The organism is Marinomonas ostreistagni, assembly GCF_016461785.1.
In the GTDB taxonomy this organism is placed as follows: Bacteria; Pseudomonadota; Gammaproteobacteria; order Pseudomonadales; family Marinomonadaceae; genus Marinomonas; species Marinomonas ostreistagni_A.
Genome location: NZ_JAEMUH010000001.1, coordinates 1 through 115,343, shown reverse-complemented (window position 1 = coordinate 115,343; position 115,343 = coordinate 1). Strand labels below are relative to the sequence as shown.

107 protein-coding genes, 1 tRNA gene and 1 pseudogene (1 of these 109 running past the window's edge) are annotated in these 115,343 nt (G+C 44.9%); 34 read left to right on the top strand and 75 right to left on the bottom strand.

Features of this window, described 5'->3' with window-relative positions:
- The 4 genes from JHD44_RS00540 to JHD44_RS00525 form a co-directional block, all read right to left on the bottom strand.
- Window positions 1-52: the start of a DUF1249 domain-containing protein gene (locus tag JHD44_RS00540; RefSeq protein ID WP_199460036.1), read on the bottom strand. 401 nt of this gene lie to the left of the window's left edge; the window shows 52 of its 453 coding nt (coding positions 1-52); the start codon lies at window positions 50-52; its stop codon lies beyond the left edge, outside the window.
- A 26-nt stretch (window positions 53-78) separates the two neighbouring features.
- Window positions 79-1,002 carry an acetyltransferase gene (locus tag JHD44_RS00535; protein WP_267905801.1) on the bottom strand — a complete coding sequence of 308 codons (924 nt, stop codon included), beginning with the start codon at window positions 1,000-1,002 and terminating at the stop codon, window positions 79-81.
- Window positions 1,003-1,071: 69 nt separating this feature from the next.
- Window positions 1,072-1,701, bottom strand: a complete 630-nt coding sequence (locus JHD44_RS00530; protein ID WP_133562416.1) for an NUDIX domain-containing protein — start codon at window positions 1,699-1,701, stop codon at window positions 1,072-1,074.
- Window positions 1,698-2,495 carry an energy-coupling factor ABC transporter permease gene (locus JHD44_RS00525; protein WP_199460032.1) on the bottom strand — a complete coding sequence of 266 codons (798 nt, stop codon included), beginning with the start codon at window positions 2,493-2,495 and terminating at the stop codon, window positions 1,698-1,700. The genes JHD44_RS00530 and JHD44_RS00525 overlap by 4 nt, the downstream gene beginning before the upstream one ends.
- Before the next feature lie 59 nt (window positions 2,496-2,554).
- On the opposite strand from JHD44_RS00525, the gene JHD44_RS00520 reads away from it, so the two are divergent.
- The 5 genes from JHD44_RS00520 (at window position 2,555) to pseF (ending at window position 6,583) form a co-directional block, all read left to right on the top strand.
- Window positions 2,555-3,121, top strand: a complete 567-nt coding sequence (locus tag JHD44_RS00520) for a DNA-3-methyladenine glycosylase I (protein ID WP_199460030.1) — start codon at window positions 2,555-2,557, stop codon at window positions 3,119-3,121.
- Window positions 3,122-3,129: 8 nt separating this feature from the next.
- Window positions 3,130-3,663 carry an adenylyl-sulfate kinase gene (gene cysC / locus JHD44_RS00515; protein ID WP_233401529.1) on the top strand — a complete coding sequence of 178 codons (534 nt, stop codon included), beginning with the start codon at window positions 3,130-3,132 and terminating at the stop codon, window positions 3,661-3,663.
- 82 nt (window positions 3,664-3,745) lie between these two features.
- Window positions 3,746-4,738, top strand: coding sequence for a UDP-N-acetylglucosamine 4,6-dehydratase (inverting) (gene pseB / locus JHD44_RS00510; RefSeq protein WP_199460026.1), 993 nt, complete (start codon window positions 3,746-3,748; stop codon window positions 4,736-4,738).
- Window positions 4,731-5,906 (top strand): UDP-4-amino-4,6-dideoxy-N-acetyl-beta-L-altrosamine transaminase, encoded by a 1,176-nt coding sequence (gene pseC / locus JHD44_RS00505; RefSeq protein ID WP_325097021.1) that lies wholly within the window; start codon window positions 4,731-4,733, stop codon window positions 5,904-5,906. Before pseB ends, pseC begins: the two co-directional genes overlap by 8 nt.
- On the top strand, window positions 5,903-6,583 hold the full coding sequence (gene pseF / locus JHD44_RS00500) for a pseudaminic acid cytidylyltransferase (protein WP_199460022.1): 681 nt from the start codon (window positions 5,903-5,905) through the stop codon (window positions 6,581-6,583). The genes pseC and pseF overlap by 4 nt, the downstream gene beginning before the upstream one ends.
- Here the strand turns inward: pseF and JHD44_RS00495 are convergent.
- From JHD44_RS00495 to JHD44_RS00460, 8 genes are read right to left on the bottom strand one after another with little or no spacing between them, the layout of a single operon-like run.
- Window positions 6,574-7,572, bottom strand: coding sequence for a hypothetical protein (locus tag JHD44_RS00495; RefSeq protein ID WP_199460020.1), 999 nt, complete (start codon window positions 7,570-7,572; stop codon window positions 6,574-6,576). The two genes, pseF and JHD44_RS00495, sit on opposite strands and share 10 nt — an antisense overlap.
- Window positions 7,569-8,273, bottom strand: a complete 705-nt coding sequence (locus JHD44_RS00490) for a sugar phosphate nucleotidyltransferase (protein ID WP_199460018.1) — start codon at window positions 8,271-8,273, stop codon at window positions 7,569-7,571. The genes JHD44_RS00495 and JHD44_RS00490 overlap by 4 nt, the downstream gene beginning before the upstream one ends.
- Before the next feature lie 5 nt (window positions 8,274-8,278).
- The gene (locus JHD44_RS00485; RefSeq protein WP_199460015.1) at window positions 8,279-9,823 is read right to left on the bottom strand and encodes a B12-binding domain-containing radical SAM protein; all 1,545 of its coding nucleotides are present in this window, start codon (window positions 9,821-9,823) and stop codon (window positions 8,279-8,281) included.
- Window positions 9,824-9,843: 20 nt separating this feature from the next.
- Entirely contained in the window at window positions 9,844-10,599 is a 756-nt protein-coding gene (locus JHD44_RS00480; RefSeq protein WP_199460013.1) for a TylF/MycF/NovP-related O-methyltransferase, read from the bottom strand.
- Window positions 10,600-10,609: 10 nt separating this feature from the next.
- Window positions 10,610-11,542 (bottom strand): transketolase family protein, encoded by a 933-nt coding sequence (locus tag JHD44_RS00475; RefSeq protein WP_199460011.1) that lies wholly within the window; start codon window positions 11,540-11,542, stop codon window positions 10,610-10,612.
- Window positions 11,542-12,357: a transketolase gene (locus JHD44_RS00470; RefSeq protein WP_199460009.1), complete on the bottom strand. Its 816-nt coding sequence runs from the start codon at window positions 12,355-12,357 to the stop codon at window positions 11,542-11,544. The genes JHD44_RS00475 and JHD44_RS00470 overlap by 1 nt, the downstream gene beginning before the upstream one ends.
- 42 nt (window positions 12,358-12,399) lie before the next feature.
- Window positions 12,400-13,710 carry a glycosyltransferase gene (locus JHD44_RS00465; RefSeq protein ID WP_199460007.1) on the bottom strand — a complete coding sequence of 437 codons (1,311 nt, stop codon included), beginning with the start codon at window positions 13,708-13,710 and terminating at the stop codon, window positions 12,400-12,402.
- 10 nt (window positions 13,711-13,720) lie between these two features.
- On the bottom strand, window positions 13,721-14,626 hold the full coding sequence (locus JHD44_RS00460; RefSeq protein WP_199460005.1) for a hypothetical protein: 906 nt from the start codon (window positions 14,624-14,626) through the stop codon (window positions 13,721-13,723).
- 188 nt (window positions 14,627-14,814) lie between these two features.
- On the opposite strand from JHD44_RS00460, the gene JHD44_RS19015 reads away from it, so the two are divergent.
- From JHD44_RS19015 to JHD44_RS00445, 3 genes are read left to right on the top strand one after another with little or no spacing between them, the layout of a single operon-like run.
- Window positions 14,815-17,058: a B12-binding domain-containing radical SAM protein gene (locus JHD44_RS19015; protein ID WP_199460003.1), complete on the top strand. Its 2,244-nt coding sequence runs from the start codon at window positions 14,815-14,817 to the stop codon at window positions 17,056-17,058.
- An 18-nt stretch (window positions 17,059-17,076) separates the two neighbouring features.
- On the top strand, window positions 17,077-18,498 hold the full coding sequence (locus JHD44_RS00450; protein WP_199460001.1) for a hypothetical protein: 1,422 nt from the start codon (window positions 17,077-17,079) through the stop codon (window positions 18,496-18,498).
- A 9-nt stretch (window positions 18,499-18,507) separates the two neighbouring features.
- Window positions 18,508-19,884, top strand: coding sequence for a methyltransferase domain-containing protein (locus tag JHD44_RS00445; protein ID WP_199459999.1), 1,377 nt, complete (start codon window positions 18,508-18,510; stop codon window positions 19,882-19,884).
- Between the two features lie 81 nt (window positions 19,885-19,965).
- Here JHD44_RS00445 and JHD44_RS00440 read toward each other — a convergent pair whose 3' ends face one another.
- From JHD44_RS00440 to JHD44_RS00275, 34 genes are all read right to left on the bottom strand, one after another.
- On the bottom strand, window positions 19,966-20,910 hold the full coding sequence (locus JHD44_RS00440; protein WP_199459997.1) for a GDP-L-fucose synthase family protein: 945 nt from the start codon (window positions 20,908-20,910) through the stop codon (window positions 19,966-19,968).
- 2 nt (window positions 20,911-20,912) lie between these two features.
- The gene (locus tag JHD44_RS00435; protein ID WP_199459995.1) at window positions 20,913-21,851 is read right to left on the bottom strand and encodes an NAD-dependent epimerase/dehydratase family protein; all 939 of its coding nucleotides are present in this window, start codon (window positions 21,849-21,851) and stop codon (window positions 20,913-20,915) included.
- Between the two features lie 2 nt (window positions 21,852-21,853).
- Window positions 21,854-23,029, bottom strand: coding sequence for a DegT/DnrJ/EryC1/StrS family aminotransferase (locus JHD44_RS00430; protein ID WP_199459993.1), 1,176 nt, complete (start codon window positions 23,027-23,029; stop codon window positions 21,854-21,856).
- Between the two features lies 1 nt (window position 23,030).
- Complete coding sequence (locus JHD44_RS00425) at window positions 23,031-24,095, bottom strand: alpha-ketoacid dehydrogenase subunit beta (RefSeq protein WP_199459991.1); 1,065 nt, start codon at window positions 24,093-24,095, stop codon at window positions 23,031-23,033.
- Window positions 24,082-25,026 (bottom strand): thiamine pyrophosphate-dependent dehydrogenase E1 component subunit alpha, encoded by a 945-nt coding sequence (locus tag JHD44_RS00420; protein ID WP_199459989.1) that lies wholly within the window; start codon window positions 25,024-25,026, stop codon window positions 24,082-24,084. Before JHD44_RS00420 ends, JHD44_RS00425 begins: the two co-directional genes overlap by 14 nt.
- A gap of 69 nt (window positions 25,027-25,095) precedes the next feature.
- Entirely contained in the window at window positions 25,096-26,217 is a 1,122-nt protein-coding gene (locus tag JHD44_RS00415; protein WP_199459987.1) for an acyl-CoA reductase, read from the bottom strand.
- Window positions 26,207-27,286, bottom strand: a complete 1,080-nt coding sequence (locus JHD44_RS00410) for a hypothetical protein (RefSeq protein ID WP_199459985.1) — start codon at window positions 27,284-27,286, stop codon at window positions 26,207-26,209. Before JHD44_RS00410 ends, JHD44_RS00415 begins: the two co-directional genes overlap by 11 nt.
- Window positions 27,283-28,626: an AMP-binding protein gene (locus JHD44_RS00405; protein WP_199459983.1), complete on the bottom strand. Its 1,344-nt coding sequence runs from the start codon at window positions 28,624-28,626 to the stop codon at window positions 27,283-27,285. The genes JHD44_RS00410 and JHD44_RS00405 overlap by 4 nt, the downstream gene beginning before the upstream one ends.
- Window positions 28,627-28,635: 9 nt before the next feature.
- Window positions 28,636-29,400: an SDR family NAD(P)-dependent oxidoreductase gene (locus JHD44_RS00400; protein ID WP_199459981.1), complete on the bottom strand. Its 765-nt coding sequence runs from the start codon at window positions 29,398-29,400 to the stop codon at window positions 28,636-28,638.
- 22 nt (window positions 29,401-29,422) lie between these two features.
- Window positions 29,423-29,662 (bottom strand): acyl carrier protein, encoded by a 240-nt coding sequence (locus JHD44_RS00395; protein WP_199459979.1) that lies wholly within the window; start codon window positions 29,660-29,662, stop codon window positions 29,423-29,425.
- Between the two features lie 49 nt (window positions 29,663-29,711).
- A complete protein-coding gene (locus JHD44_RS00390) occupies window positions 29,712-30,242 on the bottom strand; it encodes a GNAT family N-acetyltransferase (protein ID WP_199459977.1) in 531 nt (176 codons plus the stop codon).
- Window positions 30,243-30,262: 20 nt separating this feature from the next.
- Window positions 30,263-31,255, bottom strand: a complete 993-nt coding sequence (locus tag JHD44_RS00385) for a PseG/SpsG family protein (protein ID WP_199459975.1) — start codon at window positions 31,253-31,255, stop codon at window positions 30,263-30,265.
- Complete coding sequence (pseI, locus tag JHD44_RS00380) at window positions 31,237-32,253, bottom strand: pseudaminic acid synthase (protein WP_199459973.1); 1,017 nt, start codon at window positions 32,251-32,253, stop codon at window positions 31,237-31,239. Before pseI ends, JHD44_RS00385 begins: the two co-directional genes overlap by 19 nt.
- Window positions 32,254-32,263: 10 nt before the next feature.
- Window positions 32,264-34,363 carry a 6-hydroxymethylpterin diphosphokinase MptE-like protein gene (locus JHD44_RS00375; RefSeq protein WP_325097020.1) on the bottom strand — a complete coding sequence of 700 codons (2,100 nt, stop codon included), beginning with the start codon at window positions 34,361-34,363 and terminating at the stop codon, window positions 32,264-32,266.
- Complete coding sequence (locus JHD44_RS00370; RefSeq protein ID WP_199459971.1) at window positions 34,356-34,646, bottom strand: hypothetical protein; 291 nt, start codon at window positions 34,644-34,646, stop codon at window positions 34,356-34,358. The genes JHD44_RS00375 and JHD44_RS00370 overlap by 8 nt, the downstream gene beginning before the upstream one ends.
- A 1-nt stretch (window position 34,647) precedes the next feature.
- Window positions 34,648-35,082 (bottom strand): flagellar export chaperone FliS, encoded by a 435-nt coding sequence (gene fliS / locus JHD44_RS00365; protein ID WP_199459969.1) that lies wholly within the window; start codon window positions 35,080-35,082, stop codon window positions 34,648-34,650.
- Window positions 35,083-35,099: 17 nt separating this feature from the next.
- Window positions 35,100-36,491, bottom strand: a complete 1,392-nt coding sequence (gene fliD / locus JHD44_RS00360; RefSeq protein WP_199459967.1) for a flagellar filament capping protein FliD — start codon at window positions 36,489-36,491, stop codon at window positions 35,100-35,102.
- Window positions 36,492-36,521: 30 nt separating this feature from the next.
- Window positions 36,522-36,965, bottom strand: coding sequence for a flagellar protein FlaG (locus JHD44_RS00355; protein WP_199459966.1), 444 nt, complete (start codon window positions 36,963-36,965; stop codon window positions 36,522-36,524).
- A 60-nt stretch (window positions 36,966-37,025) separates the two neighbouring features.
- Window positions 37,026-37,910 carry a flagellin gene (locus JHD44_RS00350; RefSeq protein ID WP_199459964.1) on the bottom strand — a complete coding sequence of 295 codons (885 nt, stop codon included), beginning with the start codon at window positions 37,908-37,910 and terminating at the stop codon, window positions 37,026-37,028.
- 492 nt (window positions 37,911-38,402) lie between these two features.
- Complete coding sequence (locus tag JHD44_RS00345; protein ID WP_199459962.1) at window positions 38,403-39,290, bottom strand: flagellin; 888 nt, start codon at window positions 39,288-39,290, stop codon at window positions 38,403-38,405.
- A 207-nt stretch (window positions 39,291-39,497) separates the two neighbouring features.
- Window positions 39,498-41,006, bottom strand: a complete 1,509-nt coding sequence (locus tag JHD44_RS00340) for an HD-GYP domain-containing protein (protein ID WP_199459961.1) — start codon at window positions 41,004-41,006, stop codon at window positions 39,498-39,500.
- 16 nt (window positions 41,007-41,022) lie between these two features.
- Window positions 41,023-42,240: a flagellar hook-associated protein FlgL gene (flgL, locus tag JHD44_RS00335; protein WP_199459959.1), complete on the bottom strand. Its 1,218-nt coding sequence runs from the start codon at window positions 42,238-42,240 to the stop codon at window positions 41,023-41,025.
- 7 nt (window positions 42,241-42,247) lie between these two features.
- Window positions 42,248-44,224, bottom strand: a complete 1,977-nt coding sequence (gene flgK, locus JHD44_RS00330) for a flagellar hook-associated protein FlgK (RefSeq protein WP_199459957.1) — start codon at window positions 44,222-44,224, stop codon at window positions 42,248-42,250.
- Between the two features lie 131 nt (window positions 44,225-44,355).
- Window positions 44,356-45,315: a flagellar assembly peptidoglycan hydrolase FlgJ gene (flgJ, locus tag JHD44_RS00325; protein ID WP_199459955.1), complete on the bottom strand. Its 960-nt coding sequence runs from the start codon at window positions 45,313-45,315 to the stop codon at window positions 44,356-44,358.
- Window positions 45,316-45,337: 22 nt separating this feature from the next.
- A complete protein-coding gene (locus JHD44_RS00320) occupies window positions 45,338-46,414 on the bottom strand; it encodes a flagellar basal body P-ring protein FlgI (RefSeq protein WP_199459953.1) in 1,077 nt (358 codons plus the stop codon).
- Window positions 46,415-46,432: 18 nt separating this feature from the next.
- Window positions 46,433-47,092: a flagellar basal body L-ring protein FlgH gene (gene flgH / locus JHD44_RS00315; protein WP_199459951.1), complete on the bottom strand. Its 660-nt coding sequence runs from the start codon at window positions 47,090-47,092 to the stop codon at window positions 46,433-46,435.
- Window positions 47,093-47,104: 12 nt separating this feature from the next.
- The gene (gene flgG, locus JHD44_RS00310) at window positions 47,105-47,890 is read right to left on the bottom strand and encodes a flagellar basal-body rod protein FlgG (RefSeq protein WP_199459949.1); all 786 of its coding nucleotides are present in this window, start codon (window positions 47,888-47,890) and stop codon (window positions 47,105-47,107) included.
- 28 nt (window positions 47,891-47,918) lie between these two features.
- Entirely contained in the window at window positions 47,919-48,659 is a 741-nt protein-coding gene (gene flgF, locus JHD44_RS00305; protein WP_199459947.1) for a flagellar basal-body rod protein FlgF, read from the bottom strand.
- 126 nt (window positions 48,660-48,785) lie between these two features.
- The gene (locus JHD44_RS00300; RefSeq protein ID WP_199459945.1) at window positions 48,786-50,468 is read right to left on the bottom strand and encodes a flagellar hook-basal body complex protein; all 1,683 of its coding nucleotides are present in this window, start codon (window positions 50,466-50,468) and stop codon (window positions 48,786-48,788) included.
- 14 nt (window positions 50,469-50,482) lie between these two features.
- The gene (locus JHD44_RS00295; protein WP_199459943.1) at window positions 50,483-51,184 is read right to left on the bottom strand and encodes a flagellar hook assembly protein FlgD; all 702 of its coding nucleotides are present in this window, start codon (window positions 51,182-51,184) and stop codon (window positions 50,483-50,485) included.
- 11 nt (window positions 51,185-51,195) lie between these two features.
- Entirely contained in the window at window positions 51,196-51,648 is a 453-nt protein-coding gene (gene flgC, locus JHD44_RS00290; protein ID WP_199459941.1) for a flagellar basal body rod protein FlgC, read from the bottom strand.
- Between the two features lie 2 nt (window positions 51,649-51,650).
- The gene (gene flgB / locus JHD44_RS00285) at window positions 51,651-52,046 is read right to left on the bottom strand and encodes a flagellar basal body rod protein FlgB (protein ID WP_199459939.1); all 396 of its coding nucleotides are present in this window, start codon (window positions 52,044-52,046) and stop codon (window positions 51,651-51,653) included.
- A gap of 181 nt (window positions 52,047-52,227) precedes the next feature.
- Complete coding sequence (locus tag JHD44_RS00280; RefSeq protein ID WP_199459937.1) at window positions 52,228-53,061, bottom strand: CheR family methyltransferase; 834 nt, start codon at window positions 53,059-53,061, stop codon at window positions 52,228-52,230.
- A 43-nt stretch (window positions 53,062-53,104) separates the two neighbouring features.
- Window positions 53,105-54,037: a chemotaxis protein CheV gene (locus JHD44_RS00275; protein ID WP_199459935.1), complete on the bottom strand. Its 933-nt coding sequence runs from the start codon at window positions 54,035-54,037 to the stop codon at window positions 53,105-53,107.
- 127 nt (window positions 54,038-54,164) lie between these two features.
- Between JHD44_RS00275 and flgA the strand changes: the two genes are divergently transcribed.
- From flgA to JHD44_RS00255, 4 genes are all read left to right on the top strand, one after another.
- Window positions 54,165-54,854, top strand: coding sequence for a flagellar basal body P-ring formation chaperone FlgA (gene flgA, locus JHD44_RS00270; protein WP_199459933.1), 690 nt, complete (start codon window positions 54,165-54,167; stop codon window positions 54,852-54,854).
- A gap of 108 nt (window positions 54,855-54,962) precedes the next feature.
- Window positions 54,963-55,274 (top strand): flagellar biosynthesis anti-sigma factor FlgM, encoded by a 312-nt coding sequence (gene flgM, locus JHD44_RS00265; RefSeq protein WP_199459931.1) that lies wholly within the window; start codon window positions 54,963-54,965, stop codon window positions 55,272-55,274.
- A gap of 18 nt (window positions 55,275-55,292) precedes the next feature.
- Entirely contained in the window at window positions 55,293-55,769 is a 477-nt protein-coding gene (locus JHD44_RS00260; RefSeq protein ID WP_199459929.1) for a flagella synthesis protein FlgN, read from the top strand.
- A gap of 92 nt (window positions 55,770-55,861) precedes the next feature.
- Window positions 55,862-55,937 (top strand) — tRNA-Arg (locus tag JHD44_RS00255).
- A gap of 16 nt (window positions 55,938-55,953) precedes the next feature.
- Here the strand turns inward: JHD44_RS00255 and JHD44_RS19180 are convergent.
- A complete protein-coding gene (locus JHD44_RS19180; RefSeq protein WP_233401571.1) occupies window positions 55,954-56,451 on the bottom strand; it encodes a methyl-accepting chemotaxis protein in 498 nt (165 codons plus the stop codon).
- A 33-nt stretch (window positions 56,452-56,484) separates the two neighbouring features.
- A pseudogene (locus JHD44_RS19175) lies at window positions 56,485-57,207 on the bottom strand (PAS domain-containing protein); the annotation flags it as partial.
- Between the two features lie 270 nt (window positions 57,208-57,477).
- On the opposite strand from JHD44_RS19175, the gene JHD44_RS00245 reads away from it, so the two are divergent.
- Window positions 57,478-58,704, top strand: a complete 1,227-nt coding sequence (locus JHD44_RS00245; RefSeq protein WP_325097018.1) for a TIGR03862 family flavoprotein — start codon at window positions 57,478-57,480, stop codon at window positions 58,702-58,704.
- On the opposite strand, the gene JHD44_RS00240 is transcribed toward JHD44_RS00245, so the two are convergent.
- From JHD44_RS00240 to JHD44_RS00165, 16 genes are all read right to left on the bottom strand, one after another.
- Window positions 58,685-59,605 carry a LysR family transcriptional regulator gene (locus JHD44_RS00240; protein WP_199459925.1) on the bottom strand — a complete coding sequence of 307 codons (921 nt, stop codon included), beginning with the start codon at window positions 59,603-59,605 and terminating at the stop codon, window positions 58,685-58,687. The genes JHD44_RS00245 and JHD44_RS00240 overlap by 20 nt on opposite strands.
- Complete coding sequence (locus tag JHD44_RS00235; protein ID WP_199459923.1) at window positions 59,596-60,606, bottom strand: ABC transporter ATP-binding protein; 1,011 nt, start codon at window positions 60,604-60,606, stop codon at window positions 59,596-59,598. The genes JHD44_RS00240 and JHD44_RS00235 overlap by 10 nt, the downstream gene beginning before the upstream one ends.
- Window positions 60,599-61,603, bottom strand: a complete 1,005-nt coding sequence (locus JHD44_RS00230; protein WP_199459921.1) for an ABC transporter ATP-binding protein — start codon at window positions 61,601-61,603, stop codon at window positions 60,599-60,601. Before JHD44_RS00230 ends, JHD44_RS00235 begins: the two co-directional genes overlap by 8 nt.
- A gap of 2 nt (window positions 61,604-61,605) precedes the next feature.
- Complete coding sequence (locus JHD44_RS00225) at window positions 61,606-62,544, bottom strand: ABC transporter permease (RefSeq protein WP_199459919.1); 939 nt, start codon at window positions 62,542-62,544, stop codon at window positions 61,606-61,608.
- Window positions 62,541-63,521, bottom strand: a complete 981-nt coding sequence (locus tag JHD44_RS00220; RefSeq protein ID WP_199459916.1) for an ABC transporter permease — start codon at window positions 63,519-63,521, stop codon at window positions 62,541-62,543. Before JHD44_RS00220 ends, JHD44_RS00225 begins: the two co-directional genes overlap by 4 nt.
- A complete protein-coding gene (locus JHD44_RS00215; RefSeq protein WP_199459914.1) occupies window positions 63,514-65,052 on the bottom strand; it encodes an ABC transporter substrate-binding protein in 1,539 nt (512 codons plus the stop codon). Before JHD44_RS00215 ends, JHD44_RS00220 begins: the two co-directional genes overlap by 8 nt.
- A 173-nt stretch (window positions 65,053-65,225) precedes the next feature.
- A complete protein-coding gene (locus tag JHD44_RS00210; protein ID WP_325097017.1) occupies window positions 65,226-66,227 on the bottom strand; it encodes a peptide ABC transporter ATP-binding protein in 1,002 nt (333 codons plus the stop codon).
- Complete coding sequence (gene dppD, locus JHD44_RS00205; RefSeq protein WP_199459910.1) at window positions 66,224-67,192, bottom strand: dipeptide ABC transporter ATP-binding protein; 969 nt, start codon at window positions 67,190-67,192, stop codon at window positions 66,224-66,226. Before dppD ends, JHD44_RS00210 begins: the two co-directional genes overlap by 4 nt.
- A gap of 9 nt (window positions 67,193-67,201) precedes the next feature.
- Entirely contained in the window at window positions 67,202-68,092 is an 891-nt protein-coding gene (dppC, locus tag JHD44_RS00200; protein WP_199459908.1) for a dipeptide ABC transporter permease DppC, read from the bottom strand.
- 9 nt (window positions 68,093-68,101) lie between these two features.
- Window positions 68,102-69,112, bottom strand: coding sequence for an ABC transporter permease subunit (locus tag JHD44_RS00195; RefSeq protein ID WP_199459906.1), 1,011 nt, complete (start codon window positions 69,110-69,112; stop codon window positions 68,102-68,104).
- Between the two features lie 138 nt (window positions 69,113-69,250).
- A complete protein-coding gene (locus JHD44_RS00190; RefSeq protein ID WP_133562326.1) occupies window positions 69,251-70,849 on the bottom strand; it encodes an ABC transporter substrate-binding protein in 1,599 nt (532 codons plus the stop codon).
- A 400-nt stretch (window positions 70,850-71,249) separates the two neighbouring features.
- Window positions 71,250-71,897 carry a response regulator transcription factor gene (locus tag JHD44_RS00185; protein WP_199459904.1) on the bottom strand — a complete coding sequence of 216 codons (648 nt, stop codon included), beginning with the start codon at window positions 71,895-71,897 and terminating at the stop codon, window positions 71,250-71,252.
- Window positions 71,884-73,263 (bottom strand): cache domain-containing protein, encoded by a 1,380-nt coding sequence (locus JHD44_RS00180; RefSeq protein WP_199459902.1) that lies wholly within the window; start codon window positions 73,261-73,263, stop codon window positions 71,884-71,886. The genes JHD44_RS00185 and JHD44_RS00180 overlap by 14 nt, the downstream gene beginning before the upstream one ends.
- Before the next feature lie 147 nt (window positions 73,264-73,410).
- Window positions 73,411-74,700: a TRAP transporter large permease gene (locus tag JHD44_RS00175; protein ID WP_199459900.1), complete on the bottom strand. Its 1,290-nt coding sequence runs from the start codon at window positions 74,698-74,700 to the stop codon at window positions 73,411-73,413.
- 19 nt (window positions 74,701-74,719) lie between these two features.
- Window positions 74,720-75,259 carry a TRAP transporter small permease subunit gene (locus tag JHD44_RS00170; protein WP_199459898.1) on the bottom strand — a complete coding sequence of 180 codons (540 nt, stop codon included), beginning with the start codon at window positions 75,257-75,259 and terminating at the stop codon, window positions 74,720-74,722.
- Window positions 75,260-75,329: 70 nt separating this feature from the next.
- Window positions 75,330-76,421, bottom strand: coding sequence for a TRAP transporter substrate-binding protein (locus JHD44_RS00165; protein WP_199459896.1), 1,092 nt, complete (start codon window positions 76,419-76,421; stop codon window positions 75,330-75,332).
- A gap of 292 nt (window positions 76,422-76,713) precedes the next feature.
- Here JHD44_RS00165 and JHD44_RS00160 point away from each other — a divergent pair, with 292 nt between their 5' ends.
- The gene (locus tag JHD44_RS00160) at window positions 76,714-77,160 is read left to right on the top strand and encodes a cytochrome c5 family protein (protein WP_325097016.1); all 447 of its coding nucleotides are present in this window, start codon (window positions 76,714-76,716) and stop codon (window positions 77,158-77,160) included.
- Between the two features lie 76 nt (window positions 77,161-77,236).
- On the opposite strand, the gene lodB is transcribed toward JHD44_RS00160, so the two are convergent.
- The 5 genes from lodB to JHD44_RS00135 all read right to left on the bottom strand — a co-directional run bounded on the left by lodB (window position 77,237) and on the right by JHD44_RS00135 (window position 85,167).
- Window positions 77,237-78,364, bottom strand: coding sequence for a lysine-epsilon-oxidase maturase LodB (gene lodB, locus JHD44_RS00155; RefSeq protein ID WP_199459894.1), 1,128 nt, complete (start codon window positions 78,362-78,364; stop codon window positions 77,237-77,239).
- A gap of 2 nt (window positions 78,365-78,366) precedes the next feature.
- Window positions 78,367-80,400: a CTQ-dependent lysine 6-oxidase LodA gene (gene lodA / locus JHD44_RS00150; protein WP_199459892.1), complete on the bottom strand. Its 2,034-nt coding sequence runs from the start codon at window positions 80,398-80,400 to the stop codon at window positions 78,367-78,369.
- A 152-nt stretch (window positions 80,401-80,552) separates the two neighbouring features.
- Complete coding sequence (gene rep, locus JHD44_RS00145; RefSeq protein ID WP_199459890.1) at window positions 80,553-82,601, bottom strand: DNA helicase Rep; 2,049 nt, start codon at window positions 82,599-82,601, stop codon at window positions 80,553-80,555.
- Window positions 82,602-82,669: 68 nt separating this feature from the next.
- Entirely contained in the window at window positions 82,670-84,115 is a 1,446-nt protein-coding gene (locus JHD44_RS00140) for a glycosyltransferase family 39 protein (protein WP_325097015.1), read from the bottom strand.
- Window positions 84,112-85,167 (bottom strand): glycosyltransferase family 2 protein, encoded by a 1,056-nt coding sequence (locus JHD44_RS00135; protein ID WP_199459888.1) that lies wholly within the window; start codon window positions 85,165-85,167, stop codon window positions 84,112-84,114. The genes JHD44_RS00140 and JHD44_RS00135 overlap by 4 nt, the downstream gene beginning before the upstream one ends.
- A gap of 133 nt (window positions 85,168-85,300) precedes the next feature.
- On the opposite strand from JHD44_RS00135, the gene JHD44_RS00130 reads away from it, so the two are divergent.
- Both JHD44_RS00130 and JHD44_RS00125 read left to right on the top strand, forming a co-directional pair.
- Complete coding sequence (locus JHD44_RS00130; protein ID WP_233401526.1) at window positions 85,301-85,978, top strand: response regulator transcription factor; 678 nt, start codon at window positions 85,301-85,303, stop codon at window positions 85,976-85,978.
- Window positions 85,978-87,249 (top strand): sensor histidine kinase, encoded by a 1,272-nt coding sequence (locus JHD44_RS00125; protein ID WP_199459885.1) that lies wholly within the window; start codon window positions 85,978-85,980, stop codon window positions 87,247-87,249. The genes JHD44_RS00130 and JHD44_RS00125 overlap by 1 nt, the downstream gene beginning before the upstream one ends.
- Before the next feature lie 4 nt (window positions 87,250-87,253).
- Here the strand turns inward: JHD44_RS00125 and JHD44_RS00120 are convergent, their stop codons facing one another.
- Window positions 87,254-88,171 (bottom strand): bile acid:sodium symporter family protein, encoded by a 918-nt coding sequence (locus JHD44_RS00120; RefSeq protein ID WP_199459883.1) that lies wholly within the window; start codon window positions 88,169-88,171, stop codon window positions 87,254-87,256.
- Between the two features lie 299 nt (window positions 88,172-88,470).
- Here JHD44_RS00120 and JHD44_RS00115 point away from each other — a divergent pair, with 299 nt between their 5' ends.
- From JHD44_RS00115 to JHD44_RS00095, 5 genes are read left to right on the top strand one after another with little or no spacing between them, the layout of a single operon-like run.
- On the top strand, window positions 88,471-89,367 hold the full coding sequence (locus JHD44_RS00115) for a Fe(3+) dicitrate ABC transporter substrate-binding protein (RefSeq protein WP_233401524.1): 897 nt from the start codon (window positions 88,471-88,473) through the stop codon (window positions 89,365-89,367).
- Between the two features lie 9 nt (window positions 89,368-89,376).
- Window positions 89,377-90,375, top strand: coding sequence for an iron chelate uptake ABC transporter family permease subunit (locus JHD44_RS00110; protein WP_199459881.1), 999 nt, complete (start codon window positions 89,377-89,379; stop codon window positions 90,373-90,375).
- On the top strand, window positions 90,372-91,331 hold the full coding sequence (fecD, locus tag JHD44_RS00105) for a Fe(3+) dicitrate ABC transporter permease subunit FecD (protein ID WP_199459879.1): 960 nt from the start codon (window positions 90,372-90,374) through the stop codon (window positions 91,329-91,331). Before JHD44_RS00110 ends, fecD begins: the two co-directional genes overlap by 4 nt.
- A gap of 2 nt (window positions 91,332-91,333) precedes the next feature.
- On the top strand, window positions 91,334-92,134 hold the full coding sequence (gene fecE / locus JHD44_RS00100; protein WP_199459877.1) for a Fe(3+) dicitrate ABC transporter ATP-binding protein FecE: 801 nt from the start codon (window positions 91,334-91,336) through the stop codon (window positions 92,132-92,134).
- 6 nt (window positions 92,135-92,140) lie between these two features.
- The gene (locus JHD44_RS00095; RefSeq protein WP_199459875.1) at window positions 92,141-94,243 is read left to right on the top strand and encodes a TonB-dependent siderophore receptor; all 2,103 of its coding nucleotides are present in this window, start codon (window positions 92,141-92,143) and stop codon (window positions 94,241-94,243) included.
- Between the two features lie 63 nt (window positions 94,244-94,306).
- Here the strand turns inward: JHD44_RS00095 and JHD44_RS00090 are convergent, their stop codons facing one another.
- Window positions 94,307-95,824 carry a YifB family Mg chelatase-like AAA ATPase gene (locus JHD44_RS00090; RefSeq protein WP_199459873.1) on the bottom strand — a complete coding sequence of 506 codons (1,518 nt, stop codon included), beginning with the start codon at window positions 95,822-95,824 and terminating at the stop codon, window positions 94,307-94,309.
- Window positions 95,825-96,009: 185 nt separating this feature from the next.
- Here JHD44_RS00090 and JHD44_RS00085 point away from each other — a divergent pair, with 185 nt between their 5' ends.
- Complete coding sequence (locus tag JHD44_RS00085) at window positions 96,010-96,225, top strand: TIGR02450 family Trp-rich protein (RefSeq protein WP_199459872.1); 216 nt, start codon at window positions 96,010-96,012, stop codon at window positions 96,223-96,225.
- A 19-nt stretch (window positions 96,226-96,244) separates the two neighbouring features.
- On the opposite strand, the gene JHD44_RS00080 is transcribed toward JHD44_RS00085, so the two are convergent.
- The gene (locus JHD44_RS00080) at window positions 96,245-96,490 is read right to left on the bottom strand and encodes an accessory factor UbiK family protein (RefSeq protein ID WP_199459870.1); all 246 of its coding nucleotides are present in this window, start codon (window positions 96,488-96,490) and stop codon (window positions 96,245-96,247) included.
- Between the two features lie 474 nt (window positions 96,491-96,964).
- Between JHD44_RS00080 and glnK the strand changes: the two genes are divergently transcribed.
- From glnK to radA, 4 genes are all read left to right on the top strand, one after another.
- Window positions 96,965-97,303 carry a P-II family nitrogen regulator gene (gene glnK, locus JHD44_RS00075; protein WP_133562290.1) on the top strand — a complete coding sequence of 113 codons (339 nt, stop codon included), beginning with the start codon at window positions 96,965-96,967 and terminating at the stop codon, window positions 97,301-97,303.
- Between the two features lie 38 nt (window positions 97,304-97,341).
- Window positions 97,342-98,604 carry an ammonium transporter gene (locus tag JHD44_RS00070; protein WP_199459868.1) on the top strand — a complete coding sequence of 421 codons (1,263 nt, stop codon included), beginning with the start codon at window positions 97,342-97,344 and terminating at the stop codon, window positions 98,602-98,604.
- A 140-nt stretch (window positions 98,605-98,744) separates the two neighbouring features.
- Window positions 98,745-100,280 (top strand): bifunctional GNAT family N-acetyltransferase/carbon-nitrogen hydrolase family protein, encoded by a 1,536-nt coding sequence (locus tag JHD44_RS00065; protein WP_199459866.1) that lies wholly within the window; start codon window positions 98,745-98,747, stop codon window positions 100,278-100,280.
- 86 nt (window positions 100,281-100,366) lie between these two features.
- The gene (gene radA, locus JHD44_RS00060) at window positions 100,367-101,752 is read left to right on the top strand and encodes a DNA repair protein RadA (RefSeq protein WP_199459864.1); all 1,386 of its coding nucleotides are present in this window, start codon (window positions 100,367-100,369) and stop codon (window positions 101,750-101,752) included.
- Here the strand turns inward: radA and JHD44_RS00055 are convergent.
- Together JHD44_RS00055 and JHD44_RS00050 are read right to left on the bottom strand one after the other, a co-directional pair.
- A complete protein-coding gene (locus tag JHD44_RS00055) occupies window positions 101,749-102,045 on the bottom strand; it encodes a DUF1289 domain-containing protein (RefSeq protein ID WP_199459862.1) in 297 nt (98 codons plus the stop codon). The genes radA and JHD44_RS00055 overlap by 4 nt on opposite strands.
- 18 nt (window positions 102,046-102,063) lie before the next feature.
- Window positions 102,064-102,672 carry an alpha/beta hydrolase gene (locus JHD44_RS00050; RefSeq protein WP_199459860.1) on the bottom strand — a complete coding sequence of 203 codons (609 nt, stop codon included), beginning with the start codon at window positions 102,670-102,672 and terminating at the stop codon, window positions 102,064-102,066.
- 372 nt (window positions 102,673-103,044) lie between these two features.
- Here JHD44_RS00050 and JHD44_RS00045 point away from each other — a divergent pair, with 372 nt between their 5' ends.
- The 4 genes from JHD44_RS00045 (at window position 103,045) to JHD44_RS00030 (ending at window position 109,881) form a co-directional block, all read left to right on the top strand.
- On the top strand, window positions 103,045-104,151 hold the full coding sequence (locus tag JHD44_RS00045) for an efflux RND transporter periplasmic adaptor subunit (RefSeq protein ID WP_199459858.1): 1,107 nt from the start codon (window positions 103,045-103,047) through the stop codon (window positions 104,149-104,151).
- Window position 104,152: 1 nt separating this feature from the next.
- Window positions 104,153-107,230 (top strand): efflux RND transporter permease subunit, encoded by a 3,078-nt coding sequence (locus JHD44_RS00040; RefSeq protein WP_199459857.1) that lies wholly within the window; start codon window positions 104,153-104,155, stop codon window positions 107,228-107,230.
- 50 nt (window positions 107,231-107,280) lie between these two features.
- Entirely contained in the window at window positions 107,281-108,258 is a 978-nt protein-coding gene (locus JHD44_RS00035; protein WP_199459855.1) for a LysR family transcriptional regulator, read from the top strand.
- A 252-nt stretch (window positions 108,259-108,510) separates the two neighbouring features.
- On the top strand, window positions 108,511-109,881 hold the full coding sequence (locus JHD44_RS00030) for a YjiH family protein (RefSeq protein ID WP_199459853.1): 1,371 nt from the start codon (window positions 108,511-108,513) through the stop codon (window positions 109,879-109,881).
- 52 nt (window positions 109,882-109,933) lie between these two features.
- On the opposite strand, the gene JHD44_RS00025 is transcribed toward JHD44_RS00030, so the two are convergent.
- Window positions 109,934-110,176: a DUF1653 domain-containing protein gene (locus JHD44_RS00025; protein WP_199459851.1), complete on the bottom strand. Its 243-nt coding sequence runs from the start codon at window positions 110,174-110,176 to the stop codon at window positions 109,934-109,936.
- Window positions 110,177-110,311: 135 nt separating this feature from the next.
- On the opposite strand from JHD44_RS00025, the gene JHD44_RS00020 reads away from it, so the two are divergent.
- Genes JHD44_RS00020 through astB form a run of 4 tightly spaced genes read left to right on the top strand, consistent with a single transcriptional unit; the run spans window position 110,312 to window position 115,296 of the window.
- Window positions 110,312-111,325, top strand: coding sequence for an arginine N-succinyltransferase (locus JHD44_RS00020; protein WP_199459850.1), 1,014 nt, complete (start codon window positions 110,312-110,314; stop codon window positions 111,323-111,325).
- Between the two features lie 51 nt (window positions 111,326-111,376).
- Window positions 111,377-112,420: an arginine N-succinyltransferase gene (gene astA, locus JHD44_RS00015; protein WP_199459848.1), complete on the top strand. Its 1,044-nt coding sequence runs from the start codon at window positions 111,377-111,379 to the stop codon at window positions 112,418-112,420.
- 27 nt (window positions 112,421-112,447) lie between these two features.
- Window positions 112,448-113,920: a succinylglutamate-semialdehyde dehydrogenase gene (gene astD, locus JHD44_RS00010; RefSeq protein ID WP_199459846.1), complete on the top strand. Its 1,473-nt coding sequence runs from the start codon at window positions 112,448-112,450 to the stop codon at window positions 113,918-113,920.
- A 26-nt stretch (window positions 113,921-113,946) separates the two neighbouring features.
- Entirely contained in the window at window positions 113,947-115,296 is a 1,350-nt protein-coding gene (gene astB / locus JHD44_RS00005) for an N-succinylarginine dihydrolase (RefSeq protein WP_199459845.1), read from the top strand.
- The last annotated feature ends 47 nt before the right edge of the window (window positions 115,297-115,343 follow it).

Sequence of the window (115,343 nt, the reverse complement as noted above, 5' to 3'; positions counted from 1 at the left end):
ACTCACCGAGCACTTGCAACTCTACTAGATTGGGAATGTAAGGATGGGCCATGATGTTTCTCTCATTTTTACGGTTCTCTAATTTTGTAGACTATTTCCCTTCTTAATTGGTCCATTTTGCTGAAATTCAAGCTTAGAACACTGCTGTTGATCCGTCACTATATTGTGGTCTTTGTCCTGCCAATAACCATTAAGCCAATCGAAGAACGCCGCTTTATCGGTTTTAGAATCCATACACTGGTAGGCCTTTGGTAACTCTATATGACGCACTTTGACATAAGCCCCATTTACTCTCCCACAAAGCAAATCCCAAAATGTGGGGACTTCACCTGAGTAAATAATATTTAAATCTGTAATTCGATCAAAACGCTTAGGCATTGCTTGCAATACCATCCACAACCCACCGGCTTTTGGCTTTAGCAAGTATTGATACGGTGAGCCTTGCTGTGCATGCTTGATTGAGCTAAAACGAGTACCTTCCGCAAACGTCATCACACTGCTCGGTGTTTGCATTAGGTCTGCACAGGCTTTTCGGGTAATGATTCGATCCCGCTCAGCCAGAGCCGGATTGGCGGCTAATTTTGCTTTGCTATAGCGCTTTACTTGCGGAAACCCCATCAGCTTCGTAGCAGTGCCCACCAATGGAAGCCAAACGAGTGTGTCTTTCATAAAGATCCGTGGCATGGGGATGCGCCCCTGTACTTGTAACAACACAATAAACGCATCGACCCAAGATTGATGATTGGCCACGACTAGATGGTTCTGATCAAGCTGAACCTTCATTCCCTCATCAAAACGCCAATGAATGCCTAATACGTAGTGAAACCAGTAACCGCAGCCTTGGCACCAAGCTTGATAGCAACGATCCATGTGTGCTCGACGCCACTGATCCGAGCGCTTACAAACAAGCGCTATGAAAGCGATACTGTGTATCGCTACGCCGCAAACAAGTATGTTCACACAGATGAAAATAAAAGACATTATGCCGATCAACGGCCGCATAAATGGCCAAGGTAATAGCTTCGTTAACACGTATCTTGTTTCCACTCTATGGCTACTCAGTCAACAACATTAGTCGTCACTGTTTAACCATTTCTGTTTCAGTTTGTATGCATTCAGTGCAAACCATTGCAACGCCATAATGGCACTGGCATTGACGATTTCTTGCTCGAGTAATGGCATCACATCTTCGACGTCAAACAAATGCAGCTTAATGTCTTCATTTTCTTCGTCCAATCCTTGTGTTGCACTCAAGTCGACTGTCGAAGCATCAATTTCGCCGGCGTACATACGCAAATGCTCTACCAATCCACCAGGAGATGGCACAAAGCGGAACATATACTCTAAACGCTTGATCTCAACACCCGCTTCTTCTAAAGCTTCACGACGAGCCACTTCCTCATCTGACTCGCCCTCTTCGACCATACCTGCGACCACTTCAAGCAGCCATGGGGACTCATGTTCTGGCAAGCAAGGACGAAACTGCTCAATGAGTAACAATTTATCAAGATTAGGGTCAAACAGCAGAACACAAATGGCATCAGAGCGAACCATCATTTCACGCGTCATGTACTCGGACCACTCGCCATTAAACTTACGATGGCGGAGCTCACGTTTGTGCATTTTAAAAAAGCCGTCATAGACCACTTCGTCTTTTTTTACTTCTACATCGGATTGCTGATAAGTCGGCTTAAATTTCACGGGTCTTTGTCCTTGTTATACCACTCTTTTGGTGGGCGATAACGGCTATCGTCGTCTTCCTCTGGTGCTTCTGTTTGATCTAGATCGAGAGAAGGTTCAATGTGTTCGTCGAGAATCATTTCGCGATCTACACGCTTGAAATAACGCTCTTCGTTAAAGGCCACCACCACTTGAGGGTGTAAAATTGTCGTTGCGGAGATAAACATACCATTCACAACAGCCTCTGGAAAAACAAATATGGGCAGATAGCCCAAGTATTCATCAATATTAAGTTTCAGTTCCATTTCACTGAAGAAAGAAAGACTCAGCACTGCCAACACAAGAGTAACGGTGGTGCTTAACACGCAGCCAAAGAATCCTGTTCCCAAGATAAATACAAATGGGTTACTGGGTTTTAATTGCTCTATTCTGACGTGTAGCCACCATGACACAACAACGGGGACTAACACATTGTAGAGATAGTTGAGGCCAAAAGACGGCCATTGCTGCCAATGCAAAAAGAGATCGACCAGCTGTGCGATGAAGCCCGCTAGCAACGCCAAAGGCCAACCAAAAAACAGCGTTAGCGTCGTCATACCCATAAAATGAATCACGACACCAATGTTTAAGTTCACGCTCATCTGCCAAAGAAAAGCCAACGCTACCGCACAGCCTAAAAAGCGATTTTGTAGAGATGAATCACCCAATATGCTACGCCAAGGAGCCGCCAGCACCCCCATCACAAGACTTAGTAAAGTAATTATCCAGCCAAACCACTCAAACCCTGAGTAAAAAAGCCCTTGGGCGAAGTTCATTTGCACTCCCTCTCATTTGGTAATAGAGTCTCATCTAACGAAAAAAGGTGAATAAAATCATGGCAGAACTGCGTTGCGACTGGTGTTTAAGCTCCCCAGAATACATCGCTTACCACGACAACGAGTGGGGCAAACCGGTCACCGATGACCAGACCTTATTTGAGTTCATTGTACTGGAAAGCGCACAGGCGGGATTAAGCTGGATCACGATATTGCGAAAACGAGAAGGCTATCGCAATGCTTTCCATCAATTCGACCCCACTAAAGTTGCGAACATGACGGCCGATGACATAGATAGGCTGTCACAAGATCCCAGTATTGTTCGCCACCGAGGAAAAATCGCCGCAACGATTAGCAATGCACAATGTTTTTTACGCATCGCAGAAGAGTTTGGTTCGTTTGCAAATTACTACTGGGCATTCAGTGACGATAAAGTGATGACCAATAATCCCAAAACTTTGGCCGATGTCCCTGCCGTGACACCACTAGCGGAGACGATTTCAAAAGATATGAAAAAACGTGGCTTTAAGTTTTTCGGCCCGACCATTTGCTATGCCTTTATGCAAGCAACGGGCATGGTAGACGATCATCTGGTTGGATGTGTGGTGAAAGAAGATTCCAAATAGGACAACGAATGGAACAAAACACTGGCTCAATTTTTTGGTTCACAGGTTTAAGCGGCTCAGGTAAAACCACGCTTGCAACCGCCTTATCAACCAAATTAAAAGAACTTGGTTACAAGGTTTACTTGCTGGATGGCGATGTTTTAAGAACCGGCCTCTGTAATGATTTAAAGTTCAGTGATCAAGATCGCAAAGAAAACATTCGTCGTGCTGGCAAAGTAGCCAAATTGTTTATGGATGAAGGCTATATTGTCTTATGTACTTTTATTTCGCCATTTTGCTCTGATCGGCAGATTGTTCGAGAAACATGCCCTAACGGCAAGTTTCATGAAGTTTACGTCAGCACACCTCTTGGTAAGTGTGAAGAGCGTGACCCCAAGGGTCTGTATGCAAAAGCTAGAAGCGGCCTGATTCCATTTTTTACAGGCATCGACTCACCTTATGAAAAGCCCAATAACCCTGAGTTAGAAATAAATACATCTAACTGCTCAATTGACGCAGCAATTAACTACATTCTGGACTATGTCTTAGAAATAAAGCTATAAAAGCAATATCTAAGCTAAAATCGGTGAATATTTAACTCATACGATTATGAGCCTGACAGAATTAAAGAAGAGATAAACAATTATGTTTGATAACAAAAGCATTCTAATCACCGGTGGCACAGGCTCATTTGGAAAAAAATACGTCAGAACACTGCTGGATCGTTATCAACCCAAGCGTTTAATCGTTTATTCTCGTGATGAGCTTAAACAGTACGAAATGCAGCAAGAGTTCGATGCACCTTGTATGCGTTACTTTATAGGCGACGTGCGTGACAAAGACCGATTAACACAGGCTATGCGCGATGTAGATTATGTGATTCATGCCGCGGCACTAAAACAAGTCCCGGCAGCCGAATACAACCCAATGGAATGCATCAAAACCAATATTCATGGGGCTGAAAACGTTATCTCTGCTGCCATTGCAAACAACGTTGAAAAGGTCATCGCTCTATCCACTGATAAGGCAGCCGCGCCAATCAATCTATACGGGGCAACCAAGCTTGCTTCAGATAAGCTTTTCGTCGCTGCGAATAATACTGTTGGTAAAGGTCCAACCCGATTCTCTGTGGTTCGTTATGGTAATGTCGTAGGCTCCCGTGGGTCAGTTGTCCCTCTATTTCAAAAGAAAGTCGCCGAGGGAGCAAAAAGCATACCGATTACTCACCCTGAGATGACGCGTTTTTGGATCACGTTGCAAATGGGTGTTGATTTTGTTCTCAAGAATTTTGAGCGCATGCACGGTGGTGAAATCTTCGTTCCAAAAATCCCATCGGTACGTATTGCAGACCTCGCAGAGGCCTACGCGCCTGGCATTCCGACTGAAGACATTGGCATTCGTCCAGGTGAAAAGTTACATGAAGTTATGTGCCCAGCGGACGACTCCTACCATACTTTCGAATACCATGATCATTTCGTGATTGCACCCAGCATCAAGTTTTATCGTGACGATCTGAAATACGATGAGAATCGCCTCGGAGAAAGCGCTGTACTTGTTGCACCAGGTTTCGAGTATCAGTCCGGCAGTAATCCTGACTTTCTAAGCGTAGAGCAAATTTTAGAGTTTGAACGTGGCTAACTTCATACCCTATGGACGCCAGTCTATTTCTGTTGCAGATGTAGAAGCTGTCTGCGATGCGCTGACCTCAGACTTTCTGACACAAGGACCTATTGTAGGTCAATTTGAGCAAGCCATTGCCGAACTGAGTCACTGTAAGTTTGGTATAGCTGCCAACAGCGCGACTTCAGCCCTTCATGTTGCATGTCTTGCACTTGGTGTATCTGAGGGCGACTGGGTTTGGACCACACCTAATACCTTTATTGCCAGCGCTAACTGTGCGCTTTATTGCGATGCAAAAGTCGACTTTGTCGATATCGACCCGCAAACCTATAACTTGTGCCCCATAAAACTTGCTGAAAAGCTGGCTTTGGCAGCCCAAAATGACACTCTTCCTAAAGTGGTTATCCCTGTGCATTTTGGTGGCCATCCATGTGATATGCGCGCTATTTATGAGCTATCCCAGCAATATGGCTTTGCCATCATTGAAGATGCTTCACACGCCATTGGTGCGAAATTCAAAGGCACGCCAGTTGGCAGTCGTTACTCTGATATTTGCATCTTTAGTTTTCACCCAGTGAAAGTGATGACCTCGGCTGAGGGAGGTATGGCCATTACTAACCAAGAAGCTCTGGCCGAACACTTGCGCCTATTGGTTAATCAAGGGGTGACTAAAAACAAACGTGAACTCGAAAGCAGATCTCCGGGTGATTGGTACTACGAGCAACAAACCCTTGGCTTTAATTACCGCATGACAGAGTTGCAAGCAGCATTAGGTTTGTCGCAACTCAAACGTCTTGACAGTTTTATTGAGCGCCGTCGAGAGTTAGTACAGCGTTATTATCAACTATTACGTGGTTTGCCTATCCAGTTACCAGGGGAAGCCGATTACGCATACTCAAGCTGGCACTTATTTCCAATTGTCTTGAATGAGGCTTTAACGGAACAAAAAGCCGCTATTTTCAAATATCTACGCGATCATAATATTGGTACTCAGGTGCACTATATTCCAGTGCATACTCAGCCTTACTACCAAAAACTAGGCTTCAGCTGGGGACAATTCCCGATTGCTGAGGACTATTACCATAGAACCCTCAGCCTGCCTTTGTTCCCAGACCTCACCGATCAAGAGCAGGAAGTGGTCGCACAAATATTAAAAGATGCCATCGATCAGGCATTTATCTTATGACCAGCATTAATATCGCCGTCATCCCTGCTCGAGGCGGCTCCCAGCGTATTCCTCGCAAAAATATCAAACTGCTAAACGGTAAGCCCTTAATTGCTTACTCAATTGAAACAGCCTTGAAGTCAGGTCTTTTTGATAAAGTCATTGTCTCCACAGATGATCAGGAAATAGCAGAAGTGGCTAGAGACTGGGGAGCAGAAACACCGTTCACTCGCCCTGATGAGCTTGCTGATCATTTCACTGGCACCACGCCAGTGATGCAGCATGCGCTGCGTACACTTATTAAGCAGGGCTTGAATATAGAGAAAGCATGTTTGATATACGCAACGTGTCCTCTACTAAAAGCTGAGGATATCCATCAAGGCTATCTCGCTCTCGAAAAAACGCCTTTAAGCTTTTCCGCGACAACGTTTGATTTTCCTGTTCAGAGAGCATTATGTATACGCAATGGAAAACTACAGTCAATGTATCCGGAACATATCGGTAAGCGCTCACAAGATCTCGAAGAAGCGATTCACGACGCAGGGCAATTCTACTGGGGAACAGCAGAACAATGGCTCACCAACCCTGCCATGTTTTCTGAGTTAGCGACGCCTATTATGTTACCAAGACATCGCATTCAGGATCTGGATACAGAGGAAGACTGGCTTCGCTTACAACAGCTGATACTTCACTCGTAATCATAGTGTTCGTAAGTCACCACTTTGCTACCTTCGCTGCCTATGTTGCAGTTGACATGAATTAGCTTGCTTAATGCCTTACGAATGTTCTCATGGACCTCTGGCGGTGCAAAAAACATCATAAAACCACCGCCACCGGCGCCAAGCAATTTCCCACCTAACGCTCCGGCCTTAATACCTGCCGCATAAATTTCATCGATAGCAGGCGTTGAAACACCTTCTGCAAGCTCACGCTTTAAATGCCAAGCATCATCAAGCATCTGGCCGATGTGAGCAAATTCAGGGGACTTAGATTGAAGAATGCTTCGTGCTTCAACCGCCATCTGATGGAGTGTTCGCAGTTGCTGCTGTTTTTTCTTAACGTTATCAATTTGTTTTACTGCAATGGTTTCGGCTATGCGAGTAAAACCAGTAAAAAACAATAAAATATGATCATTAAGAAATGAGTGGTTACCCGGGCGCATGATTAATTTATTCACATCAATCCGGCCGTTCTGATTAAACTCAACAAACGCGGTTCCACCATGAGCAGCCCAGATTTGATCCTGTGAACCAACTTTTTCGCCGATGACTTCTTGCTCAATGCGTATCGCTTCAAGACCTAAATAGTGAGCACTTGATATTTTTCCATCAAGGCCTCGAAGAGCATTCACCAAGCCAACAGTGAAAGCAGAGCTCGACCCCAAACCTGAACGAGCTGGTAAATCGCTGAAATGATGTATTTCAACACCATGTTCAACTGGGTGTTCCTGCATCACCCCCCTCACGGCAGGATGAGTGATTTCTGATATGTCGCTGACATTCTCGATCTTCGAGTAAACAATACGATGTTTATGCTCAAAGAATGGCGGGAGTTTGCGTACACTTAAGTAACAGTATTTATCAATCGTTGTGCCAACTACAGCGCCGCCATGCTCTAAATACCACGCAGGGTAATCGGTTCCACCGCCAAAAAGAGAGACTCGAAAGGGGGTGCGAGTGATAATCATAAAGCATCCTTAAATAGTGTCTGGGCCACTTGATAACTTTCTGGTGTGCCAAAATCGAGAAATTGACGACCTGTATCTACACAAAGTATCGGCCCAAGATCTTTTTTCATTAGAAAATCTCTTTCGAGTGACGTGACATCTAATGAAAAAAGCTGTTCCAACAAAACCTTGTCAAAATAATACCAGCCTGCGTTTATCTCTCCTGGTTCATTTCGCCCATGCTTTTCCAGAAAACAGTCAAGACAATCTGATTCATTACGCTTTACAGTTCCAAAGCGCCCAGAATCGTCAACATGCACCGTAAGAACCCCCCCTCCAACGATACGACTTTTACAGACAAACTCAGACACCGAGAAGTCTACAAATGTATCCCCATTACAAATCAATAGTTCATCAGCACCAGACAAATCATCTTGCTCTAAAGCTAGCTTTACCGCCCCGCCAGTGCCCAATTGCTTTGTTTCGATTTGCCAGCTGAATTGGATCGTTGAATCACTCTCCTGCAACCACGCCACGACTTTTTCCGCCATAAAACCTAAGCAGAAGTGCATATGTTCTATGCCTTGTTGCTCTGCCCACTTAAGTAAGTGATGCAAATAAGGGTGTCGGCCAATTGGAGCTAGGATTTTAGGCTGATCGGCCACTACAGAGCGTAAACGAGTCCCTAGCCCTCCAGCCAATACAACAAGTGTCGGTACCATAGATTCTACTTTGTATTGGGGATTAAATAGTCAGCACTATTAAAATGCGGATAAGAAAATTCTTGCTGCAACGTGGGAGCTGCATTTTTTCTAGGTAAAACATACTGAGTCATCTCACGTAGATGCTGTCCCACCTCTGCACCAAATTTCGCTTCCATACGCGCCAAGTAAGCGGGATCAGTATGGAACGCCTGCCATGCTTTATCTCTAAATGCTAAAACTTGGCTACTATCTATGTAATTGGTCGATAGAGGCTTACATTCAAAAGAGTGCTGTGAATAGCCCAACCAAGAATCAGGCAGTTCAAAACCGTCTTGTAGCGCAGAACGGTGTAGCTGAGAACCGGGGTAAGCCATGGCAGAATACAAGTTCGCCATATCCAGTTCCAATGACATACAGTAGTCAAGGTTAAGCTTCATACTGTCGAAATCATCTTCGGGCAAACCAAAAATAAAGTTGCCCGCAACATTAATGCCTGCACCCTGAATTTTCTTAACTACTTGGGTGATTTTGTCATCACTGAATCGCCCTTTTATCACATCATCACGGACTTTTTTAGAAATGGATTCAATCCCTAGTCCCAACCAATTTACACCCGCAGCCTTTAAGGCCTCAAGATGACGATCTTTAATAGTATCAATACGACTGTAAGCCCAAATATTAAGTTTGTAATCTCTTTGTGCTAGTAGCTTGCAGATTTCAAGAAAGTGATCATCCCTAAGTACGAACATTTCATCGGCAATTTTTAAGTTTCTAATTCCGTGTTTTTCTACTAGCTTGTCAATCTTGTTGACAATAAACTCAGGTGACCAATAACGGAATTTATTTGCACCAAATGGAGCATTGATACAGCAAAAGCTACAGGAGAATGGGCAACCAAGACTGGTGTATATGGATGCATAACCAGATCGATCCGTCATGCCATCATAACAATGCCAGTTATGCGCACGATACTTGTCCATCGGCAAGGCGTCGTAATCCACCCCAGGCAATACGAGCTCCATTTCTTTCATCGGAATCATAGGCGCTTGAGCAGTATGTTGCACCAAACCAAACTCGTCTTTAAACCAAAGCCCTGGAACTTTCTTCAAGTGATCTGTTCTAGTCATATCACTTTGCAGCAACCCACTCAGTGTGTGAACGCCTTCCCCTTGACACACAAAGTCAGCTCTTTCCTCCAAGAGCGTTTGTTCAGGTAGCGCTGAGATATGACCTCCGATCAATAAGACAGGAATATCCGGGCATAAGTCTTTTATGGCACTACATGTCAAAGAAGCACCATACATATTCTGAGTAGATGCTGATGGCTGCTGTCCATAAACAGGGATACACACTAACTTTGGGCGGCAGTCTTTTACAAGCCTAGCAGCATCTTCATAACCAATACTTAACCCCTCACAATCCACTAACTCCACATCAAAGCCTTGATACTTCATTGCTAGGCTTAACATTCCCGCCCAAATTGGCGGTTCAAATGCCGCATAGCCATTGCTTAGACCTTGATAGATTTGAGCATGGGCAGTAGGGTTGATAATGACTAAATCAGTCATAATGGGCACCTTTGATTGGATTATTCATATACAAAATAGGATGTGCGAGCATTATATTGATAACGTTCTATTCGACAATTATTGATACCAAAGCTCTCCAGCAAAGCCAGTGTTTCACCGGGGCATGAGGCATCATTTATTTCATCAAATGCTATGACTGCCCCTTTAGGTATTCGATGACGAATGGCTTCGATAACAGCCTTTGTTGGTTTATAAAGATCCAAGTCAAAATAGGCCAATGCGACAATTGTTTCTGGATGTTCTTGCAGGTACTGCGGGACTGTTTCACAAACATCTCCCTTGACTAGAGTATACTTTTTAAGATGAGACAGAGGGCTCTCTTGCTCCTGAAAGTGAAGTAACTGGTCTAAGTAGCTTTCGTATCCATTAGTTACAGAGTAGGAGCAAACATCCATATCTTTGCCATCTCGTTCATCAACCTCTACAAAGCCCGAGAACGTATCAAATCCAACAACAGTTCTCAGACGGTTAAAAGGCTCATAGATACCTCGCATCGCGGTAAATAGTGATAAGTTTTGCCCCCAACGGCAACCGAACTCCATTATCACTCCTTGCACATTAATAATCTTCTTGTACAAATGGTCCATGTAAAGGACGCGCGACAGAGTCTGAGGTGTCAAAAACATACCTGTATTCAAAAGTAACTCTTCTTTCGGTATCGGACACTCTTGCAACAAGTCGATCATCTGCGACCTACGCTCATCTTCCCCTTCTGGGCCAAATCTCATAATTTTAATATCTTTAGATTCTGTCATAGGTCTCAACTTATCTTTGAAGTGCCATACAAGTACTTACAATGCCACTTACATCGTAAGAAAACTGCTCACGTAACTGCGCTATCGAAGGTTCTCCGAACAATAATTCATGAGGGGGGCCAAGACGAGTAAGTTTAGCGCTACTGTTGGACCCTGCGTGAAAAGAGCTCACTTGACTATACAACCCCCCAATAGGAAAGTGATCTTCGACAACAATAACGTGATCATAATTCGATAAAACTTGTTCTAATGTTTTAACGTCAAAAGGAGACAAGCTGTGGTACTGATAATGGGTGACATCAAAACCCTGCTCCTTTAAAAGCTTGTTTGCTTCAATGCAGGAAATTACCGTGTCGCCAGTACTTAAAAGTGCTACCGATGGTTTACTAACTTGTTTTTTTGCCTCAGAAACTAAACGAGCTTTACCTAATATGATGGGATCTTTTGCAGTGTATTCAGGCTCACCGAAACGACCTACACGCATATAAGCAGGTTTATCCTGCTCAAAGAATTGCAGCATAAGTTCCCGTACTTCTGAAGGAGAACCAGGGTTGATAATCTGCATCCCAGGCATAAGCTGCATCAAACCTAAGTCTTCAGCGGCATGATGAGTCACACCGCTATTAGCATAGGTATAGCCACCACCAGCTCCAATGATGAGAACTGGCAACTGCTGATAATTAATACCTGTCCTAATTAACTCAAAGGCTCGCCCCGTCATGAAAGAAGCAATAGAGTAAATCACAGGACGAAAACCGCTTAACGCTAAACCCGTCGCACACATCGCAAGCTGAGCTTCGGCAATTCCGGCATTAATATATTTAGTTGGGTGTTTTTTTTCTAACTCGGTAAAAACCTCAAAGCCGAGATCACCGGTTAGAAAAACCATTTTGTCATTTACGTCGGCGACTTCCACCAGCGTATCACTGAATGCTCGTCTCATTAAAAAATTGGCTCCGCATCAAGTTGAGCAAGAGCTGAATCATACTCCTCATCGGAAGGAATACGATAATGCCATAAGGCCGACTCAACATTCATGTAATCAATCCCTAAACGGGTATGCGCAATAATCGCTTTAGGTTGGTCCAAAACACCCTCCAGTTGACTAAAGGCATCTTCTATCTGAGCAAAGTCATTGCCATCAATCGTTTGAGTATGCCATCCAAACGCTGCAATTTTTTTCTCAAGACTCGTACCACCAACTATTCGATCAGTATTCCCTACAGCTTGAACACCATTATAATCAATGATAGCGATGATATTATTAAGCTGATTAGCCTTTATAAAGGTTAAAGACTCCCAGATAGAGCCTTCATTCATTTCTCCATCACCCAATAGAATAACTATCTTAGATTGTTCTCCACTGAGTCTCTGAGCTAAGGCAATACCTGAAGCAACACCTAACCCCTGCCCTAAACTACCTGATGAAGTTTCTAGTATATTCAAGGCATGCTTACATGGGTGGCAGCCGAGTTGGGCTCCGGGTTTTGCGTATTGGCTAAGTGACTCAACCGGAATAAATCCACAATCCGCTAATGCCACATACAAAGCAGAACAACCATGTCCTTTACTAAGTATAAATTTATCCGATGGTCCCTCTGAGTCGGGGGCTAACTTTAACCAACGCTTATATAGAAACGCTAAAACCTCGATATACCCTAGCGAAGAACTGAGGTGACCATGCCTGCCTACCCTAGACATTTTCAAACAGGTTGCTCGCCATGTGGCTGCAAGTCTCTTTAAACCAGATTCCATCATCTTTACCTTTTATACTTCACTACTAACAGTCATCGACCGTTTTTAGCCTTTCATTAACCTATCACGGATTTTTTTTGACCAAGGCTCAGCCCCCCATTGGGCCAAATACCACTCATACCCTTCCTGTGCAAGGCGTTCACGCTCAGGTTCATTCTCAAGATAAAAATCAATTAATTCAATAAGTTCATCTTCATTCTTAAAAAACTTAACACATTCAAGCCCACCCAAAAAAGCACGGGTATCGTAACTATCTTGCTCTAGTAGCAAAGCGCCACTTGCTAAAGCTTCACGAACTTTACCTTTACATTGGCTTCGAAAAGTATAGGTCTGGGTATTCACAATTATCTTGCTGCGACCAGACAACTCAGCATATTCTTCCATTGAGATAGGTTGCTTACCCGCATCCACTCCCCCAATGTGTCGGAACCTATCGGGATATTTTGATTTCAACAATCGAATCCAATCACCACGAAGTCCCACCTCACTACCAAATAACGCTATATCAATATCTTTGAGTCTAGGAAAAAACACGGATTCATTAGCTGGAGTGGGAAATATTGCAACTTTTTCTACATGAGGGTGATCCTCAAAAGGGAACTCCTTACAACGCATCTTTCGAGTCTTTGTATAATTCCCCGGATCAATAATCAGATCTGCTGCGCTGAGACTCTCTTTCTCAAACTGGGTATAAGGGTTGTTTTTGGTTTGATCATCATAATCCCACCAAACCACAGCTAGAGGGCATTGAAAGACTGTTTTCAGCCTGCTCAGCTGCTCAAAGGTTAAAGCTTCTGAAGGGTCAGCTGGTGTGTAAAAAATAGCGTCGACCCCCTTGTTTTCGTGATTATAAATAGCCTCTTCCACGCTCTGATCGTTCAGCACGGAAATTGAATCATGAAGTGAATCATAAAAAGTCACGATTCGAGCATTCGGAAATCGCAATCTAAGTTCATCATGTATTGACGCCTCCCAAGCTCGACTAGAAATTATAATAACTTCGGTATCAATGCTGTCAGGATCGATAATAGGTATACCATGCAATGCTGTCCCTTGTTTTTCAGACTGGCTGTCTGCAAACGCAACAATATTGCAAGAAGAGAAATATGACCAGAACTCATTCGTATGAGAACCAGCACCGTAAACGGTTACTGGAGTATCAAGATACTCTTCAACTAACTTCTGACATATTTTCTGGACATGGTTATGCACATCCTCAGCACTAAACTGCCAGCTAACCACTTCGTATTGATCGCAAACAGATGACTTAACGAATGGCATCAAAATTTCGTTGTAGCCAGCAGAGTCAGTAAGGGACTTAGTGCTAAAGTTTTGAATCAAAAACAGCGCGTTCATAAAGCTCCTACTATAAGTAATACCGGACTACAGACTCAATTAGACTAGATAAGCGGTGCTCAGTCTGATAACGGACGGAAGATTTCTTAGCTTCAGCATTCCAGTCATTATCATTTATAAACCATTCAACATAAGGCAAGAAATCATTGCTGGGCATATGTATGAAATCCGCAACAGCACAGGAATCTGGGCAATACTCAGAAATAAGGCTCGATTGATTACACAAGTGATAATTCGCACGTGAGTTGGAGAATTGAGGCCAGTCTTTACTTTGCTTAACGTTCAAACCAATTTTTGCTCTAGACACAACATCATCACGATGAAAAGACGCAGTCAATACTGGTAGGTAAACGACTTTGTAGCCTTTATTTTCAAGATAATTAAAGCAGTCTCGACGATGATCTGTCAGAGTTCCAGTAAAAACAAAGTCAATATCTTTGTGCTCTCTATGACGAACAGAAGCAAAGTTATCGGTAAACCCGTGAGGGAGAAACTCCACAGGCACTTCCAAAACGTTCTTATAACGCTCTGCCTGCTGCTCACTCAGATGCCAAACAAGATCGCAGCTTTCAATGGCTAACATAAAGGCTTGGAAACGTTCATCCCAGTACTCACTTTTGGAGTACTGCCCATTATCACCTTGCCTTGCACTTAAATTAAATGTTCCATCAGCCCACTCTTCCGTTGCAATAATCCAAACATTCGAGCCTATATCTTTAATAGACTGAAGTGATTTAGCATAATCTTTATCAAACCCTTCTATAAAGACATAAGTGACACCAGGCTCTATTTGGATTTCCTTTTCAATGTCTGCTTGAAACCCCATTTCATGAAGCGCTCCTTGCAACATCAAAAAGGTATCAGCTACAACAATACCAAAGTTCCAGTGATTCCCGTAAACCAGTTTAAATTTCATTTTCGCCACTGTTTCCATATAAAAAGCCAGATCCAAAAGACTATATCGTCTTAATTTTTAAAGACTTTAGAACTTTATCAAAGCAAATTTTCTTTCTTATGTTTAAGCATTAGTTCTCTAGCAAAACTGGAAAACTAAAGTTAATCTAATTGATAAACTACAAACTTAATTTGATCTTAGGCCCTATCGTGAATACAAATAACCAGCAACTTCATTGGCAAAAGGTAGCAATTTGGGGAGCAGCTTTATCAGGGGCTGTTTGTTTCGACGCATTAATGCTCAAACAAATCGAGGTAAGCTTATTCATCGATAAATACCCACCTGCAAACGGCAGGTTCAAAGATCGTCCCGTCATCAGCTCAGAGGCTATTTTAGCTGATCTAAACACCGTAAAAGACGTAGATGCCATTATCTTAACCATGGGCGCTGGTGCCACAGAGCTGAAAAACCATTTAAGAGAGCTGGGATTTCAAAAAGACATAGTAACCTACCGTCAAGGGCTCAATATCGATGACGTCCTCAAGGTACAAAGTCGAATAGTGCCACGCAAGATACTTCAATATGACGGCAGTGACAGTGATCAGAACATTCTAAAATGGCTGGCAACTGAAATTACCAACGCCCCACAACCTGTGGCATTTTACATCACTAACCCTCTCTCTGAAGCGCTACTCCTAGCTCACCCAGAATTAGCTGCGCAGATCATCACATCAGGAGATTGGTCTAAGGCTAACAGTTTGTTCGTCAATACACCTGACTACATTGCGAGTGTGGATGCTCGGCATGACCTTGAAGAACAAAACATCAAAATACCCACGCTCTATTTTGATGAGCTAATCAAATCCTTGCCATCTGAGTTAATTCGTGAGCAGATGTGGCATGAGCCAGAATACAGTATCTATCCTGTAGATATTCCAGCGATCCGCTTTGAGAGTGGTTTAGATATGTTGCTGTTAGACTTACCAGGGCGAATGCTGGGCATGCTGCCTAACGGTTTGGGCTATGTTCACAACATCCTAAAAGGTCTAGGCATCAACTTCCAAACTGTCGATTTGGATATGATCATCTACCATCGCTACCATTCCAATCGTATCTTGGATGACCATAAGCATATCTACTCCCCATCTGGCAAAGAAATGCCGGCAGACCCTTGGGCCATCGCCTTTATTGAAGACTCTTGGAAAGATCCTGATTTCGTCAGCTATTTTGACGAACTGCTCGATAAAATCAGCGACCGTATTGTCCAAGCAGCCCCAAAGATCATCGGCTTCTCTTTGAACGGAACCAACACCCTCATAGTACAAAAGATTGTGCGTAAAATTCGCCCTCAATTACCCGACACCAAAGTTATTGTTGGAGGCTATGAATGCATTAACCCAGAAGTTGGACCGAAGATTTTTGATGACTATGACTACATGGTGATCTTTGAAGCCGAAGGCAGCCTACCAGACCTTATCCAACTCATTTTGGATAATAAGAAGGTTATTGGACTCCCAGGAGTCATCAGTAAAGATGAGGGCCTCATTTCCGGCAATACCTTTACCCCAGCGCATCTGGTAGAAGATCTAGATCCACTTGGCTATCCAACTTATGAATGGGCAGACATCAATCTTTACAAGAACTATAACGGCTATCAATTAGTACCGATCTTATTGTCTCGTGGCTGTAAGTGGTCAAAATGTACTTTCTGTGGTGAGCGCTTTTCTTGGCGTCGTCGCAGCCCACAAAGCCTTGCAGATGAAATTGAATTTTTAGTATCTAAAGGCGCCAATAACTTCCACTTTAATGATAGTGATTTATCTGGCGACCCTATGGCCGTTAGGGAGCTGTGTGAAGAAATTATCCGCCGAGGCATCACTGGCATCACAATGGCTGGGCAACTTCGAGTACAAAAGGGCTACACTCCAGACTATTTCGAAGTGCTAAGAAAGGCTGGCTTTAACTATTTGCGCTATGGCATTGATGGTTGGTCTAAAAACACATTAAAACTTCATAAAAAAGGTTACACAGCAAAGCATATCGCAGAAGTTATCGAGATGACTAAAGCTGCTGGCATTCTCGTTGCGATCAACTTGGTGATTGGTATTCCTCATGAAACCGAAGAAGATATTGACGAAACTATTGATAACATTCGTCTAAATGCAGCTAATATCGACACCATCGAGAATATCAATACCTTGATGCTGATTGCCGGCAGTGTTTACTGGGAAAAGCCTGAAGAGTTGGGCATGCGATTCAATGAGGATCTTAACGATCTTTATCGCCAATTCCCTAAATATATTCCTTACAAATATTGGCATAGTGTGGACCCTTATATCGATCAAGATGTTCGATTGGCTCGTTTAAAACGAATTCTTGATGCGGCTAGTGAGCTAAATATTCGCGTAGGCAGCTACGCCGAATGGAGCTCTCAAAATGCGAAGAAGATTTAAACTAATAAGGAAAGATTCATGATAGATCCAATGGTTTTTAAAACGTCGAGGGAACTTGCTCGATCGAAACTTGATAAAGACAATGCCATGAACAGCTTTGGCTATTGGATTGATGTGGAGAACAAATGGGAGCGTTACGATAAACCTGCTGAGCTCATTGATTTTCTAAGCATTCACCGCACACATGCTCACAAGCTGAACGAGTTCATTGCCGATGCAGGAGAGTTAAGCCCTGAAGAATCTGAATGGATGAAGCAGTATATTCAACTCTACACAAATGTTTCACGATTGCTAGCAACAACCGGAAACACGGGAGACCTTCGCCACGATTTACTAGAAACATTGGTGAGTTGGCGTTTGATCAAACAGTATTATCCAGAAAGCTGTAACATTTTAGATTTCGGAGCCGGCGCAGCACGCTATGGCGTTATGTCTTACCTAGATCATCCGAACACCACCTATACAGCACTTGATGCCACGTTAGCGGCATACACCCTACAAAATATGGTGCTCTCTTATTTAGACATCTTACAAGGTGATGAGTCACTTTTTGAATACCTAGATTACGAAGCACTGGGTCGCCCGCTTCCAGACTTAGCATCGTCATCATTCCACCGTACACATATCCCAACTTGGGTCGCCAAAGACCTTCTTGTACCGAAAACACAAGACGTTGTGGTTCTGTCACACGTTCATGGTGAGTTGAGTAAAGAAGACTTCCTGCGTATGGTGGACTTCATTGATATCAGTCTAAATGATGAAGGAATTGTCTTTGTTCGCAGTGAGTTAACTTGGGGTGACACACGCGATTATTGGAACACGGTCGATTTGCATGGCTTGGAGCTTGTCGAAGAACTCGGTAAATTGGGTCTTCTGCCTATCCATACCGAATCACTTGGCGGCTATCTAACCACAGTTTTTGCCAAACAAGACTCTCAACACTTCAAGAACGCCTGCGCCAAAGAACAAACCGATGAGTGCGTATTGTGGGAGCTAAAACACTCTCGTGAGATTACCTTGTACGCAGCACGCCAATACACCAGAAAACATCTAGGCTTATTGGCAAAAAGCGGACAACCAGCCTTAATTGTCGGCAATGACAACCCACTTTTTGAGCAGTTTGACGGCCAATCCGTGGCGCAAAACAGCTCAGAAAACGCGGTATTAAATGAAACGGCGTTAGGTCAACTTCGGCAAGGCGATTCAGAGTTAAGTGAGCTAGTTGCAGGAAATGATCATGTTGTGGTTTTATCAGAACAATGCCGCTCTTACGCTAACGCAATGAAAATTGAGGCCGATTTAAGTCAGCACTATGACTGTCAATTTGCGATCCGTCGTTGTTACCCATTCTATGGCGTGCTGATTTTGAGTAAGCAATACTTGCTTGAAACGGATAGCCACTTCGACTCCCCAATTTTCCATATTAACGATTTAAAGTAAGGGACGCCCATGTTTTCAGTGAACGGCTTTGAAATTGAAAAGCGCCAAGCGAAACTGGCGCGTGCTGCCCAATCCTCTGGTGACTATCTTTTCACATCAGACTACACCTACTACTCCGACCTTCAGAATCAGTGGGAGACCAGCTACTCCAACACTAAACTGATTCAGCTGCTTGGCACTCAGTCACTTAGTAAATACCAAACTAAAACGGCTACGGAATGGCTAGAAAAAAGCACGACTGATGATGCAAGTTTCATCGAGGCGTTTCAAACTACTTACGATCGTGTCGTACGCAGTATTACCACATGCCCGGTGAAATCAGACCTTCCGATTGACGTTTTAGAGACACGTGTTGACCGCCAGTTACTTGGCGATGTAAAGCCACTTCGAGTACTCGACATCGGTGGTGGTGCAGGTCGTAACATGGTGCAGTTTATGCTATCTGACCTGCCACCTAAACAATATGTCAGCGTAGACAGCATTGCTCTTTGTTATGCAATGCAAAATGCAGTGGCTTCAGAGCTATCAAATCAACTAAGTGATACCACCTTCATTGATTTGCTGGACTACAAACTGGCCCATCTAGCCACTCCCGATCTCAAGACATTGGGTCAAGAGAATGAAAGCGACCAGCAAATAGTAATGCTCCCAGGCTGGATGACCGGCAGTTTACCTAATCAGCACTTTGACCTGATTCTGTGTAATCACGTGTTAGATGATCTGCCACCGGAAGATTTCAAGATGTTTATGGCATTGATCGAGAGAACACTCGCGCCTGAGGGACAGGTATACTGCCGTGGGTCTCAGCATCGCTCCGCTATTAAAGATATCTATCCATTAGGTGGCGGCACTTATCATGGTCTTGATATCACGCAAGCGTTTGCTCAAATAGGACTGCATGCGCACTTCGCTCAACGTGTTGCTGGGGAATTTACCCGTATATTCAAGACAACACCACCTAGTGAAGCAATTCTCGAGTCGCAACCACTCTGCTCTGTCACTAGCGACCACGAGTTGGTTCAGGCACTCCAAGCAGATTTTATTCAGGAGCAGCTCTCACTCATCGAAAGCAAGAACCTCAATGTTGATGTTTGGGGAGAGGCGGGCTTTGCTACCTTCAACAGCCTGATCAAGCCAGTGGCCTCTGAATTGCATTTCGGTCGTTTTACACACCGCTTTGCTTTCCGAGATACACTGCAATACTCTGATTTAACCTTATCAGATAAAGAAGAGCTCTTTGCTCAACCAGCATCGGTGATCTTGGTCGCTGTAAACAATACAGACTCAGTGATTCGAGAGCTAACCGAAGCTCTCGGAGATGAGTTTGAGCTGGATGTGCGTAGCTTTAGCTTGCCAATTGCTTTTATCTACTTAGAAAAGCGTTAAGCTCACCGAAAATCAAAAAAGCCCATGACTAACTTCGTTAACACGATCAATTAGGCATGGGCTTTTTAGTACTGACTTCGCTTAGAGAGATGTAAGATAGCTCTGATAAGCCGCTTTCAAACCATCGTGAAAAGAGGTTTCTGGGCGCCAATCATGGGCGAAGCATTTCTCACTATCTAAAGCTTTGTGAGGCATACCATCTGGTTTACTGGTATCCCAGTATAACTCACCTTGATAGCCGACAATGGAAGCAATGGTTTCACCCAATTCACGAATCGAGATAGATTGCCCACCCGCTAAGTTGATGGCTTCGGTACCTTGATAATGCTCAACAAAATGCAACATGCCTAGCGCTGCATCATCAATATATAAAAACTCACGAGTCGGAGAACCGGTCCCCCATAGGGTCACTTTATCCAAATCTTGTGTTTTCGCTTGATGAAAACGATTAATCAAAGCAGGGATTACATGACCTCGCTCATCATTAAAATGATCACCAGGCCCGTAAAGACTCGTCGGAACAAGGGTAAAAAAACCTTTACCATGCTGGGTCGCATAATATTGCGTAAGCCGCATGGCAGCCAATTTAGCCGTTGCATAGGCTTCATTAGTGGGTTCAAATGGCCCCGTTAGTAAGCTATCTTCGCGTAAAGGCTGCGCTGCATCACGAGGGTAATAACAGTTAGATGCCAAATTCATCAAACGACTCACACCACTTTCCGCTGCAGCTCGAATCACATTACTGGCAATCATCAGGTTATCGTATAGAAAATCAACAGGCAGAGTACGATTTGCTTCGATGCCACCTACCTTCGCTGCTGCCAATAGGACAACATCTGGTTTTTCCTCCGCCATAAACGCATTGGTCTTGGCTTGATCCCGCAAATCCAGTTCCGCTTTCGTTGCCTTGATGACAGTAACACCACGTTGTTCTAACGTTTGAACTAAGGCTTTGCCCACTAAACCAGTATGACCGGCAACGTAAACACGCTTACCGGTCAGATCAAAATGCTTCTCTTGCGCCATAATTAAACGTTCGAGAATTTTGAGTTAGAAATCATACGGTAGCCTTTGATCAACTCCGCAATACCCTGATCTAGAGAATGATCTGGCATGTAACCAGTGGCTTCAATCTTATCATTCGAAACAATGTAATCACGCTTATCTGGGTCTTCACCAATGGGCGCTTCTAGGAAAGTGAAGCCCGGTACTTGCTGCTGAATACGCTGACATAACTCTAATTTTGAGAGGTTCGCATCGGACAAACCTACGTTGTAGGCTTCACCTTGCATGGCGTCAAAATTATCTAAGCCATGAACAAAGGCTTTCGCCACATCGCGGATATGAATGTAATTACGTTTAAAATGTGACTCGAACAGCACCAAGGCACGATCTTTCACAGCACGGTATACAAAGTCGTTCACCAACAAATCTAGGCGCATACGTGGAGAGAAACCAAACACGGTTGCCAGACGGAAACTGATCGCTGAGCCATGCTCTAACACGGCAGCTTCCGCTTCTACTTTTGACTTTCCGTAGAGACTGATAGGACGTAATGGCGACTCTTCTGTACAAAACTTACCTGATTCACCAATGCCGTAGCCGCTGTTAGTAATCGGCATTAGGATGCGCTGATCTTTACTAAGAAGCTTCGTTAGCATTACTACTGCATCGCGATTGGTTGTTACCGTACCTATTTGATCACGAGCACATAGGGGCGCTCCAACAAGTGCCGCTAACGGTACCACCACATCGGCATCTTTTACCAAACGCTTCATGGTCGTTTCATCACGAGCATCCCCGCGCTCAACGTTAAAGTTTGGGTGTGCAACGACAGCATTTAATGAATCTTGGCCAAACATAAAGTTATCAAGCACAGTCACCTTGTGACCTAACTCTAGGAATTTTGGCACCATGGTCGTACCAAGGTAACCCGCGCCACCCGTCACTAAAATATGTTGAGACATGCTTATAACTCCTTCGCTGTCTTATCCAAGACGTCTTTTAATAAATGTAACTCTTTACTGAGATCAAAGGCGTGGTTACCCACAAAGAAACCGTAATCGTGGGCAATATGGGCATTTACGATTGGAGTCGCTTCCGAATAGTCGTAGTACTTGATCACGTCATGTTTAAGAAAGCTACCGCCCGTAATAATACGGAAACCAATTTTCGCCTCGGTCAATGCTGCAAAAATGGCTTTACGATCAAGGTTCATTCCAGGATTCAGAACGATGGTAAAGCAAAAACACGATGTTTTTCCGTTCTCTTTCTGAATGATAAAACGTTCATCATTACCAAACAGCTCCACAAATAGATCCCAGTTTTTGCGGCGTTCAGCGGTAAAACCTGGTAGCTTTTTCAGTTGTTCCAGACCTGCGGCTGCATTGAGCTCCGTTGGACGCACATTATAACCAGGTAATATAAATCGATAGGCTTCAAATAGATCTTCACCTTTACGCTCATAGAGAAGCGAATCTTCAGGCAAATCTCGTGTCCAGCCATGGGCACGCAGACAACGACAAAGCTGATACAGCTCTTCGTCATCTGTCAAAATCATACCGCCTTCCATGGTCGAAATATGGTGAGAGAAGAAGAAGCTAAAGGTATTCAAATCACCATAAGTACCTGCTTTCTTACCGTTGAGTTCGGCATCCATGGATTCACAGTTATCTTCCATAAAATACAGACCATGACGGTCTGCTACATCACGCATCACATCCAGTGCCGCCGGATTACCCAAGATACTGACCCCCAAGATCATCTTGGTTGCCGGGGTAATCGCCGCTTCAATCAAATCTGGGTCCATGTTTAAGCTATCTAACGCGATATCAACAAAACGCACTTTTAAACCGTATTGTTGTAAAGGATGATAAGTCGTTGCCCAACTCAAAGCTGGCACCAACACCTCATCCCCCCGTTGTAATGGGCGGTCTTTCTTGAAGAATAATGCAGCAATCGCAATCAAGTTGGCTGACGAACCTGAGTTCACCATAATGCCGTATTGCTTGTTGTGATAAGCAGCAAATTTTTGCTCAAACTCGGCAACGCGAGGCCCCATCGTAAAAAAGCCCGAATCCATCACGGTTTGTAATGCATCCAGCTCTTCTTGCCCCCAAGTCGGAGCAGCTAAATCGTATGACATGCTAAAACGGTCCTTTGAACTGCGACTGGTAGGCTAGCTGGCAACTTTCTGAGTTTGGCTCCCAGTCTTGTTTGCCAGTCACCATTTGATAAGCCAACATCGCAATGGTTTTCGGGTTAGGATAAAACGCATCTTCTAGTGATGGGGTCGTTGGGCAAGTAGTCGCCGCAAAGCCTATGCGTTTCATCACAATCTTTTGCTTTATGTGATCGCTCTCAGCCACTCGGGCTAAGACTTCGGCTGAAAAGCCACAATTAAGCCAACCATTATCAACCACGAGCAAGCGACCCGTTCTATTAACTGACGCTTCAATAGCGTCGAAATCTAACGGTGAAATGGTTACAGGATCGATCACTTCACACTCGATACCTTGTTCGGCTAATAACTCAGCTGCACGCATAGACTCCATCACCATATTGGAGACACCCACGATGGTAATAGCATCACCTGAACGAAGTGTGCGAGCCATACCAAATTCAACGGTATATGGCGTTTCTGGCACATAAGCTTCTGTACCATACAATAAACGGTGTTCCATAATGAGCACTGGGTTATTATCACGCACCGCCTGTATGGTTAGCCCTTTAGCGTCATAGGCATTTGACGGTGCGACTACCTTCATACCTGGTACATGGGCAAACATTGAATGTAAGCCTTGAGAATGCTGCGCGCCTTGACCCCAGGATTTACCGATCATGGTACGGACAACCAACGGAACCTGAACGGTACCACCGTACATATAATGACTCTTAGCAGCAATATTCACCAACTGGTTCATACACAGCATCAAGAAATCCATGCGGATATGAACATGAATTGGGCGTTGGCCTGCCATAGCCGCACCAATCGCCACGCCAGTCATCGCATCTTCAGAAAGAGGGGTTGTAAATACGCGTTCTGGACCGAACTTTTCAACTAGTCCTGTTGTAGAGCCCTGAATCCCTTTATGATCATCTATATCCAAGCCCATCATGAAGACACTTTTGTCAGCATCCATGGCTTGTTCCGCGCCTTCTCGTAGTGCATCAACGTATTTTATTAAGCGCAATGTATTAGGCGTAGACATAGTTAAACAGTTCCTCAGGTGCAGGGAATGGACTTTGTTCAGCAAACTCAACCGCTGCCTGTATTCTCAACTCAATATTCTCGTCAATACGAGCTTTTACATCGCTGTCCAGCTGCTCACCCAAAGTTAGATAAACATCTTGCGCGCGCCAGGAATCTCCCTCTTCTAGACTGCGATAGCCTTGATCATAGTCTTCGTGAGGTCCCACGTGTTCATACCAGCGATGAGTATTACACTCAATGAAAGCTGGGCCAGAACCGTTACGTATTGCTTCAATTAATGTACCGCTGTGTTGATGAATCGCTAATACATCAGGCTCAAGGAAGCGCTTAGAGGGTATGCCATAGGTAGCCATTCGTTCTGTGAGTGTGTCTGCTGCCCAACGTTTATGAAGAGGTTCATGAATCGCAAGCCGATTATTTTCGACCACAAATAGAATCGGCAATTTATGTAACGCAGCGAAGTTAATACTCTCACTGAAGCAACCTTCTTCGGTCGCACCATCCCCCATAAATACAACCACAACGTCGTTGCGTCGTTGCTGTTTAATGGCTAAAGCATGACCAACAGCAACTGGAATTCCTGTGCCGACCACTGCAGACATACCAATAACACCTTTAGATGCTTCTACAAGATGCATAGAGCCTGCACGCCCCTTAGCGCAGCCAGTCTCTTTTCCGTAAAGCTCCGCCATCATGCTATTCAGGTCACCACCTTTAGAAAGATAAACGCCATGCCCTCGATAAGTGCCGCATACATAATCAGACTGCTTTAAATGATCGATAACAGCTGCGGCGATGTATTCTTGCCCAATGGCTAGGTGTACGGGGCTTTTAATGCTGTCTGATTTATAAATATCAGCAATCCACTCTTCCACTCGACGCGTCAATGCAATCGAAGCATAGAGCCTTTCTATTATGGATGATGACACCACAATACCTCGCTTAACTAAAAATTTCTGTCTTCAAGAAAGTATCGGTTAAAAATAAATTTTATTTAATCAATGACTTATTTTTTTACTAAAAACTGAGGCTAAATCAATCCCATCCCAAACTTTATCAAAGTTTAAAGCCTGCCCAAGCTGGGAAAATTGCCTAACACTGGACAGGCAGGCAAGCTCAATTTTATTTTCTTTATTCAAACCGTAAACACTCATCGACTGAAGGTTATCAGGTAATTCATCGGCAATCGCTTTCATAGCATTGATTTGGCTCTGCCCTACAATACCTATTAGACTTTGTTCAATACCTAAAATTCTTGGTGCCTCAACAATACAAATATTGTCATAAAAGACTTGCTTACCACCCAAAGCACACAAATACTGGCTGGCGACCAAACGCTCATTCTTTGGGAAAGCATTGTCCAGATGAACATTCACTGCTTGCCAAAAACGCTGCTGCAAGGCTTTATCCGTTTGATACCAAAACACCCATTTCGGTGAAGCGCAGGCTTGCTGTTGGTAAGTGCTCACATCTCGCGCAAACCCTTCTGAAAGCTTGGACAATCTCGGTATATCCGCGTCCGTTAGATGAAGTACACTAACCGAGTAACGATCGGGAAAAACCCATTCTTGGGCTTGGGCAGGCAGTACAATCTGACGAATGGATTCAATGCTTTGATCACTGCCCCACAGCATCCGCAGCTGGCACCACTGACTGAGCGTTTGCGTCCAATCAGAGCGTTTGTCGTAACTAATAAAGGCTTGTTCTGACAACCCAGCGGTTTGTTTATCTAATGACTCTAGTAAAGCAAACAAGGCTTGCTGATCATCAGTCAGCTGTTCGCTAACACGCACTACCGTTTGATTGCCCATCAAGTAAGACAGCGCCCAACTGTAGGCAAATAGGCCCTCTACATTGGAAGGCGACACGATAAATACGCGCCCTACTGGCGCTAGTATGGTTCGGTCATCATTGGCGTACTCTTGTTGCCATTGACGCAGTTGCGCCTCTCGCAACCAAAAGCCCAGCGCTTTTAATGCAGCACTGTAATCCCCAGCAAGCAGTTTCTGCGACAGAATGGCGAGAAACGCAATACGCTCACTGGCAAACGCCGCCACGGTCGTACGCGTCCAGTGTAGAAAATCAGCATTGCCAGCCCATATTCGAATATTAGAAGACATCGCTACAGCCTCGCACTTCGGTTTTGGGTAAGCGCCCTAACACTTCAAAATAACGTCCCTTGCGACCACAGAGGCAATTATCTTCCCCTAACAGACGACCAAGATCCTCGGTTAAGATCGAGTGCCCTGGATAACTCGTCGGAATAAAGGACAACACCTGAATTAAGCCGATCTCCCCTTCGCACTGCTCAGCTAGCGTTTCCTGATCACGAATAAGCACATCAGCATAAGTGGGCGCGTGCAAATGCCCTTGCTCACACTCTACAAACACACTGCCAATTTGTTCTACCATACCATAGAAATTATGGATCGCTACCTGTTCGCCAAGGGCTTGGCGCACCGTGGTTTTGAAAGTGTCATTGGACACTGCTTGGTCTTGCAGTTTTTTCCAACCACCTGAATGAAACAACAAGGCTTGAGGCAACTGATTTGATCGACCAGATGCGATTAATGGCTGAATAAAATGCTGCCACACCATAAAGGTAAAGCCAAAAATCAGTACTGGCTCATTAGCGTACTTTGCCATGAAGTCATCGATGACAGGCCAGTTAGGCGTCATATCTGAGTTCAGTGCGTAGGTATGATCTCGTCCTAAAAAGGAAAGCCCTTGTACCCCTGCGCCACGAGCGGAGAACCCCGCTTTGTCCCCCGTTAAGCCATCGTGATCGACGATCAACATGGGACGGCGAGCTTTGCCAGTAAAGGACGACAACAGGGAAACTAACACTTTGGACTGCAAAGCCGCCGTATCGCGGTCCAAAAAGATTTGCGATTTTACTTGAGAGGTTGTGCCTGAGGACGTCAGTGTCTTAAACACATTGTCTGGTAAGGTGCTACTTAAGCGCAGCATTTTAAATAAACGTGCGGCCACATACGGGACCGCATTTAACGACTCAGCAGCGCCCTCTTGCTGACCTTGCCCAGCAAGTAAGTTCGCGTACGGCTGGCAATGAGCTTGATGATGCCGCGTCAGGCGATTCAGTTGACCCAGCAACCATGCCTGCTTTTCTGCTTTGGCGAGGCCAAAGACCTCAATGGACTTCCAATCGCTCATACTGCTATCACTCACAAACACGCCTGCTGCTTTAAAGTCGGGTAATCCACCTTACCATTGTTGGTATGGGGAATCTGTTCGAGCAGTAATAGCTGATAAAACATCGGATGAATATTAAGCTCTTTTAGATAGTGCTCAATCGTAGCTTGGTACTGCACATCTACGTAAGCGATCACGAGTTTATCTTCTTGGCCTAAGCAAGCACTCTCTGTAACGCCTCGTTGATTTAAGGTTTCCTCAAGATGGGCAAGACTTAAACGCTTACCCTGCATCTTGATAAAGCGGCTTTTACGACCAGTAATATAGAAGAACCCATCTACGTCACGCTTGGCAAGATCACCTGTGTAGAGAATCGCTGCGCCCTGCCCTAATGCAAGGTCATCTCGGTTTGCGGCATAGCCCATCATGACATTTTCGCCTTGATAGACCAGCTCCCCTTCTTGATCAGGTTCAGTGATTTCAGAACCATTTTCATCCACCAAAGATAGATTCCCACCTGGAACGGAGATACCTATAGAACCGAGCTTTTCTAATAAATGCTCAGAGGGTAAATAAGAAATACGCGGCGCCGCTTCGGTCTGTCCGTACATAACATAAAAACGTTGCTGATTGGCCTGGCAGTGTTCCGCAAATGCCTTAAGTACTTCATTGCGCAACTTACCGCCCGCTTGGGTAAAAACCTTAAGCGCTGGTAGAGACATATTGAAAAAGCGTAAACGCTGCAGAGTTTCAAAATGAAATGGTACGCCGGATAAGGACGTCACCGCATGTTCTTTCATCAAGGTCCAAAATGCTTTATCGGTAATGCTTGTCTCAGTAACCACTAGACTCGCCCCGGCCCACAGATAGGAATTCAGAATCGACAAACCAAACGAATAGGTTAATGGTAGCGAGGTAATGGAACGTGCTGTGCTATCAAGCTCCAAATACTCGACAATGGCAGCAGTATTAGCATCTAGATTCTGAGCTGAAAGGCGCACCATTTTCGGTGAGCCTGTACTGCCTGAGGTAGACAGTAACAGACGCAAATCGTCGTGCGCTCTCTGCCCCACAGTCAATGGCGCGAGCACTGAGATCTGATTACTGTGTAGCAGGAAATTTGGCTGGTACTTAGTGTACTGCTCAAGCCCAGTGGCATCGCTTAACAAGATCATCGGCGCACGCGCCACCAAACAAGCGAGGTAATCGACAATGGAGGCAATATTATTCTCCATCACTAAAGCGACCACTTGATTAGCGGCTAACTGGCTCGCCACTTGCTCAGCTTGCTGAACCAGTTGTCCATAAGACATGGTTTGCTCAGCATCAACTAGAGCAATACCAGTGTGTTGTTTGATTCGTTCAATAAGCTGCATGATGAATCCTTAGGGCAACCGCAGGCCGCCATCAACAGAAAGCACTTGGCCTGTCATAAAAGCCGATTGATCGCTCAGTAAAAAAGCCAATACCTGAGCAATGTCCTGAGGCTGACCCAAGCGTTTAAGTACCGTCGACTTCTGTATAGCGCTGCGTTGCTCATCACTTAACTCAGCGATTAAAGGCGTATCAATCACACCAGGGGCCACCGCATTGACACGAATACCGTACTGACCTAATTCTTTGGCAAGGGACTTAGTCATCCCTTCAATGGCCGCTTTGGCGGAAGCATAGGCCACTTGGCCAACACTGCCCTGCTGCGCCACCACAGAGGACAGTAAAGTAATCGCCCCCTGCTGCTCACGCATCATTAATTTGGACGACCACTGACTGAGTAAAAACGCCCCAGCCACATGCTCGTTCAACATCTGCTGCAACGCTGTTGCGTTAGTAAAATGAAACGGTTGAGTAACCATAGAGCCCGCACAATGAGCCAATCCGTATAGGGTCAACGTGTTGTCACGCAAATAGCCATTTAATGTTTTAAAGGCGACCTTTAACGCCGTTTCATCAGTGACATCAAAGGGCAATGCAAAACCGCCAATCGACTGCGCAATGGCTAAACAATCCTCTTCAGTGCGGCTGTTAACAATCACAACATAACCCTGCTCGGCAAGCGTTTGCGCCAAAGCCAAACCTATGCCACTGGTCGCGCCAGTGATCAGTACGGCTTGTTTATTTGGCTGTGACTGGCTTTGATCGAATGAGCGCATTGCGAGAGCCTTTTATCCGTTTTTAGAATGCAACGTCGTGCTTTGCTAGAATCTCTTTGGCGATTTTCACCGAGCTCATTTCGATGATGTCATCCATATCCAGCATTACATCAAATTCTTTTTCTAACGCCGCCACTAATACCATGTGCGCGACAGAGTCCCACTGTGGAATGGTGTTGTACTCTAGTTCATCCACCACTTGGCTCGCATCAATGTTTAAACTGCTAGCAAACGCTGTGACCAAACGCTCGTTATTTGTCATAGTAATCGGTACCTATTCTTCAAACGTTTCGTTTATGAAGACTATCTGTTTACGAGAAACGCGACAAAAGCGGCAATAAACGCTCTCTCGCTTGTTCAAAATCTTGCTGTGTTTTATTGAGAAAGACCCAACTGTCATTTTGTTCGATCACTTGATAACCCAAGCTTTCATTAAAACGTAACGCCGCTTGGTTATGTGGTACAACCTGAGCATTGATACGAGTTATCGGTTGTTGCTCAAAACACCATTCACTTAAGCCAACCCCAACGCATATAGCGAGCATACTGCCACGGTATTTTTCATGGCCTATGTACAGCCCAGTGCTTGCGCTATCCGACTCATCTAAAGAGACATTAGCGTAACCAATCAATTGATCACGAAACCACAGAGCAAAATGATGACGATTTTTATGTGAATCTAATCGCTCAAACCATGCTTGCTGCTGCGCTTGTGAAACCTCAGACTGATCCACCATCATTAAACGAATATCGTCACGATTGCGCCATTGACGCAGCTGCTCAATATCACTTTGCTCAATGAGTCTAAATTCAATCTGATAACGCTTAAACACAACAGCCATCGCTTTTTATTACCGTCTCATTATTTTCTTAGGCATGAAGACAGCACCGTTTGCACTACACACTCAGCACCTCGACCATCCACCAATTGGCTTGCCAGCTGTGAACGCGCAGTAAGATCTGTTTGCCAGGTGTGCATCACACTTTCGACTACTTGATCCACCAACTTTAATCGCTCGCTTGGCTTACAATTAATAAAGTCCGTTGCCGAACACCAGCCTAGCGCAGCATGCTCATCAAGTGCATCTTTCTGGTTGCCTGCTACCTGAATAAAGTGCGTCGGCACCCCCATACAAGCCAGCTCAAATAAGGTGCCGCCTGCCGCAGAAATGGCAAATCGACTGTGAGCCATCAGTTCAGATACTTGGCTTACGCCTATTTGGCATTCAATAGTATGTTGTCGGCAGTAGGCTTCAACTTCTTTAGCATTTTGCACGCCAGAGCCTACCATAACCAGCAGAAATTCAGTAGGAAAGCCTATTTCAAACAATGACTTAATAAAAGGAAAGGTCAACTTTAGTGGATCTGTGCCACCAAAAGTTAACAGCAGTTTTTGCCTATCTTGCACTTGATGGGCTTGTTGACGAGAAAACTGCGGACGTAGTAAAGCAAACTGTCCGCCCGTTAAAGGAAACTGAACTGTTTCTGAGTATCGCAAAGAGAGAGGGTTTAGTAGCCAGCGACAGTTAAAATCACCACGATTGTTATTATCGTCCAGCACTAGAAGATTAGGATTAAGCTTAAATAGCTTATTGATAGCTGACACATCGTAGCCATAATGGTCCAGCACTAAGATATCTGCTTGATGGGCCAATTCATACCACTCTGACTCAGACTCAAAAACAAAGTCACCCTCATTAGAAAAGTCAGCGCATGAGGCATGCACGACGAAACAAACCTCAGCACCTTGCTCAGTAAAGGATTCTGCAAGCACTTCGCTGCGCACACGATGCCCCATACCGATATGTACGGAAGCATCGGCGCGAATGACAACGTTTAGTCGAGAATGTCCCATGATAATGGCTGACCTAACTGAACATCAGCACTTAACGTGCGACCAATGACTTCATTCCAGTGCTTTGGCGCCACCCCCAATGAAGGTCGAATGATTTTAATATGCTCGGGGCGAAGCAAAGTACCTGCCGGCAGGTCTTGGGCAATATAAATGGAACGTCGGTATTTTTTGGCCTTTTGTTCGGCTTCAGAGCCACCGTATTTGACCGTACCAATCGCTGCATAAGCCTGTCGGCAATTCTCAACGAGCACTGCCATTTCAGCAGGCTCAATAGAAAATTCTGCATCCACGCCGCCAGCAGAGCGATCCAGCACAAAGTGCTTTTCGATCACACTGGCACCCAAGGCAATCGATGCCACTGCAGCTCCGATACCACGAGTATGGTCGGATAATCCCACTCGACAACCAAATCGCTTCGCTAAATCCGGAATGGTGGCAAGATTGGAATCTTCCATCTTTGCTGGGTACGTACTGGTACATTTGAGCAATATCAACTCTGCTTCACTGATATGGCGGAAAGCTGCGACGGCCTCTTCAATCTCTTCAATAGACGCCATACCAGTAGACATAATGGCCGGCTTACCCGTGGCAGCAATCTTTTGAATCAAAGGGATGTCGGTCAACTCAAACGACGCTACCTTATAAAGAGGTACATTTAAGCTTTCAAGAAATGCTACAGCGGAGGCATCAAATGGCGAACTAAAGGCCACCAGACCTAAGGAAGCTGCATAGTCAAACAGTGGTTGATGCCACTCCCAAGGCGTACAAGCTTTGCCATACAGATCATAGAGGTTCTGACCTTGCCACAAACTATCTGCTTCACCAATCATAAACTCTTCATTACGCACATTCAGCGTCATGGTGTCAGCTGTGTAGGTTTGTAGCTTAATCGCATCCACACCCGCATCCGCTGCCGCTTTGATCATCGCTTTTGCGGTATCAAAGTCTTGATCGTGGTTGCCGGATAGCTCAGCGATGATAAAAGGAGACGTCAACACAAAAACACCTCTAGCCGTTATAGTTACGAATTAAGTGATCATCACCCTTATCGATGAAATCAGAAGCCTGCTTGAGCATTTCAGGCATTTCATCCAAAAACTCACACCAGATATCGAATACTTCTTTTGATTTCTCTATCGCTACATTTTCATTTTCGATCTGGTAAAGAACAGACAAAATAAGAAATGCTGAGGAAGTAAAAGAACCTTTTAATAAATCATAAAGGTAACGGGCTTTCGTCGCTTTCATCAGATACAGAGTACGATGATACTGCCACAGTAACTGTACAACTTGCTCTCTAGACTCCAAGTTTTTCCAGCCTGATTTCAGCATAAGTGCCGTATCCATGAACTCATTGACTTTCAGTGCTGTCTCTGGAGCAACATCTAGGAGTGACGCAGGAGGTTTGCAAGTGAACGTTTTATATAACGTCTCAATCAGCACTTCCTTATTGAAAGGCTCATCAAATATCATCACATCATCAATAGCCAAAGGCTCAGCCCCATCTATCTTGGCGCCATTTGATAAATTATAACAATTCAGCCTTTTCACTTTATGCATACGATTTAATAAAGCCTCTAGCTGAATCCGAGACATATGCATGTAGTTTGTTGAGTAAACCGTCCCCCCAAAGTTACCAGGAACAGGAATCGTTTTTTCCAATGCAAAGCTTTGGAAGCCGTTTTCTTTTCCATCTTTGTAATAACCACTGTGTTTTGAGTGATGGTTTTCATGGCTTAAGTAACCATTATCAACACCTAAAAAGTATAAGTTTTTAAAGCCAAAGTAATCACAATAAGAAAGCGCTAAGTTTGCAACAAAAGGCGCCGAGTGATTCATTTGCATGTATGACTTGCCCTCAGATGCCAGTGCCGTTCCTATTAGAGTTACAATTGCTTCTCCAGGTTTACCACCGGTCATTGTGCGATCAAAGTACTGATAGAAGTCTGGATGCATTACATCAACAGTTAAGCCAACAACGTCACTTAATTCACCTTCATCAAAGAAAGTTAATTTATCAACAGTCTGCCTCATGCGTTCAACATCTACATGAAAATCAGGCTTTATACCGACCTTGCGCAAGGTATTAATTGTCGAGCCGCAGGAAATAACAATGACCTTATCTCTAACCTCTTTTAGCAGCTCAATACCATTGTCTAATGATGGCCCATTACCCAATATAAATACTGGGATCTCTTGCTGCCAACGGGGAAGTTTTTTGTTCAAATCAAATAAACAGAGATCCATTTTAGGTAACGCTTTAAGCCCTTGCGCCACACCAATTAAGGCATCATCAAAGAATCCCCACCCCATCGCTTGACGTGGATAGCTTAAGCGAAACTCTTCGAAGGACTCTTCAAGTGCAGGACTTTTATAGCCTCGATACAGATATGTCTCAGGCGCCAAAAAGAAGCCATTTTCTTCCAATTGCACTAAGTATTTGTCAGTAATATCTTTTGGCGGCACGCCTAACAAGAAATTTATCGTATGCCCATCACGGTTAAAGTGCTCAAGAATAGGCTGCCAATCAATAGCAAATAACGAGTAGTAGAAGTAGTCTAAATCTCGTTCATAAATGTATAAGTGTTTAATATCTCTAAGGGAAACAAGTTGTTCAAGTTGATAACCAAACTCCAAGCCAAATAGCACCATAGCAGGAACAAACTTAGGTAGACTAACTGGTCTTTTATGCTCTTCTTTTTCTCGATAAAAAACATCAATCATCCTATTTCCGTACTGTACATGACGACTAGGATGCGCCTGATTTTGAGCTAAATCCAAGTGGGTTTTAAAAGGCTTCTTAAGAAAAGCATTCACCTTTTTAATAGCATTTTCTTTCGGAGTATCAGAGAAAAGAGAGGTTTTTAAGGCTGAATCGTATAAATTTAAGTCACCACATGCCTCTAGATAGACCGCCCGATTTGTTGGCTTAAAGTCTTTGAATTCATCGTAAATATGTGGCATCACCGCAGCAAACAAGTTCATATTATCGCGGTAACGGTTTGAGAAATAATCATCCTTTTCTTTCAATCGTTTCTGACCATCTTCCACGGTCTTCACAACGGATTGAATTTTTGAAATAGATTCTTGGAGAATTTGGTCAAGCACGTTTTGAAGCCTTACTGTATTGCTTTAAGCCTTTTTTAGCTTTATTGATTTTTTTGAGATCGGTAGAAGCGACTTTAAGCTCGTTTTGACAATACGACTGAATCACTAGATAAAGCTCTATGAATGACTTTAATGCACTGTTAAAGGCCTCATCAGAGGTAGCAGAGAGCTTTGAAATGCTCTCTTGATTGGCTAATACTAATTTATTAATTCTTACAAAATCACTTTCGTCAAAAGCTTGTTGCATTTGTGAAGTCAAATGCTCTAGCTGATCAAGTGTCATATTATGCCGTACCAAGTCTTTGCTCAGCTTGCATCGCATAGGCTTCCTGCTTGTCAGCTTCCCCTATTTGATCCCACGCACCTTTAATTTGTAATAGAAGAGCCATCACACTGTCTATTTTTTCAATGTCCATATTTAGACTGGCTTCATGAATCTGAGCAATCATAAACTCGTACAAAGAATCAAGATTATCTACTAACTCAGGGTTGGCATCACGTTCGAGAGAATCTCTTAAAGCGTTAATAATCTCAACCACACGCGTTAGTGTACTGGATTTGGCTTCCATATCTCGTCGTTCTATGAAGCCTTTACTTAATGCAAGACGCTCTAGTGCGCCTTGCATTAAAAGTTGTATTACACGATGCGGATCTGCAGATGCTAAATCTGATTTTAACGAACCCTTCTTATATTCGTTAATACCTTTATTACCGTACATATAAACCTCTTTAGCAATTAGCTGCTGCTTAAGCTACTTAGCTGAGTCAGTAAGTAGTCTCCATTTGAAGACATACTAGCGAGAAGAGTATCGAGCGTCGTAAACCTTTCACGTAACTGCTCTTCATACAACTCCATTCTGTATTCGTAATTCTCAAGCTGTGTTTCTGTGTTATCAGCAGATTCCTGTGACGCATCAACCATATCTTTTAGAAGACCACCAGAACCAGTGAAGTTGTCTAGGTAGTCTGACATGATATTTGCAAGACCATTTTCAGACGAAAACAATGTCACAACATCATCGTAGCTTTCATCCATCGCCTCACTGAACTTAGTTGAGTCAATAGATAAAAAGTTGTTGTCATCCATCTCTATACCAAGATCAAAGATAGAGCTCAGCGCACCAGCATTATCAAATACTGTCATAAGGTCTGAATTCAATGAGGACTCAAGCCCTCGAATCAGGCTGCTGCCATTCAGCACAGCATCCGTTGCAGTATAAGTATCGAATTTCGTCAACAGAGCATTATAAGACTCAACAAATGACTCCAATGTCTCCTTAACCGTTTCCGTATCATAACTCACAGTCGATTTAGCTGTTTCTAAACTGCCCGTACCATCATCTTCGGACTCTGCCAACGCTTTTATTGTCAGCCCAGAAACCGCATTTTCAAAAGTATTTGTATCACTATTAATAGTAATGCCATCAACCGTGATAATTGCGTCTTGTGCCCCATCTCCCGTCGCAATACTAAGCCCTGCAGTGCCCGCCCCAGTTGCAACAGAAGAAACACTATCTAGCGACTCGTCAGTATTAGTAACAACTAAATCGTTGCCAGCACCAGAAACATCAGAATTTAAAGTGAGATAAACATTACCATTGCCGTCGTCAACTAGGTTAGCCGATACGCCAAAGTTATCCGATGCATCATTAATCTGTTCACGTAACTCAGAAAGAGTCGTATCAGCCGCTACCGAAATGGTAAACGTCTCATCACCTGCTGTGAAAGTGAGATCGCCACCCGTTGCTGACACAACATCATCGCTAGAAGAGAAAAGGCCACCAGCAGAAACGCTCCGAGATCCTTGGGCAAGCTGGGTAACCGAAATATTGTATGAGCCATTTGAAGCATCACTGTCTGCAGTAACCGAGACAATATCACCTGAACTAGGTTGAGTCGTTGTCGCAGTCCGTCCGGTGAACAAACTTTCATCACTCAAGTCTTCAACTGCATCCTCAAACGCTTCAAGAGCGGATTTTATGGCACCGTATGCAGACACTTCAGATTCATAATCAGAAATTTTATCTTCATACGCAGCTACCTTAGTATCACGCTGCACACTAACCATGTTAGTAACTAGCGTTTCCAAGTCTAAGCCTGAGCCGACACCTAACGATGTAACCGACATAAATCCTCTCTTTCAGCTAAACAGCTGATATTACACTTCACTATTGATTAAGTTTCCTTTTAAATCAGTCAACTCACCAAAAATACTATCTAAGCGCTTTGACATTTCAAGAAACTCTTCCGATGGAATCTGCCTAACCAAATCCCCCGTTTCTTGATCAACAACTTTAACGATATTATCAGATCCGTCTTCTGTCATTTCAAAAGACAAACCAACACTAAGCTGGCGCATCTTAACATTCACTTCTTCCATTTTTGCTTCATCGACCAACTCTTGGCTTGATGAGCTTTCTGAAGAAGCAAGATCATTGCCACTTTTGGAATCTTCTGACGTATTACTTATATCGGCAGATTGCTTTATAACTTGAGACTCTTTTTGCTTCGCCTCAACAAATTCTTGTTCACTGACTTGAGTTTGTTGACCTGTTTGCAAAGAAGACAAAGAGCTTCTTGAAAAATCAGAACTAATAGACATGGGCTCTCTCCCAAAAACAAAAAAGCTGGAGTAATACTCCAGCTTTTAGATATTACTCTATTAACCTAATAAGGATAGCGCAGTTTGAGGACGCTGGTTAGCCTGAGCAAGAATAGATGAACTTGCTTGCTGTAGAATTTGCGCACTTGTCAATGAAGCAGTCTCAGTTGCGAAGTCTGTATCACGGATACGAGAACGTGCAGCGGAAACGTTTTCAGAGATATTACTCAAGTTACTGATAGTAGATGAGAAACGGTTCTGCACCGCACCCAGCTCAGCTCGTTTTGAGTCAACCGCAGCAATCATACTATCAATCGCAGCAATCATACTTTGAGCATTGTCTGCAGAAGAGATAGAGATAGTTGTAGAAGTAAGACCACTTACTGTCGCTGCTTGACCAAGACCAGACACAGTGAAACCACCTGCTGAAGCAACAGAAATAGAACCGTTAGATCCAATAGTTCCCATAGAGAAACTGATTGTTTGGTTCGCATCTGCACCTACCTGGAAAGTACCAGTATATGTTCCATCAAGCAGATTTTGACCACCAAAAGTAGTTGTACTTGCTACACGGTTAATTTCTTCACCAAGCGCTTCCATCTCTTGTTGTAGCGCTAGACGGTCTTTATCAGTGTTTGAACCGTTGGCAGACTGAACTGCAAGCGTACGCATACGCTGAAGCATGTTAGTAGTCTCGTCCATCGCACCCTCAGCAGTTTGTGCTAGAGAGATACCATCGTTCGCGTTACGAACCGCTTGGTTCAAGCCGTTGATCTGAGAAGTCAAACGGTTAGAAATCTGCAAACCCGCAGCATCATCAGACGCACTGTTGATTCGCAAACCGGAAGACAAACGTTGATATGCAGTATCAAGCGTATTGCCAGATTTCATCAACTGGTTCTGAGCATTCAGAGATGAAGTATTAGTATTTACATATAAAGCCATAATAGCCTCCTAGTTTCGCCATGGGGCTTGCTGCCAAGCAAACCTTTAATCGGTGAAAAGATCGCCAAATCCAAATTCACCTTAAACCTCTTGTAGACGTTAACGGCTTACTAAAAAACAACTTTAGCTTTTTTTTGATATTTTTTTCCGCAAGCGGCAAAAAACAACCCTATCGAGCGGCAAAGTATTGTTTTTAATAACTTTTTCAAAGCAATTATTTTGCTTTTAAATCCAAAAAAAAGTCGCCTAAAAGACGATCAAACACTCTTCATAAAATAATATTGTATTGGCACGTAGATTGCTCAGTTAAAACATGGGGGCCTGCCAAGCCCCCATAAAAAAAGCCAAGTGCGCTAACACTTGGCTCAAAAATCACTTCTAGGAGTAAGAAGCGAGAAAGGTTTCGAATGCCTTCGCCAAACCTCTTGCCTCCGGCATTCGAAATATGCTTCAAGATATGAGCGGCCTGATCAGCCGCTCTTTTTTTATGTATTAACCCCCTAGCAAAGAAAGCGCTGTTTGAGGACGCTGATTCGCCTGAGCAAGAATAGTAGAACTGGCTTGCTGTAGAATCTGCGCACTTGTCAATGTCGCTGTTTCCTCTGCAAAGTCTGCGTCACGAATACGTGAACGTGCAGCCGATACGTTTTCAGAAATATTACTCAAGTTACTGATAGTAGATGAAAAACGGTTTTGCACCGCACCCAACTCAGCACGTTTAGAGTCAACTGCCGCAATCATACTATCAAGTGCAGAGATCACACTTTGTGCGTTTGCAGCCGTTGAAATAGAAATAGTAGTTGATGACAAACCAGATACCGTTGCAGCTTGACCAAGTCCTGATACAGTAAAACCACCGTTACCAGATAGGTCAATCGAATCAGCGCCACCAGTACCAGTCATTGAGAAACTAATTGTTTGGTTTGCATCCGCACCTACTTGGAAGGTCCCAGAATAAGTACCATCTAGTAGATTCTGACCACCAAATGTTGTCGTACTCGCAACACGGTTAATTTCTTCCGCAAGCTGCTCCATCTCTTGCTGCAAGGCAACACGGTCCTTATCAGTGTTAGAACCGTTTGCAGATTGGATAGCAAGGGTACGCATACGCTGCAACATGTTAGTTGTCTCATCCATCGCACCTTCAGCTGTTTGCGCTAATGAAATACCGTCGTTAGCGTTACGTACTGCTTGGTTAAGACCATTAACCTGAGAAGTAAGACGGTTAGAGATTTGCAAGCCTGCTGCATCGTCTGCTGCACTGTTAATACGTAAGCCCGAAGACAAACGTTGGTAAGCCGTATCAAGAGTGTTACCAGAGCTCATTAACTGACGTTGAGCATTAAGCGATGATGTATTGGTATTTACGTACAAAGCCATGATTAAGTTCTCCTAGAAATGTAAATTCTTTATCGCAACCTTTTGATTTAGTTAGTTATTTGGTTGCATCTTGCATATTTAAGTTATCGACTCAGTAAGAAAAACCTTTAATTTTTTTTTAAATTTTTTTCTTACTTAGCATCTTTAGCTAATATGCTTTGCTGTACTTACATTTACGGTCACTAGAAGAAATTCTTTAAAGCTTTTTTAAGAAATGTGATCAATAAATCGCAAACCAAACGCCTCGGGAGACACAACCTTGGCAATGGTCACCTCACTTGTTTTATCTAATGCCAAGTCTGTCGCTGCGATGAATGTTTTTGAAGATAGGCTATACACCTGACGCACCAGAGACGGTGCTAATTTTTTACTTAATGTTAATACAAAAGCGAGCCTGCCATTTGACAGTTCAACACAAGACCCTACTGGTACCTTTCCTAGACTAGAAACAAATACCTCAAGCAACTTTCCATCAAACGCAACCCCCTGCTCTTTCTTCATACGCTCTAAGGCTTCAAAAGGCGTTAAAGCCGATTTATAAGATTGCTCAGAAGTCATCGAGTCATAGGCGTCCACTATCGCCCCAATTTTTCCATACACACTAATCTCTCCATCCGCTTTTCCTTGCGGATAGCCGGTCCCATCAAGCTTTTCGTGATGCTCCCATAACATTTGATAAATCACTTTAGGAATATCTTCATTGGCGGAGAGAATCGCCTCACTAAAGTTAAGGTGCTTCCGAGTTAGCATCAACTCCGCTTCGGTTAACTTACCAGCTTTTTGTGTAATCGCGACTGGTAGCTTAAATCGTCCTAAATCAAACACTAGAGCTGCCATCGTTATTACCTGAATATATCGAGCATCTAAGGTGAGGCTTTTAGCTAAATGACAGGCCAAGATTGCACACCCAAGACAATGCTGAGCAATATAGTCTTCAGTATTCTGAATATGTCGAATAGCTAACAAAGCATTTGGATTTCTATCGTAAGAAGCGGTAATTTTTTTGCAAAACGCCATCAACTCTTTGGTATCTAAAGGACTTCCTGATAAAGCTCTCTTCACTTCAAGCGCTATAAGTTTAATGCCCTGCTCCATAATATTCGATGCAACAGCAATTTCTTTAGAGAAAGGGGAATGCTCAATGACTATATTTGTCGAACTTTCTTTTGATACTGACTTCAACTGATCAGTAGGTGGTATTTCTTCAGAAACTTCTTCTGAAGTGGTATGCCTACCCGCTTTATAGTTGAGAATATACTCCCGAGTTGAGTCATCTAACAGCTGCCGAAAGTAAGCATATAAACTCCTACCTTTTGTGTAGCAATCTCTAGGGAGCTTTGCAAAATCTGCTCCTTTCAAACGTTTTATACTGGTGACAGATTTGCCTAAAGCAATGGAATAACAAATTAAGAGAAATTTATCTTCTGCTTCGTAACGTTGACTGTACTCTAAAGTGGATAACTGAGAATCATGGTAGGAAGCATCATAAGGCATGAACTTACTATTAAGCGTGAGCTTTAGCTCAGACAGCAATACTTGACGAATAGCAATACTAACAATGTGGTCTTTTTTACCATGTTTTTTTATGAGATTACTAACACGGGGATTTTTCAGGACAACTGAATTTAGCCCAAGAACGCTAAGCAACTCATAAACATTAAAATAGGCGAAGTCTACATTGATGCCAAATAAGGCCGTTACATCAAACTTCGCCATACCCCTTCCTTAGTTTCTATAATGAATTAAACAGTGACAAAGAACTAATACGATTAAACAAAAGCTGCGTTGCAGATAAAGCAGACTCACTCAATTCAAGCTCAGTTGTAGCTTTATAAATATCAAGTCCACCGATATTTTCTTGGGCTTGATCATTAAATATTTGCTTAGCTGAACCATATTCTGTGCGGTTATCAATAGTATTGATTCGCGCTCCAACAGACGAAGACGCTGTTGCAATATTGATTTGAGTGTTCTCTATACTGGTGGTGGCATTCAAACGATAGTACTCACGTTCTTCGTCAGATAAAGAAGTATCTCGCAGTGCATTGATCACATCCATCACCTGATTCAGCACGTTATCGCGGGTTGGTTGATCCAAAGTGATGTCTACTGTACTACCTGCCGCCCCCGCCAAAGTAAACTCCATTCCATTAAAGGTAATGGCTTCACCTGAAACATAATCTCCTGAAGCCAATATCGTCCCCGAACTATCTGTAATAGAAAATTGATCTGGAGCACCAGCGGTTGTAGTGAGAGTGTAATCATTTAGCGCAGCATTGACCGCACTATAGTTATCATCGACAAAAGAGTCATAAGCATCTTGGTCTGATATTTTATATGACAAAGTTGCTGTACCCGCTGATGCGGATGCAGTGACGGTATTTCGCGTCCAAGCATCTTGAAAAACGGTCTTCCCAGAGTCATTGGTTGCGATAGAAATAGTGTCACCAATTTGCGACATCTGTTGTGTCTCATTACCTGCGTACACATACTGACCACTAGAGTCTTTCACAAAAGCAGGTGAGCTCGAATTCGTTCCAGAGAAAATGTATTGACCATTTGAGTTTTTAGAATTCATCAAGTCTGCAACGGACGCCAACAAGGATTCCATCTCCCCTGCCAAGGTATCTAGATCATCCTGGGAATTGGCACCATTGACTGTCTGAATCAAACGTACATTGATTTCATCAAGTGTACTGTTTAGGCTTTCAAGAGCAACGGACTCGTATTCCAGCGAGTTCGTTGCTAACGTCATGTTTTGATCGTATTGCTCCAATAACTTGGTATCCGCATCATAGCGTAACAACTGGCCTGCACCATTAGGGTCATCGCTAGGCCTTACAATATCCGACTGCTCAGAGATCTTCTCTTGAACCTTTAAGTAGCGCTCATTCGCTTTCTGCATTGAAAGAGAAGACTGATTAAATATTAAGTTGGTCGTAACACGCATGAATTACCTACCCTAACGCACTTATTAGCGTTGCAAATGTACTTTGTGCAGCAGAAAGAACCTGTGCCGAAGCTGTATAGGACTGCTGATAGCGTAGCAAGTTAACCGCTTCTTCATCTAAACTCACCGCAGATACTTCATCACGTGCTGCAATTGACTTATTCATTATCGTTTCACTGGCGTCCATATTCGTCGTCAAGGTGGCCGTTAAACTGCCCACTTCGGTAACCAGTGCTGAGAATGCCTCAGTGAATGAACGTGTACCTTCTACAGTATTCTCAGTCTGCAAATTTGCCAGCTTTAGTCCATTATAATTATCCGATTCACCATCAGAGTTAAATGAAATAGAAAAGCTATCACCCGCATCAGGAGGACCGTCTAGGCTGATGTCGTAACCAGCGTCATCGGCTAAGCCCGCTTGTTCTAGTAAATTAGAATAATCTGTAATCCCTGTTAAGGTAGCCAAAACCGTACCACTACCATCTTGGATTTCGACTTCATCGCTTGCCGTAAAATACAACGTCTGAGGTGCTGCGTTGTAAAGCCCACCTGTGGCAGAAAAAGCTGAAGTAGCAGAATCAGTATCAGTAATCGAGGAAATGGAAATGGCTACATCAGATAAATTACTATCAGCTCGAGACACGGCAATCGGAGATGCTAATGCTAAATAATCGCCAGAGCGTGCACTCATTTTAATGGATTCTGCTGCATTTTTAGTTGGAGCAAACTGATATCTATCACCTTGAGCATAGCTAGGCAGTGAATCAAACGCAATTTCCACCCCAAAACCATCCACTTCAAAATAACCATCAGATGTAGGCGTAGCAGTTGTCGTATCAATAACATCCGATTCATTCGTTACATTGCCGTCAAGATCATATGTAACCAACTTAAACGTTGTTGGAGACATCATTTCAACTTCATAGGTATCAGTTGTTATTTCACTGGATGCACCATCAGTTACTCGAACTGCGATACCGTAGTCTTCATTACTATTCTCAACGTTAGCCGTTGTCTCTATTTCTGCGGTTGAAAATAGATTGATACCATAGTCACCATTCGCATCTAGACCTAACTGATTTTGTTGATTCATAGCATCCGCAAAAACAAGCGCTTGCTGACCCAACATTCGCTCAGCAGTGGTGACGAACTCATTTCGAAACTCCACTAAGCCACCAACAGCCCCACCTAGCTCATCCGTTGGTATATTTAGCTCATAGTTACCGAAGTCCAATTCAATCCCCAATTCGCCATCAGGATTATTAGTATCTGAGGTTAAGCGAAGTTCATTATTTGTACTTTGCAATACTAAGGGCTGACCTGACGCCAAGTTAACTGTCATTAACTGGTTATCATCATAGTTAACTTTAATCTCCAGATATTCTGATAATTCTTTAACCAACTGTTCCTGCTGATCTCGAAGCTCATTTGCCGAACTAGAGGTAGTCGTTTCAAGCCGATAGATCTGTTGATTAAGATTGGCAATCTGATCCGTCAAGTTGTTAATGGAGTCTATATTGCTTTCTAGCTCTTCATTAGCGAGCGTTTTTTGATCGGAGATATAGTTTGCTAAATCATTATACTGAGCCGCTAATTGCTTCAAATTAGAGTACGCATTCGACCTAGCAGCTGTATCTGTTGGGTCCGAGTTGGCCGTCTGTAAAGCACTGAATGCATTATCTAGATAGTCACTAATAGAAACACTGTCTTCCCCAATTACAGAGTCGAAAGATGTCATCATCGATTGATAGCTTTCATAAAAGCTGTAATTAGAGGTATCACTCCAAACTTGCTGGTTGATATATTGATTAACGATACGGTCAGTATCTTGAATGAGTACACCACCGCCAGATTGACTGACAGTAGCCGTTGTTTGTCGGCTGTAGCCTTCCGTATCAACGTTAGCTGTATTTTGACCAGTCGTCGTAATGCGAGCCGTACTCGACTGCAATCCGGACAAACCAATGGAATAAAGACTCGCCATGTTATCAACCTCTCAGACACGAAACGCTAATGCGCATATTTCTATATCGACTAAGAATGCAATAACTTTACCAGAATGAAGCGCTAACGCTAAAATCGTCAAACACCAAAGAAAAAGGGTCTTAAAAGGCCTTAAAGCAGGCTTTTAAACCATTTGCTAGAGAGAATATTAGAAATTTTATCTGCGTATTCAGGGTCTGTTGCGTACCCTCCTTTCTGCAAATAAGCGGCAAACATTGCCGCATTGTCACCTACTTCTAAGGCATTTTGATACCGCTCACTTGCTTTTAAAAAGTCCGCATAGTCATCAAAACTTTGTGCAAACGAATCGTACGCCCTAAATGCCGCTTTTTCTTGTTGAGCCACACCGTCACGATACTCAACAGTATTTACAAGGGCACGATCACCGGACCACCGCTGATCAGCCTTAATACCAAAAACGTTATAACTTGGAGATCCGTCACTCTTTGCCATTGGATACTTACCCCAACCTGTTTCAAGTGCCGCTTGCGCCAAAATCGCCTTAGGGTCCACCCCTAATTTTTCACCTGCTTGTTGCGCATAAGGCCACAACCCCTCAACAAAGCTATCAGGTGATTCAAATGCCACATCAGAAGCTTGGATTGATCGACTAGCACTATTGGTAGCAGCTTGAGCTAACTCATTAGCCGCTTTCTTAGCAACAGCTTGAAGCTGCTCGGTATTAAGAGTGGGAATATTACGCAGAAAGGAAACATCGCTAAGAGCACTATCCAAACCGGAGCCTTGCCCATCCGATGAAGCAACACCTTGCCCTTGAAGCTGACGAACCAAAGATTCAGCAAGCCCAATACCACCTGCATTAGCAAGAGACTGAGCCATTTGAGAATCCATCATCTCTGTGTATTGCTTGGTTTGAGCACTATCGAAGATGCCCCCACCTATATTTTCATTAGCTTGACGCATATTCTTAAACATCATGTTAATGAATATTGCCTCAAATTCCTGAGCAACCTGCTTTAACGCTGCATCAGGGTCTTGTTGGGCCTGCCGCTTCAAGTCAACAAGGGAATTAAAGTCAGCAAAAAATGCATTGTTATCAATTCGGCTCACATTAACCTCCCGTAAACATAAATCAAATGACGACTAAGTCAGCATTCAGTGCGCCAGCTTGTTTTAGTCCTTCCAAAATAGCCATTACATCACCAGGGGCAGCGCCAACTTGATTAACTGCACGCACAATATCATTAAGGGAGGCACCTTGACTGAACACAAACATATGACCACTATCTTCATCCGTTTCAATCTCTTGACGCGGTGCTAGATCTTGACCTGCTCCTGGAAAAGCCCCGTCAGGGCTCGCATTGATGGTTACAGTTAAGCTTCCGTGTGTAACGGCAGCAGGTGAAACCGTCACATCTTGCCCAATGATAATCGTACCAGTTCGAGAATTCACAACTATTTTTGCTCGCTCTCGTCCCAACTCCACATCAAGATTTTCTAAAATTGAGAGAAACGTCACTCGCTGGGAAGGATCTCGCGGTGCCGTCACCCGAATAGAGGTCGCATCCAGAGATTGTGCAACGCCAGGCCCAAGTAAACTATTAATTTTATCTGCCACCTGCTTTGCTGTTGTAAAATCAGGTCGGTTTAAATTGAAAGTGAGTGTATCGCCTCGGTTAAAACTGTTCGCTACAGCCTTCTCAACACTTGCACCATTTGGGATTCTAGCAACCGTTGGTGTCGCAATCGACTGCCGAGACCCATCAATTCCCCCGGCACCTAACCCACCTATAACTAAGTTACCTTGCGCAATGGCGTATACCTGCCCATCAGCACCTTTCAGAGCAGACAACAACAAAGTGCCGCCTTGCAAGCTACTCGCATTGCCTAATGAAGAAACCGTCACATCGATCGTTTGACCCGGTTTTGAAAAAGGAGGCAATGTTGCTGTCAAGGAAACAGCTGCCACATTATCCGCATCAGTACTGGCACCATCTGGCAAATTAATGCCAAACTGATTCAACATACTGATAAAACTCTGGTTAGTGAAATCTGTATCGTCGCCCGTACCATTTAAACCAATGACTAGGCCATAGCCAAATAGCTGGTTGTCTCGTACACCTTCAACACTCGCAATATCCTTTAATCGCTCAGCAGAAACTTGTCCAACTAAAGCAAACATACAAAGCGAGAAAATCAAGGCTTTCATAAACTAAGAACCTACTAATTAAAATGGCCACCAGCTGGTGTTTAGTGCTCGAGTCAGCCAGCCTTGTTCGCTACCTGAAGCCAGCTCTCCAGTGCCTGAATACGCTATTCTTGCATCAGCAAGTCGTGTTGACTCAACTGTATTATCTGAGCTTATGTCTGCTTCACGCACCAATCCTGACAAACGAATATACTCCTGACCACGGTTTAATGTAATCCATTTCTCACCTCGAACTGCTAGCAAGCCATTTGGATACACCTCATAAACTGTCACCGTAATACTGCCCGTCAAGCTATTACTTTGGTTGGCATTTGCATTGCCAGAGAAGTCACTATTCATACCAGGCAAACTGGTATCTAAACCAACCGGAATACCCAAAATCGTAGGATTCTCAATCGTAGCCGAAGAGGACTTAGACACAGAAGCAGCATTAGATTTTGTAGAACTCGTACTCTCAGATAAATTTACTGTCAAAATATCACCAATTTGACGAGCTTTCTTATCACCAAAGAACACATCCCCCATGCCTGCTTGATAAATCCCACCGCTACTATTTTGAGAGTACTGAACCGATGGTTGAATCACAGGTGCATAATATGGGTCATCAGAAACAGGGGCCGGCTCAACCGCCGCACACCCAACCAATATCAATGGAACACAAGCAAGCAAAAAACGCATAAGAAAAGCTCTTTATAATTGCTGATTGACGAAGCTCAACATACCATCCGCAGCCGAGATCACTTTTGAGTTCATCTCATACGCACGCTGAGTGGTAATCATATTAACCAATTCTTCGATGGAGTTAACATTTGAAGACTCTAACATCCCTTGACTCAAAGTTCCCAAGCCATCTTGCCCTGGCACCCCAACAATGGGCGCGCCACTGGCCGTTGTCTCCTGATACAAATTACTGCCCAGGAAGTTTAGACCCGTTGGGTTAATAAAGTTGGCAATCGTCAACGCTCCAACTTCTTCAGTATCGGTCTCACCTGCTCTTAAAACAGATACAACACCGTCTTCGCCAATTGTGATTTCAACAACATCGGAATCAATAGTGATGCCTGGCTCAATGAGCAAACCACTTGAGTCCACCAAATCGCCATTACTGTTAAGCTGAAACTGGCCATCACGAGTATAAGCCGTCGTGCCATCTGGCTGTATAACTTGAAAAAATCCACCACCTTGGATGGCCACATCAAGCTGTCTATCCGTGACATTATAATCGCCTTCCTCAAAGTTTTTTTGAGTCCCCGTCACACGAACACCCGCCCCTAACTGAAGACCAGAAGGCAACTCTGTATTCTGAGCAGACAAACCACCCGGAGCTCTCAATGTTTTGTACATTAAGTTTTCAAATACTGCCCTATCTTTCTTAAAGGCAGTGGTTGAAACGTTTGCCAAGTTGTTAGAAATGACCGAAAGCTGTCGATCCATTGCTGACAAACCTGTTTTAGCAACCCATAGTGCTGAATGCATAATCTTCTCCTAATCTCTACTGATTCGATTAGTTACTTTCTAGAATTCGTGCTGATGCGTTTTCATTTTCACGCACAGTGTTCATAACCTTGATATTCATTTCAAAGCGTCGAGACAACTCCATAATATTCGTCATCTCTTCGACGGCATTCACATTGCTACTCTCAAGGAAACCGGACATAACTTGAACATTATTATCTGCAAGGAGCATTTGGCCGTCTTTAGTGCGAATCAAGCCATCCTCACCTTTAGTAAGAGACTCCGGTTCCGCCGAAACCAGTTTAATCCTATTTAATGCAGTAATTTGGGTACCATCACCGCCTTGCGGGATAATTGAAATCGTACCATCTTCACTGATACTCAAATCATCCAGAGGTGGTAAAAATATCGGCCCAGTCATACCAACAACAGGCAACCCTGTACCCGTTACCAATTGCCCAGAGACCGTCAACTGTAAATCACCAGCTCTTGTGTAGACTTCCTGCCCGCTTGCATCCAAAGCTGTAATAAAACCATTCTCTTGTACCGCAACATCCATTGAACGGCCAGTTTGCTGTAGAGGCCCCATTTCAAAATTTGTGCCTGGATTTTCAGTCATGGCATAGACACGGGATGGATAGTAATCACCATTCACCTGCATTGAGCGAGCTTGTTCAAAATCAGCTCTAAAACCTGTCGTCGAAACATTTGCCAAGTTGTTTGCATGAATGGCTTGAGCATTCATAACTTGAGTGCCACCACTCATTGCTAAATACAGCGCTCTATCCATTTTGACCTCTACTTAAAAACTCATTTCTAACTATCATTAACAAATAGTGTGCCAACTTCAAAAGCTTCAAACTCAAGGCAAAAAAAAGCCCAGCATGCGCTGGGCTTTTATCTTTACCAACTAACGTTAACCAAGGTTGATTATCGTCTGTGTTACAGTGTTTTCGGTCTCTAAAGTCTTAGAGTTAGCTTGATAATTACGCTGCGCCTCAATCAGAGCCACAAGCTCTTCGGTAATATCCACGTTAGACTCTTCTAAGGCCCCACCTTGAATGCTACCAAAGGTACCTGTATTAGGCTTGCCGACATTTGCCGCCCCTGAGTCAGAGCTTGCCACCCAAGCCGTATCGCCAGCAGGCGTCAGTCCATCCACGTTATCAAAGTTGGCCAATGCTATCTGTCCAAGCACCGCAGTTTGCTGATTGGTATAAGTCGCGGTCAAGAAACCGTCTTCATCAAAACTCACGCCTTGCAGCTCACCAGCCGCATAACCATCTTGGCTAAATGTATCGGAACTAGATAATGCGTATTGGGTAGAACTTCCAAGGTCAATCTCCAATTCTGCAAACGCATCAGTTGGGTCCCAACCAGTGATACTTAGCTGGGTTGGACTCGACACAGCATAAGGAGAATAACCAATGTAAGTACCCGTGATGTTACCTTGGTTATCAAACTGAACAACTGTGTCCTCAGTTAAATATGGCACTTCCGTACCTGTCGTTGGGTCAGTATAGGTAGACTCCCCATCGACAGTAACCTTCATTTCCCATACATTGTCTTCGCCTTGCTTGATGAAATAATAACCAATAGTATGAGTCTCACCCAAGGAATCATAAACAGTGTTGGTATTACCATAGGTGTAAGTCTCAGGGTCAGTTGGATCAAACGATTGACGAGCAAAGTTATCAGGCGTTGTAAACCCAGTTGAAGCCAACGTATCAGCAACAGTTGCACCGCTGGCAAATGTCCCTGCGATACTAAAGCCAGCAGAAGAACCTGGCGCCACAATATCACCACTCACAGGTTCAGTCGTACCACTATAAATTGGTGAAAATGCTGTACCTGAAATACTACCATCAGCATCATCAAACGTGACATAGGTTTCAGCCATCCAATCAGCGCCAGTGGAATCAGTCTGCTCACCATCAACAGTGACATAGACTTGATACGTATTAGCCGTCTCTGATTTTGCGTAGTAGTACGTTACTGCATGCTGAACACCACCACTGTCAGCAACGTTTTGCGTCTGAGTAAATGTGTATGTGTCAGGATCACTTGGATCAAAAGAAGATGCGATATAGGGAGGCACATCATCTGCTCGCGAATCCAAGTTCGTCTCAATAGTAACTTCTGTACTTGCTTCAGGGGCAATACGCTCTGTTGGCACAACTAAGTCTTCAAGACTACCGCCAATCACGCCATTTACTGCATTATAACCTTGAACATAAGCACCATCATTGGTGACTAAATAACCCTCTTCATCCAGCTTAAAGTCACCAGCACGCGTATATGCTTGAGTACCACCAACATCCAGAACAAAGAAACCACTTCCATCTACAGCTAAGTCCAAGTTGTTATCTGTGTACGAAATGTTACCTGCTGAGAACTCTTGAGCAATGTTATTGACGCTCACGCCGCTACCGATAGTGTTGTTACTACCAGCTCCAATAACACTACTACTGTAAAGGTCTCCAAACTCAACTCGAGACTTCTTAAAACCCGTTGTGTCAGAGTTTGCAATATTATTACCCGTAGTGCTGAGATAGTCAGCGGACGCTTTTATACCTGAAAGTGCTGTATTAAAACCCATTTTAATTTCCTCCGCTAACTGACGATTTCAATCTCGTCACTAAGTGCTAAACTGCCGTAACCTTGAACATTCAAAGTTGTTCCATCTGAACCATTAATAGTGACACTATTAATTCTAGCTGGAACCTGAGTACTTAACTCTGTTACTTCACCATCTGCATTGCGTGAAGTCACACTAAATGTATATTCACCATTTTCAACAACATTACCGTCATCATCCGTACCATCCCATGTATAACTTTCATCCGTAAGCGTGACCGACTTAACGACCTCACCACTGGAATCTAAGATGTTTAAAGTCGTTGTTTGGGCATCATCTGGAAATGACGTTTTGATGGATACTGAGCTACCATCCGTCACAGTCGCCGACTCCCCATCAACATAAACCGACTTGCCAACGAGAGTTGAGGCCGTTAACGCTTGGTTAGACATCAGAGCCTCAGTCATCGAAGACATCTCTGTTGCCATTGCTGTCAAACGCTCTAACGAACTGAATTGAGCCATTTGTGAGACCATATCACCGGTATCTTGAGGCTCTGTAGGATCTTGATTCTTTAACTGCTCAATATAAAGCTGCAAAAAGACATCTTGATCCGCTAAACCATCAGAGCTTTCAGTACTAGTAGTGGTAGTAATACCAGAACTTGCCTTAGCCTCATCTGTACCGTACTGGGATATCAGACTTGATAGTGCAGAAGTGGTAGAAATATCAGACATCATTCACCCCCTTAGGACTGACCTAAGGTCAACATTTTCTGCATCATGGTTTTAGCAGAATTCATAATTTCAACGTTGGTTTGGAACGAACGTGAAGCCGACATCATGTCCGCCATTTCTTCTACTGGATTCACATTCGGATAGAAAACATAGCCTTCTTCATTTGCCATCGGACTATTTGGCTCGTAACGAGGCTGAAGCGGCGCATCAGACTCAACAATCCCTGCCACCTGCACTCCCATACCAGACACACCGTCAGCTAAATCATCTGAAGCATTCCAGCCACGTTCACGCATTGCATCAGTCATCATTTGCTCAAACACAGGCTTGCGCGCACGGTAAGTTTGGTCAGCAGAACTGGCGACACTGTCAGCGTTCGCAATATTACTCGCCACCGTGTTGAGGCGAACAGTCTGAGCACTCATTGCAGAGCCAGAAATAGCGAAAATATTACTTAATGACATTATTATTGCCCTCCGGTCAGTGCTTTTTTCATGCCGCTAATTTTTCTATCTAGAAACATAAAACTGGTGTCAAACTGCAAGGAGTTTTGTGCGTACTCAGCTTGCTCTCGCTGCATGTCGACGGTATTGCCATCCAATGAAGGTTGACTAGTATTTCTGTAGAGTAACTCATCAGATGTTGCCAAACTGCTTTCTGCATGAATATGCTGATCATCCGAACCTGACAGTGTCATACGCTCTCTTTCAGATGACAACATGTCCTCGAATGAAATATCGCGAGCTTTGTAATTTGGAGTGTCTGCATTGGCGATATTATTTGCTAATACAGATGCTCTTTCTGTGCGAAACAGTAACATCTGATCATGACCTGCAAATGCGTCTTTAAATGAAATCGCCATAACACTCCAAAGCAATTGAACTCTAACTATAGCTTCTACTAAGCAAACTTAGTGCCAAATAAATAACTCATATTTTTCAATAACTTATAAATAATGAAAGCGAAAGGCGGCAATAGGCGGCAACAAAAAAAACGGCAACTTTTTGAAGTTGCCGTTTTTATAGAAAGCCTGAAAAAGTGTATTATTTAGCTTTATAAACAATACCTGGATGACATTGAACGATATCAAACAGAGAGGAAAGCCCACTTAAGGCTTCAGAGCCACCTAGAAATAAATAACCACCAGGATTAAGCGCTGCGTGCATTCTCTTCAAAATGTCTAATTTAGTCTCTGCAGTAAAATAAATCAGAACATTTCTACAAAAGATGACGTCAAATTTGCCAAGTGTTGTAAACGAATCGATTAGGTTTAAATGCCTAAATTCAACTCGAGAGGCAATATTGGGCTTTACCTTCCATACTGTAGTACTCAGCTTATCAAAGTATCGATTTTGATTGTCTGGACTTAGCCCTCGAGCAATTGCCAAACTATCGTACTCAGCTTGCTTTGCATGCTGCAGAATATTAGTACAAATATCCGTCGCAACAATTCTTTCCCCTGCTTTTAACGAGCCAGGCTTTGATTGTTTAAACTCTTCTAGAATCATACTGATAGAGTATGGTTCTTGGCCAGTGGAAGAAGCTGCTGACCAAATGCGTATGGGACGCTTATCCATTTGCGGGAGAATCATCTCTTTGAGAATTTTAAAAGGGTGACTGTCCCTAAACCACAACGTTTCATTTGTGGTCATGGCATTAATCACTTCTTCCCGCAGTTTTGACGTTCTTCCACCTCGCTCTAACAGGTTCACTAGATCTTCAAGCTTAGAGCAATTTTCACGCTCTAATAATTTCCCTAAACGACTCGCTACCAAGTACTGCTTATTATCACTTAAAGCTATGCCACTCTCTTTTTCAAGATATTTACGAAAGCGATCATATCCTTGAGGTGATATAGAACCAGAACTACTTAGCATGGACACTCCTTAGTGCGACCTCAACTTTACACAGCAAGATTAATTAAGCTTCCGCCGTTGCTGCAACAGTCTCAATTGCAATACGCGCTAATTCATCAGGCTGGAATTTAGCTAAGAAACCATCAGCACCTACTTTCTTAACCATTGCCTCGTTAAACACGCCACTTAGAGAGGTGTGCAATAGAATAAATAAATCCTGTAAACGACTGTCATTACGAATAGCAGTGGTCAAGGTATAACCATCCATCTCAGGCATCTCGATATCCGAAATGATCATTGAGAAGTGATCCGTAACGTCCACGCCATCTGCCACCAAGTTCTGAAGATAAGTCAGGGCTTCTTTACCATCGCACAAGACGGTTGTAGCAAAGCCAACATCTTCCATGCATCGTTTAATTTGCTTACGAGCAACAGAAGAATCATCAACAATCAAAATATGATGTTGCTTTGCATTCTCCTGGATATCATCAGTTACAATACCAGAAGAGATATTTTGACGAGTCGGAGCCACTTCAGACAGTATCTGCTCCACATCAATAATCTCTACCATCTCTTTATCTACCTGACACACAGCAGTAAGGTAGTTGTCATTAGACAAACCTTTTGGTGGTGGCTGAATGTCACTCCAATTCATATTCACAATACGCTCAACACCGCGTACTAAGAAGCCTTGAATTCGACGGTTATATTCAGTGATGATTACAAAGCAATTTTGTATGTTTTCAATTGGACTTGCGCCTGTTGCCAACCCCAAGTCTAAAATGGGAATGGTACCACCGCGAATGTGTGCAACACCACGTACAACAGGACTGCTATGGGGCATACTAGTCAGTTTGGGGCACTGCAACACTTCCTTTACTTTAAAAACGTTGATGCCATAAATCTGCTTGCCGTTTAAGCGGAAAAGCAATAATTCAAGACGGTTTTCTCCGACGAGTTGGGTACGCTGGTTTACGCTCTCGAGAACTCCGGCCATAAAAGCCTCCTAAAATATGCGCTCTGTTATACAGGGAGAAACCCTATTGTTATGAAAATCACTCATCAAATGATAGAGTGATTTTGTTATTTTTACTAACCCTAGTCGATATCCTTGGAGATTTACGATGGGTAACGTCAAGCATATGACCATTTTACTCTTTTTTCTCTCAAGTTGGAGTAGTGCGTCACAAATAGAAACCCAAATAGAACAATTCATTCAACAAGTTGAATACAAAAGATTACAAACCGTCTATCCGAACGCCCGAATTGAGATCAGTATTCAAAATAAAGTGGCGTTGAGCTATCTACCTGAATGTGAGCATCCTATTAGTATAGAAAATCAACGACCAGAAGCTACTAGTAGGACATCTTACTCAATAAGTTGTGAGTCCCCAATCTGGAAATCCTATGTTCCGGTCACACAGGAAATCTTTATTGAGGGTATTAAAGCTATTGCGCCCATCCAAAGGGGCAGCTCAATTAACCAACAAAACACCGCAATTGGTGAAGTCAACCTGAATGCGATACGAGGTCATTTGTATACCACATCGAACCCACCTTATGGGCTGTTAGCTGCTCGTAATATTCGTATAAATACCTTCGTCACAGATCAATTAACAGAGCAACCAGACCTGGTAAAAAAAGGCAGCAATGTGCTCATCACAGCCCAAAGTAACATTATATCGGTCAAAATGAATGGAACTGCACTAGAAGATGGTGTCAAAGGACAGCAAATTAGGGTTCAAAATGTAAGTTCTGGTCGAATAGTGTACGGAAAAGTTGTAAGTGACTCAGAGGTTTTAGTAAACTACTAGTATTAAAGACTTGCTATCTTCAGTTAAAAAATAGTTTAACTTTTTCCTAAAGTTTGAACGAGTAAGACCGATAACTGAATTAGCGGACTAATTCTGGAGGCAAGCAACATGGCTATTAATATTTCAGGTGTTGGTACTCAACCAACCCTCTCTACAAATAAGAACGATAGAGTTCAAAAAGAAGAAGCTGGCAGCACAGCCCAAACTAATGGTGTAAGCAGCAAAGACAGCCTTTCTGATGACACAGTTCAGTTAAGCAGTGTTGCTCAATCACTACAGGTCAAAAGCTCGGATACTGAATCTGAAGTTGACATGGACAAAGTTGAGCAGATTAAGCAGGCAATCGCCGCAGGCGAATACAAAATCGATACTGAAAAGCTTGCCAACAGCATGCTTTCGATGGATGAGTTGTTCGCATAACTCATATAGAGTCGAAAAATGATCCCGCTTGCCCCACTGTTTATTCAGATCAAAGAGAACCTCGTACAGCTGTCCGAGGTTCTTTTGCGTGAAAGAAGCGCTTTAGCTACAGCCAAACCTGATGACATTCTGCAACTTGCTTCCGAGAAAAAAGCCTTACTCGACGCAATTGATACAGCCAACTCAAAACGACAAAGTATGTTAATTAAGTTTGGGGTGTTAAATCCCAAAAAACCTTCCGACAAACAGTTTTTTGCTTGGCTATCACAGCAAGACAATATGGAAGATGTAAAAAGCTTGGTTGAAGAGTGCGAACGGCTGCTTAACAAATGCAAGCAAGACAATCAGACTAACGCCCGTATTTTATCTACACTACAAAAACGTAATAAAACTATGCTTGAAATGCTACAAGGGCATAATCGAAAAAATAAAGTCTACACGTCAAACGGCAACACAAGACCCGTTAGTAGCAAACATACTATTGGTCGTGCTTAAGCTACCTCTTTCAATAAATTCCTTTGTAGAACAGCTAGCTATAGAACTTTGGCTTGCCTGATATCATATCGCTGATATAATTCATATGGCGTGTCTCCATAGGTAAACGGGATATACCTGCCGCCTCCTAAGCGGCTATTCCAGGTTCGAGTCCTGGTGGAGACGCCACTCTTCCAGTATTTAGCTATGGCCTCATTGCTTCTACCATTTGTACGAACTGCTCAACCCCTTGAGTCACTTCTTCTAGTCCATTCGAGACATTGTTAATGCTTTCTTGACCATGCATAGCAATACCAGAGACTGAGTTAAGTACAGAGTCAATTTGCTTAATAAGCTCATGATTGAATTCCACTACTTTAGATATTTCAGCGGTAGCATCTGATGTGCTACTTGCCAGTTGTCGAACCTCATCCGCAACCACAGAAAAACCTCGACCAGCATCTCCCGCCCTAGCGGCTTCAATGGCCGCATTTAAAGCCAACAAATTCGTTTGATCTGCAATTGAGCGAATCGTCACAACGATGGCTGCAATATTTTTAAACTGCTCCATCAACTGCTCTCCCACCTGAGTGGCTTCAGTCACTTGCTCCGCTATTTTCTGGGAAGTATCCACCGCTTCGCTTAACACTTTGGATGCATTTGTGGTGATTTGACTGGTTTGCTCTGATGTTGCCGCGGCCATTTCAACCGCATCCATAGCTAAACTAACTCGCTTAGTAATATCTGAAGCAAACTTTATGACTTTGTGAACATTGCCTTTTTCATCAAAAATAGGGTTATAAGATGCTTGTAACCAAAGAACATTCCCATCACGATCTATACGCTTAAAACGCCCGCTCGATAACTCGCCCCGAGCAAGTTGATTCCAAAAATTGGGGTTCTCACGATAAAACTCTTCATCACAGAACATTCTATGATGCTTTCCCACCACCTCTGCTTGGCTGTACCCTACAACATTCAGGAAGTTTTGGTTAGCATCGATGATAGTGCCATCAGGCTCAAAACTTATAACGGCTTGAGATCGATCAAGTGCCTCTAATATGGCATTTTTATCATTCAAGCTATTCTGCATGACTGTCACATCACGACAGATTTTTATGATTTCAGTGACTTCACCATGTTCATTTTTTACCGGGAAATAGTTGGCTTCTAAAAATAAGCGATTACCAATTTTATTTACTCGCTCGTAAACGCCACTAAAAGCATGGCCTTTTGCCAAGTCTGACCAAAATGAGCGATATTCGGCTGAGTTAGCGTAACTTGGGTCACAAAACACTCTATGATGCTTTCCTATTACTTCGTCCAGCGAATAAGCAACAACCGTCAAAAAATTATCATTGGCATTTAATATATTCCCATTTGGGTCAAATCGTATGAAAGCCGTATATGCCTGTATAGCATCCAGCTCATTCTTCGCTTTTGCTAATTTCACTTCCATGTCTTTTAAAGACTCTTGCTGCTTTTTATTGCTACCAATTGAAAACATGAACGCCCCCACTCAATGAGTCCTTTGCATTATTCATCAGTTATATCTGAATTAGTACGGCATTATATTAATGATAAGTTGTAATACGTTTGTTAATTTTAGTACAACCTTCGTTACTCAACAGTAGCGTTCACCCCTTAACTTGAATCGTTGCATTTAAAAACTAGCAGTTTAAGCTCAATTCGCTATCATTCCGCCTAATTAAAAAGTGAAGGTGAGCAAGTGAAGAAAGTAATGGTGATAGGTGCTGGCCCAGCAGGTTTGATGGCGGCTGAAGTCATTCAATCAGCAGGCCTCTCGGTTGAAGTGTTTGATGCCAAGCCAAGTGCGTGCCGCAAGTTTCTGTTAGCGGGCGTTGGAGGCATGAACATCACCCATGCTGAGCCTTATGATGACTTTCTCACACGCTATTACGACAAATCCGCTTGGCTTGAGCCTTCGATAAAAGCATTCACACCGACCAACCTTCGTCAGTGGATTCACGAGCTTGGTATTGAAACCTTCGTCGGTACCTCTGGACGGGTTTTTCCCGAACAAATGAAAGCCGCTCCATTATTACGCAATTGGTTAAAACGACTCAAAGAATCCGGAGTAACTTTTCATATGCGTCACCGATTAGTGGGGTTAGAGGAACGGGCGGTAACTTTTGAGCACCTTGGTGAAACCACTGTAGTCCAAGCGGACGCAATCGTGCTCGCTCTTGGCGGAGCAAGTTGGCCTAAGTTAGGCTCTGATGGAAAGTGGGTTCCATTATTGGAGCAAAACCAAGTAGACGTCGCGCCCCTCGAAAGCACTAACTGTGGTTTCTACAGTAATTGGAGTGATCACCTTAAACAGCAATGCGCTGGAGCACCGTTAAAAGGCGTTGAGTTTAGTTTTACTCTTCCTGATGGAGAAACAGTCTCTCGAAAAGGCGAATGCATTGTCACGGCAGATGGCATGGAAGGCAGTTTGATTTATGCCTACTCGAAATATCTTAGAGATGAGATTAATAGCAGTGACAAAGCCACTTTACGTATCAACTTAACCCCAGATCTAAGCCGTGATCAGCTGATTCAAAAACTCACCAAAACCAAGGCGAAAGAGTCTTTTTCCAAATACCTTAAGCGCACGCTAAAGCTTGATGCCGCCAAGATCGCATTACTTTATGAACATTACTCAAAGCATGAGTTTGACACACCTGAGAAGTTAGCTCAGTGCTTACACAATATCCCTGTGTGTTTTTATAAAGCGAAGCCCATCGAAGAGGTCATTTCTAGCGCTGGCGGCGTTTTAGAAAGCAGTGTTGATGATTTCTTTATGTTGAACCGCCTTCCAGGGGTGTTCTGTGCGGGCGAAATGTTAGATTGGGAAGCGCCAACAGGTGGCTACTTGCTCACGGCCTGTTTTGCCACAGGCCATCGTGTAGGGCACGGCGTTGTTAATTGGCTTAAAAAGCAGAGTCTTTAAGCGATTGCCAAACATCGTTTAACTTAGGGTTAGCATTGCTTCGTGCTCGATAAACACGGATTTCTAAAGGCACGTTCCAATTTACTGCCCCCGCCAAGGCTAATGACCCGTAGCCTAAAGAATCCTGCACTAGACGCTTCGGTAACCAACCCACACCGAAGCCCTCTTTGACCATAGCTTTAATGCTTGCCGCATGAATGTTACTGGCTAAGATTTGCAACTGTGGCACTTCATGTTGACGTTGTAGATGGTGTTGCACGGCTGGCGCTAAAAAGGTCACATCATCGTAAGCAATGTAAGGAATCGGCTGCTTCCGGCTTCCCGGTAATTCATAGATAGGCTTTTGTTGTTCATCCACCGCCACACAAGGAACAAGTATTTCACGGCCAATGGTAATGCTCTCAAAATTCTCTTCATCCAACTCTTTTAAGAAGCCGATAGCGGGGTGCCAGAAGCACAACATCAAGTCAGCCTCATTAGCCGTCATGGCATTAATAAAGTCAGCACCGGCCCAAGAACTCGACTTCATATTCACATCGATCTTGATGTCCAATTGATCACACAGTGGCGCCACTAATTCTCGGTAATAGCCCAAAAATAAAGACTGCGTCGTAACGAAGCGAATCTGCGATTGCTCCTGCTCTTTGATCTCTAGACACCGAGCCTTGGTATCCCGCAATTGTCGTGTAATCAGCTCAGCACTTTGCAAAAAGATCTCGCCCGCTGGCGTTAATGACAAGGGCAATGTATTTCGGTCGATTAGCGTAACCTTCATTTCTTCTTCCAGCAGTTTGATACGACGACTGAAAGTTGGCTGCGTCACATTCTGCTCATCCGCAGCACGAGAAAAGTGTCGCGTCTTCGCTAAAGCTATAAAGTCTTCTAACCACCTTATTTCCATGTGCGCCCCTCCTCCACTGCATGGCATGCCACTTGGCTACCATCGGATTGAGTGACCCGCATTGGAATCTGCTCATAACAACGCTGATTAGCGAGAGGACAACGGTTACAAAAGCTGCATCCCATTGGCTTTTCTAAAGGCGTCGGTACTTCACCGGTAAGATGAATCGGTTCCAGATCTAAGTTATCCAAACGCGGGATAGATGACAGTAATGCTTGAGTATAAGGATGCTTTGGCGCATCAAACAATGTCGCACGATCGGCCACTTCGCACACACGCCCCAAGTACATCACAGCAACTCGCGTAGCAAAATGCTCCACCACAGCCAAATCATGAGTAATAAACAAATAGGTTAAGCCAAGCTCCTTTTGCTTATCCATCATTAAGTTCAGTACTTGAGCCTGCACTGATACATCAAGCGCGGCCAATGGCTCATCCGCAATGATTAACTCGGGCTCTACTGACAAAGCTCGGGCTAGAGAGATTCGCTGACGCTGCCCGCCAGAAAACTCATGGGGATAACGGTCCTCTGCATCTTTGGTTAATCCAACAGATAGCAACAACTCTTCGATAAACTGATCCACTTGCGTGCGCGACCAGCCTGCATGATGCAGTCGAATGGCTTCACGCAAGATCTGATACACCGTCATTCGAGGGTTGAGCGAGGCATAGGGGTTTTGAAACACCATCTGTATTTTCTTACGAAATGGCATTCTTTGGGTATCACTTAACTGATCAATGCGTTGGTCATCAAAGTACACCGCTCCTTCATCAGGTCGCTCAAGCCCAACTAGTAGCCTCGCTAAAGTAGACTTACCACAACCCGTTTCCCCTACCACACATAAGGTTTCACCTCGGTGGATACTCAGATCAATTCCATTTAACGCATACACTTTCGGGTGGCGACTTTGCTTACGCGGCCAGCGCAACGGCCAACGCCATTCAGAGCGAGTACGAAACACTTTTTCCAAACGATGGAACGTCACCAACGGCTTACTCATAAGAGTCATCTCCATCGTGCTGGGAAAATTCAGACAGCATATCTTCCACCACGTAACAGGCTACGGTAGACACGCCACTGTACACAAAGCCGGGTGGATTCTGTCGACAACGCTCTTCCGCGTAGGGGCAACGTGGATGAAAGGCACATCCGCTTGGTTGATCGTTCAAAGGCGGCATATTGCCTTTAATTTGGTTGAGACGTTGACCTGGTAACGCCATTTGCGGCAACGCATTTAACAAACCTTGGGTGTAAGGATGCTGCGGGTCATTAATAATCTCTAACGTCGGGCCCTGCTCCACAATACGCCCTGCATACATCACAAAGGTTCGTTCAGCAATCCGCGATACCACCCCAAAATCATGAGTAATCAAAATCAGCGCCACACCATTGTCAGCACAGATCTGTTTTAGCAACTGCAATATCTCAGCCTGAATGGTCACATCAAGCGCCGTAGTGGGCTCATCGGCAATGATGATTTCAGGGTTTAACAACAAAGCGATGGCAATGATAACTCGCTGTCGCATACCACCCGACAGCTCATGAGGGTACTGATCGAAACGCTGACTAGGCGCTGAGATACGCACGTGTGCCAGCTTTTCAATCGCAAGCTTTCGGGCGTCTTTATAAGCAATGCGAGTATGGCTACGGATGGCTTCAATCATCTGCGCACCAATAGTCAAAACTGGATTGAGCGTCACCATAGGGTCTTGGAAGATCATCGCGATTTTCTTACCCCGAATCCCTTGCCATTGCTTAGGGCTTAGCTTGGTTAACTCACGACCATCAAACTGCACGGACCCAGCATCAATGAAACCTGGCTTCATCAATAGATTAACCAAGGCATAGCCCAAAACAGATTTACCTGCTCCTGACTCGCCCACAATGGCTATTCTCTCACCGCGATCTAAGCTAAAACTGACATCATGCAAAGCCACCAAATCCTGATGACGCTGTCGAAACTTTACGCTCAAACCATTGACCGATAACAAGCTCATACTCAGCCTCTGATCTCTTGCGGATTTAAGTGATCACGTAACCAGTCGCCTAATAAATTCATCACAAAGATCAACAAAATCAAGGTGACACTCGGGAACACACTGATCCACCAAGCACCGGAAAAAAGATAGTTAAAGCCCGATGAAATCAAAGCCCCAAGTGATGGCTGTGACGGCGGCATCCCTAGCCCTAGGAATGACAATGCCGCTTCGGCAACAATGGCATTAGCAATTTGAATGGTTAGGATGACCAAAATAGGCGATACAGTATTAGGTAAAATATGGCGCAGCATTATGTGGAGCTTACTTACCCCCAAAATGCGCGCCGCATCAACGTATTCTTTCTCTTTCTCGGCAAATACGCAGGCTCGTACAGTCCGGGCAAAAATGGGCCACTCTGCTATGCCTAACACTAAAATCAGCATTAACATCGCCAATTGCTGATACGCCGCATTACCAAACATCGTCTGAAAGATCGCCAGCACAACAATGGCAACCATCATGGTCGAAAACGACAGTTGTATATCAGCAACACGCATCAAGAACGCATCCAAACGTCCGCCAATATAGCCGGATAAAAGACCTATACTGACCCCAAGCAGCACTTGAATCAGCACCGCACACACACCAATCGTCAAAGACAAGCGCGTGCCATACAGAATCACTGACAATAGATCACGCCCTTGGGTATCAGTCCCTAGCAAAAAGCGACTGTCCCCCGTCTGCCAATAGGGTGCAAGTTCAGCATTTTCGAGATCCATAAAATCAGTGCTGTTCACGTCATAAGGCGACAACAAAGGCGCCAACAAAGCGACTAAGCAGTAGAAAACAAAAATCAGCAGAGCAAACAGTGCTAATTTATCGCCACGAATGGCCATCAACAGGTGACGTACACGGGTAACATGCTCTGGGGAAACGTGGGGACGATGCAACAAACTCATGCGCTGTACCCCGGAATTCTAACTCTAGGGTTGACCATACTGTACACCACATCGACTAAGGTATTGGTCACTACAAAAATCACCCCAACCACCATTAAATAAGCGGATATTAATGGCACATCTACTCGCGTCACAGCTTCCATAAACAATAGCCCCATACCCGGCCACTGGAAAATACTCTCGGTTAGGATGGTATAAGCGACGAGTGTTCCCGCCTGAATTCCGCCTACCGTGATGACTGGTAGCATGGTGTTTTTTAACGCATGTAGAAAGTAAATACGCGGTGCTGAAATGCCTTTTGACCATGCATAGCGGATGAAATCACTTTGCAGCACATCTTGCATTTCCGCTCGGATTAAGCGAATAAAAATAGGGGTTAAAACAAATGCTAAAGAAAAACTTGGCAGTAAAAGGTGTCGCAGTCCATCTTGATTAAACAACCCTGTTTGCCAAAGCCCTAGAAAAGAAGTGGTTTCCCCGCGACCAAAGCTTGGTAACACGCGCCACTCAATGGCGAAGAAGTACATCAGGAAAACAGCGACAATGAAGATCGGTATCGATAGCCCCAAAGTACTAATAAACAGAACCGCTCGGGATAACAGGCTCTTGGGGTGAATGGCGGCAATAACACCAAGTGGCGTCGCTAAAATGATCACCAACAGCAAAGCGCAAAACGATAACTCCAGCGTTGCAGGCAAGCGGCTTACAATCACATCCAAGGTAGGCTGCTTATAGTAATAGGACATGCCTAAGTCACCTTGCAGTGCTCCCATCAAAAAACGACCATATTGCTGTAGTAAAGGGTCATTTAAGCCCAGCTCTTGCTGTAAGGCCGCACGCTCTTGCAAGGACACCGATTGGCCTACCATCTGCCGAACGGGGTCACCTAGGTTATCTTGAATAATAAAACTGACCACACTGATAATCAGCAGCACAAACAGCGCCTGACAAAGCCTCCGCCCAATAAAGCTAACCATGGATTCCTTCGCTTACTTTTAAATCGCCCCAGTATGGGAAATTCAAAAAGTTTAACACGCCTTCTAATTGAACCGAGCGCTTCGTTGCCCAAATAATCGGTTGCCAGTACAACGGAATGACTAAGGCTTCTTTTGCAGTGTGATGTTCAATCCCTTGCAAAATACGTTCGCGCTGTTTAGGTTGCATTTCACGATTAGCTAAGCGAACACCTTGCTCAACCAAAGGGTCACAAAACTCTCCGGCGTTATAAGTGCCCAAACCTGTTTTAAGGTCACGACACGCCAACGTAAATTCAAAAATATTATTGGAATCAAAGGTGTCTGACTGCCATCCCAGCATCATGACATCCGCCGCCCGTTGATCAAACAACTGAAAGTATTGGGCTTTGGGAAAGGTTTTAAGGTCTACTTTAATGTTGATTTTTTCTAACATCGCCGCAGCGGCCTGAGCCACTTTTTCATCACTCATGTAGCGGTTATTCGGCGCCATCATGGTGATACGAAAGCCCTCTTTGTAGCCAGCTTCAGCCATCAATTGTTTGGCTTGTTCAATATCGTATTGGGGCATCAAATCACTGATATGACCGGCAAACGCCGTTGCACTGAGTTGCCCCGCCGCTTCACCATAGCCTCTAAGGATTTTCTCTACGATTAGGCTTTGATTGATGGCAAGACTCATCGCTTGACGAACTTTAGGATGTTGCAATTCTTTTCTGCGGGATTGGTTGAGCTGTAACATCACGATGCGCGTTCCCGTCATTGACAGCAGCTGAATATCAGGGGTGCGTTGCACACGGGCAATGTCGATTGGCGCAACCGGTGAAATGGCATCAACATCTCCTGTTAACAGCGCCGCTAAACGCGTCGAATCGGAGCGAATCGGCAACCATTCCATGTTCTGAACATTCCCGGGGGAAGTTTGATCCCAATAGTGTGGATTACGTTGAAGCACTAGACGCTGCCCAGCAATACGCTCTTTCACTAGAAATGGTCCTGAGCCTGATACGTTACTCGAAGCAAACGTCTGCCCAAATTTTACGACCTCAGCCTGACCTTCGTAGAAGCCTTTGTCCATCACAAACACATACGCCAGTATGTTTAACAGCAAGGGATAAGTATGAGTGGTGTGGATATCGACGGTATAATCGTCGATTTTGTCCACATTTTGCACAACATTGAACAGTGCTTTGAAATCCACAGAGCCTTTCAATCGTTCCACTGTGAATAAGACATCGTCTGCAGTCATCCGGTTGCCTGAATGGAATTGCACGTCATTGCGTAACTGAATACGCATAGTGTTGGCGTCGAGCATTTGCCAAGATTGGGCTAAACGCGGTTCAAGCGTACCGTTTTGGCGCCATCGAACTAAAGGGTCAAATACCGCGTGAGAATATTGAATGCCTGCTTCGGACAGCTGTTCATGAGGGTCAAGAGAAATTGGATCAGCATCAACCGCTATACGGATATCCGCCGCCAAGCACGAGAACGCACTAAACCCCATTCCAAGTAGAATGAGAAGACATCTTAACATTTGGGTTCCTTATACGGGCTGATTCTGCTTTCTGACTGAGGGTTGCAGATCTAGCTTCTTGTTGTACTGGTCAATAGCTTGACCATTTGGTTATACCCTACAGTATAGAAAATCAACAGTTGTTCGCCTAGTAAAGAATGAAGCGAAGTACTGACTTCGCTTCATTCTTTTGACTATGCCGCGCCAGAAACCTCCGTTAAGCGGTTTTCTTCAACGGCATGACAAGCAATCAAGTGGGCCTCATCGGTAGTACGAAGTACCGGCCCTTCCGTACGACAACGATCGTTTGCATACTGACAACGTCCATGGAAAGCACAACCACTTGGTGGATTCAGTGGTGATGGCAGCTCCCCTTTTAGCTTAATACGCTGACGGCGTTTATCACTCGATAGCTGTGGCGTACTGGACAGGAGAGCCTGAGTATATGGGTGTTTTGGGTTAGTGAAGACTTCCTCACAAGTACCGTGCTCGACCACTTTACCGAGGTACATCACCATCACTTCATCGGCGATGTGCTCTACCACAGATAAATCATGAGAGATAAACACATAGCTCAAGCCAAACTCTTGTTGCAGATCCATCATCAGGTTAAGAACCTGCGCTTGCACTGACACATCCAGAGCTGACACCGGCTCATCAGCCACTATCACTTCAGGATCTAACATCAAACCACGGGCAATGGCGATACGCTGACGCTGGCCACCTGAGAACATATGCGGATAACGATCATAGTGCTCTGGCTTCAGACCTACCTTGGACATCATTTCCATGGCTTTGGCCTTGCGCTCCGATTTGCTTAGATTGGTATTAATTACCAACGGTTCTTCCAAGATCGAGCCAATTTTCTTACGAGGGTTTAAAGAACCATAAGGGTTTTGGAAAATGATTTGGATTTTCTGGCGCAACTCTTTTTGCTGCTCTTTCGATAAAGCCAGTAAATCCTCACCAAGGAAGTTCAACTGACCATCGGTCGGCGTTTCGATCATGGTCAGCATTCGACCTAGCGTCGATTTACCACAACCTGATTCCCCCACTACCGCTAAGGTTTTGCCTTTCTCAAGGGTAAAGCTTACTCCATCCACCGCTTTCACTGTCGCATCAGGCTTTAAAAAGCCTTGTTTCACTTCATAGTGCTGCTTCAGATTATGGGCGTTTAAAACAAGTTCTTGGCTCATGCGGCTGGCCTCCCCTGTGCGTTCAGTGGTGTATGACATTTCACTTGGCGTTCTAACGGCCCTTGGCTAGTAGGCTCCACATTACGGCAATGATCCGTTGCATAAGGACAACGGGGACTTAGCAAACATCCCTTTGGTCGATCGTATTGACCAGGCACCACACCAGGCAGCGCTTCTAAACGTGCTTTACCAGCTGCGGATTCAGGCAATGACGCCAGCAAAGCTTGTGTGTAAGGGTGTTGCGGTGCGCTAAACACTTCACTCGCAGGACCACTTTCAACGATTTGACCGGCATACATCACGATCACCCGATGGGCCACTTCGGCCACCAGTGCTAAATCGTGAGTGATCAATACCAAGCCCATTTGCTTTTGTTCTTGTAGGTCAATCAGCAAATCAATAATCTGAGCTTGAATGGTCACGTCCAAGGCCGTTGTCGGCTCATCGGCAATCAAAAGTTTAGGATTACAAGCGATCGCAATCGCGATCATTACCCGCTGACTCATACCACCTGACAGTTGATGCGGATAAGCACTTAAACGCGTTTCAGGCGCAGGGATACCAACCAGAGTTAACAACTCAATGGCGCGATTTTTCAGCTCTTTTTTAGTACCACCTTGGTGGGTTTTGAGCGCTTCAATGATCTGATAACCCACTGTAAAACACGGATTTAGACTGGTCATTGGATCTTGGAAGATCATCGCAATATCAGAACCGGTGATTTTGCGACGTTGCGCTTCAGGCATGGACAACAGGTCCTGATCCATAAAGGTCAGTTCATCGGCACTGACCTTCCCTGGGTAATCAATCAAGCCCATTAACGACAGTGAGCTGACACTTTTACCTGAGCCTGACTCACCTACGATGCCTAACACTTCCCCTTCGTTGACGCTGTAGCTAATTTGATCCACAGCGCGGAAATTACCAAAGGTAACGGATAGATTTTCTAACTTAAGTAATGACATATTGCGCTCCTACTGCTTCAACTTCGGATCCAGTGCATCACGCAAGCCGTCACCCATTAGGTTAAACGCCAATACGGTCAACAAGATCATCAGACCTGGGAAGGTTACTACCCACCATGCGCGCTGAACGAACTGCAATGCGTCCGCCAACATGCTGCCCCATTCAGGGGTTGGAGGTTGTGCACCTAAGCCAAGGAAGCCCAGCGCTGCCATGTCTAAGATGGCAGTTGAAAAGCCTAAGGTCGCTTGTACGATCAGTGGCGCGACACAGTTAGGCAGAATACAAACAAACATCAAGCGTAGCGGACTTGCGCCAATCACCCGGGAAGAGGTGACGTAATCTCGAGACATTTCCGCCATAGTCGCCGCACGGGTCAAACGTACATAGTGCGGCAGTGAGACAATCGAGATTGCTAACGCCGCGTTAACAATACTGGGGCCCAAGATCGCAACAATCGCAATCGCTAACAGCAAGCTTGGCATCGCTAGCATGATGTCCACCACTCGCATGATGATGGTATCCACCACACCTTTGCAGTAACCCGCCACAAGACCAAGCAAAATCCCCATTAATAAAGAAGCGGTTACCGCGACCAAACCAACGGATAGTGACAAACGAGCGCCGTGGATAATACGCGACAGAATGTCTCGACCCACATCGTCAGTACCTAAGACATAGGCCCAGTTGCCCCCTTCCATCCATGCTGGAGGAAGTAGTAATGCATCACGAGCTTGATCAGATGGCGAATGAGGGGCAACCACATCCGCGAACAAAGCCATCAAACAGATGATAATGATGAACACCAAACCGCTGACCGCGCCTTTGTTGCCCTTAAAGTAGTGCCAGAATTCTTGTAACGGTGTACGTGGTGCTGGCGCTTGTAATGTTTCAGTCGTCATAGCGCCTCCTTAACGGCTGTGTCGAATACGTGGGTTAACAATGCCGTAGGCAATGTCTACCAATAGGTTGACCACAATGATGATCGTGGCCACGATCAAGATCCCCCCTTGCACTACTGGGTAATCACGTCGACCAATGGATTCAATCAACCATTTACCAATTCCCGGCCAAGCAAATACGGTTTCCGTCAGGATCGCACCGGAGAGCAAAATACCCACCTGCAGGCCAATGACTGTGATCACGGGAATCAGCGCGTTGCGTAACGCATGGATGATAATCACGCGCCATGGGGCAATACCTTTAGCACGCGCTGTACGAATGTAATCCTCGCTTAGCACTTCCAACATGGACGAGCGCGTCATACGTGCAATCACCGCCATAGGAATGGTGCCTAGAACAATACTTGGCAAGATAAGGTGCGCTATTGCAGAAGAAAATGCCCCTTCTTCGCCGGACAGAATCGAATCAATCAACATAAAGCCCGTGACATCATCGATCCAATACACTACATCGATGCGTCCCGATACTGGCGTCCAACCGAGATTTACAGAGAAGATCAACATGAGCAATAACGCCCACCAGAAGATCGGCATGGAATAGCCCGTCAAAGAAAAGGTCATCACCGAGTGATCAAACAAGGTGCCGCGCTTCACCGCGGCAATCATGCCTGCCGGTAAGCCAATCAGAATGGCAAAAATCGCCGCACAAAATGCCAACTCGATTGTGGCTGGAAACAAGGTTAAGAACTCGCTTAATACAGGCTCTTTCGTTACGAGTGAATTACCTAAGTCACCCTGTAATACACCGGTGACGTAGTGAAAATATTGCACATATAAGGGCTGATCAAAGCCAAGTTGCGCGCTGAGTTCGGCGTGACGCTCTGCACTGACACCGCGTTCACCAGCCATTACCTCAATCGGGTCACCTGGGATCAAACGGATAAGCGTGAACGTCAGCAAGGTGATTCCGATAAACGTCGGAATGACTAAACTTAATCGACGAAAAATAAATTGGAACATAGATGACTAGCTCTCTTAATGGGGAGAACCAAGCTGGCGGTTAGCCCACTTGATTTAGCAGAGGTAGGCGGCTTCCACGACCGCCTAACTCTGTAGTGCTCGCGGCGCCAATGATGTTCATCGACACCGCGCTTTTGATTACTTCTCTAGACTTACGTTGTAGAAGTAGTGACCACCTAGTGGGTCAATTTTGTAGCCTTTCACTTCCTTACGGATTGGCTCGTATACCACTGAGTGGGCAACGGTAATCCAAGGCGCTTCACGCTTGAAGACTTGCTGAGCTTCTTCGTAGAACTTAGTACGTTCCGCTTTTACAGACGTTTTCTTCGCATCCAGCAGCAAGTTATTGAACTCTTCGTTACACCATTGCGCACGGTTAGAGCCACCTACGCCATCACAGCCAAGAAGAACATACATGAAGTTATCTGGGTCACCGTTATCACCCGTCCAACCTAGCAATACGGTATCGTGTTCACCTTTCTTAGAGCGGTTTAGGTATTCACCCCATTCGTAAGAAACGATCTCGGCATCGACACCCACTTTTTTCCAATCTTCTTGGATGATCTCAGCCATACGGCGAGCATTCGGGTTGTAAGGACGCTGAACTGGCATCGCCCAGATGTTCGTTTTGAAACCGTTCTCGTAGCCTGCTTCTTTGAGTAGCTCTTTCGCTTTCACAGGATCGTACGAGTAATCTTTCACGTCATTGTTGTAAGACCACATAGTCGGTGGAATTGGGTTTTTCGCCACTTTACCCGCACCTTGGAATACCGCATCAATGATGGCGTTTTTGTTGGTTGCGTAGTTTAGCGCTTGGCGAACTTTGGTATCGGTAAACGGAGCTTTTTCCGTATTGAATGCCAAGTAACCGACGTTTAGACCTTCTTGGCTCATCAAGTTGATGTCGCTATCTGCTTGCATTTGCTCAAGGTCAGCAGGGTTTGGATAAGGCATCACATGACACTCACCTGCTTTTAGCTTAGCGTAACGAACCGACGCATCTGGCGTGATAGAGAAGACTAGGCGATCGATGTCCGCTTTACCTTTCCAGTATTCTTTAAACGCTGTGTAGCGGATCAAAGAGTCTTTTTGGTACTGAACCTTTTGGAATGGACCTGTGCCAACAGGGTTGATATCCAACTGCTCTGGCGTGCCTTTCTTCATTAGGTAATCCGCTTGTTCTGCGGAAAAAATCGATGCAAAGTCCATGGCTAAGTTTGCCACGAACGGAGCTTCAGGCTGGTTCAGAACAAACTTAACCGTGTAATCATCTACTTTAACGATGTCTTTGATTAAGTCCTGCATGCCCATACCGTTGAAGTATTCGTATGAGCCACCTGAAACAGTGTGGTAAGGGTGATTTTTATCCCACTGACGAGCAAAGGTAAAGATGACATCGTCTGCGTTGAAATCACGGCTTGGTTTAAAGTCCTTGGTGCTATGGAACTTGACGCCTTTGCGTAAATGGAAAGTGTATTCAAGACCGTCAGCCGACACATCGTAGCTTTCTGCTAGACCGGCTTCTGTTTCGGTTGTTCCTAGTTTGAACTCAACTAAGCGGTTGAACATGTTTTTCGAGCTGGCATCGAATGTTGTACCCGATGTGTAGAACGCTGGGTTAAAGCCTTCTGGGCTACCTTCTGAACAGTAGACCAACGTTGAAGCAGCCTGTGCAGACATTGACATGGCACCTGCAGCCATCAACGCAAGTGGTAAAGCGGCTAACCGTTTTTTCATCTTAACTCTCCATTTCGCATAATTATTTTCAAGTTCTGTTAAAACTCGCGACATCGGCTCAGGCATTTGGCCAAGCCAATGAAAGTGTTCTTTTGTGATGTCGTTGAATTCGGAGAACGAACTGAGATGTGTTAAAAGCGGCCTCACTCCAACAAGTCGTTGAGTGAGGCGGCTATTCCTCTTCCTTGAGGCCCCCTACACGTTTTCGCGAAACCTGTAAAAAGTTCGCAAAAACAGCGTATTTGAAGAGTACTGAAGCGATTTAGAATAACCAATCGAAATAACGATATGCTCTATACGCAATGCGTATAGAGATCTTAAATAGAAAAATTTTTATATAAAAATCAGACGTTTAAATTTTTGAAAGGCATGTTATTTTTTAAACAGCTAGCTTTAATAGTTAAATCAAACCCTGCTCAATTGCATACTTTGTGAGTCCCGCCAGTGTATGGATATCTAGCTTGTTCTTTAAGTTTTGACGGTGAGTTTCCACTGTTCGCACACTAATATTCAATCGTCTAGCCACTTCTTTATTCGCGTGACCAGAGGTTAACGCAATCAACACATCGAGCTCTCGTCGAGTGAGAGATTCATTGGCTGCCGGTGCAGGATCAAGAGACTTATCCGGCATGGTGAAAAGCGATTGAGAAGCGCCTGCACTAAAATACGTGCCACCTTGAAAGACTGTATCGATGGCCATGATGAGTTCATTAACTGACACATCTTTGAGCACGTAACCACTTGCTCCCGATTGCACGAGAGGTAATATGTATTCTCGATCATGATGCATACTCAGCATCAGCACTTTTATTTGAGGTAACTCTTCGTGAAAGCGCTTAGCCGCTTCGATTCCACCAAGTACCGGCATAGACACATCCATCAGTACGACATCTGGTGCCAATAACTGCGCTTTTTGCAACGCTTCCTCACCATTCTTAGCGGTGCCCATAATCTCAATGTGAGACTCAAGCTGTAACCGTGCAACCAAGCCGTCCAGCACCAACACATGATCATCTACTAATAAAACCTTGATATTAGGTCGGCTCATTTTGTCCTCCAGACATAGCTATTTCACTGGGCACTAGAGCCCGAACAGTGGTGCCTAATTCCGCTTCACTGTGGATAGAAAATTCCCCTTCAATCAGCGCCAAACGCTCGCGCATATTGAATACCCCAATTCCATTCACTTTATCCCGAGGGTTAAAACCACAGCCATCGTCTCTACATTCAAAGTGTAACGCATCTTTTTGTAGCCAGATTTTCAAAGAAACGTGTTGCGCATTGGAGTGCTTTTCGATGTTGGTTAAACACTCTTGTGACAAGCGATACAGGGTAATTTCTACCTCCTCAGCTAACTCATCGAGATTTGGCATGAGCTGATATTGGACATGAATCTGTGTTCGCTCTGAGAACTGCTCCAACAGACCTATCAAGGCGGCCTCTAAACCTAAATCATCTAATAAAGTCGGTCGCAAGTTATGAGAGATTTGTCGTACTTCCTGGATCGTTTGTTCAATTACATGTTCAGCCTGCTGCAAATCCGCTTCGATCGTGTCATGTTGTATCCCCTTACGAAGTTTATTTGCCACCAGCTCAATACGAAACTTACTCGAAACTAGTAATTGATTAATACCATCGTGGAGCTCTCTGGAGAATTTGCGGCGCTCGCTGATTTGTAAGCGAATGAAACGCTTAATTAACTTCTTTAACCGAACATCTGCTAGACGGTGTTCTCGTAAATTAATAAATAATCCCAACAACAAAACCACAACAACTGTTAGACCCAATACAAACAAAACTGTAAATAAGCTGTTGGAGATGTTTTTGTTCATCGCATTTTGTGCAGCCTCAAGATCCCGATATATATCATCAAGATAGATACCCGTACCCATCATCCATCCCCAAGGCTCGATTAATACAACATAACTAAGCTTGTCTTCTTGAATCAGTTGCGGTGGTTTCTCCCAAATATAGCGATGAAACCCACCTCCCGACTTAGCCGCTTGAATTAAGTTCTTAATAAGAAAGTCTCCCTCCTTATCTTGAAACTCTAATAAGTTTTGTCCGACAAAATCAGGCTGCGTTGGGTGAACTAAATTCACCCCATCTAACGTGTAAGCAAAAAAATAACCATCTTCATTATAGTGTAAGCCTGTTAATAAACGACGCACACGCTGTTTTGCTTGCTCAGTTGTTAAAGAAGGATTTTCAAGAATGGGACGAATGGCCGACATGGCAATGGCAACATTGTCTTTTAAAGCTTGCTTACGGGTTTCAATCATACGTTGCTCGTAGAGGGCTAGCTCTTGCTGAGTCAGCGACTGAGCATGAGTCACCCCGAGATAAGTAATGATAGCCGTTGCTAAAAGCAAAGGGATCACTGTCAGCAAAATGATTTTGCTTTTAAGTGTCATAGCAGGACCTAATTATTGTTGTTTTCCTGATCGTTATATGTCTTTCTTGGTACACAGAAATGCATCATGGCTAGAAAGATTGAAGGGAGGCAAAGCCTCCCTTTTATAGTCAATGTATCGTCTTCCCGTATGAAATGCTATTAGCCATTAGTCCATGCCATATAAACCCGGCAGCACCAATATACTTACTAACACAGCAATCTGAATCAGGATAAACGGTATCACACCGCGATAGATATCGAACGTTTTCACCGACCTAGGTGCGACCCCTTTTAAATAGAAGAGACTGAACCCAAATGGCGGTGTTAAGAATGACGTCTGTAAGTTCATCGCGATCAAAATAGCAAACCACACCATGTTGATCCCTAACGCTTCTGCAACAGGTGCTAAGATCGGCACGATAATGAAAGCAATCTCAACGAAATCGATAAAGAAGCCCAAAATCAAAATAGCGACCATTGCCAAGATGATGAAGCCCCATTTTTCACCAGGTAGATTCAACAACACTTCTTCAACAATGTAATCACCACCGGTGTAGCTAAACGCCATCGAGAATGCCGTCGCACCCATCAGGATAGCAAACACCATGGCCGTGACTTTAACGGTCTCTAACGCACTATCAAACAGCATTTTCCAGCTGAACTGACGGTAAATCAGAGACAGAATCACTGCACCCACACCGCCTAACGCAGATGACTCTGTTGGGGTAGCAATACCGGAAAAGATCGACCCCAATACAATCAATACAAGCGCCAAAGGTGGAACGATTGCTTTTAGCGCATCACGAATCTGCTCTGAGCGTGTTCCAAGAGACTCATCGTATGGGATCGCCGGCGCCAATTCAGGCTTAAGCCATGTGATTACCACGATGTATAAAATATAACACCCGATCAAAACTACGCCTGGGCCCAATGCTGCTTGGAACAAATCACCAACCGGAATACCTAGTACGTCCCCCAATATGATCAAGATAATAGATGGAGGAATGATTTGTCCTAAAGTACCTGACGCACAGATGGTGCCGCAGGCCAAAGACTTACTGTAATGATATTTCATCATGACCGGCAAAGAGATCAATCCCATTGCCACCACACTCGCGCCAACAACACCAGTGGAGGCTGCCAGCAATGAGCCTACCAAAATGGTAGAAATAGCCAGACCACCACGGACACTGCCAAATAGCTTACCCATGGCCTCAAGTAGTTGTTCAGCCAATCGAGTTTTCTGTAACACAATGCCCATGAAAATAAACAAAGGCACGGCCATCATCACCGTATTTTCCATATAACTTTGGATACGGAACGGCATGAAAGCGAACATATCCCAACCTTCAGCAAACACACCGAAAATCAGCGCCACCCCGCCAAAGGTAAATGCCACTGGGAAGCCAAATAAAAGCATCACCAGCGCCACGAAAAACATAATAATACCAATCATATAAACACCTATTGAGCGGCTAGTGTTGAATAGGTTCGTGATCGAACCCCTCGTTAGAAACGCCTCGAATAGCATTGATTGAGCGCAAGATCATTCCTAAACCACCAATCGCCATAGAGAAAAACGCTACTGGGATCGCTGATTTAATTATCCAACGAGCAGGTAAACCGCCTGGGTCACCACTGGTTTCACCCAACATATAAGCCTCTTTGGCAAAGTCCACACCGTACCAGCCCACAAGCAACGTAAAAGGAATCAAAAAGAGGATAGAACCGGCCAAATCAATCCATGCTTTGCCGCGCACACTCAAGCGCTCGTAGATCAAATCCACACGAACATGGCCACCAGTTTGCAAACCGAATGGAATACCGAGTAGGAAAATAGCGGAATACAAGTGCCACTCAAGCTCTTGCATACCAATCGAAACAGTATTGAAGGCGTAACGCATCAACACGTTATAGAACACATTGCACAGCAACAAAATCAGTAGCAGGGCAGACAGCTTACCCAACCAAAGAGAGTAACGTCCAAGCGTCTTTTCAAGAGAAACCAGAAACATAAAGAAAGCCCCAGGAAAAACAAATTCATCAAAAAAGGCAGGACATAGAGTCGTCCTGCCTTTTAAGAGGTTAGTCAGCTAGATTATCTAAGCTGTCTAGGTAAGCACGATCCGAGATATTGGTCCAAACACGCGCTTTGGCCATGTACTCAGCTTGAGAATCTAAGATCTCTTTCGCCAATGGATCAGCCGCTGCTTTTTCCGCTAGCAATTCTTCGTTGGCTTTGTACATTGCTTTCATCACGTCTTCAGGGAAGGATTTGACTTCGATATTTGGGAACTCTTTCTTCATCGTTGCCCAGTTTTCTGCACTTTCGTGGTAAGACTGAATGTACATATCGTAAGCCGATAGCTTCATAGCACTTTTCAAGATCGTTTGTAGATCTGCTGGTAAACGCTTGAAAGAACGTTCATTTACAAGGAATTGCAGCTCTGTTGCAGGCTCATGCCAGCCTGTGTAGTAGTAAGGTGCAATTTTGTGGAAGCCCATACGTAGGTCTAGTGAAGGTCCCACCCACTCCAAGGCATCAATTGTACGACGCTCAAGTGCCGTAAATAATTCACCTGAAGGAATGTTTGTTGGGCTAGCGCCCAGTTTTGCCATCACTTCACCCGCGAAGCCAGGAATACGCATTTTCAGACCTTGTAGGTCCTCTACTGAGTTGATCTCTTTCTGGAACCAACCGCCCATTTGGTTGCCAGTATTACCGCCTGGGAAAGAACGTAGGCCAAATTGGCTGTACACTTTGTCCGATAATGCTTGACCACCGCCGTAGTAGAACCAGCCGTATTGCTCCGGTGTTGTCATACCAAATGGCATCGTTGTGAAGTACAACGTATTCGGTACTTTGCCTTTCCAGTAATATGACGCAGAATGCCCTAGGTCGTATTGACCCGAGCGCACCATATCAAACACACCAAAAGGCGCTTTGTGTTTGTTTGCAGAGTCGATGGTGATTTTTAAGCGACCGTCTGACATTTCTTCTGCCAGTCTTGCCATTTCACGTGGCGCATCGCCAAAGATAGGAAAATTCGCGTTCCAAGTCTCCGCCATTTTAAGACGGTACACTTTGCCATCTGCAGCCACTGAATAGGATGCAGCGAAGGTAGAAACAGTGAGTGTTGCCACGGCAACAAGTTTAGATAGTTTTTGCAATGTCATTATTTTTATCCTGCCTATGGTTATTTTTATGGCACATGCCGAAGCACTGCCCCCATAATGGCGGAAAAACAGCCAATGACTCTATTCGTAAGATTACCGAAAACCCTACGTAATATTACTTAATCAAAACTCAGTATTAATACGTAGACACATTAGCAAAAGTCTATTTTTTTGACATAGAGCGGTGTTTGTCCAAATTTCATGCTAATTTGTTTTCTGCGCTCAGCGGGACTGGGTATACTGCGGCCACTTAACATTTCAACAAGACTAATTTGGATCGAGGAAAAACATAGTGAGTTCGCTGATCAAAATTTTCCATCGCAAACTTTTCGCTCTAATTGGTATGGTCGGCCTCACCACCATAATGAGCTCAACCGTCAACGCTATCGGCCAAAGCCCTGAAGAAATCACTGCACGCATTGCACCTGTTGGCAACGTGTGTATTGCTGGTGAAGAGTGTGAAGTCGCTGCTGCTGCCGTTGCTAGCAGTGATGGCCCTCGCTCAGGTGAAGCAATATACAATCAGTTCTGTACGGCATGCCATTCTGTTGGTGTTGCTGGCGCGCCAAAGTTTGGCGACGCGGGAGCATGGGCACCACGTGTAGCAAAAGGCTTCGACTCACTAATGAGCAATGCCATCAACGGACTCAATGCGATGCCTCCGCGCGGCACATGTACAACATGTAGCGACGAAGAGATCCAAGGTGCGATTGAGTACATGACTGAGAACAGCAAGTAATTCGCCTCTTTAAACAGACATAAAAAATGGAGACCGAGGTCTCCATTTTTTATGTCTGTGTTATACGAAAATTATGCTACGAAGCTCTATTCAACCAAAACTCAGAATCTTCCCAACGTTTCTCCTTGCTATAGATGGTGCGGCAAGTTTCCAGATATTCAGAGAATATACGCTCTAGATCACTCCGATATAACTCGATAGCTCCAGTCGTCGGCACTTTCTGTTGAGCCATAATAGCGATAGCTGCTTGACATCCAGATGAGATAGCAAAGCCGATTCCCATTGACGATATCGGGTCAAAGGCGCATGCCGCTTCTCCAACCGCGATAAAGTTATCAGGCCAATGCCCAAGTAACCTCTGAGAGCCGGCATTTCTTACCCACGGTTTTTCAGAGCACACTTTCGCCCCAGAGACATAGCGCTTTAGATGAGAAGTATCAGCAAGATAACTCAACCAAGGTTGAATTTTCCCTAAGTGTTCACTTGAAACGAGTCCCGCATCAGCAAATAGACTGACGACCATTTGATTGTTGGGCAAATGAGCACAATACCACCATCCGAATTCACAAGATTCCAACACGTGACCAAAAGGTTCTCCTGGTTCTTCTGGAGCAGATAGGAAACATCCCACTCCCACGAGGTTATCCTTTTTTTCTAACTCAATACCTAACTGACGAGCTATACTAGCGTTCCGCCCCGTGGCATCTACTAAATAATCGGCCAAAACATGAAATATTCCCTGCTCTGGATGGTGCAACTCAACAGACCAACGCTGGTCATCTGTTCGTATTACTGACTTTACTCGTGTTCTTGGTAATACCACACCGCCAAGATCCGATACCTTCTTAATCAGAGCAAGGTCAAACTCTTCTCGATCCAGTTGATAAGTCGTATCGTCTGCGGTAAACACACTTTCTCGTGTATTCGCTGAAGTACTCCCCCAATATGACACACCGTTAAAGCTTGGACGGCATGTTTCCCGGATAAACTCCTCATTACTGAGCTTCAGGTAATCTAGAAATTTAAATAATGTAGGTGATACCTGCTCACCAACACGAACGCGCCCTAAATCACTTTGCTCAACAACAAAAACAGCGCCTTCTTGTAATCCTGAATAATTCAATAGGCTCAAAGCAGTGGCGCAGCCCGATGGACCTGCGCCAACCACTAAAACCTCTGTTTCATGAACAGTGGCAGATGTCATTATTATCGTCTCATCCTTGTTCCTGAACGTGGTGCACCTAAGCCACCCGAAGCCACCGAAATTTTCTTAAAGGCTTTTTTCTCAAGTACCGATGCCAGCGCCGCACCTTTAGCACTCTTTGCTTTCATAGAAGATGTATCACCTTCAACATAAAACACTGGGATAGTGGTTTCATTATCATCAGGGTTGCCACTGATCGCCCCAACCCCCACTTCCTTAAAACCAAAAATTTCAGTATTCCGTTCGGTTTCAGTAAAGTAAGGGTACTTAGCATTGCCCGTATTAACATTACGAATAAAGGCTAAAGACCACCAATACTCAACCATCTGCACAAAGTTATTAATACCTCGGGCATAGTTCATCTGTTGTCCAGCAGGCAAGTTACCTGCTTTTTGTCCCTCAGCGGAAAGCTCTCCAGTTAGCACATCCCAAGGGCTTTGTGGCGGCCACCAATAAGAATAATACGTCGGCGGCAAAGGCGCTCCATCCACCTTGTTAACCGAAGGATTGGTGAAGTTGATGTATTGCACCGTACATTGGAAGAAATCTGCTTGCCATGGGCAGGCCATCCGCTTAGTAAGATCTCCCGGCTGACAACCACCACCTTCACATTCATCCCGTGATGGATCTAATCCCGTTGCGTTATAACCGTCTTTGCCTTTTTGATCTTTGATAACATAAGATGATTCGTAAATAGCGGGATTCTGGAGACTCCAAGTCACTTCAATGCCCGGACACATTGGCAGGCCAACACAGTTGCCAACACTGGCTTGATCCGACTGTGCGATAGGGTAAGGGGTGTAGTTTTCATTATCATCAAACATACCTTTTGCCCATTGAGACAACATGAAATGCTGCGTGTCATTTAATGCTAAAAACTTAACAATATTGGTATTACTCACCGAGTTACTACCTGAGTTAAGCGGCATCATTGGGAACAAACCACTTTGAGCATTCTCTTGAAATAAATACTGCTGCGACTGATCAGGTGTAGGATTTGATTTATCATTTGGCTCACGAAAATAGGAGAAGTATTGCTCTCTATTGCCGCGATTCTCATCACTGTTATCGCTGTAATCAAAATCATTGCTGGCAAACGCAGACATAGATTGAACGTTCGCAACCCATTGATAACCTTTAAAACGCTCTATAATCGGAAGGATATCGCGCTGATAATTCACTCGATAATCACTCTGAAAAACACCATCCGTATACAGCTCAGGTATTAAGTTAAATGCGCGAACGCCTACATCAAGCATGGTATCGCTTAAAGTAGAAATATTGACAATTTCAGGTGCAAAATCTGGAGAGCCAATAATGATCCATGCTTGTAGTGTTTGCGAAGGCGTACCGTCATTAAAGGTCACTTCACAATAAACAGGACCATCAGCAATATCATCATGCCAAGTATCTGAGCCACCATAGCTGGTCAGAGGTTCACTACCGCCAGCATGTCCAAAGCCCCCCAATACCACCAAACGACCTTGGTTATCCGTCATAAGTTCACCCAATGTCGTCACAGGTACACCATATTCGACTTCATCTGGTGGAAAAGTAGCAGGATAACCTTCAGGAACCGTGTTCTTGTCTATCACCAATTGCTGCTGCGCACCGGAGATCGTTCTTGGGCCGGGGTCAACAATAAGACTACGGCGATCTGTGGAACTAGCATTGCGAAACTCAACACCTCGGTTCTCATAGCTATTATCAGGGCCGTATAGCAAGTTCCCTTCCAGCTCACTGTACTGATACCATGCCGCTTTTTTGTTAGCCAGATGAACCGTCCATTCAATAGAAGCAACATTTGGAGACTCTAACGTCAGTTCAGTGCCATCTTCTTGAAAAATTTTAAATGGTTGTCCTTGGCGTTTTACCTGTCCTGTCTCATCTTTAAATTGGCTCACTGGGCCGAGCTGATTACCATATTGATCAGAGTCCCAAGGAAGACCACCAATAGTGGTAGGTGAAAGGTAAAATGATTGTGGGCTGTTACCTAAACGTCCCACACCTACAGAAGGATGTAATGCCAGCTTCATACTTACTCCATTTCCATTATAGTGATTAATGTCCATAAGCTCATCCCTGACCCATTAATAGATAAAAGTCATTTATGGCTTGAAATGAAGTATAGAAAGCAATGTTAAAATTAACAGGCCGGCTGAAAAATAAATTAGAATCGCTTACAGAGCTATGAATTCAACATGGCTTTTAGTGCAGACAATGAGGCTTTACCTTGCTCTTTCTTTTGCGCTTCACTTTCATCGCCACGCCCTTCCCAGACCAAGTCTTCTTCAGGTAACTCATCTAAAAAGCGACTCGGCAAGCAATCAATTTCTTCGCCAAACTGGCGTCTTTTGGCAGCCATCGTGATGCAAAGTGTGCGTTTCGCACGGGTAATCCCCACATAGGCGAGTCGACGCTCTTCTTCAATATCATCGTTTTCTATGCTGTTTCGATGTGGCAACAACTCTTCTTCACAACCGATGAGGAACACATGAGGATATTCCAGACCTTTGGAGGCATGCAGTGTCAGTAACTGAACCTTATCCTCATCCTCTTCTTCCTCTTGGCGCTCTAACATGTCGATCAGTAAAAGCTTCGAGATTGCATGGTCGAGGCCAGCATCGGCGTCTTCTTCCCACGCACTTTCCATCATGCGCTGAATAGACTCAATCAAAAAACGAACGTTTTCTATACGGCGTTCCGCCGCTTTCGGTGAGCTTGCCTGCTCTTGCAGCCAGCCAAAGTAATCCATGTCATGAATCATTTGTTCGATAACAGGAATGGGCGAACCTTTTTGCAAACGCTGACGTAGGTTTTGAATCCATGACTCAAATTCACGCAAGCGCAGTAATGGTTTGCCTGTTACGGTTTCATCTAACGCTTTATCGCCTGATGCCTCAAATAAGCTGACATGTAGCTGATTGGCTAGGTTTCCGACTTTCTCAAGGGTCGCAGGGCCGATCTCTCGGCGTGGCAAGTTAATCACTCGTAGGAATGCGTTATCGTCATCGGGGTTCACTAATAAACGCAGATACCCCATTAAGTCTTTAATCTCCGCACGTGAAAAGAACGACGAGCCCCCGTTCATTTTGTAGGGAATACGATAAGCCTGCAGCTTAATTTCAAGTAGACGTGCTTGGTGGTTACCACGATACAGAACGGCAAAATCTTGATAAGGAATATTATGTCGTAAATGACGGCTTTGTATCTCTGCGGCAACACGCTCAGATTCCGCGTCTTCATTACGTGTCACCATGACACGTATCGGATCACCGATCCCTAGATCAGACCATAGGGCTTTGTCATAAACGTGCGGGTTGTTCGCAATCAGCGTGTTCGCGGCTTTAAGAATCGTGCGTGTTGAGCGGTAGTTTTGCTCAAGCTTAACCAGCTTTAGATTTGGGTAATCGACCGATAAGCGCTCAAGGTTTTCAGGGCGTGCACCTCGCCAAGCATAGATTGACTGATCGTCATCTCCAACTAGGGTAAAACAGCGACGATCACCGGCCAAAATACGGATCAATTCATATTGGCTGGCATTAGTGTCCTGACACTCATCCACCAAAAGATAACGTACTTTACGCTGCCACTTTTCACGCAACAGTTGATCAGAAATCAGCAGACTGACCGGCAGCAAGATGAGATCATCAAAATCCACTGCATTGTAAGCCCGAATATAACGTTGATACTGACCGTATACCTGCGCTGCTAATTGCAGTTCTTCGGTGTCCGCTTGCGTAAGAGCTTCTTGGGGCGGTATCAGATCGTTCTTCCAGTTGGAAATCGTGTGCTGACAAAAGCCTGCAGCGTCCATTTGACCGTTGAACTCTTTATCAAGGATTTCTTTTACCAATGCGAGGGCATCTTGGGCATCAAACAGAGTAAAACCTTCTTTTAGACCTGCTTTACGAAACTCCTTACGGAGAATGTTTAAGCCCAAAGTGTGGAAAGTAGAAATGCTCAAGCCGCGACTTTCCTCTTTACTCAACATGCCAACCACACGCTCTTTCATCTCGCGTGCGGCTTTATTGGTAAAGGTTACGGCAACAATGTTGTTGGCTTTGAAACCACAAGTTTGAATCAAATAAGCGATCTTAGTGGTGATTACACTGGTTTTACCTGACCCCGCCCCAGCTAAAACCAGCAATGGTCCATCTATTTGCTTCACCGCCTCAAGCTGACGCTCGTTTAGAGTGCGCATACGCTGGGTTATAGAAGGGACTGACTGACTCATAGAAGGTTCACCGCGAGTTCGTTAAAGTACGCTAATTCTACACCAGTCAGTCCAATTGGTTTATGCCTTTACGGAAATATCAAAGCAAGATCCGATATGTTTTTCGGCAAGCGCTGCTGACAGTCGTACAACTGGCGCCCCGAAGGTGAGCTAAAATCATCGCTGCACGTTAACTGGTTTTGACTGACAAAATCATGCAACGCTTGCTCTTTGCCAATTAAATGAAAATGATTTAAACCTTCGATAGCTGAAGCATCGTTAATCAATTTTGCTTGCCCGTGACTATAAAACTGCCCAGAGAATGGACGCTCATTTAAATAAAATGTCGGTGCACCGTCTTTCACTTTCGAGAAGATAATTCGGTCACTGCGCGTATCTGCCTTACCTAAATTCAATACCAACATCATGATCATTAGCAACAAAGGTAAGACCATAGAAATACCAGAGAACCAATTCACATCACGCTTTTCAAACAGCATCGCCAATAACAAACCAAGCGCTGGAATACCTGGCAGAACATAAGCTGGAAGGATATTGCCCGCCATAGTGAAGAGGATCATCGGTGACAAAAGCCACAGCATTAAAAAGCTGAACAGGCCATTTTCTTCTTTCATCCATTGCGTCAATTTTAGGCGACGCAATACTAATAAGATTGGCAATACAAACGACCAGGGGAAAGCCGCCTGTAGCCAAAACCACCAAATCATGCCACGTGGTTCATCGTGTGCACTACCGTACAAATCTCCTTGCCACCCGCTGACAACGAAACGTTTGAAGTGTTCGCCCACAAGAAAATAATCAAGAAATCCCGGTGTCGCACGCTCAGCCATCAAATACCATGGTAGTGCCACCATCAACATCAAAAGGATGCCAGTGACGATTGGAAAGCGCTGCCATAACACTTTGAATGCCCCAACAAAACCATGTTGCAGCATCAGCCAAGGCATCACTGTTAAGCCCATCAAGACAAGTACCAATGGACCTTTTGCCAACAAGCCACAGGCAAGACCCAAAAAGCCTAAATACCCCCAAAGACGTTGTTTCTCACCACCTAACCAAGCAAAGTAAAACCCCATCATGGCCATCGTCAGTGATAACGTCAGTGCCATATCCGTCATCACCGCACCCGCAGAAATCGAGAAAATGCCACAGGTCGCCAAGACCAATGCCGTCACAAGAGGGTTAAAACCGAGTCGCTTTGACATCCATGCCATCAGCAAAATCGTCACCACACCAGCTAACCAGTGCGGTGCTCGCACAGCAAACTCACTTAGGCCAAAGGTTTTAATACCTAGGGCACTCATCCATGTAAACAGTGGTGGTTTTCCCCAAAACGGCACACCGTAATCAAATTGTGGGGTGAGCCAGTTTCCAGTTTCCACCATCAAGCGCGCCATCTCTCCGTAGCGGGCTTCAGTGGTATCCATCAAAGGATAAGTCGCCAATGAAATCAAACGCAGTAGCAAAGCAAATGCTAGGATCATCCATAAGTGGTTTTCGCGGTACTTAATCACGATGCATTCTCCACTACCCATGGCTTAACACTTGAAGTTTCTATCGCTGATGCACTTGCTTGTTGCTCCGAAACAGAATCCACCAAGTAAAGCGGGCGTTGTTTCACTTCGACAAAAATACGTCCGATGTACTCCCCTAACAATCCGATGGCTAAAAGCTGTACACCAGCCAAGGCCAGCATCGCCACCATCATGGACGGATACCCTGACACAGGATCACCGTAAGCCAGTGTTTTAAAAACAATCCAAGCGCCATAAATAAACGCCAAGGATGCGGTGGTAGCACCCGCGATGGTTGCCAAACGTAACGGGCGAATCGAGAAGGATGTCAAACCGTCCATTGCCAAGCCAAGCAACTTAAAGTAGTTCCATTTGGTTTCACCACAGAAACGCGCATCACGCTCAAACGTTAACGTGGTTTGCTTAAAGCCCGGCCAGCTAAACAACCCTTTCATATAACGGTTGCGCTCAGGCAGTTGATTGAGATGTCGCACTACACGGGCACTTAATAAACGAAAATCGCCAACGTTCTCTGGAATATCAAGCGCAGCCAAACGATTTAAAAGTTTATAAAACATGGCCGCAGAGGTTCGTTTTAGCCAACTCTCACCATGACGTGTGGAGCGTTTCATATTCACCACGTCTGCACCCGAACGCCAAGCTTCTAACATATCTGGGATGCATTCAGGTGGATCCTGCAAATCCGCATCGATCAAAATGACCGCTTCGCCTTTTGCATGTTCAAGCCCTGCACTCATGGCAGATTCTTTGCCAAAATTCCGACTCAGAGCAATACAACGAACCTGGCAGTTCAACGCATTAAAAGACCGAGCCAATACCAAAGACTGATCTGAGCTACCATCGTCTACATAAATAATTTCGCTATGAAAAGACAGGTTATCAAGTACCTGCGTTAGGCGACGGTGAAACTCAGGCAAGACCTCCTGCTCATTGAAAAATGGCACGATTACCGACAATGTTGGTATGGGGGCTATGCTTACTAAAGAAGTATGCGGCCCTTTCTTATCTTGTGGGGAATAATATAAAGACATAACTGGGTCAGTTCCTAACAATATCGAAGTGACGCCAGTCTAGGAAAACCTCTGTGAAGGACTTGTTATTAACGTTTTTTTCACGCTTTTTCGGGATAATGCCTATGGCTATAACGTTATTGGGAGAATGACTTTGCAACGTGTTTTACTCATCGAAGACAACCGAGAAATCGCAGAAATGCTGTTTGATTTTTTTGAGTGCAGTGGCCTGGAATTGGACTATGCAGACAATGGTGAGTTGGGGCTAAAACTTGCGCTAGAAAACACGTTCGACCTAATTTTACTCGACCTTATGCTGCCTCGCATTGATGGCATTACCTTATGTCGACGTTTACGGGAATCTGGCGATAACACTCCTATTTTGATGCTAACGGCGATGGACAGTCAAAAAGATGAAATCCAAGGGCTAAATGTTGGTGCTGACGACTACCTAACAAAGCCTTTTGATTTAGAAATTCTACAAGCACGGATGCAGGCTTTAATGCGCCGACACAGTGGCACGGTAGCAGCGAGTGACTTGCAATATGCAGATATTAACTTGAGCCAGAAGACAGGCAAAGCCTACCGTCAAGGAAAGCTATTAGTATTAACACCGACGACATTCACTATTTTGAAAATGTTAATCAGTGCGGCCCCTAATCTAGTCACCAAAGATGAAATCGCGTTTAAAATTTGGGGGGAAGAAAAGCCGAACAATGATGTTCTAAGAAGTCATATTTATCAGCTGCGCAGTCAGCTCGACAAACCCTTCGAAACGCAAATATTGAAGACACGCCCCAAAATTGGCTTCTACCTTGAGAGTGACGAATAATGCCTCCTTTTCTTCAGAATGCGAAAAGCATGACCGGCCGCTTGGCTTTATTTTTCATCGCTGTTTCCATCGTTGTTGGTGCGATTTGTTTGATTTTAATAAGTTTAGTCCTGACTTGGTCCGAAGACCGAGTGGGTGAACGCCGTATTATGATCGACAAACAAAGTGCAATGACTTACTTCCAAGAAACCCCTTGGGCCAATACCGTCAAGTTAGATCCTTTAACGACAGCCTACAATGGGCTGGCTAATGTGCCGGTCTACTTTCGAGAATTCTTAGAACATCAGCCTAACTATATTGGTGAAGCTGGCGAAGGCGAAAATTCTCGTATGCTATTTAGCACACATTTCATGCTAGATGGCGAGGAGCGCCAACTCGTTCTCATTTCTAGAATCGAAGAAATAGAGATTACTCATCATGAGTTTGTTAATGTCATGGCACTGGTGCTAGGGGTCGTCGCCCTTCTAATTGGAGCGTTTACCACACTTCTAACCCGTCTATCGAAGAGTCTGATACGCCCTATCAATCAGCTATGTGATCAACTAGAACAACACCAAGAAAACAGCCATAAAGCCTTTAGCGTCCCAAGAGGGTCAGCCAGAGAATTTCAGATGTTGGCAGCGACACTTAACCAATACAAAAATGACCTAAATAGTACGATAAAACGTGAGCAAGCGTTCGCTCGCTACGCAAGCCACGAACTTAGAACTCCGCTAACACTCATGAAAGGTTCCAGCAGCATGCTTGCTAAGCAGACAGAAACACCATTTGCCAAACGCCAAGTGGAGCGTATTCAACGAGCCACTGAGCAAATGTTAGTCATGGTTGATGCGCTACTGGGATTGGTGCGCTATGAAAAAAGCCAAGACAACGCTCCCGTTCGAACAATTGAGGCCAAGGAAATTGAGAGCTTAGTTCAAAAACATCAATCACAAGCTGACAGTAAACAACTCACTTTGACCTGTCAGATTTCAGGCTTCCCATCGACACGGGCAACACCTGCGGTTCTCGAAATGATTGTCGGCAACCTTATTCGTAATAGTATTGCGGCTTCCAAGCAAGGTATCATTAACATCACCATGCATGAAACCTATATTGAGGTGAGTGATGAAGGCGAGGGATTTGAGACGACCAAAACCAGTGACTCTGGCCATGGCTTGGGGCTACTCATTGTGGAAGATATTTGCCAACGCTATCACTGGCAATTTGTCATTAAGAACAGAGCTGAGGGTGGCTGTGTTGCCACCCTCACGATGCCCTCTGAACAATAAAGCTTTAAGCTTGAGCGTCTGTTTTAACTGGCTTTTTACTCCAGTAGCTAGCAATCAGAGAGCCTGAAATATTGTGCCATACACTGAAAATTGATCCAGGTAGCGCCGCAGCAGGCGTAAAGAATTTAACCGCCAATGCGGAAGCCAAGCCAGAGTTCTGCAAGCCAACTTCAAACGCAATGGTGCGACACACTTTCTTATCAAAACCAAGCGCATAAGTCACCCAGTAACCTAATGTCAGACCAATACCGTTATGCAAGATCACTGCTACGGCCACCAAAGCGCCCACAGCGGCAATTTTCTCCGAACTTAGCGCCACTACAATAGCGATAATAAAGACAATCGCAAACATGGAGACGTAGGGCAAAACAAACTCAGCTTTGCGCACTAATTGGTGAGCGAACGTATTAATCAACACCCCTAACGCCACTGGGACCAATACAATTTTCACCAAGCTGATCAACATAGATTGAACAGGGACGTCCACACTTGTACCAATCATAAGTGAAACCAATAGAGGCGTTAGCACTACCCCTAATAAGGTCGAAATAGCCGTCATAGAGATAGACAGAGCAGTATCCCCTTTTGCGAGGTAACACATCACGTTAGAAGACGTGCCACCGGCCACACTACCGACTAACAACATTCCTACGGTCAATTCACTATCAAAACCAAACATCGTTGCAATCAACAATGCGGTAATTGGCATAACTAAAAACTGCAGTAGAACACCGACGGCAACGGCTTTGCCATTTTTACCGACACGTTTAAAGTCACTGGCACTTAGGGTCAAGCCCATCGCCAACATAATGATCATCAACAAAGGTAAAATATACCCTTTAAAATCAATAAAAAAACTTGGTTGAATCATAGCTAAAGCGGACAACAATACCGCCCAAACTGGAAACAGTTGGATAATCATGAAGGGGTCTCCCAATCGTTATTATTAGAATCCAAGCAGCACCTTGGCCAAATGCCCCACAGCAGTACTACTGAGGGCCGCTAGTTTACAGACTGTTACATAACATCGACATTCATCTGATGATCTCTTCCCTGCTTTATCCTTAGTTCCTAAGTTAAAAACCAGTGGGCTGGCGGGTTCTGGCCAAAAAAAACGTTGAATCACCATATTGTAACTAATGTAATAATGATTTTTGCTTTCAAGCGCATATGAGAAACATTATCATATAATAAATTTATTTTACTAAGAGCCGTTTGATTATGCTGATGTCCAGGTTTAAACAACTAGGATTGCTTCTTTGTAGCGTTTTACTTGCTGCAAACGTACACGCTGTCACAGTCGAAGACAGTAAAGGCAGTTTTTCATTAGACTATGCGCCACAACGTATCGTGGTATTGGAATTCTCATTTGCAGACGCATTGGCTGCGGTAGGTATCACGCCCGTAGGTATTGCCGACGATAAAGACAAAAACCGTGTTTTACCAGAGGTTCGTGACATCATCGGCGATTGGCAGTCAGTCGGTACACGTTCACAACCTAGCCTAGAAGTGATCGCTTCGTTAAAACCAGATCTTATTATTGCCGATATTTCCAGACATGAAGCGGTCTACGATGATTTAAAGAAAATCGCACCAACATTGATTTTGCCATCACGTCGTGAGACTTATTCAGACAATCTAAAAGCGGCTGCCATCATCGGTAAAATCGTTGGCAAAGAACAGGCGATGCAAGAGCGACTCGCGCTTCACCGCGACAAGATGGCTAATATAGCTAAGCAACTTCCCAGCCAAGCCACCGTCCAATTTGGCGTGGCACGAGCAGATGCGCTGTTTCTCCATACCTCAGATTCTTATGCTGGTGGTGTTATCCAAGCTCTAGGCATGCAAACACCGCAATCGGATCGTGATGATTCAGCCTATCGTCAAACGAGTTTAGAGCAGCTGCTGGCGATTAACCCAAATTACTTCATTGTCGGTCATTACACAGAGCCAAGCATTGTCGATAAATGGCGCAAAGAGCCCTTATGGCAAGTGCTGCAAGCCGTTCAAAACAAGCATATTTACTCCGTCAATCCAAACGTTTGGTCTCGCTGTCGCGGCATTATGGCTGCAGAGCACATGGCAAAGGATCTGCTCGCTATATTTAACAAGTCTTAAGCCATTCTTATGACCCGACCATTTTATGGGTTGACCATTGCCTTAACCGCCATCCTTTTATTGTTTTTAGGATGGTGGAATTTGTTTGCATGGTCCGTCATCCCCATTCAAGCACAAGATGTTTGGCTCAGCCTGACGCATTTTGACAGCCAGTCCATTAGCCATCGAATTGTGCAAGATCTTCGCTTGCCACGCTTGCTCACCGCTATGCTTGTCGGAGCTTGCCTAGCAACGGCAGGTACGATTATGCAAGGCCTCACTCGTAACCCTCTGGCTGCGCCATCGGTGCTGGGTATCAATGCTGGTGCAGCGTTAGGTATGGCGCTGGTTTCGACTTTGCCTGTCCTCTATGGCGCATCAAGTACTTCTCTCGCCGCCATGATAGGTGGCGGTGTTGCTTGGTTGTTGGTCATGTTACTCGGTAGCAGTTGGCGCATAGGTGGCAACGAACGCGGACGTTTGGTATTAGCTGGTGTGGCTATTTCCGCTCTGTGTGCCGCATTGACCAAAGCGGTTGTCATTATGGAAGAAGACCAAGCCGCGGGGGTTCTGACTTGGTTAGCAGGCAGCCTTGCCGATGCACGTTGGCAAACTTGGCAGCATTATTGGCCTTTTGCACTGGCTGGGTTATTCGGGGCGCTTTTATTGACCCCTTCACTGAACCTTCTGCAATTGGGCGAAGAGCATGCCCGCAACCTAGGCGTCAATCTTTTGCGCAGTAAACTATTTGGCAGTTTTCTAGTATTGCTGCTGGTAGGCACCACCATTAGTGCTGTCGGCAGCATTGGCTTTATTGGCTTAATCGTTCCACATATGGCGCGTTTATTAGTAGGGCAAGACTTTCGTATTTTCTTGCCAGTCGCCATGTTGCTCGGAGCGACGCTGGTGACACTAGCCGATACCTTGAGCCGAGCCATCAGCTACCCAATGGAAACCCCAGCGGGAGCCATCTTGGCATTGATCGGTGCGCCCTTCTTTATCTATTTAGTGCGAAAGCGAACCCTATGACCGCACAACGTTTCTTTCCAATTGCTGTAATCACTCTGCTGCTACTGGCTCTAGCTAACCTCATGTTTGGGGCCGTTTCGCTATCTGTAGAGGAAGTATGGAGCGGGCTATACGCCAGTTCAGAGAATCACTTCACCATTTACGAATACCGTCTGCCGCGTATTTTCCTAGCCATATTAGTCGGAGCGGGACTTGCGCTCTCTGGAGCATTAGTTCAAGGAGTCATCCGTAACCCCCTCGCTTCACCAGACGTTTTAGGGGTCAGTCATGGGGCTGGTCTAGCAGCAGTTTGCTATATGACGTTCTTTAGTGGGGCATCAACGAGATGGCTGCCTGAAGTGGCTTTGACAGGTGGGATTTTGGCAGCGCTGGTGCTTTGGTATCTGTGTGGTGCCCGCAGCAGTGCCATTAAACTGGCCATCACGGGGGTAGCGTTGGCCGCACTTTGGGCTAGCTGTATCGATTTTCTAATGCTGACTAAACCATTAGAGATAAACAATGCCTTGTTGTGGCTAACTGGGAGTTTATGGGGCCGTGGCTGGACACAGTTGCAAGCCTTACTACCGTGGTTTGCGCTTATCCCTCTGGCGTTGGGGCTGAGCAAATACTTGAACTTGCTCGATCTTGGTGATGACAGCGCCATCAGCTTAGGCGCCAGACCGCCGTACTTGAGGCTCCTAGCGCTTGCGATTGCCGTGGCTTTAACCGCTGCTTGCGTGTCGATTTGTGGCCCGATTGGTTTTCTTGGCTTAGTCGCGCCTCATCTAACACGCAAATTAGTGGGTGGTCGCCATCAACCACTACTGCCTGCCACCATGTTAACCGGAGCTTGTTTATTACTCGCTGCGGATTTAGCTGCGCGAACGCTAGATCCGCCGATTGAACTGCCTGCGGGTATTTTAACCGCCATTATTGGCGCGCCCTATTTCCTTTGGCTCCTGTTGAGGATGAAGTAATTATGTCTCTAAGCGCTCATAAACTCAGTGTTGGCTACCATGGTCAAACGATCGTTAAAGAGATGAATTTAACACTGCCTGATGGTAAGTTCATCGCTCTGTTAGGGCCCAATGGCTGTGGCAAGTCGACCTTATTAAAATGCTTTGCGCGCATCTTACCGGCGATGTCAGGCGAAGCTCGCTGGCAAGGCAAAAACTTACATCATTACCCTTCAAAACAATTATCGAAAGAACTGGCGCTGCTGCCACAAACACAACCCATACCAGAGGGCATTAAGGTCAAAGACTTAGTCGCCTATGGTCGCAGCCCTTATACCGGCTTTTGGGGCAAACTTAACCAGCAAGATCATCAGGTCGTTGAACAGATGATGCAGCAGACAGGCACTTTCGAGCTAAAGGAAAAGCTTGTCAGCGAATTGTCTGGCGGACAGCGTCAGCGCGTTTGGCTGGCCATGGTCTTAGCGCAAGACACGCCTTATCTGTTACTCGATGAGCCTACCACTTACATGGATATCAACCATCAAGTGGAATTGATGCATCAACTCCAGATACTCAATCAACAGGGCAAAACCATCATTACCGTGTTGCACGATATCAACCAAGCAGCACGCTATTGCGATCACCTGGTGGTAATGAAATCCGGTGAGCTGAAATATCAAGGCTCTCCTGAAGAGGTGCTTACCTCGGCTATGCTCCAAAACGTATTTTCTTTACAAGCACAAATCCACCGAGATCCTGTCTCCAACACACCGATGTGTGTGGTGGAAGACCGATCTCCCCCTTCACCTCAACATAAAGACTAAGACATCATGAAATATCCGATCCTTTCTTCCAGTCTATTACTTCTGTCAGTTCCTCTGATGGCGGCTAGTAACGACAACGACAACCTTTCAGATGAGCAGCTCGATACTCTAATTGTCACAGGACGTGCCCTATCACATTACAAGGAGGAAACCGCGACGATTGGCTCGCGAACGGATACGCAGATCGACAAAACACCACAGTCGGTGCAAGTGCTGACAGAAACATTGATTGAAGATCAAGCTGCCCATCAAGTAACTGATTTATATCGCTCTATTTCTGGTGTATCACAAGATAACGTTTCTACCGTGACGTTCCGTGGTTTTCACCAAGATGAGCAACTCTACGATGGTATGCGCGGAAATCCTTACAAAGAGTTTTTCACGGTTCCTCAGCTAGTAAACGTTGAAGAAGTGCAGGCTATCAAAGGCCCTGCTGGTGCTTTATATGGTGCAGGTGAGCCTGGCGGCGTTATTAATTACGTTTCCAAAAAACCGACTTATGAGCCTGAAACCTTTATCAAACTTGGCGCGGGTAATAAGGATTACCACTCAGCTCAGTTCTCAAGCTCAGGTCCTGTAAATGAAGATGCGAGCCAACGTTACCGTATCTCTCTATATCAGGATGAAAGCGGCTCTTATCGCAACAACGTCGACCAAGACAATCAAAACATTGATCTTGGCTACGCTTGGGACATTTCCGACGATTCTACGCTCACCGTGCAATACACTAATATTGATCAAACACTTCATGGTGCTCGTCTTCGTGGTATCCCAACAGACGATGATGGCAACTTCTTAGCAGACGATTCATGGAACGCGAATGAACCAGGCGACTACCAAGCATTGGACGCCGAGACCTTTCAAGCCAAACTAGAACAATATTTAAATGAAACTGTCTCATGGGATCTGGGAGTGCGCTACTACCGAGGTGAAGAAACCCAAAAGTACCATGAATCGCTTGGTCTGACGGATACGGATGGAGACGGTGTAAACGACGCGGTGCGCCGCCAATATCGAGATCAATTACGCACAAATGAAGGGGTGAGTGTTTCCAGTAATTTAATATTTGACCTGAACGATCATACATTTTTAATCGGTACTGACTTTACTCGTAATACTTATGACTATTTGTATTATCGATCCAATGATCCTGCAACACTCAGCCTTGTTAACCCTGTTTACGATGCAGATGTCAGCAGTTATACGATGTCATTGCGCACCAATAGCCAAACCGTTTCACAACAACTTGGGCTATTACTGCAAGATCAATGGGCCGCAACAGACAAGTTAGATTTAGTGGCTGGCGTTCGTCTTAATTATTTTGAACAAGACTTTGTCGATAACACCAACAGTTCAAATAATGCTGATTACTCTGACCAAGGAGTCGATACACGTGTAGGTGCCACTTACCAACTTAATCAACATATTAAACCTTACACTTCTTTCTCAACTGGCTACCAGCCACAAAGCGCGAGCGATCAGCAAGCCTCGTCTGGCGGGTCATTTGACGCAGAAGAAAGTCAACAGATGGAAGCTGGGGTTCGTACTTATTGGTTAGATAATCGCTTGAATGTGAACTTTGCGGTGTACCACATTATTCGCGAGAACATCTTGCAAGAAGATCCAAACGACAGTGACCTATTGATCGCTTTGGGTAAAGTGCGCAGCCAAGGGGCAGAAATTGACGTATTGGCAGATATCACCAATCGTTGGGTGGCAAACTTAAGCTACGCCTACAATGACACAGTCATCAAAGACGCCAATGCAGACGACGGTATTCAATTTGCTGCAGGCGATTCACGTCGATTCTCGAACTCACCGTTGCATCAATTAGGACTTTGGACACGTTACGACTTGCCGAGCTTATCATCGTCTGTGTCTGTAGGCGCAGAGTACGTTAGTCAGCAGTACAACCGTGATCATCAGAAGGTCAAACCTTGTACGGTGTACGATGCCACATGGCAAACAAAGGTCGACGCTTGGACCCTACAAGCCACGATCAAGAACCTTACAGATGAAATCTATGCGACGTCAGGTTTTAACAGTAACATTGGCTCAAACCTCGGCGAGCGCCGCCGCGTTTATTTAAGCGCACAATACGACTTTTAGAAAATCATACAAGAGTGTGTGATCTTGCCACACACTCTTGTACCTTCACCTGTTTGAGATACGTTAAGCACCGCCAACCACAGCCGCGAGGGTTTTCTCCATTTTGCGATAGCTTAATGATTCCATTAAGTGCTTACGCTCAACAGCTTTACCTTCTAAATCGGCTAACGTTAACGCCACCCGTAGTACTCGATGATAGGCCCTTGCTGAGAGTTTTAAGCGTTCTAATGCTTGCTGCATAAATGCCTTATCGCCATCACTCAAAGCACAAATTCGCTCTAAATCACGACCATTTAAGTGGGCATTTTGTACGCCCTGTCGCGTGCGCTGACGGGTCACTGCCGCCTCCACTCGCTCACGCACGGCAGCACTGGATTCACCCACTTCAGTTTGGCTCACCAGTACATCCGTAGGTAAAGGCGGCACCTCTACATGCAGGTCGATACGATCCAAAAACGGTGCTGAGAGTTTACGTAGGTATTTTTGGCTAGCACTGGACTGATAATAATCCGCACCACCACTGTAAGCCTCATTGCTTGCATTCATGGCTGCGACAAGCTGAAACCTCGCTGGATAAGACATCTGGCCTCTGGCTCTAGAAAGGTGAACCTCGCCATTTTCAAGGGGCTCCCTCAGTACTTCCAAAACCTTACGGTCAAACTCTGGCAACTCATCTAAAAAAAGTACACCACAATGACTAAGAGAGGCTTCACCCGGTTTGGGCATGGAGCCTCCGCCCACTAAAGCCGCTGCAGAGCTAGAATGGTGCGGGCTGCGAAAGGGACGTTCAGACCAATGCCAGTCCACCCCCATTTTACGCCCTGATACAGATTGAACTGCCGCCACCTCAAGGGCTTCCGACTCGGTCATTCTTGGCATAATGCCTGGCAAACGGGAAGCCAGCATGGTTTTTCCGGTCCCCGGCGGACCAATAAAAAGTAAATTATGTGACCCAGCTGCCGCCACTTCTAATGCTCGTCTTGCTTGATATTGCCCCTTAACATCTGCCATGTCTTTTAAGGTATTGACCGTTCTAGTTTGTGAGACATCAACGGCGCAGCGCTGTAGCGTAGCACTTTTGATCAATGCAGCCGTCACTTGGGTTAGGTGATTAGCAAAGTAGACTTCATGGTCAACCAGTCCCGCTTCATTACAATTATCAGCAGGCACAATGACTTTTCTTTGTGCTTCTTTTGCAGCCATCACCGATGGCAGTACCCCTGTTACGCCCCTTAGATCACCAGACAAAGCAAGTTCACCAATGAATTCCGTGTCGCGCAGTTGGATCTCCCCTAACTGACCAGAAGCTAGCAAGATGCTGATCGCAATGGCCAAATCATAGCGTCCCCCTTCTTTAGGTAAATCCGCCGGAGCAAGGTTGATCGTTATGCGTCGTAAAGGAAATTCGAAATGACTATTGATGATGGCACTGCGAACGCGATCTTTTGATTCACGAACCGCTGCCTCAGGTAAACCGACGATATTTAAAGAAGGTAAACCATTAGAAATATGCGTTTCCACCGTGACCAAAGGGGCGGACACCCCGACACGGGCACGGCTATAGATTGTTGCTAGGCTCATAATCTCTCCTTGATGATTCGCCAACACATCCAACTTTTCATCCTACACGTATCCTTATGCAAGCATCCCCGATGGAATCGGGTCGTACGAGCTGTCTCCTGACAGCGATTGAAACCTGCATCCCCGAACGGAGTCGGGTCGTACGACGAGCAGTTATTCACTACTACCAAAAAACAGAAATAACGATGACCAAAAAGTTGAATCCAAATAAATTATTGCTCTCTAAGTGGACAGCGACTCGCCCAAAGAACAAAGAGAAGCATTTTATCGTCACCGAATTGATTCGTGACGACGATGAGCAAGTAACCGATATTATTCTTGAAGCAGTTTACACGAAGAATGCTTACCAACTATCGTGGCAGACATTACTTGATGATCTCTGGCAACAAGGCTGGAAGTAGCCCATCGAATCTGAATCAGTTACTTCGAATCAGTGTCTTCAAGTTCAGCCAATCTCACCTCAAGTTGTGCCAGTTTTTCGCGATACTTTTGCAACATAGCGGCTTGGACTTCAAACTCTTCTCGAGTCACGAGATCCATTTTTGTTAATGTATCTTTTGCAACCTGTTGTAGTTGTACTTGAATTTCCTCAGCAGGTAACTTTCCCAAAGTGCTCGCTGCTTGCTCTAACCCAGTTCCCAGCTGCTTGATGAATTGATCAATCATGTTACCCTCATTTTGTATACACCGTTACGATAGTATAAAGATTCAGTAGGCTTCCGTCTTTACACAATTATGCAAATCGCTCGACACGCACTGCTTCATGATTGTGCAACAGCCATAAGCACTGAACTTTAAAAGCTCACCTAAAAACTAAAATCGCACACCATTAGGGCAGCTAATAATTCTTCAAATCCAGATAAAACAACAAAATAGTTCTAACTATCTAGCAATACACCATACAAGACACTATTTCGCACCATTTTAAAGCGGGCGCACCAGTATATCTTACCCATCCTCCCCGACTTTCTTACACATTTTATGCGCAAAACAAATGACCTAAATCAGCTAAGCCTGACAGCATAAGGGCTAGAGAGCTTTTCTGGCTCATCAACAATAAGCTGGCACACATATTGAATATAGCCTGTTACCTGCGATACGACATAAGACAGACTTAAAAATATTAAGGAGACTGTGGGTATGAAGCTTATCACTGCCATCATCAAGCCATTCAAACTAGATGATGTTCGCGAAGCACTTTCTGAAATCGGTGTACAAGGTATTACCGTTACAGAAGTTAAAGGTTTCGGACGTCAAAAAGGACACACTGAACTGTACCGTGGTGCAGAGTACGTTGTGGACTTTCTTCCAAAAGTAAAAATTGAGCTAGCTATTTCTGACGACATGGCTGACCAAGTAGTAGAGGCCATCTCGAACGCTGCCAACACAGGCAAAATCGGTGACGGTAAAATCTTCATTGTTAATCTTGAGCAAGCGGTTCGTATTCGTACCGGCGAGACTGGCGAAGACGCAGTTTAATTGTTGCTCGTATTAATTAGCCTTTAGGGGGGCGAAACATGCAAGATCAAATTTTTCACCTACAGTATGCAATGGACACCTTCTACTTCTTGGTGTGCGGTGCATTAGTAATGTGGATGGCGGCGGGCTTTGCAATGCTAGAAGCAGGCCTTGTACGCGCTAAGAACACAACTGAAATTCTAACTAAGAACGTCGCGCTATTCGCGATCTCTTGTATCATGTACTTAGTTTGCGGTTACGCAATCATGTACGGTGGCACTTGGTTCCTATCTGGCATCCAAGACGTAGACGTTGCTTCAACACTTACTGACTTCGCTGGCCGTGAAGGTGGTTTCGAAGGCGGTTCTATTTACTCTGGCGCTTCTGACTTCTTTTTCCAGGTAGTATTCGTTGCAACAGCAATGTCTATCGTATCGGGTGCAGTTGCTGAGCGTATGAAGCTTTGGGCTTTCCTAACTTTCGCAGTGGTAATGACTGGTGTTATCTACCCTCTTGAAGGTTCTTGGACTTGGGGTGGCGCTGATGTATTCGGTATGTTCAACCTAGGTGACATGGGCTTCTCTGACTTCGCTGGTTCAGGCATCGTACACATGGCGGGTGCAGCAGCTGCGCTTGCAGGTGTTATTGTACTAGGTGCTCGTAAAGGCAAGTACGGCCCTAACGGTGAAGTACGTGCGATCCCTGGTGCTAACCTACCTCTAGCAACGCTAGGTACATTCATCCTTTGGATGGGTTGGTTCGGCTTCAACGGTGGTTCTGTTCTAAAACTTGGCGATATCGCTAACGCTAACTCTGTTGCTATGGTGTTCCTAAACACTAACGCTGCAGCAGCGGGTGGTGCGGTAGGTGCACTGATTCTTGCTCGAATCCTATTCGGCAAAGCTGACCTAACTATGCTTCTAAACGGCGCGTTGGCAGGTCTTGTAGCGATCACTGCTGAACCTTCTACTCCTTCTGCTCTTGGCGCTACGCTAATCGGTGTAGTGGGTGGTTTGATCGTTGTCGTATCAATCCTAACTCTAGACAAACTGAAAATTGACGATCCAGTAGGTGCAATTTCTGTACACGGTGTCGTTGGTCTTTGGGGTCTTCTAGCAGTGCCTCTAACAAACGATGGTGCATCATTCGGTGGTCAAATCGCAGGTGCTCTAACAATCTTCGTATGGGTATTCGCATCAAGCTTGGTTGTTTGGTTAGTCATCAAAGCAATCATGGGTGTTCGAGTTTCTGAAGAAGAAGAATACGAAGGTGTTGATATCTCTGAATGTGGTATGGAAGCGTACCCAGAGTTCAAAAAATAATCCTAGTCTGATTATTTAACCTTTCTGAAGAACCCTCGCCATGGCGGGGGTTTTTTCATATTTGCATCACAACAATTGTGCAAATCGTCCCGACAAATACGCTATAGTGGCACTAACTTTTTCACCTTTATGGAGACGGTATGTTGGAAGATCTACATTTAAAGATCCGCAACCTTACATTGGATGATTACCCACAAGTAAAAGCCTTGATGGATCGTGTTTACCACGATATTGGCGGTTCATGGCCGAAACACACCATCCGCAAGCTGATCAAAGACCTTCCTGATGGGCAAATTTGTTTGGTTGATCACGACCAAATCGTTGGTATCGCCCTATCGGTGAAAGTGAACTACCAGCGTTTCAGCAACCCTCATACGTATGATGACCTTGTTGATCAGCGAGAGCGCATTTTCCACGATGAAAATGGGGATGCTTTATACGGCCTGGATGTACTGATTGATCCAGATTACCGTGGCTACCGCTTGGGCCGTCGTCTTTACGAAGCCCGTAAAGAGCTTTGCCGCCAAGAAAACCTGATCGCGATTCTAGCCGGTGGACGCATTCCAAATTATTACCAACATGCGGACAGCATGAGCCCAGCAGAGTACTTGGAAGCCGTCGACAAACGCAAAATATACGACCCTATTTTGACGTTCCAGCTGTCTAATGATTTCCAAGTGACCCGACTGCTCTCTAAGTATCTTCCTGAAGATGAGAAGTCCCGTGGTTATGCAACATTGCTTGAGTGGAAAAACATCTTCTACGAGCCTGAAACAACGGTTTTAGAGTACCGAAAAACACAAGTTCGAATCGGTGCCGTGCAATGGCAGATGCGTGAGGTCGACAGTGTTGAGGAGCTGCTTAAGCAAGTTGAGTACTTTATCGATGCACTCTCAAGCTATAAAAGTGACTTTGCACTCTTCCCTGAGTTCTTTAATGCGCCATTGATGGGACTTGCGCCTGACCAAACCAACCAAACGGAAGCGATTCGTTTCTTAGCTTCATTCACCGAGCGTTTTGTCAGCGAGATGTCACAACTTGCGGTAAGTTACAACATCAACGTCATTACTGGCTCGATGCCAGTGGTTGAAGACGACATCATGTACAACGTCAGCTACTTATGTCGTCGCGATGGCACCATCGAAGAGCAACGCAAGATTCACATTACTCCCCACGAACGCCGCGACTGGGTCATTGAAGGTGGCCACGAAGTACGAGTGTGGGACACCGACGCAGGTCGCATTGGTATTCTGATCTGTTATGACGTGGAGTTCCCAGAACTGGCTCGTCACCTTGCGTCGCAAGATATGGATATTCTATTTGTACCGTTCTGGACTGACACCAAAAATGGTTACCTTCGAGTACGCAGCTGTGCTCAAGCTCGCGCCATTGAAAACGAATGTTATGTGGTGATTTGTGGTAGTTGTGGCAATTTGCCACAGGTGGAGAACTTGGATGTTCAATACTCTCAAGGGGCGGTATTCTCCCCTTCAGACTTTTCTTTCCCTCACGATGCAGTGATGGCAGAAACCACACCGAATACAGAAATGCTGATGTTCTCAGATCTTGACTTGGATAAGCTTAAATTTGTCCGTAGCGAAGGTTCTGTGAACAACTTAAAAGACCGACGCTTGGACCTTTACAGCATCGATTGGAAAACCACGCCTTCCGCTTAGTGTGTTACTATCTTTGTCATAAGATCGTTCACTTCAACGGCCGAGATATTCATCTCGGCCGTTTTGTCTGAATAGGATAACAACTCATGGCTAAAGCAAAATCCGCTTTTGTTTGTAACGAGTGTGGTGCCGACTACGCAAAATGGCAGGGGCAATGCCAAGCTTGTGGCGCCTGGAACAGCCTCCAAGAATTTAAAGTCAGTTCATCTAAAACCTCTGCTCGAGTCGCTGCGACCAGCGACACCCGTCGCCAAGGCTATGCTGGTGCGACGACTGGCATCCAAGATTTATCAGAAGTCGATTTAGGGGATGTACCGCGCTTTAGTTCAGGGGCCAGCGAGTTTGACCGAGTCTTAGGGGGCGGCCTTGTCCCTGGTGGCGTGGTACTCATTGGCGGCCATCCAGGTGCGGGGAAAAGTACTCTGCTATTACAAACCATGTGTTGGTTAGCACAGCAACAAAGCGCCATGTATGTCACTGGCGAGGAGTCCCTACAGCAAGTGGCGATGCGAGCACAACGCTTAGGCTTACCTACAAAAAACCTAAAAATGCTTTCTGAAACCAATGTAGAAAGCATCATAGCTGTGGCGGATCAGGTCAAACCGAAAGTCATGGTCATCGACTCGATCCAAGTCATGCATTTGGATGGCATTGAATCAGCACCGGGCAGTGTTTCTCAGGTGCGTGAAAGTGCAGCGGTACTGACACGTTTTGCCAAGCAAACCCAAACCACTGTACTGCTTGTTGGTCACGTTACCAAAGATGGCACCTTGGCTGGACCGAAAGTGTTAGAGCATATGGTCGACTGTTCCGTGCTATTAGAGGGCTCAGAGGACTCGCGCTTTCGTACTCTTCGCGGGATGAAAAACCGCTTTGGCGCAGTCAATGAGCTGGGGGTCTTTGCCATGTTGGAAAACGGCTTAAGAGAAGTCAAAAACCCAAGTTCGATCTTTTTGAATCGCTCGAAACACCCTGCTGCAGGTAGCCTTGTTATGGTGGTCTGGGAAGGTACTCGTCCACTATTGGTTGAACTGCAAGCTCTGGTGGATGAGTCTGCTTTTGGTAACCCTCGTCGCGTCACCGTAGGCTTTGACCACAACCGTTTGGCGATGCTGTTAGCGGTTCTTCACAAGCATGGTGGCTTGCTCACCTCTGATCAAGACGTTTATCTAAACGTGGTGGGTGGCGTAAAAGTCTTAGAAACGTCGGCCGATCTTGCTGCCATTGCTGCGGTTGTCTCAAGCTTTCGAGATCAAGTTTTACCCCACGATTTAGTGGTCTTGGGTGAGGTTGGTTTATCTGGAGAAATTCGTCCAGTTCCTTCTGGCCAAGAGCGTATCAGTGAAGCCGCTAAACATGGTTTTAAACGAGCCGTTGTTCCGAAATCGAACTGCCCTAAGAAGCCAATAGAAGGCATGGAAGTGGTAGGGGTCGAACGCTTATCGGAGGCTTTAGAGGCGATCTTTGGCTAGTTAGTAACAGGAGTACTGAACAAGTCAGGCAAATCCTCCTTTTGCATGCCATAAGGGAGTTCTTTGTCTGCGACTTGCTCTTGCTCGGACAAGCGATCTTGCCGAGCTTTCAGAATACGTTGCCAGCGGCTTCGGCATAATTGAATGACATGGCGCTTTTGAACCTCATTCATCTCATGCCAATGAAATCGCTCTTCTCGACTACGCAAGCAGCCTTTGCAATAGCCTTTATGGCTGTTTTCACATATGCCGCGACATGGACTCTCGATGCTGAATAATTCGATCTGCTCCATGTCGGCCCTCCACTTAGTTTAATCTGTGACCAGTTGATAATCGTAAATTTCTTCTGGAGATAAAAAGTACACTCGCTCAGCAGGCGCTGCATCCAATGTAAACCAGTAGAAGCGCTCAGGTACGCCCATCTCAAGGTAGAAATTCACATAGCTGGCATGAACTGGGTCACTAAGATCGATTTCATCTCCCCAATCTTGGGTGTCACGCCAAGAATGAACCCCTACTCCAGCGCCTGCACCTATCGTGCGCTGAACGCCACCGAGAAATAAATCAACCCCACCGGATAGCACATAACCTGTTTTCGCGATGTGAGTATTCATCTCAAGATAGCGTAACATACGCGCCGCTTCCATAACGGCAAGCTGGTCTGTTGAACCTGGTACATCAACTAGCACCAAGTCCGTTACGTTTGGATATTCACTCAAGACGGATTTAAGTTGTTTAGGTAATGCTCCTCTTAGCACACCCGAGAGGTACAATTTGTTGTCCTCAACAAATAATGACAACCTCTCACCCTCCACACTCAAAGCAGGGATACCTCTTTGAGTGTGAACACCAGTACAGCCCGTTAAAAGAGCCAAACAAATCCCTATTCCTAAAGCAAAATGCGTTTTTACGGCCATCATTTCAGGCTCAACCCCTTTACATAAATAGAAGAATGCCTCTCTGATAGTGCCAGCATTCTTTAAACTCTATTAACGATTCCTTACCAGTAGAGCATAACTTACGTCATTTTATTTATTTTTTATCTTCTTAACTGTCATGAGGGCGACAGTTTTTCCAGTAAAAGCGTAAAGATTTATCTTCATTGTTCACAGCCTACCCCAACAGACAAGTTGCTATTTTTACAGCAAAGCTATAATCACATTAACTATCAGTTTTACACATCTATAATCATAAGGAATATCTTGCATAGCAATTAGAAAATTCATAACACCCAAGAATAGATATAAAATCGAGTTATTCTTGTCCAATTATTCAATTCTCATGGAGGATTCATGGTTCGCCCATTCCTAGGCTTAAAGCCCATCGTACTTGCTCTAACAAGTGCATTATTATTGACTGCTTGCGGTTCAGAAGAAGCCCCGCAGCAAGCTGAAGCCGTCATTCGCCCAGTCAAACTTTTCACGGTAAATGCAACAGACTTGGTCAGCATTCGACATTTCCCTGCTGAATTAAAAGCCAGTGATGAAGCGGATTTAGCCTTCCGTGTTGGTGGACAAGTAACTAAGTTGGACGTAAAAGAAGGTCAGCGCGTCAAGCGCGGGCAAGTACTCGCTTCGCTTGATCCAACCGATTACCAACTGCAAGTAGAACTATCCGAAGCCAACTACAAACTAGCCAAAGCACAGTTCGATCGTATTAAAACAATGCTCTCTCGCAAAGCAACCACCCAAGCACAATTTGATGAAGCAAAAGCCACCTTAGACCAAACGGCAAACGCTCTAGAGAGTGCTAAAAATCAGTTAAATTACAGTGTTCTACGCGCCCCATATGACGGTGTCATTGCTTCATTAAGTATTGAAAACTATGAGTACGTTGGCGCTACACAAACTATTTTGCACATTCAAAACATTGAACAAATGGATGTTGAGTTCCAAATCCCAGAACGTTTAGTGGCGAACATCCAAAAGGTTGCTTTACAGTACCATCCAACCGTTTCCATCGATGCCGTTCCATCTCAAACCTTTGAAGGTGTCTACAAAGAGCATCGCACCACCCCAGATAGCACTACGAAATCTTACGATGCGACCATTTCATTACTGCATACTGATAAAGCCAATATCAACCTGTTACCGGGCATGACAGCTACTGTCGATCTAGATATTAGCAAAATCAGCGGTAAGCCAACTCATATGACGGTCCCCATTGAAGCCGTTATGCGTCATCAAGGTAGCGAAGGTAGTAGTCAGAGTATTGTCTGGGTCTATAACGTAGAGCAAGGCACTGTTACTCCACGTCCCGTTACCTTAGGTGATATGACCCAAGACAGCATTGAAATCCTCTCTGGTATTAACCCAGGCGAACAAGTTGTTGCTGCTGGTGTATACGGTTTAACCGCGGATCAAAAGGTACGTCCATGGAAGCGAGAGCGAGGAATCTAAGTTGAATATTGCTGGCTATTTTATTGAACGGAAAGTCTCTAGTTGGCTCGTCACACTGATTTTGCTAATCGGTGGAGCCCTTGCCTTTACCAAATTGGGCCAATTGGAAGACCCTGAATTTACCATTAAAGACGCTTTGGTGATTACCCAATACCCAGGTGCAAGCCCAGAGCAGGTAGAAGAAGAAGTTACCTACCCTATTGAGCTGGAATTGCAAAACCTACCCTACGTAGATGAAATAAAATCGACGTCTAAGGCTGGCTACTCCAAAGTACAAATCACCATTAAAGACACTTACCGTGCCGAACAGCTCAAGCAAATTTGGGACGAGGTGCGCAAGAAGATACGAGACATGCAAGGGAGCTTCCCAAGCGGCGTTTCAACACCCGTCGTGGTCGACGACTTTGGCGATGTGTATGGCATTATGCTGGCCGTTCATGGTGAAGGTTATCCGTATAAAGACCTCGAAAACTACGTTGATTACGTAAAACGTGAGTTAGTTCTAGTGGATGGTGTGGCCAAAGTTGAAGTGGCGGCAGAACAAGCTGAGCAAGTGACCATCGAGATTTCTCGCTCTAAGCTAGCCACCATGGGGGTTTCCCCGAGTCAGCTTCAGTCTCTGTTGGCCAATCAGAACGTGGTATCTAATGCTGGAAAGGTACAAGTGGGGACGGACTATATCCGTATCAGCCCAACGGGTGAATTTAATGATATTTCAGAGTTAGAGAACCTGATTGTTGGTACACCAGGGCAAGGTAACTTAATTCGTCTAAGCGATGTGGCTACTGTAAAGCGTGAGTACGAAGACCCACAGACGCACATGGTTAACTTTAATGGTGCTAGCTCTCTACTTCTGGGGATCTCTTTTAGTAACAACGTCAACGTAGTGGACGTTGGTAAGCATATCGAAGCTCGTCTTCACGAGTTAGAGTACCAACAGCCAGTTGGCATGAGCATGGACACGGTGTATTTCCAGTCTAAGGAAGTTGAAAAGTCTGTCACAAACTTTTTATCTAACCTTGCTGCAGCCGTTGGCATTGTTATTTTGGTCCTGCTGGTATTTATGGGCGTACGCTCAGGCATCTTGATTGGTTTAATCTTGCTGCTCACCATCCTTGGCACCTTTATTGTCATGGAATACTTTAGCATTAACCTACAACGTATCTCTTTAGGGGGGCTTATCATCGCCTTAGGGATGTTGGTAGATAACGCTATTGTCGTTACCGAAGGGATTTTAATCGGTTTACACAAAGGACAAAGTAAGTTTGAAGCCGCTTCCAGTGTGGTGAAACAAACTAAGTGGCCATTACTCGGCGCCACCGTCATTGCCGTGACTGCATTTGCTCCTATTGGTCTATCACCTGACTCTGTCGGTGAATTCGTAGGCTCATTGTTCTATGTATTACTGATTTCCCTCATGCTAAGTTGGGTAACAGCCATCACACTGACACCTTTCTTTTGCGACCTGTTTTTCAAAGAAAACAAGGAAGCGATGGAAGCAGAGGAAGAGCAAGACCCTTACAAAGGCTTTTTATTCGTTGGCTACAAATGGCTACTCGACAAAGCCATGCATTTCCGTTGGTTAACTGTGATTTGTCTGGTCGGCGCACTATTTGTTTCAGGCTGGGCGTTTCAGTTTGTTAAACAAGCTTTCTTCCCACCATCCACGACACCCATGTTCTACCTTGATATCAATATGCCAGAGGGAACGCATATTAATGCGACCTACGATAAGGTGAATGAAATTGAGGCTGATTTACTTGGGGATGAACGAATCGAGTTTATTACCAGTACAACGGGCCAAGGGGCTCTGCGTTTCATGCTGACCTATGAAGCGGAACAAACTGATACCAGTTATGCTCAGTTTATTGTCCGAGCTAAAACAGGTGATGATATTCCACCATTGATGGAAGACATCTACCAGCGCATGTCGGCTAAGTATCCGGACATTGAATTTAAGCTACAGCGTTTGCAATTAGGCCCCTCAACAGGTGCCAAAATTGAAGCTCGATTCAGTGGTCCTGACCCAGAGGTGTTGCGTCAGTTAAGCGCTCAGGTACAGGAAATCTACCGTGCTGATGGCGGCCTTGAGAATATCAAAGACGATTGGCGTCAACCGGTCAAAGTGCTTCGTCCTATCTTCAATGACGCTCAAGCAAGACGCTTAGGCATCAATAAGAGTGACCTAGACGAAGTGCTACTCACAAACTTTACAGGTTCTCAAATTGGTACGTATCGTGATGGCACAGATTTATTGCCAATCATTCAAACCGTACCTGAAAACGAGCGTGTTTCGATTGACCAAGTTCGAGATCTACAGATTTATAGCCCAACCACTGGCGCTTACGTGTCGGTCTCGAACCTCGTGGATGGCTTTGAAACCGTTTGGGAAGACCCAATCATTGAGCGTCGTGATCGTAAGCGCACCATTACCGTCAAGGCTGATCCGCTTATTTTAGGGGATGAAACCGCGATGGCCGTATTTGGTCGCATTCGTGCAGAAGTCGAAAATATTCCTTTATCTCCAGGATATAGCATGGAATGGGGGGGAGAATATGAAAGTAGTACGGATGCGCAAGCAAACATCTTTACGTCGCTTCCCATGGGCTACTTGTTCATGTTTATCATTACCATATTGTTGTTTAACTCTGTGCGTGTACCTCTCGTTATTTGGTTCTGTGTACCGCTAGCTTTGATCGGTGTTTCATCAGGCCTACTTATCATGAATGCCGCGTTTAGCTTTATGGCGCTGCTTGGCTTCTTGAGTTTGTCTGGAATGATTGTGAAAAACGGTATTGTTCTAGCAGATCAAATCAATTATGAACTCGCACAAGGAACGGAAACCTATGAAGCGATCTTCAGATCAGCAGTCAGCCGTGTAAGACCTGTCTGTATGGCAGCCATTACCACCATCCTTGGGATGGTACCGCTACTGTATGATGCATTTTTCGAAGGAATGGCCGTGGTGATTGCATTTGGGTTAGGATTCGCAACTATCCTAACGTTAATTGCAGTGCCTGTTTTCTACGTAATCTTGCATCGAGTGAAGTATCGAAAAATGAGCGATTTTAACAGTTAATCGCACTGTTACCTCAGCTCCTAAGGAGCTGAGGTATTTTGGATAAAACGATGCAAATAAACGATCTACTAAAACTCGATATCAAACTCTTGGTATCATTCGAAGTCATATTAGAAGAGTGCAGTGTTTCTAGAGCAGCAGAACGATTGGGTGTTACCCAACCTGCTTTGAGTAAATCTCTACAGCGCCTACGTGAACTTTTCAAAGACCCTCTTTTCACCCGACAAGCTTATGGTCTGAGCCCTACTTCGCGTGCTTATGAGCTACATGAACAAATCACCCCAATCTTAGGTTCAATGTCTAACCTGCTTCAGCCCACTCACTTTGATCAGGCGACTTTAAAGCGCCGCTTTAGTATCAAAGCGGATGAAGAGCTACTGCTAACGTTTATTGAACCGCTTTTGGCGATGCTTCACTATCAAGCACCTAACATTCGCCTAATGACCAGTAACTGGAGCGATGATGGCTTCGATGACCTGCTCAACGGTGCCGATGTTGGCATCATAAATGCCGAATCTACTCCGAATAATATTCGCAGTAAAATGATTGGTACTATGGATGCCTGCGTCATTTTGAGTGAAGCTCACCCTTTATACTTTCAAGATGAAGTTCTTTTAAAAGACTTACTAGATCATAAAATGGTGGTCTTTAATATTCGAAGTTTTCACAGCGCGACCACCAGTGTCACCATAGAGAAGCTCGAAAAAATTGGTTACGTTATTGAGCCTAAAATTGAAACAGACAGCATCGCTGTAGCCATCGAAGCCGTTAAGCGTGGTATGGCTTTAATCGGGTCCGCCCAATTAGGCACCATGTTCTCGAATATTTCATCTTGTAAAGAAGGTTTCTCTAACGTCAAAGTGTTGCCTTTACCTGCTGATGCGGTAGAAGCAGATCCATATAATGGACGTCATCCAATCCAACTATGTTGGCATGAGCGTTTTGATAAAGATCCAGCACACCGTTGGTTTAGGGAGCAAGTACTCTCCTTTATGCATTCCTCGCCATGGGTCTTTAACCACGAGTAATGACTTATTAATGTATTTGAGGTTGTAAAAAGAGCTTCTTTGGAAGCTCTTTTTTTGTGACACCGCATAACCCTTAACCAATCAGTCAATTTTTTATAACTTTTCTCGACATCTCTTAAAAACCTTTGATAATGCGACCAAAAATAACGTTTTTTGATCGCATTACTTGAAATAAATTGCCATCACAGCTTCGAAAGTTAGTATTGCCCCACCGAAAATTATTAAAAGAATCATTAGGAAAAGGACCACAAGATGCCGAATAAAGTCAGCGCCTCTTACGAAGACGCTAGTACAAATCGCGCCAGCATTTGGATGTTTATCATCCCATCTCTGCTAGGCCTACTCTTGTTCATGACACCCATTGCTTACGAAGACGGTGTCACCATTCCCATTGCGATACTTGCCAGCGAATTTAAAGCACTACTGGGAACATCCGCTCCAAGTGTTGTGACGGGGTTAATTTGCATTGCAGCCTCTCTATCCGTGATCACCACGGTATTTAAACCACTTCATGACAAAGCACTTATTAGCACGTTGTTCCTTACCAGTTACCCGTGGCTGATCTTACGGGTTCTCGGGGCTGTTTTTGCGATGATGACTGTCAATGGTATCGGGCCAGAGCTGATTTGGCACGAGTATACCGGTGGTTTGGTATTGAACGAACTGATGCCTACTTTACTATCAGTGTTCTTATTTGCAGGTTTACTTCTGCCTCTATTACTGGATTTTGGTTTACTGGAACTGGCGGGGAGTTTAATGAGTAAAATTATGCGTCCGCTGTTTAACCTACCTGGCCGCTCTTCCATAGACTGTATTACTTCTTGGTTAGGAGACGGTACCGTTGGAATCATGCTTACCAGTCAGCAGTATGAACAAAACATGTATACCAAGCGTGAAGCGGCTGTTATTGCTACGACATTTTCTGCGGTCTCCATCAGCTTTGCCTTAGTTGTCGTGTCACAGGTCGAATTAGAGCACTTATTTCTACCCTTTTACTTTGCTGTATCATTAGCTGGATTTATCGCGGCTTTGATCATCCCAAGACTTCCTCCTTTGCGCTGGAAAGCCAATGCCTACCTAAATGGTGAACAAGCCGAAACATGTGAATTAGCGAACAAATCCCTAGGAGAACTTTGGCGACTAGGCATTCAGGGCGCTATCGCTCGAGCTGAACAAAGTCGTGGTGCCAAAGCAGTACTTGTCGATGGTGCTAAAAATGCCGCTGAAATGGTCTTTTGCGTTTTACCTGTTGTCATGGCAATTGGCACATTGGCATTAGTTGTGGCAGAAAACACCAGTATCTTCAGTATTCTAGGCCAGCCGTTCATTCCACTGCTAGAGCTACTATCGGTACCAGAAGCGGTAAAGGCTTCTGAAACCCTAGTGGTAGGCTTTGCAGATATGTTTATTCCATCTATTATGGCGGCGTCCATTGATAATGAAATGACACGATTTGTTATTGCCGCGGTTTCCATTACTCAGCTGATCTATTTATCAGAAGTCGGTGCTTTGATTCTGGGTAGCCGAATCCCAATCAACTTACTGGAAATGTTTGTCATCTTTATCTTACGCACCTTGATCACACTGCCTGTGATTGCTGGTGTCGCGCATCTGGTGTTTTAGATTACAAGCAATAGAAAGGGCTCTATTTAGAGCCCTTTTCAGCAGAGACTATTTATTTAGACGAGGGATCATACTCGGCACGAATCCAATCAAACCTAGGAATAAGTTCCCCTTCTATCTCAACACTTTCTAGAAACATACCTTTAGGTCTTACCCACCAACTGTAATCACCATATAGAGCTTGGTATACCACCAGTTCTTCTTCTGTTTCGCTGTGTTTTGCCACACGTTCGACCCAATATTCCGCGCCTTTGTAATGACGGTACACACCTGGCTTTAACGTTGCTTTTTTCATTATTTACCTAAATTCGACGTAGAATGTCTCAGTTTTTGAACGCAAGGTCGCAATTACGAAACTTTGCAACTACCGTAATTTCAAACCATTAACGATAATAGATGTATTGTCCGCTTATCCATAAGGAGCGTCTAGGTGTATTTAGTCAGACCAGCAGATTTCCCGGATTTACCCGCTTTAGAGCGCTTGGCTCGCCATGCAGGGATTGGTATTACCAACTTCCCCGCAAATCGTGAGCGCTTGAACGATAAAATCGCAACATCTCGTCAATCTCTGCTTACGGACGTGGTACAGCCTGGTAACGAGTCATACCTATTCGTCATGGTTGAGCAGGAAACTCAAGAGATCGTTGGCACATGTTCAATCGATGCAATGGTCGGCGTCGATGCACCATTCTACAGCTACCGCATCGACGATGTGGTACACGCCTCACCACAACTGCAGATTCATAACCGCATACCCGCTCTGTTTTTGTGCCAAGACTACAGCGGTACGAGTCGCTTAAACGCTATGGTTTTAGATAAGGCTCATCAAAATGAAGAAGCCTTATCATTACTTTCCAGAGCACGTTTATTGTTTATTGCACGCCATCCAGATCGTTTCACACACAAAGTCTTCGCAGAAATTCGCGGTGAAAGTGATCATAAAGGCTACTCAGCTTTTTGGGAGGCCCTCGGTCGCCACTTCTTCAGTATGGACTTCAAAAAAGCGGACTACCTTTCAGGCATCAGCAATAAACTCTTCATCGCAGAGCTCATGCCCCGTTACCCGATTTATGTGCCTACTCTTCCTGAAGAAGCCCAAGAATGTATTGGCGTCATTCATCAAGACTCGGAGCAAGTCGCAAACATCTTGTTAGAAGAAGGCTTTGTCTTCCGAGATTATGTTGATCCATTTGACGCGGGCCCAACCATTGAAGCGAGAGTTTCAGACTTAAAAACCGTTTCCGATCAACGCCAAGGAAAAGCCCTGATTGATCCAAATTTCAGCAGCGAAGAGTCTTTCCTCGTTGCTGCCGGACACCTGTCTGATTTTCGGGTGACTTGCGCACAAGCCGAGTCTCAAGTGGCAGGTCTAGTATTAAATGAAAATATTCAAGACTGTCTAGGCATCCACTCGGGTAGCCTAATTCAATGGTCTAAATTTTAATGTTAGAAGGCGTATCAACGCCCTTTTTGAAGTATTACGAGGAACACCACTATGATGGTTATACGCTCAATTCGCAAAGATGATTTGGAAGAGCTTTATCGCCTGGCAGCCCTAACAGGTGTGGGCTTTACTTCACTGGTAGCAGATGAAGAGATTCTTAAACGTAAGATTGAGTTGTCTGAGTACTCATTTAAAAAAGAAACGATTCCTGCTCCAGGCAATGAATCTTACCTATTTGTGTTGGAAGACACAGAAACAGGGGCTATTGTTGGCACCTCTGGGCTGCTTGCCACGGTAGGTTTAGACGAACCGTTTTACAGCTATCATATTGGTACGATTACGCACTCTTCTCGAGAGCTGGGCATCCATAATATTCATCCAACCTTAATACTGAATAATGACTTTACCGGTGTAAGTGAAGTCTGCACGCTCTTTTTAGAAGAAAACTACCGCCATTCACGTAATGGACAATTACTGTCGAAATGTCGCTTTATGTTCCTTGCTCAATTTCCTGAGCGATTTACTGAAAAAATCTTTGCTGAAATGCGTGGTGTTTGTGATGAACAAGGCGTATCTCCTCTTTGGGAAAGCCTAGGTCGCCAGTTCTTTTCTATCGACTTTGAAAGAGCAGATGAGCTGACTGCCCAAGGTAACAAACAATTTATCGCTGAACTGATGCCGAATAATCCTGTTTACGTGAACTTACTACCTCAAGAAGCGCGCGATGTACTGGGCAAAGTTCATAGAAACACTGAGCCTGCTCGCCGCCTACTAGAGCAAGAAGGGTTCCGCTTTGAAAACTACGTCGATATTTTTGATGGTGGCCCGACTCTTGAAGCGCGAATTGAAGATATCCGAGCCGTACGAGATAGCCGCCTAGTACTGGCCACAGTTGGTGAGCCAAAGAATACTGGAGAAGGCATTTATTACTTAGTGTCCAATGCGAAGCTTGAAGACTTCCGCTGCATTCTCATTCAACGCGCTTCACCTCCAGGTAGTGGGTTAGTGCTAACACAGGAAGAAGCGGATGCTCTCAAAGTCCAACACAAAGAGCCTATTCGTATCGTGGAATTACATTCGCATACTCGCCACTAAAGCCAAGATTTAAGTTAAGGAGCTAGCATGAAACAGCAACATTACATCAATCAACAATGGGTCCAAGGCAACGGCCCAGCATTTACCTCCACTGACTCTGCGGATAGTAGCCAAGTGTGGCAAGGTAACGGTGCTTCAGCTGAGCAAGTAGACCAAGCGATCACTAGCGCTCGCCAAGCTTTCCCAGCTTGGGCTAACCGCCCAATCGAAGAACGCCTTAGTATCATTGATCGCTTTGCTGAATTAGTGAAAGAGAACACTGAAGCCATCGCGACACTGATCAGTCGTGAAACCGGTAAACCTATCTGGGAAACCCGTACCGAAGTGGCTGCAATGATTGGCAAAGTTGGAATTTCAAAGCAGGCCTACAACGAACGTACTGGCACAAAATCCAGTGACATGCCGGGAGCCACAGCGGTATTACGTCACCGTCCACATGGTGTTGTCGCTGTTTTTGGCCCTTATAACTTCCCTGCACACTTACCCAATGGGCACATTGTGCCTGCTTTAATCGCAGGTAACACCATTGTATTTAAACCCAGTGAGCTAACACCAGCCGTGTCAGACTTGGTATTGCAGTTGTGGCACCAAGCAGGGATTCCTGCGGGCGTTTTGAACATGGTACAAGGTGAGCGCGAAACAGGGATTGCCCTAGCTAACCATGATGATATCGATGGTCTTTTCTTCACTGGTAGCCCTGAAGTGGGTCATGTGTTGCATAAACAATTCTCAGGTCATCCGGGCAAAATCCTAGCCCTTGAAATGGGCGGCAATAACCCTCTGCTTGTTTCTGAAAAGACACAAGATATCCGCGCAGTGGTCTATGAAATCATCCAGTCAGCCTTTTTATCTGCTGGCCAACGCTGCACCTGTGCCCGTCGTCTGTTGCTACCAAAGGGGGCTCATGGTGATGCGATTCTTGCTCAACTAGCCACTGCCACTAAAGCTCTGAACGTTGACCGATTCGACGCTGATCCACAGCCATTTATGGGGCCAGTAGTCTCAGCTAAAGCAGCCGATGCTTTGCTACAAAACTACCTAAAACTTGTGACGCTAGGTGCCGAACCTGTCGTGCCTATGAACCGTGGTGATGCAAATACTGGCTTTGTCACACCAGGCATTGTTGATGCCACCAGCATTCTGTCCGAACTACCAGATTTAGAATACTTTGGCCCACTGCTCACTGTGATTCGCTATGACTCCATGGAACAGGCGATGGACATTGCAAACCGTACTCGCTTTGGCTTATCGGCGGGCATTTTGTCCGATGAACGCAGTGAATACGAATGGTTCTTGCAACATTCACGTGCAGGCATCATCAACTGGAACCGTCAGACGACAGGTGCGTCTAGCGCTGCCCCATTCGGTGGTACCGGCGCCAGCGGCAACCATAGAGCAAGTGCTTACTACGCGGCTGACTACTGTGCATACCCAGTAGCAAGCATCGAAGTAGAGGCATTGAACGTTCCTGATACTTTACCCAATGGCTTAACTCTGTAGTCGTATCATCAATCTTAGAGGTAATTATGAAACCAGCAATCGAAGCCAACTTTGATGGTTTAGTGGGACCCACTCACAACTACAGCGGCTTATCCTACGGTAACGTGGCATCATCCCTGAACTCTGCCAAACCATCCAACCCTAAAGCCGCTGCGCTGCAAGGGTTAACCAAAATGAAAGCTCTGACAGACATGGGATTTGTACAAGGGGTTTTGGCTCCTCATGAACGCCCACACATCCCAACATTACGAGCGTTAGGCTTTACTGGGACAGATCAACAGGTTCTCGCAGAAGCGGTTAGCAAAGCACCAAAGCTTTTGGCTGCGGTAAGCTCGGCTTCCTGTATGTGGACAGCCAATGCGGCCACTGTATCGCCAAGTGCCGACACTAAGGATGGCCGTGTACACTTTACGCCAGCCAACCTTGTAAATAAGTTTCACCGTTCCATTGAGCACACCGTGACGGGGCGTATTTTACAAGCCACCTTCCCTGATCAAGCGCGTTTTGCGCATCACCCGGCTCTGCCTAGCGTGGATCACTTTGGTGATGAAGGGGCGGCCAACCACACTCGTTTCTGCTCAGACTATGGCAAACCAGGTGTCGAATTATTTGTCTATGGCATGTCTGCATTTAACACCGCCATGGCACGCCCACAACGTTTCCCTGCGCGCCACACCTTGGAAGCTTCTCAGGCGGTCGCAAGGAATCATGGCCTATCAGATCATGGAGCGGTGTTCGTTCAGCAGCATCCAGATGTGATTGATGCAGGCGTCTTCCACAACGATGTGATCGCTGTTGGTAATGGCAATGTGCACTTTTATCATGAGAAAGCCTTCCTTGATACGGCGCAAATGCAAGCCGACTTACGTCAAGCTTGGGGCGATCAAGAGAAGACGCTTTACTTTGTAGAAGTACCTAATAACGAAGTGTCGGTAGAAGACTGTGTGCAATCTTACCTTTTCAATAGCCAACTATTGAGCAAAACAGATGGCACCATGACACTGATCGTACCTGGCGAAGTGCAGCAAAATGAGCGTGTGTGGAGCTACTTACAGAAGCTTATCCAGCAAGATACGCCCATCAAAGAAGTCCAAGTGTTCGACTTGAAACAGAGTATGAGCAATGGTGGTGGACCTGCATGTTTGCGTCTTCGAGTAGCCATGACAGCGGAAGAAGTTGCAGCCGTAAACCCAGCGACCTTGATGAATGATGCTCTATACAACTCACTAACGTCTTGGGTAGAGAAACATTACCGAGATCGTTTGGTGGAAGCAGACTTAGCAGATCCAAGCCTACTAATGGAATCGCGCCAAGCACTGGACGAACTCACTCAAATACTACGGTTAGGCAGCGTTTACGAGTTCCAACAAGCATAATGTCACCGCGGTTTCCGCGGGAACGGCATTTGGGCATGTAAGATCGT

What these genes read in the sequence shown, in the direction of transcription:
- JHD44_RS00135 (WP_199459888.1), bottom strand. Translation starts at nt 85,167, where the DNA reads ATGTCTTTATATTATTCCCCACAAGATAAGAAAGGGCCGCATACTTCT.
- JHD44_RS00465 (WP_199460007.1), bottom strand. Translation starts at nt 13,710, where the DNA reads ATGAACGCGCTGTTTTTGATTCAAAACTTTAGCACTAAGTCCCTTACT.
- pseB (WP_199460026.1), top strand. Translation starts at nt 3,746, where the DNA reads ATGTTTGATAACAAAAGCATTCTAATCACCGGTGGCACAGGCTCATTT.
- JHD44_RS00395 (WP_199459979.1), bottom strand. Translation starts at nt 29,662, where the DNA reads ATGACAAATAACGAGCGTTTGGTCACAGCGTTTGCTAGCAGTTTAAAC.
- JHD44_RS00490 (WP_199460018.1), bottom strand. Translation starts at nt 8,273, where the DNA reads ATGGTACCGACACTTGTTGTATTGGCTGGAGGGCTAGGGACTCGTTTA.
- JHD44_RS00400 (WP_199459981.1), bottom strand. Translation starts at nt 29,400, where the DNA reads ATGCGCTCATTCGATCAAAGCCAGTCACAGCCAAATAAACAAGCCGTA.
- JHD44_RS00215 (WP_199459914.1), bottom strand. Translation starts at nt 65,052, where the DNA reads ATGTTAAGATGTCTTCTCATTCTACTTGGAATGGGGTTTAGTGCGTTC.
- JHD44_RS00210 (WP_325097017.1), bottom strand. Translation starts at nt 66,227, where the DNA reads ATGAGCCAAGAACTTGTTTTAAACGCCCATAATCTGAAGCAGCACTAT.
- JHD44_RS00120 (WP_199459883.1), bottom strand. Translation starts at nt 88,171, where the DNA reads ATGATTATCCAACTGTTTCCAGTTTGGGCGGTATTGTTGTCCGCTTTA.
- lodA (WP_199459892.1), bottom strand. Translation starts at nt 80,400, where the DNA reads ATGAAGCTGGCATTACATCCTTCTGTAGGTGTGGGACGTTTAGGTAAC.
- fecD (WP_199459879.1), top strand. Translation starts at nt 90,372, where the DNA reads ATGACCGCACAACGTTTCTTTCCAATTGCTGTAATCACTCTGCTGCTA.
- JHD44_RS19180 (WP_233401571.1), bottom strand. Translation starts at nt 56,451, where the DNA reads ATGGCCGCGGCAACATCAGAGCAAACCAGTCAAATCACCACAAATGCA.
- JHD44_RS00350 (WP_199459964.1), bottom strand. Translation starts at nt 37,910, where the DNA reads ATGGCTTTATATGTAAATACTAATACTTCATCTCTGAATGCTCAGAAC.
- fliS (WP_199459969.1), bottom strand. Translation starts at nt 35,082, where the DNA reads ATGTACGGTAATAAAGGTATTAACGAATATAAGAAGGGTTCGTTAAAA.
- JHD44_RS00230 (WP_199459921.1), bottom strand. Translation starts at nt 61,603, where the DNA reads ATGAGCTTGTTATCGGTCAATGGTTTGAGCGTAAAGTTTCGACAGCGT.
- dppD (WP_199459910.1), bottom strand. Translation starts at nt 67,192, where the DNA reads ATGTCATTACTTAAGTTAGAAAATCTATCCGTTACCTTTGGTAATTTC.
- flgF (WP_199459947.1), bottom strand. Translation starts at nt 48,659, where the DNA reads ATGGATAGAGCGCTGTATTTAGCAATGAGTGGTGGCACTCAAGTTATG.
- JHD44_RS00485 (WP_199460015.1), bottom strand. Translation starts at nt 9,823, where the DNA reads ATGACTGATTTAGTCATTATCAACCCTACTGCCCATGCTCAAATCTAT.
- astA (WP_199459848.1), top strand. Translation starts at nt 111,377, where the DNA reads ATGATGGTTATACGCTCAATTCGCAAAGATGATTTGGAAGAGCTTTAT.
- JHD44_RS00385 (WP_199459975.1), bottom strand. Translation starts at nt 31,255, where the DNA reads ATGGGACATTCTCGACTAAACGTTGTCATTCGCGCCGATGCTTCCGTA.
- JHD44_RS00520 (WP_199460030.1), top strand. Translation starts at nt 2,555, where the DNA reads ATGGCAGAACTGCGTTGCGACTGGTGTTTAAGCTCCCCAGAATACATC.
- JHD44_RS00440 (WP_199459997.1), bottom strand. Translation starts at nt 20,910, where the DNA reads ATGGCGCAAGAGAAGCATTTTGATCTGACCGGTAAGCGTGTTTACGTT.
- JHD44_RS00435 (WP_199459995.1), bottom strand. Translation starts at nt 21,851, where the DNA reads ATGTCTCAACATATTTTAGTGACGGGTGGCGCGGGTTACCTTGGTACG.
- JHD44_RS00280 (WP_199459937.1), bottom strand. Translation starts at nt 53,061, where the DNA reads ATGCTAAGTAGTTCTGGTTCTATATCACCTCAAGGATATGATCGCTTT.
- flgM (WP_199459931.1), top strand. Translation starts at nt 54,963, where the DNA reads ATGGCTATTAATATTTCAGGTGTTGGTACTCAACCAACCCTCTCTACA.
- flgC (WP_199459941.1), bottom strand. Translation starts at nt 51,648, where the DNA reads ATGTCATTAAGTAATATTTTCGCTATTTCTGGCTCTGCAATGAGTGCT.
- JHD44_RS00525 (WP_199460032.1), bottom strand. Translation starts at nt 2,495, where the DNA reads ATGAACTTCGCCCAAGGGCTTTTTTACTCAGGGTTTGAGTGGTTTGGC.
- rep (WP_199459890.1), bottom strand. Translation starts at nt 82,601, where the DNA reads ATGAGTCAGTCAGTCCCTTCTATAACCCAGCGTATGCGCACTCTAAAC.
- JHD44_RS00240 (WP_199459925.1), bottom strand. Translation starts at nt 59,605, where the DNA reads ATGGAAATAAGGTGGTTAGAAGACTTTATAGCTTTAGCGAAGACGCGA.
- JHD44_RS00035 (WP_199459855.1), top strand. Translation starts at nt 107,281, where the DNA reads ATGCAAATAAACGATCTACTAAAACTCGATATCAAACTCTTGGTATCA.
- JHD44_RS00340 (WP_199459961.1), bottom strand. Translation starts at nt 41,006, where the DNA reads ATGGCGAAGTTTGATGTAACGGCCTTATTTGGCATCAATGTAGACTTC.
- JHD44_RS00170 (WP_199459898.1), bottom strand. Translation starts at nt 75,259, where the DNA reads ATGTTTCTGGTTTCTCTTGAAAAGACGCTTGGACGTTACTCTCTTTGG.
- JHD44_RS00085 (WP_199459872.1), top strand. Translation starts at nt 96,010, where the DNA reads ATGACCAAAAAGTTGAATCCAAATAAATTATTGCTCTCTAAGTGGACA.
- JHD44_RS00355 (WP_199459966.1), bottom strand. Translation starts at nt 36,965, where the DNA reads ATGTCTATTAGTTCTGATTTTTCAAGAAGCTCTTTGTCTTCTTTGCAA.
- JHD44_RS00190 (WP_133562326.1), bottom strand. Translation starts at nt 70,849, where the DNA reads ATGAAAAAACGGTTAGCCGCTTTACCACTTGCGTTGATGGCTGCAGGT.
- JHD44_RS00065 (WP_199459866.1), top strand. Translation starts at nt 98,745, where the DNA reads ATGTTGGAAGATCTACATTTAAAGATCCGCAACCTTACATTGGATGAT.
- cysC (WP_233401529.1), top strand. Translation starts at nt 3,130, where the DNA reads ATGGAACAAAACACTGGCTCAATTTTTTGGTTCACAGGTTTAAGCGGC.
- lodB (WP_199459894.1), bottom strand. Translation starts at nt 78,364, where the DNA reads ATGACATCTGCCACTGTTCATGAAACAGAGGTTTTAGTGGTTGGCGCA.
- JHD44_RS00405 (WP_199459983.1), bottom strand. Translation starts at nt 28,626, where the DNA reads ATGCAGCTTATTGAACGAATCAAACAACACACTGGTATTGCTCTAGTT.
- flgH (WP_199459951.1), bottom strand. Translation starts at nt 47,092, where the DNA reads ATGCGTTTTTTGCTTGCTTGTGTTCCATTGATATTGGTTGGGTGTGCG.
- radA (WP_199459864.1), top strand. Translation starts at nt 100,367, where the DNA reads ATGGCTAAAGCAAAATCCGCTTTTGTTTGTAACGAGTGTGGTGCCGAC.
- JHD44_RS00460 (WP_199460005.1), bottom strand. Translation starts at nt 14,626, where the DNA reads ATGAAATTTAAACTGGTTTACGGGAATCACTGGAACTTTGGTATTGTT.
- flgG (WP_199459949.1), bottom strand. Translation starts at nt 47,890, where the DNA reads ATGCATTCAGCACTATGGGTTGCTAAAACAGGTTTGTCAGCAATGGAT.
- JHD44_RS00320 (WP_199459953.1), bottom strand. Translation starts at nt 46,414, where the DNA reads ATGAAAGCCTTGATTTTCTCGCTTTGTATGTTTGCTTTAGTTGGACAA.
- JHD44_RS00185 (WP_199459904.1), bottom strand. Translation starts at nt 71,897, where the DNA reads ATGAGCCGACCTAATATCAAGGTTTTATTAGTAGATGATCATGTGTTG.
- flgA (WP_199459933.1), top strand. Translation starts at nt 54,165, where the DNA reads ATGGGTAACGTCAAGCATATGACCATTTTACTCTTTTTTCTCTCAAGT.
- flgB (WP_199459939.1), bottom strand. Translation starts at nt 52,046, where the DNA reads ATGGCGATTTCATTTAAAGACGCATTTGCAGGTCATGATCAGATGTTA.
- JHD44_RS00535 (WP_267905801.1), bottom strand. Translation starts at nt 1,002, where the DNA reads ATGCGGCCGTTGATCGGCATAATGTCTTTTATTTTCATCTGTGTGAAC.
- glnK (WP_133562290.1), top strand. Translation starts at nt 96,965, where the DNA reads ATGAAGCTTATCACTGCCATCATCAAGCCATTCAAACTAGATGATGTT.
- JHD44_RS00090 (WP_199459873.1), bottom strand. Translation starts at nt 95,824, where the DNA reads ATGAGCCTAGCAACAATCTATAGCCGTGCCCGTGTCGGGGTGTCCGCC.
- JHD44_RS00300 (WP_199459945.1), bottom strand. Translation starts at nt 50,468, where the DNA reads ATGGGTTTTAATACAGCACTTTCAGGTATAAAAGCGTCCGCTGACTAT.
- astD (WP_199459846.1), top strand. Translation starts at nt 112,448, where the DNA reads ATGAAACAGCAACATTACATCAATCAACAATGGGTCCAAGGCAACGGC.
- JHD44_RS00175 (WP_199459900.1), bottom strand. Translation starts at nt 74,700, where the DNA reads ATGATTGGTATTATTATGTTTTTCGTGGCGCTGGTGATGCTTTTATTT.
- JHD44_RS00480 (WP_199460013.1), bottom strand. Translation starts at nt 10,599, where the DNA reads ATGACAGAATCTAAAGATATTAAAATTATGAGATTTGGCCCAGAAGGG.
- JHD44_RS00080 (WP_199459870.1), bottom strand. Translation starts at nt 96,490, where the DNA reads ATGATTGATCAATTCATCAAGCAGCTGGGAACTGGGTTAGAGCAAGCA.
- JHD44_RS00220 (WP_199459916.1), bottom strand. Translation starts at nt 63,521, where the DNA reads ATGGTTAGCTTTATTGGGCGGAGGCTTTGTCAGGCGCTGTTTGTGCTG.
- JHD44_RS00390 (WP_199459977.1), bottom strand. Translation starts at nt 30,242, where the DNA reads ATGGCTGTTGTGTTTAAGCGTTATCAGATTGAATTTAGACTCATTGAG.
- JHD44_RS00430 (WP_199459993.1), bottom strand. Translation starts at nt 23,029, where the DNA reads ATGTCATACGATTTAGCTGCTCCGACTTGGGGGCAAGAAGAGCTGGAT.
- fecE (WP_199459877.1), top strand. Translation starts at nt 91,334, where the DNA reads ATGTCTCTAAGCGCTCATAAACTCAGTGTTGGCTACCATGGTCAAACG.
- astB (WP_199459845.1), top strand. Translation starts at nt 113,947, where the DNA reads ATGAAACCAGCAATCGAAGCCAACTTTGATGGTTTAGTGGGACCCACT.
- JHD44_RS00045 (WP_199459858.1), top strand. Translation starts at nt 103,045, where the DNA reads ATGGTTCGCCCATTCCTAGGCTTAAAGCCCATCGTACTTGCTCTAACA.
- JHD44_RS00165 (WP_199459896.1), bottom strand. Translation starts at nt 76,421, where the DNA reads ATGACATTGCAAAAACTATCTAAACTTGTTGCCGTGGCAACACTCACT.
- JHD44_RS00495 (WP_199460020.1), bottom strand. Translation starts at nt 7,572, where the DNA reads ATGATTATCACTCGCACCCCCTTTCGAGTCTCTCTTTTTGGCGGTGGA.
- JHD44_RS00070 (WP_199459868.1), top strand. Translation starts at nt 97,342, where the DNA reads ATGCAAGATCAAATTTTTCACCTACAGTATGCAATGGACACCTTCTAC.
- fliD (WP_199459967.1), bottom strand. Translation starts at nt 36,491, where the DNA reads ATGTCGGTTACATCGTTAGGTGTCGGCTCAGGCTTAGACTTGGAAACG.
- JHD44_RS00095 (WP_199459875.1), top strand. Translation starts at nt 92,141, where the DNA reads ATGAAATATCCGATCCTTTCTTCCAGTCTATTACTTCTGTCAGTTCCT.
- JHD44_RS00180 (WP_199459902.1), bottom strand. Translation starts at nt 73,263, where the DNA reads ATGACACTTAAAAGCAAAATCATTTTGCTGACAGTGATCCCTTTGCTT.
- JHD44_RS00415 (WP_199459987.1), bottom strand. Translation starts at nt 26,217, where the DNA reads ATGTCTTCTAATATTCGAATATGGGCTGGCAATGCTGATTTTCTACAC.
- JHD44_RS00110 (WP_199459881.1), top strand. Translation starts at nt 89,377, where the DNA reads ATGACCCGACCATTTTATGGGTTGACCATTGCCTTAACCGCCATCCTT.
- JHD44_RS00260 (WP_199459929.1), top strand. Translation starts at nt 55,293, where the DNA reads ATGATCCCGCTTGCCCCACTGTTTATTCAGATCAAAGAGAACCTCGTA.
- JHD44_RS00425 (WP_199459991.1), bottom strand. Translation starts at nt 24,095, where the DNA reads ATGTCTACGCCTAATACATTGCGCTTAATAAAATACGTTGATGCACTA.
- JHD44_RS00275 (WP_199459935.1), bottom strand. Translation starts at nt 54,037, where the DNA reads ATGGCCGGAGTTCTCGAGAGCGTAAACCAGCGTACCCAACTCGTCGGA.
- JHD44_RS00025 (WP_199459851.1), bottom strand. Translation starts at nt 110,176, where the DNA reads ATGAAAAAAGCAACGTTAAAGCCAGGTGTGTACCGTCATTACAAAGGC.
- dppC (WP_199459908.1), bottom strand. Translation starts at nt 68,092, where the DNA reads ATGACGACTGAAACATTACAAGCGCCAGCACCACGTACACCGTTACAA.
- JHD44_RS00450 (WP_199460001.1), top strand. Translation starts at nt 17,077, where the DNA reads ATGATAGATCCAATGGTTTTTAAAACGTCGAGGGAACTTGCTCGATCG.
- flgK (WP_199459957.1), bottom strand. Translation starts at nt 44,224, where the DNA reads ATGGCGAGTCTTTATTCCATTGGTTTGTCCGGATTGCAGTCGAGTACG.
- JHD44_RS00115 (WP_233401524.1), top strand. Translation starts at nt 88,471, where the DNA reads ATGCTGATGTCCAGGTTTAAACAACTAGGATTGCTTCTTTGTAGCGTT.
- JHD44_RS00295 (WP_199459943.1), bottom strand. Translation starts at nt 51,184, where the DNA reads ATGTCTGATATTTCTACCACTTCTGCACTATCAAGTCTGATATCCCAG.
- JHD44_RS00125 (WP_199459885.1), top strand. Translation starts at nt 85,978, where the DNA reads ATGCCTCCTTTTCTTCAGAATGCGAAAAGCATGACCGGCCGCTTGGCT.
- JHD44_RS00030 (WP_199459853.1), top strand. Translation starts at nt 108,511, where the DNA reads ATGCCGAATAAAGTCAGCGCCTCTTACGAAGACGCTAGTACAAATCGC.
- flgL (WP_199459959.1), bottom strand. Translation starts at nt 42,240, where the DNA reads ATGCGTGTTACGACCAACTTAATATTTAATCAGTCTTCTCTTTCAATG.
- pseF (WP_199460022.1), top strand. Translation starts at nt 5,903, where the DNA reads ATGACCAGCATTAATATCGCCGTCATCCCTGCTCGAGGCGGCTCCCAG.
- JHD44_RS00345 (WP_199459962.1), bottom strand. Translation starts at nt 39,290, where the DNA reads ATGGCTTTGTACGTAAATACCAATACATCATCGCTTAATGCTCAACGT.
- JHD44_RS00050 (WP_199459860.1), bottom strand. Translation starts at nt 102,672, where the DNA reads ATGATGGCCGTAAAAACGCATTTTGCTTTAGGAATAGGGATTTGTTTG.
- JHD44_RS00470 (WP_199460009.1), bottom strand. Translation starts at nt 12,357, where the DNA reads ATGATGGAATCTGGTTTAAAGAGACTTGCAGCCACATGGCGAGCAACC.
- JHD44_RS00055 (WP_199459862.1), bottom strand. Translation starts at nt 102,045, where the DNA reads ATGGAGCAGATCGAATTATTCAGCATCGAGAGTCCATGTCGCGGCATA.
- JHD44_RS00445 (WP_199459999.1), top strand. Translation starts at nt 18,508, where the DNA reads ATGTTTTCAGTGAACGGCTTTGAAATTGAAAAGCGCCAAGCGAAACTG.
- JHD44_RS00370 (WP_199459971.1), bottom strand. Translation starts at nt 34,646, where the DNA reads ATGACACTTGATCAGCTAGAGCATTTGACTTCACAAATGCAACAAGCT.
- JHD44_RS00225 (WP_199459919.1), bottom strand. Translation starts at nt 62,544, where the DNA reads ATGAGTTTGTTGCATCGTCCCCACGTTTCCCCAGAGCATGTTACCCGT.
- JHD44_RS00195 (WP_199459906.1), bottom strand. Translation starts at nt 69,112, where the DNA reads ATGTTCCAATTTATTTTTCGTCGATTAAGTTTAGTCATTCCGACGTTT.
- JHD44_RS00235 (WP_199459923.1), bottom strand. Translation starts at nt 60,606, where the DNA reads ATGAGTAAGCCGTTGGTGACGTTCCATCGTTTGGAAAAAGTGTTTCGT.
- JHD44_RS00475 (WP_199460011.1), bottom strand. Translation starts at nt 11,542, where the DNA reads ATGAGACGAGCATTCAGTGATACGCTGGTGGAAGTCGCCGACGTAAAT.